This window comes from Ruegeria arenilitoris, from assembly GCF_013032855.1.
In the GTDB taxonomy this organism is placed as follows: Bacteria; Pseudomonadota; Alphaproteobacteria; order Rhodobacterales; family Rhodobacteraceae; genus Ruegeria; species Ruegeria arenilitoris.
Genome location: NZ_WQDA01000001.1, coordinates 965,797 through 1,077,900 on the forward strand (window position 1 = coordinate 965,797; position 112,104 = coordinate 1,077,900).

A 112,104-nucleotide genomic window follows, 5' to 3' on the forward strand; every position below is an offset into this window, starting at 1 on the left:
AGGTCAAGGCGCAGACCGGACGTGAACTGACGTTGTCCGGTGATGTCCGCCTGTCCTTTTGGCCGGTTCTGGGAATGGAAACCGGGCCGGTTACGTTTGGGAACGCGCCTTGGGCCAGCTCAGAACCGATGCTGAGCGCGCAAAGCCTGGCAGTTGGCGTGGATGCCTCAGCGCTGCTGGCGGGGGATGTGCGTATCCGGCGCGTCGTGGCCGAAGATCCGGTCTTGCGGCTGGAGCTGTCACAAGGGCGGGGCAACTGGGAAATGTCGGCGCCGCAAACCGGAGCGTCAAACACGGGCTCTGGCAATGCAGATGCGCCCGCACCCAATTCTGCGGCACCAGCCGAGACCGGAACCGTGACCCTGGACCGATTGGAGCTCAGCAACGCGCGTCTTGTTTATGTGGAAAACGGTGTCCCTCAGATGGACTTTTCCGGGGTCGATCTGAAGGCCAGTTGGCCCGATGTCACTGCGCCGATGAAGATGAGCGCTTCAATGCCGGTGCCCGGTGGCGCGGTTGAGGTTGATCTGGAAATTCCTGATTTACCTGCCTTCTCCAGTGGCGCGGTGACGCCATTGGTTCTTGGCCTGACAGCGCCGGGCGGAGAGATCAGCTTTGACGGACGCGTCAACCTGGCCGGTGAAATGGACGGCAAAACTCATGTCCGGACTACAAACACCGACGCGATGCTAGCCGCTTTTGGTCAGGGTGGGGTGTCAGTCCCCATGGGACTTGGACGGGTCGCGGATGTGTCCGGCCAGATGACCTACACCAAGGATGGGCGCATTTCCTTGCGGGATATGCGGGCAGTTCTGGATCAGAACAGTTTTGACGGTGCCGCAGATATCGTTATCGCGAGCCCACCGAAGATTACTGCGCGGCTGAGTACTGGTGACCTTGACCTGACGCAGGCAACGGCCGGCAGCGCGCCCAACAGCGGCGGCACGGGCGGAGGAGGCAAACAAGCGGTCGAAGGCTGGTCCCAGGCGCCGATCGACGCGTCACCCCTTTCGTTGGCAAATGGAACGATCCGGTTGAAAGCCAATTCGATCGCTATTCCGGATATGACCTTTGGCCCCAGCGATCTGAGCCTTAGTCTGGATCGGTCGCGTGCGGTTCTGAAAATGGAACCGGCCACGCTGTTTTCCGGAAAGCTGACCGGAGAAGTCGTGGCCAACAACAGAAACGGACTGTCGGTCGGGGGCAACCTGACCGCCACCGGTATCGACCTCAAGCAGGCTTTGACCACCTTGGGCGGTATCGAACGTCTGTCCGGTACTGCGTCCGGAACGTTGCAATTTCTGGGGGTGGGGCAAACCGAAGCCCAAATCATGCGCTCACTCAGCGGCAAGGGCAGCCTGGACGTCGGCAAGGGGGTGATCGCCGGGTTTGATCTGGATCGTTTGATGGGGCGCGGCGAAGGCAGTGGAGGAACCACCGTCTTTAACAGCCTGACTGCCACCTACACGATTCAGGACGGCAACCTGACGAACAACGATCTTCTGATGCAGCTTGACAATTTCCGGGCCGACGGTGCGGGCCGCGTCGGGCTGGGCGCGCGCGATATCGACTATGTGTTCACGCCGGTTGCGCTGCGGGCGAACGGGGGCAATGGCATTGCCGTGCCCGTGCGGATCAAGGGGCCGTGGAGTGATCCGTCGATCAAGCCCGACCTGAGCAAGGTGATCGAAGCTGCGACGGAAGAGAAGCTCAAGGAACTGGAGCAGGACGCGAAGGACAAGGCGCTGAAGAAGGTGGGAGAGGAGTTGAATACAACCATTTCCGACAGCGAACAGGTCGAAGACGCGCTGAAGCAGAAGCTTGAAGATGAGGCCAAGAAGAGTTTGCTGAAAATGCTCGGACGGGATTGAGAAAGGGGCGCTGCAGCGCCCCTTATTTGCTCAGATCGTCTGGTCGTAGTCGCCCACACCCGGCTCGGTGCGGATCACGGCATCGATATCGGCGAAAATTGCCCGCATCTCATCTTCGCTCTCGCTGCTTTCGCAGACCACCACCAGGTTGGGCGTGTTCGAAGACGCCCGGACCAGGCCCCAACTGCCATTGTCGAGGATGACGCGGGCACCATTGACGGTCACGACTTCCTTGATCGGCCGACCGGCCAATGTTTCACCCGCCTCTGCCTTGGCAACGAGCTTGTCCACCAAGCGGGCGAGAATGTCATATTTTTCGGTATCGGCAGCATAGGGCGACATGGTCGGGGTCGACCATGTCTTGGGCAGGGCGCGACGCAGATCGGACATGCTCTGTCCCGGATTGCGGTCCATCAGTTTGCAAATTTCCACCGCGACCCGCATTCCGCAGTCGTATCCACGCCCGATTGGCTCGGCCAGAAAGTAATGGCCCGACTTTTCGAACCCGGCCAACGCGCCGATTTCCTTCACGCGCCGTTTCATGTGGCTGTGGCCGGTTTTCCAGTAATCCGCCTTGACGCCATGGGCCTGCAGTTCGGGATCGCTTGCAAACAGGCCGGTCGATTTAACGTCGGCCACGAAGGTCGCGCCGGGATGCAGCTTGGCCAAATCGCGGGCCATGATGACACCGACCTTGTCGGCAAAGATCTCCTCGCCCTCGTCATCGACCAAACCGCAGCGATCGCCGTCTCCGTCAAACCCAAGCGCGAGGTCCGCCCCGCTGGCTTTGACGGCGTCTGCCATGTCGTGCAACATCTCCATCGCTTCGGGGTTCGGGTTGTAGTTGGGGAAGGTGTAATCCAACCGGTTGTGGCTGGGTACGACCTCGACGCCGATCCGCTCAAAGATCTCGGGGGCAAAGGCAGATGCGGTGCCGTTCCCTGTCGCGCACACCACCTTGAGGGGGCGCGACATTTTGAAATCACCGACCAGATCGTCGATATAGGCCTCTTTCACGCCGTCCACGAATTCATAGGACCCGCCGGGGCGTGCCACGCCTTCGCCGTTCAGCACGATATCGCGCAGCTCGGCCATTTCGTCAGGGCCGTGGGTCAGAGGACGGTCAAAGCCCATCTTCACCCCGGTCCAGCCGTTGGGGTTGTGGCTGGCCGTCACCATGGCGACCGCGGGAACATCCAGGTGGAATTGGGCGAAATACGCCATCGGGCTCAGCGCAGGGCCAATATCCTTGACCTGGATACCGGCCTGCATGAGGCCCAGAATCAACGCATTCTTGATCGCCAGAGAATAGTCGCGGTAGTCGTTGCCGACCGCGATCAGCGGCTCGATCCCACGCTTGTGCATCTGAGTGCCCAAACCAAGACCAAGAGCCGTCATCCCCGGCAGGTTGATCTCGTCCGGGTATTTCCAGCGGGCATCGTATTCACGAAACCCGGTGGGTTTGATCATCGCATCGCGCAGAAAGCTCCAGGTGTTCGGGGTCACCTCGGGGATTGGTTTGGTCATGGAAAATCTCGATCGTTAAATCTGAACTGGGTTGGCCTTGGCCAGGGCATCGAAACGCATCAATGTGTCAATCAGTTGGCCCATTTGGTCCAACGGGATCATATTCGGCCCATCAGACGGCGCCGTGTCCGGATCCTGATGCGTTTCAATGAATACGGCACCGACGCCCAGGGCCACGGCCGCGCGGGCCATTACCGGTGCAAATTCCCGCTGCCCGCCGGACGAGCCGCCTCGGCCACCGGGCTGTTGAACGGAATGGGTTGCATCCATGACAACCGGATACCCGGTTTGCGCCATTTGCGGCAGGGATCGCATGTCGGCGACAAGCGTATTGTAGCCAAACGAGGTTCCGCGCTCGGTCAGCAGGATGTTGTGGTTGCCCGTGCTTTCGATCTTTTCGACGATGTTTGGCATTTCCCAGGGGGCCAGGAACTGACCCTTCTTGACGTTGACGGCCTTGCCTGTTTCTCCGGCTGCCAGCAGCATGTCTGTCTGGCGGCAGAGGAAGGCCGGGATTTGCAGAATATCCACCGCCTCGGCCGCGATGGCACATTGCGCTTCGGTGTGGACATCCGTCAGGACCGGAATACCCATCGTTTTGCGAATGTCATCCAGCACCTTCAGCCCGGCCTCGATCCCCATCCCGCGTTTCCCGGACAGGGACGTACGGTTGGCTTTGTCATATGAGGCCTTGAACACATACTGTGCCCCCGCGGCTTCACAGGCTTCTTTCATCCTTCCCGCGATCATCTGTGCGTGATCCGCCGTTTCAAGCTGGCAAGGGCCCGCGATGATGGTCAGCGGAAGGTCGTTGCCAACGGTGACGTTGGCTATTTTTACATGTTTCATGAGCTCTACGAGGATACCTGTTCACGAAGGACTGACGTAGTCAGCGAAATCATCAGGTAGATACCAGCAAACAACAGGAAAGCCAAAATCGTATTTTCGAACTTTCGCGGATAGGTGGGCTCCTGACTGGCGACCGGGTTCACGGAAACGGTGAGGTATCGAACCTTGCGGTTGGCCTCGGTCCGGGCGGTTTCCATTTGCTGCATGGCCGATTGCAGCATCATGTCCCGTGCGGCCAGATCGGCCTGTGCCATCTGGATCCGAACGCTCAACCGCGCCAGCGAGTTTTCGCCGGCGGAGGCGTCCAGCATCTCGGCATTGAGCTCTTCGAGCACGGCCTCAAGCCGGTTGATATCGGCTTGGACACCGTCGACCTTGGCTTTGTTCGGCCGAAGGTTGTCCAGCAACGCCGCCAGCTCCAATTCCTTGTCTTGAAGCTGTATCTCGATCTCGTTGATGCGGGCGCGCAGCCCGGCAATCACGTTTTCGGGGTCCAGAACGGCACCCTGCAACTGCAGTTCGATCAGCGCTTCCTGGGCTTTGCGCCGTTCTTCCTGAGCATCCTCGAAGGACTGCAGAGCGTCCCGCATCTGATCTTCGCGCTTAAGCTCGGTGAGGCCGTTGATCTTTTCTTCGGCGTAGGAGATCAGCAGATTTGACAGGTCGACGGCGGTGTCCGGGTCGGGTGCTGCAACCTCCATCCGGATGATACCGTCGCTGGGGTCATAGCCGATTGTGACCATGCGCTTGTACAGTTTGAACGCCTCTTCCAGCGTGGCGTCCTGAGGCAGTCTTTGAATCGGATCTATCCAATCCTGCTTGAAAATCTCGGCAAAACCAGTGTCCCGTTCCAGACGGTTGAGCGCATCCTTGGATTCAAGGAACTCCTGGGTCGCGACCGAGTCCTGCGTGGTTGCGTATTGCGTCCCGGCCAAAAGCCCGCCGATCTCACCAGCGCCACCATCTGCCTGTAGAATGGAAAACGCGGACTCGCTGGCGTACATCGGAGTGGCTATGCGATAGAAGTAATAGCCGACAATAATCGTGGGCAGCAGAACAAAGGCGAATAGACGGGCAAACAGACCAAACAGCTTTCGTCTGCGCCGACGGGCGATGTCCTTCTGAATCTGGCCGATTTCGAATTCGCGCCGCTGTGCCGGGCTCCATTCGGGGCCGGGAAGGGTCTGTTGCTTTTCTTTCACCGTTTGCGGCAGCTGGATCGTGACCTTGTCTTTTGGCTGGTCTTCCGCATCCGCGGTATCGGAAGAACCCGCCGCAAAATCCAGAAGGTTGGAGCGCGGAAACGGATCGATCCCCTTTTTTCGTAGCAGACGCACGGCATCGTAGTCCGACGTCGCAGCCAGACCGTGTTTCTGCGCCATGCGTCGGGCTATGCGCAGCTGACGACCGGTCAACCCTTCTTTCTTGATGGCATCCAGTTCAGTTCCGGCCGGGGCTTCCTCGGTCGGTTGGGTTGCTTTTCGGATGCGCGAAATCGCCTCGGCACGCGCCTCGACCGTGCCTTCGGCCTGCGAGGCATGGTTCGGGTCGTATTTTTTAACCTTGGGTTTGGTAGTCATATAGCTGCGTCGCCTCTTCCAAAGAGTCAAACATATGAAGCTGCCCATCCACAAGCACAGCGGCCTGGCGGGCGAATTTTTCGAGGGTTTTGGGATTGTGTGACACAATCACCAAAGTCGTGGTTCGCAAGCGTTCCTGCAGGATTGAACCCGCTTTTTTATTGAATTCGACATCGGTGGTGGCAGGCATACCTTCGTCGATCAGGTACATGTCGAAATCTAGGGCCAGCATCAACGAAAAGGTGAAACGGGCGCGCATGCCGGCTGAGTACGTCGCCAAGGGTTGGTTGAAATACTCGCCCAAGTCGCACATCCAGCTGCAGTAAGCCTCGACATAGTCGGGGTCCATTCCATAAATCTTGGCGATGTAACGGGCATTCTCGAGCGCGGACATCTTCTTGGAAACGCCGCCGGCAAAGCCCATGGGGAAAGACACCCGGCACTCTCGGCGGATCACGCCTTCGTCGGGCTTTTCGAGCCCGGCCATCATGTTGATAAGCGTGGTTTTTCCGGTGCCGTTCGGGGCCAGAACGCCAAGTGATTTTCCCAGCTCGACCCGGAACGAGACCCTGTCCAGGATCACCTTGCGGCGAGTCCCGGTCCAGAAGGACTTGCTGACATTCTCGAACTCAAGCATTCACGGCCTGCTCATGTTTTTGCTTTGGGTGCGGCCACCGGTGGCTGGCTTACGGCCGGATGTTCTAACGCTCCATGTTGGCCACATTATGTCGAAATATGAAACAAATGTTCAATGCGCGTTCGAAACGCCTAGCCACAATTGTGACGCACAAAGCCGACAACTGGATCGGTTTGAGGGAACGACTATGATCCATCCCAGGATTGCAACAAGCGCCAAAGGGCAGGAGATCAGGTGAAGCCACTTGCGGAAGAAATCAGATCGTGCCGGTTGTGCGCCGACCGCTTCGCTGCGACTGCGACCGCGCATCAGCCGCGCCCGGTGGTGTGGTTCCGCCCCGGTGCGCGCATCCTGATCGCAGGGCAAGCTCCCGGGGCACGGGTCCATGAGAGCGGCCGACCATTCACCGACCCCTCAGGCGACCGGCTGCGGGATTGGCTGGGGTTGGAGGAAGGGCAATTCTACGATCAGGCGCGGGTTTCGATCGTTCCGATGGCGTTTTGTTTTCCGGGGTACGATGCGCGAAAGGCGGACTTGCCGCCGCCGGCGATCTGCAAGAAGACCTGGCATCACAGGGTCATGAGTGAACTTGGCGATGTTCCGTTGACCATCCTTGTCGGTGGGCACGCGCATAAATTCCATCTGGGCGTACAGATCTCGGTGACGGATACGGTGCGCGATTGGCAACAGCATGCGCCGCGGGTAATTGCCTTGCCTCATCCGTCATGGCGCAATACGGCATGGCTGAAGAAAAATCCCTGGTTCGAAACGGACCTGCTGCCGGTGCTGCGTGCCCGGGTCAAAGAGGTGATGGATGACTGACACGACCGCGCTGGACATTGCGCATGCCCAGATGGAGGCCGACCCTCAGAACGATGCCGCGCGGCTGAGGTTTTTCGAACGGCTCGCGGACAATGAACTGTTTCTGTTGCTGACCGAAGAGGCGCGAGACGAAAACATCTCGCCCGAGCTGTTTGACGTTGCTGATGGCCGTTTTGTGCTGGCCTTTGACCGCGAAGACCGACTGGCGCAGTTTGCGGGCCGTCCTGCCCCATATGCCGCTCTGTCCGGGCGGGTTCTGGCGGGGATGCTTGCAGGGCAGGGCATCGGGTTGGGGCTGAACCTTGAGGTGGCGCCGTCGTCGATGCTCATCCCCGCCGAAGCGTTGGGCTGGCTTGCGGAAACCCTCAGCCATGCCCCGCAAGAAGTGCATTCCCGTCTGACGGAGTTCCTTCCGCCCGCGGGGTTGCCAGACATTCTGCTGACGGCGCTGGACACCAAACTGGCCACAGCTTCAGGTCTGGCCTCCACCGCATATCTCGCCGGAACCCGCGCCGAGGGTGGCGGGCAGGGTCATCTTCTTGGTTTCGTTGACGCGGTCCCCGGTGCCCAGACGGCCTTGGCCAAGGCGGTGTCCGAAGCTCTGACATTTTCGGGGATTGAGGCTGGTGCCTTGGATGTCGGGTTTTTCGCGGCCAGCGATCCTGCCGCCGCAGCATTGGCGAAAGTGGGCCTGCGATTTGATATCCCCGAGCCAGTGCGCGCCTCCGGGTCCCGACCAGCGCCCGGAAGCGACCCGGACAGCCCCCCGATCTTGAAGTGAAGTCGAGGCTTCGGCGCAGGGATGGTTTGCTCCCCGCGCCAAATGAACAAAGTTATTCGGCTGCTGTTTCCAGCTTGTCCTGCGTACGGGTTTCGAAGTCGCTCGCATCATGCCGTTCGCGCAGTTGGGTGTGCAACTCTCCGAATGCGCGGTTGACCATGCGGCCTCGCTTCACGGCCGGCCGCGCGTCAATCTCTTGCGCCCATCGCATGACGTTCTTGTAGGACGCGACATCAAGGAATTCGGCCGCGTCGTACAAACGACCCAGAACCAGTTGCCCATACCACGGCCAGATCGCCATGTCGGCGATCGAGTAGTCCGAGCCAGCGATAAAAGCTTTGTCCGCAAGTTCGCGGTCCAGAACATCCAGCTGGCGTTTGGTTTCCATCGCAAAGCGGTTGATCGGGTATTCCCATTTCTCTGGCGCATAAGCGTAGAAATGCCCGAACCCACCACCCAGATAAGGCGCGCTGCCCATCTGCCAGAAAAGCCAGTTCATCACTTCGGTGCGCTCGGGACCGGATTCGGGCAGGAATGCACTGAATTTTTCGGCCAGATGTACAAGGATGGAACCGCTTTCGAACACCCGTATCGGTGTTTCACCCGAGCGGTCCATCAGAGCGGGGATTTTCGAGTTCGGGTTGATCGCGACAAAATCCGAGCCGAACTGATCGCCGTCACCAATATTGATCAGCCATGCATCATATTCCGCGCCTGCGTGACCCAAGGCCAAAAGCTCTTCCAGCATGACCGTCACTTTCACCCCGTTTGGCGTTGCAAGCGAATACAACTGCAAGGGATGTTTGCCGACGGGCAATTCCTTGTCATGGGTCGCCCCTGCGATGGGGCGGTTGATATTCGCGAAACGCCCTCCGCTTTCACTATCCCATGTCCAGACTTTCGGTGGCGTGTATGTGGTGGTGTCGCTCATCTTCTGCCTTTCGTCCCAGAGCCGAGCCGCGCCCGGCCCGACAAGAGTTAGTGTTGCAGAACAAGAACGCCAACCCCCGACGTGGCGGCTGTTCTGTAACAATTGCGGCAAGACTGCTCACGTTTGCTCGTCAATGGTCACAGCGGCGTTAACGGGTCTTCGCCGACGAAGGGAATTGCTTATTGTCTCTGCAGACAGCCACTCTGGCCCTGCAACCCGTCAAGACACGAGGACATGAAACATGAACAGATTTGCTCTGACCTTTGCTGCTGCAATGGCGTTGGCCGTGCCCGCCTTTGCCGGCCCGCAATATGTCGATGGGACCGGCTTCGCCGTGTCCGGATATGATGTGGTGGCCTACCGTGGGCTTGCACAGTCGCCGATTGGACAATCCCAGCCAGAAGGCGTGCGCGGACGGTCGGATATCACTGCGGATTACAATGGGGCGACCTGGGCTTTTGCGACCGAAGAAAACCGCGCGAAGTTCCTTGAAAACCCCGCGTTCTATGCGCCGCAATATGATGGCCATTGCGCCTATGGCGTGTCCAAGGGTGGCAAGGTTCCCGGCAACCCCAACCTGTGGCGGATCGTTGACGACAAGCTGTATCTGAACATCACCGATGTCGTGGTCGGTTTTTGGGAAGAAGACGTCCCGGGCAACATCAACCTGGCTGAGGGGAACTGGCCGGGGCTCGAAGGCAATGACGCCTCGACCAACGTGATCCCGAAATTCACGTCCGAAGGCCCGATCGCGAACTGACGTGACGCGCGTTGCAGGCCCGGCAGACCCGCCGGGCCTTTTTCAATTTTGGGTCTTCAACAAGCCTGCCAGAACTGTTCCCGAGTGGCCTGATCCGCCTCGAACCGGATCTTGACGCTGCGCGCGCCGGGAAACTTGCGTTCTCGAATGGTGTCGGGAACAACGACCTCGCCCGCTCCGCCATTCTTGGCCTGGAAGGACAGTATTTCGGTTTCGACCGTCCGAAAGCCGGCCAGAACGGATGTCGGTAGGGCAACGCGGTTTTCACCTTCGCAAACCGGCGTCGCAACGAAATAGGTCAGGTCGCGGCCATAGCATCCGATCGCCTCTGGTACATGGTCCGAATTGCGCGTCGATAGCGGGCAATCTTCCGCGCTGGTCTCGCCAAAGGATAGGGCGCGACTTGGATCGAGCAGCTTCAGGCAGGCGGAAATATCCTTCTCGTCCAGCTCGATGATACGCTTTCTGAGTTTCGGGCGTCGCGGTTGGGCCGGCCCGGCGCCTTTTCCTGCCAACCCGTTTTTGCGCAGATAGTCATAGGCCGACTTCGCCTGCGCAAACTGATTGCAGTCGCCGCCTGTATGGTCGGGATGTGCATGAAAGGCGATGTCACGCCACGCATTCCGGATGTCCGATGCGGTGGCGGTCTGATCAAGGCCCAAGACGTGCAGTGCTTCTACGCGAGCCTGAATTTTCTCGACTGGCTCCATACCAAAATCACTCGATAAAACAACTGGCACCTATTGTCCGGAGCCTTGAGTTTCTGTCAAATTATCCTGTGAATTGGTGGGCTTGGCGAGGACAGTGCGCCGTTGCAGGGGGAATTGTTCGCACCTTGCAGCGGGCCGCAGGGGGCAATCCCCCTTTGGCCTGTGCAAATGCAAGGAACAGTCAGGCGACGTTTTGCAGATCGGCTTTGGGCGTGATCCCAAGGGCAAAACACACATCGCGGGTCAGTTCGGGGCGGTTCAGCGTATAAAAATGCAGCTTGTCCACGCCTTCATCGATCAGGTCCGAACACAGTTCGGTGCACAGCGCGGTGGCCAACAGGTCGTGCCGGTTGTCACGGATCGCTTTGTCAAAGGCCTGATCGACCCAGTCCGGCACCTGGGCGCCACAGCGTTTGGCAAATTTCTTCGCACCGGCCCAGTTCTCGATTGGCAGGATGCCCGGCACGATCGGCTTGTCGATCCCGGCCTTGCCGCAGGCATCGCGAAAGCGCAAAAAGGTTTCGGCCTCGAAGAAGAATTGCGTCAAAGCCTCGTCTGCGCCGGCGTCCAGCTTGGCTTTCAACCAGTCAATGTCAGCCTGTGCATGTGGCGCTTCGGGGTGAATGTCGGGATAGGCACCGACGCGGATGGTGAAACTGCCCGTTTCCGCCAGTGCTGCGATCAATTCGACCGAGTGGGCGAACCCATCGGGATGCGGGACGAACCGTTCCTGCCCCTTGGGTGGGTCGCCGCGCAACGCAACGATGTCAGTGACGCCGGCCGCGGCAAAGCTGTCGGCTATGGCCAAGGTCTCGCCGCGTGAGGCGTCGACACATGTAAGATGGGCCGCGACTTTCAATCCCGAGGATTTGTGCAACGTCGCCACCGCATCGCGGGTCAATTCACGGGTGGTGCCCCCCGCTCCATATGTGACCGAGACAAAACGGGGTGCCAGTGGCGCCAGTGTCTGGACCGTATCCCACAGGCGAAACGACGCTTCGAGCGTCTGAGGCGGAAAGAATTCGAAGGAAATCTCGGGCTGGGTCATGGCAGTCTCGCAGGTTGTGTTGCGGCTCTTGTGCCATGGAGTTCTTTGTGAGACAAACTCATATTATTCAAGAACAACATGAACGACGCGAAAGATGCATATCGAATTTCGACACCTGCGCACGATCAAAGCCATCCATGAATGTGGTGGGTTGGCCCGTGCGGCGGATCAACTGAACATCACGCAGTCGGCGCTCAGTCATCAGATCAAAGGGCTGGAGGATCAGGCCGGCGTCGAGCTGTTCCTGCGCCGGTCGAAACCGATGAAATTGTCGGCCGCTGGGCTGCGCCTTCTGCGTCTGGCCGAGCAGATTCTGCCGCAGGTCGAAGCGATGCAGGAGGAGTTTTCCTCGCTGCGCGACGGGCGCACGGGGCGGATGCACATCGCGATCGAATGCCACGCCTGTTTTGAATGGCTGTTCCCGGTGCTCGAGGCCTTCCGCAAGTCTTGGCCGGATGTGGATGTCGATATCCGGCCGGGTCTGGCCTTTGATGCGCTGCCCGCGCTGCAGAAGGAAGAGGTCGATCTGGTCGTCTCCTCGGACCCCGAAGACCTGCTGGGCGTCGAGTTCATCGAACTGTTCGACTACAATCCTGTTTTTGTCGCCGCCTCGACCCACCCTCTGGCCGCGAAAGCGTATATCGAGGCCGAGGATTTTCGCGGTCAAACGCTGATCACCTATCCGGTCGAACGCACGAGGCTTGATATCTTCAGCCAGCTTCTCATCCCGGCCCGCGTTGAGCCTGCTGCGATCCGGCAAGTCGAGTTGACCGCCGTGATCCTGCTGCTTGTGGCGTCAAACCGTGGAATATCCGTTCTGCCCGACTGGGTGGTGCGCGAGGTCAAGTACAACTCGGACTATGTGACCCGCCCGCTGACCAAGGATGGCATCACGCGTCGGCTGTATGCCGCGGTGCGTACCGAGGACATGGAAAAACCCTTTGTGCAGGAATTGGTCAAGCTGGCCAGCCTAGAGGCGCGCAAGCTGCAGCAGCAATAAGGTTTTGGCCACGCGGGAAACGGCATGCTGCTATGCGCATCATTCCTCTTGGCAAGGGGGCGTTGCGCCAGTATACGCGCGGTTTGACCGGACAGGAGCCTCGGAACTATGGTTGGCAGTGCAAATCTCAACATCATGATCAAGGCCGCGCGCAAAGCGGGCCGATCGCTGGTAAAAGACTTTCGCGAAGTCGAGAACCTGCAGGTGTCGATGAAGGGCGCGGGCGATTTCGTCTCGAAGGCCGACATTGCAGCCGAGAACATTCTGAAAGAAGAACTGCTGGGCGCGCGACCCACCTACGGTTGGCTGGCTGAAGAAGGTGGTGTGATCGAGGGCGAAGACCCGACCCGGCGTTGGATCGTTGATCCTTTGGACGGGACGACCAATTTCCTGCACGGCCTGCCACACTGGGCGGTTTCGATCGCACTTGAACACAAGGGCAAGATCGTCGCGGGCGTCATCTACGATCCCGCGAAGGACGAGATGTTCTTTGCCGAAAAGGGCGAGGGTGCCTGGATGAACGACATGCGTATCCGCGTGTCGAGCCGCAGCCGGATGATCGAATCGATCTTCTCGACCGGTTTGCCGTTTGGTGGCCGCTCGGACCTGCCGGCCACGTTGCAGAACCTGGCCCGTCTGATGCCCGCCTGCGCGGGTGTGCGCCGTTGGGGTGCAGCTGCGCTGGATATGGCCTATGTTGCCGCTGGCCGCTACGAAGGCTTCTGGGAGCGTCGCCTGAACGCCTGGGATCTGGCCGCCGGCATCATCATCGTGAAAGAAGCGGGTGGGTTCGTTCAACCGTTGAACCCCGAAGGCAGCATTCTGTCTGACGGGGAAGTGATCTGCGCCAACGAACCGATTTTCGACCAGTTCGCCAAGGTGATCCGCGGCTGATCCGCCTTTACGGCGGCTGGAAACGACCAGAACCAATTTCTAAGTTCGCGCGGCCAAATTGGCCGCGCGTTTTGTTTCAAAGCCGTACAGTACTTGCCAGACCTGCCTCGGAGGCCAGCCGCGCGGCCACGGATGCCACGGCCAGGTCCTGTAACCCAACACCGGTCCCATCGAACAAGGTGATCTGGTCAGCCTTTGTTCGGCCGGGATGATCGCCATTAATGACTGCTCCAATCGGCGTGATGGCGTCAGGATCCAGCGCGCCCGAAGCCACGGCGTGTTGCGCCTCACCTATAGTGACGGACTGGGCAACCTCGTCGGTGAAGACCTGAGCCGAAGCAACCAGTTCGGTGTCGACTTCCATCTTGCCCTTCGTGTCGGTGCCCATGCAGGCCAGATGCGTTCCGGGCTTGATCCAATCGCGCATCAACAACGGTTCGAACGCCGATGTGATCGTGATGATAACGTCGGCCTGTGCCCCCAGTTCCCGCTGCGAGACGGATTCGAAATCCAGTCCGATGTCCTGCGCGACGGCGGCCAGTTTCGGAAGCATTTCGGGATGGGGATTCCATGCCACCACCTTTTCGAATTCGCGTTGCTCGGCGGCGGCGCGCAACTGAAAGGCCGATTGATGGCCCGCGCCGACCATGCCAAGCACCTTGGCGTCCGTACGGGCCATGTGCGCGACCGACACTGCCGAGGACGCAGCCGTGCGGATAGCCGTAAGATAGTTTCCACCGACCAACGCGGAAGGCTGTCCGGTATCGGGATCGAACAGGATGACGGTGGATTGGTGGTTGGTCAGTCCGCGATTGGAGTTTCCCGGCCAATAGCCACCAGATTTGACACCCAGAACCAAGCCTTCGGCGTCAAAGCCGGATTTGAACCCATATACGGCGCCGGCATGACCCAGCCCTTCGCGGATGACGGGGAAGTTGCGCGCTCCGCCGCGTGCCATCGCTGAGAACACGTCTTGGATTGCGTCAAACGCCAGCTTGCGGTTGACCAGCTGCTTGCATAGGTCTTCGCCAACGATCTGTATCAGATTGGTTTCAGCGTTCATCTCGTCCCTCATGATCAAAACGCCTTGCCGCGAGCAGAGACCGGCCACAGGGTCTCGACCCTTCCGTTGCGCACGCCGACATACCAGTCGTGCACGTTGCAGGTCGGATCGCAGTGCCCGGGGACCAGACGCAACTTGTCGTTCACCCGCAACACGCCGTTGGGGTCGCCGATCACACCGTGTTCGTCCGAACATTTCAGGTATTCGACATCATCGCGGCCAAAAATCACCGGCAAACCGCTGTCGATCGACTGTGCCTTGAGCCCTGCGTCACAGATCGCCTTGTCCCGTTTGGCGTGGCTCATGACGCTGGTCAGAATGAACAAAGCGTTTTCCCATTCGCCCCGGTCGATCCTTTGGCCATTCCGGTCCAGAATCCGCCCATAATCGGCATCCATGAACGCGTAGGATCCGCACTGCAACTCGTTGTAGACGCCCGAATTGCTTTCGAAATAATAGGATCCCGTCCCGCCGCCCGAGACCAGTTCGCACTCAATCCCATCCGCCTTCAACCCGTCGACAGCGTCCCGCACCATGGCGATTGCTGCATCCAGTTTTTCCTTTCGCGCGTCATAGCTGTCGAGATGTTGCATCGCGCCCTGATAGGCTTGGAGGCCGGTGAACTTCAGGTTCGGTGCCGCCTCAACTGCGCGGGCAATGGCAATGACGTCAGCCGTACTGGTCACGCCACAGCGCCCCGCGCCGCAGTCGATCTCGACCAGGATCTCCAGCTGCGTTCCGTGGGTCTGCGCCGCAGAGGACAGCTCGGGCACATTCTCGATGTCGTCCACGCAGACCAGTGTTCGCGCGCCCAGCTGCGGCAACCGAGCCAAGCGGTCAATTTTGGCCGGATCGCGCACCTGGTTGGACACAAGGATATCCTTGATCCCGCCACGCGCAAAAACCTCGGCCTCCGAGACCTTCTGACAGCACACACCAACTGCGCCGCCCAGTTTTTCCTGCAGGCGCGCGACGTCCACAGACTTGTGCATCTTGCCATGCACCCGATGGCGCATGCCGTGCGCTTTGGCGTAGTCGCCCATTTTGCGGATGTTCCGCTCCAGCGCGTCGAGGTCCAGTATCAGGGAAGGAGTCTGGATTTCGCTCTCATCCATGCCGATTGCCGCGGGGATGTCGAAGCCGACGTCCAATTGATCGATGTTCACGGGTCTGTTCATCCTTCTCCTCCTTGCCCGGCCAGCCAGGGCAGCTTGTCCAAATCCACATTGCCGCCGGTCAGGATCACGCCGACGCGTTTGCCTCGAAAAACCTCGGGGTTGTTGAGAATGGTTGCCAACGGAACGGCCGAAGATGGCTCAATCACCAGTCGCAGGTGTTTCCAGGCCAGTTTCATGGCCGCCACGATTTCGTCTTCGGAGGCCGTGAAGATGTCGGCAACGTTCCGCGACACGAAGTGCCAAGTGTTTTCCTTGAGCGGAACCAGCAGGCCGTCGGCCACCGTCTTGGGTGCGTCGTCGGCGATGATCCGACCGGCTTTGAAAGATCGGTATGCGTCATCAGCCTGCTGAGGTTCCGCGGCATAGATCGCGACATCAGGGGCCAGATTTGATACTGTCAGGCACGTGCCGGACACCATACCGCCGCCGCCGATCGGAGCGATAACGGCATCAAGCCCACCTGTTTGTTCCAGCATCTCGGCCGAGCACGTGGCCTGTCCTGCTATGACACGCGGATCGTTGTAGGGGTGCACGAATTCGCCACCCGTTTTGGCCTGCACCTGGGCAAAGGTCGCTTCGCGCGATGACGTCGATGGCTCACATTCGGTGATCGTGCCGCCAAACCTGCGGACCGCGTCCTTTTTGGCCTGAGGTGCGGTGCGCGGCATGACGACGTTGCAGGGAATGCCGCGCCGACCGGCCGCATATGACAGGGACAGTGCATGATTCCCGCTGGAGTGGGTGCAGACGCCCTTGCCGGCGATCTCGTCGGGCAGTCCAAATACCGCATTGCAGGCGCCGCGGACCTTGAAGGCTCCGGCCTCCTGCAGGTTCTCGCACTTGAAAAAGAGCCGTGCGCCGGTTTGTGCGTTCAGATACTCCGACGACTGAACGGGTGTACGCCGGATATGTGGTTTGATCCGTTCATGCGCTGCGCGCATGTCGTCGATCGTCAGCTCTGCAGCCGAAAGAGTGTCCAACATACCGATCTCCTCAGGCTGCTGCGCGCGAGCGGTTGGTGCCGTTCGCACGGAAGTATTCCTGCGCTGCCGCCACGCCGCTGCCCAGTTGTATCGGGTAGTTCAGATCGGCCATCGCCATCTCGATCGTGGCGAGGCCGGACAGAACCATGACGTCCGTCAGGCTGCCCAGGTGACCGATGCGAAACGCCTTGCCGTTCAATTGGCCCAGGCCGATCCCGAAGGACACTCCATAGGTGTCATAGGTATGGTTAGTCAGGACATTGCTGTCGAACCCATCGGGCACATAGACTGCGCTGACAGTGTCCGAGTAGAGGTCCGGCGATTGAGCGACCAGGCTCAATCCCCACGCGTCGACGGCCCGACGCACGCCTTCAGCCAGACGGAAGTGACGGGCGTAGACGTTGTCCAGGCCTTCGTCAAACAAAATGGACAGGCTTTCCTGCAGTCCGCAGATCAGTTGCAGCGGCGGCGTGTAAGGAAACACGCCCGAGGCATTGGCGTCCAACATGTCCCGAAAGTCGAAATAGGTGCGGGGCAGCCGCGCACCATCCATCGCTGCCAGCGCTTTGGGGCTGACGCACAGGATTGCCATTCCAGCGGCCAGCATGAACCCCTTTTGCGACCCCGAAACCGCAATATCGACGCCCCAGCCATCGAATTCGAACGGCATCGAGGCCAGCGAACTGACGCAATCGACCATCAGCAGGGCAGGGTGCGCCGAGGCATCCATCGCCGATCGGACCGACTGTATATCCGATCGCACGCCGGTGGCCGTTTCATTGTGCGTCACCAGAACCGCCCGGATGTCGTGGTTCCGGTCGTCGGCTAGGATCGACTGAAACCGTTCGGCAGGTGCCCCGCTGCCCCAAGGGCAATCGATGACTTGCACGTCCAGCCCATGCCGTTGGCAAAGGTTGATCCAGCGATGGCTGAATACGCCATGACGGGCCACAAGAACCTTGTCGCCCGGGCTCAGTGTGTTGCTGATCGCAGCTTCCCACCCACCCGTGCCGCTGGATGGAAAGGTCACAATCTGACCCGTGGTCGACCGGAAGACCTGCTTGAGGCCCTCGAGTACCGGAGCAAAGGCCTGAACGAAATCCGGCGCGCGGTGGTCAATGGTCTGGACCTGCATCGCGCGCAGGAGGCGATCCGGGATATTCGTCGGGCCGGGAATGAAGACCGGGTTTTGGTTTGACATCATCATGTCCTCCGCTTTGCCCCAAGTCTGTCTCCGCGTCGGCGGTGATGCAATTTTCTTGAAAAATATTTTCATTATTCTGCTAAAATGCGTAACATGCCATAAATGCAGAATATTCACTTTCTCATTTCGCTGAGTGTTTGTGATCAGCTGAGAAAGCCAGACGGCCGTTCGGCCAAAATGAGGGAGAATCACAATGTCAGCCCAGAAGCGGCCGCGCGGACGGCCCAAGTCGTTGTTCAAGGAGAGCTCGGCCGGAACCATGCAGGCGTTGGACCGTGCGCTGGGGGTCCTGACCACGGTCGCACGGCTTGAACGCACCGCGCTCAGCGACCTCGCGCGTGAGATCGACGTGCCTACTGCAACCACGCATCGCATCCTGACGACCTTGCAAAAGCATGGGTTCGTCAGCTTCAGCGAAGAACGTCAGGAATGGATGATCGGAGTCGAAACCTATCGCACAGGCGCTTCGTTTCTGCGGCACAACAGCGTTGTCGAGATCGGTCGGTCAGTTCTTCGACGCCTGATGCAGGACAGCGGAGAAACTGCGAACCTGGCAGTTCCCGACGGGTCGGAAGTGGTGTTTGTCGGGCAAGTCGAGACATCGAACCCGATCCGGGCGTTCTTTCCGCCGGGCGCGCGCACACCGATGTATGCCTCGGGTACGGGCAAAGCGATCCTGGCGGCCATGACCGAGGCATCCCGGGCCATGGTGTTGGCGGACACCCAGCTTGTGCCTTATACGCCCAACACGCGCGCCACATTGGATACCTTGCGCGAGGATCTGTCCGAAACGCGGCTGCGCGGATGGTCTTATGATCGAGAGGAGCGCCACTCGGGCATGAGCTGCATCGGAGCCGCGATCTTCAACGACAAGCAAGAACCTTGCGCCGGAATCTCTGTCTCGGGGCCGACCGCGCGATTCAGTCCGGACCGGGCACCCGAGCTTGCCGCCCACGTCGTTCAGGCTGCGCAAGAGATCACGCGGCTAAGCGGTGGTCAAACTCCGGATCAGTCAGACCGATCAGAGGGGTGATTGACCCCGTCATTCCAGGGAATCGGCCCGTGGGTTCTGGGGTTTGCGTCCTCGATGCAGCCAAGGTTGACGCCGCACTCTGCCGGATCCGAGCGTCTTTGGTGATAAACGTATATCCCGCAGGTCTTGCAGAAATAGTGTTTCGCCGTGTGCGTGCCCCACGTGTAGAGGCTCAGGTTCTCGGCGCCTTCAAGAATGCGCAGGCTCTCGGTCGTGGCCGTCACGGCCGGGGCCCCGCGGCGGATGCAGAAGGAACAGTCGCATCGGGCAGCCGTGGACAGGCCACCGGGAAACTCGGCTTCGATCTTCACGGCGCCGCAATGGCAGGTGGCGGTCATTTGGCTCATCGGCGTGGCACTCTTGGTATACGGGACTGGGTGAGTTTGTAGCGGTGTTCGGGATGCGGCGGGTGACCGTGGGTGCGGTTCCAATAGGCCGGCCCGCCGCGTTTCAGCCACAGTGGGATGCACAGAACCAAACCGATCACGAAACCGCCCGTATGCGCCCAATAGGCCACACCGCCGGCGTCAGGGTTGCTGGACACGCTGCCAAGGAACTGCATGCCCAGCCAGACGCCCAGCATCACGAAGGCCGGGATTGTGAAGACCCGGAAGTAGATGATCAGAATCAGCAGGATATCGACGCGCGCCTTTGGGAACATCAGCAGGTACCCACCCATCACTGCGGCAATTGCGCCGGACGCGCCGATGGTGGGTACCAGCGACCCGGGAGCCGTAACGATATGGACCAGCCCGGCGCCGATACCCGCGACCATGTAGAACAGCAGGAAGGGCAGGTGGCCCATCTCGTCTTCCATGTTGTCGCCGAAGATCCACAGGAACAGCATGTTGCCGATCAGATGCATCCAGCCGCCATGCAGGAACATCGACGTCACCAACGTCTCGAGCGCCACGCCGTCGCTGATGCGGGCGGGGATGATCGCATAGTCGAAATAGAACCGGTTGATAAGCCGGGCGTCATCCATGATCCCGACATAGCTGAGGAAAATCAGGACATTCGCCGCGATCAGCGCATAGACGACATAGGGTGTGCGGCCCGAAGGGTTGTGGTCTCGAATTGGAAACATGGGGGGACGCTGGGCTTTTCCCGGCCCAGCGTCAAGTCAGCTTATGCCGCACCGCCCAGAAGTGCGGCGTTTCCTCCGGCGGCCGTGGTATCGACGCAGACATGGCGCTCGGCCATCACCCGCGCCCGGTCGGGCAAGCCGGGGATCAGCGGCAGGATGGGGCCGTCTCGCCGCGACAGGTGCAGTTCGATCTGACGCGCGGTGTCCGCATCGCCCCACCACAGAACCCCCGATATTCCCGGCAGGTTCTCAAGCCGGTGCAGGTCAAGCGCGCCCTCGGTCTGAATCGCGGTGCCGCCAAGCGCGAGAATGGCGTCTGCCTGTGCCTTGGACGCCTCGGGGCCGGGGCCCAGGCACAGGAACGGCGCGCGGGGAAACTCGGTCAGCCGGTTCGATTCGCCGGTCGGTCCGGGCATCGAACGGGTCGTCGGCGCGGCAGGCTGCCCGGTCGGCGCCGGCAGGTCGGCTGGGGCGGACCATTCCGCGGCCACGACCTGTCGGTCCGGGGCGCAAAAACGAGCCAGATAGTTCGGGCCACCCGCCTTGGGGCCGGTGCCGGACAGGCCTTCGCCGCCGAAAGGCTGCGAGCCGACGATCGCGCCGATCTGGTTACGGTTCACGTAAATATTACCGGCGTGGATCGCCTCGGTCACGTGCTGCACCCGGTCGTCGATGCGGGTGTGCAGGCCGAAGGTCAGGCCATAGCCGGTGGCGTTGATGTCGGCAATCACCTGGTCGATCTCGTGTGACTTGAAACGGGCGACGTGCAGGACGGGGCCGAAGATCTCGCGTTCCAGCGCATTGATGCCGGGGACCTCGATCAGCGTTGGCGCCACGAAGATCCCCTCGGGCGGCAGCGCCAGTTCCTTCAGAACACGACCCTCAGTGCGGGCCTTGGCGACGTGGTCTGCGATGCCCTGACGGGCCTGTTCGTCGATCACCGGGCCGCAATCGGTCGAGAGCAGCCACGGGTCGCCCACCGACAGGGCGTCCATCGCGCCCTTGAGCATGGTCAGCACGTCATCGGCGATATCATCCTGCAGATACAAACAGCGCAGGGCCGAGCACCGCTGGCCCGCCGACTGGAAGGCGCTTTCGATGATCGATTGCACGGCTTGTTCGGGCAGGGCGGTGCTGTCCACGATCATCGCGTTCAGCCCGCCGGTTTCGGCGATCAGCGGTGTTCCGGGCTGCATGTGCTCGGCCATTGCAGCGCGGATTTTCAACGCCGTCGCGGTCGAGCCGGTGAAGGCCATGCCCGAGACGCGCGCATCCGACGTCAGCGCGGCCCCGACCGCTGGCCCGCCCGGCAGCAATTGCAGCGCATCGCGCGGCACGCCGGCTTCGTGCAGCAGTTGCACCGCCCGGTGGGCGATCAGCGGAGTCTGCGGTGCGGGTTTGGCCAGAACCGCATTGCCCACGGCAAGCGCTGCCGAGATCTGCCCCGTGAAGATCGCCAGAGGGAAGTTCCACGGGCTGATGCAGGTGAAGGTCCCGGCAGGGTCTGCGTCGGGGATGTTGGCGGCGTAGTAGCGCAAGAAGTCCACCGCCTCGCGCAGTTCGGCCACCGCGTCGGGCAGTGATTTGCCGGCCTCACGCGCCAGAAGGGCGAAGAGCTCACAGTAGTTGGCCTCGTAGAGGTCGGCGGCGGCATTAAGGATGCGGCCGCGCTCGGCCGCTGAAGCCTGCCACGGAGCAGCTGCGGCCAGCGCCAGCTCCACATCCGCAGCGCTGGCCGGCGCGACCGCGCCTGGCCGGTCCTCGGGCAGGGTGGGGTTGATGACAGGTTCCTCGGCCTCGGGCGCTGCGTCACCGGCCAGCAGAGGCTGCGCGAACCAGTGATGTGCGCGAAAGGCGTCGCGGGCGGCATCGATCCGGTCCAGTGTCGGTGTGTGATGCAGGTCGAACCCCTGCGAGTTTGGTCTTTCAGGTTGAAACAGTTCGGGGCCGGTTGGGATGTGGCGTGCAGGTTTCTGAACGGCCTCGAACGGATCGGCGGCCACCACTTCGGGGGCCACGTTTTCGTCCACGATCTGGTTGACGAACGAGCTGTTGGCGCCGTTTTCCAGCAGCCGCCGCACCAGATAGGCCAGCAGGTCGCGATGCGCGCCAACCGGCGCGTAGATGCGGCAGCGTGTATTGTGTTGTTCCTTGACGATCTGGTGCAGGGTCTCGCCCATGCCGTGCAGGCGCTGGAACTCGAAGGGTTGACCCTCGGCCATGTGCAGGATCGCACTGACCGTGTGGGCGTTGTGGGTCGCGAACTGAGGATAGATCCGGTCGGTCATGCCCAAGAGCTTGCGGGCATTGGCGATGTAAGAGATGTCGGTTGCCGCCTTGTTGGTGAAAACCGGGAAGCCGTCGACGCCCTCGACCTGCGCGCGCTTGATCTCGGTGTCCCAGTAGGCGCCTTTGACCAGACGCACCATCAGCTTGCGGTCATACCGCTCGGCCATGTCATAAAGCGTGTCCAGCACCAGCCCGGCACGCGGCCCATAGGCCTGCACCACCACGCCGAACCCGTCCCATCCGGCCAGCGCTGGCTCGGACAGCACCGCCTCAATCACCTGCAGCGACAGAGACAGGCGGTCAGCCTCTTCGGCGTCCACGTTCAGGCCCATGCCGGCCGCCTTGGCCAGCAGCGCCAGCGCCCGCAGGCGCGGCACCAGCTCGTCCATCACGCGCTGTTCCTGGGCAACCTCATAGCGCGGATGCAGCGCCGACAGCTTGACCGAGATGCCGGGATTGGCGCGGATGTCGTCCTGCGTGCAGGCATCGGCAATCGCCGCGATGGCACGGGAATAGGAAAGGTGATAGCGCGCGGCATCCGCCTCGGTGCGGGCGGCCTCGCCCAGCATGTCGTAGGAATAGGTGTAGCCCTTGGCCTCCATCCCGGCGGCGCGTTTCATGGCGGACTGGATGGTCTCACCGAGAACGAACTGCCGGCCCATTTCCTTCATCGCGCGCCCGACAGCGGTGCGGATCACCGGCTCGCCCAGCCGCTTGATGGCGCCGCGCAGGGCGCTGACCGGCGAGGCCTTGCCCTCGTCCAGAACCTTGCCCGTCAGCATCAGCGCCCAGGTCGAGGCGTTGACCAGCGACGACGAGGAGTGGCCCAAGTGTTTGCCCCAGTCCGAGGGCGCGATCTTGTCCTCGATCAGCGCGTCGATCGTGTCGGCGTCGGGAACGCGCAACAGTGCCTCCGCCAGACACATCAGGGCGATGCCTTCATCGGTCGACAGGCCGTATTCCGCCAGAAACACTTCCATCAGCCCCGGCGATGTGCTGGACCGGATGTCGCACACCAGTTGCGCAGCCGCCTCGCAGATGGCGGTGCGGTCGGCTTGGGTCAGGGCGGCCTGATCGGTCAGGGATTTCAGCAACGCGGTCTGGTCCGCGTAGGTCATGGAATCGATGGTGTGGCGCAGGCTGTGAGTCATGTGTCCTCCGGTCTTTCGAGTAGTATACCGGTGATCTGGCGGGACAACGGACCGAAATTGTTCTAACAAGCATGTATCGTCCTGAATTTTGGATCAAATGCCATGCGAAAAGACTTTCCGGGTTTGGACCGGTTCGACCGCGCGATTCTGTCCATCGTGGCCGAGGACGGGCGGATCTCGGTCGCTGATCTGGCCCGGCGGATCGGGCTGTCGAAATCGCCGACACAGGCGCGGTTGAAACGGCTCGAGTCCGAGGGGATCATCACCGGCTACCGGGCGATGCTGGACCCGATCCGCCTGGGGCTGGACCATGTGGCCTTTGTCGAGGTGCGCCTGACCGACACGCGGGAAAAGGCGCTGGCTGAATTCAACGCGGCTGTCCGCAAAGTGCCCGAGATCGAACAGGCGCACATGATCGCGTCGAATTTCGACTATCTGCTGAAGGTGCGGACCGGGTCGATGACGGAATATCGCGCGGTTCTGGCCGAAAAGATTTCGTCGCTGCCGCATGTGGCTAGCACCTCGACCTTCGTGGCGATGGAGGCGGTGAAAGAGACCGGGCTGGCAGATGCCATCGATGGCGCGGGTTGACGAAAGGGCGATCCGCGTCACCATTGAACTATGAGACACCTAATTCTTTCCGCAGTTCTGAGCTCGGGCGTTGCGCTCCCGGCATTTGCTGAGACCTGTCCGCCCGCGCCCGATCACGCCGCCCGGCTGGGTGAACTTATCGGTCAGATCCAGCAGGCCGAGACCGAGATGGCCGCCCGCGAGATCTCGAACCAGATGTGGGAGTTGTGGGCCGACGCACCTGACGAGGCCGCGCAGACCGTATTGGATCAGGGCATGTCCAGACGAAATGCTTGGGATCTGTTGGGGGCGCTGCAGGATTTCGACCGTTTGATTGCGTACTGCCCCGAGTATGCCGAGGGCTACAACCAGCGCGCCTTCGTGAATTTTCTGCGTCAGGATTTTGAATCGGCCCTGACCGATCTGGACCGCGCACTGAAACTGTCGCCCAACCATATCGCAGCGATGAGCGGTCGGGCGCTGACCCTCATGGGTCTGCAGAGAATGGAAGAAGCCCGCGTTGCTCTGGCAGAGGCGCTGGAACTGAACCCTTGGCTGCCCGAGCGTCACCTTGCGGCCGATGGTGGGCCTTTGGCGATGCCCGGCCAAGATCTCTGAACGGCGCTGCCACCCCCGACGCTTCGCCGGGGGTGATCGCTGAGGTAAGACGGTTCAGCCGACCAGTCCGTTGTCCTTGCGTTTGATCGCTATGATCGAGGAACGCGGCGTGCCCCCATCTGGCCAGGATCCACCGGGGTGCTGGATGCCTACGAACATGGTCCGGCGGTCGGCCGACCATGTCAGGCCGGTCACCTCGCAGCCGTTCGGGCCGGTCATGAAGCGAACGATTTCACCCGTCATTGGGTCGCCGGCCAGCATCTGGTTGTTGCCATGGCCTGCAAAATCGCCTTCGTTGTCGTCGTTCCCGTCGGTCTGGATCCAGACCACGCCGGTGCTGTCGATCATCATCCCGTCGGGCGAGTTGAACAGGTTGCCTTCGTTTACGTTCCCGGACCCGGCATACGCATCGGAATGCACTGTCGGGTTGCCGGCCATGACGTACAGATCCCACTGAAACGCGGTTTCTGCATGATCCTGGTTGGCTGGTCGCCAGCGAACAATCTGCCCGTATTTGTTGGCCTCCCGAGGGTTGGGGCCATTGACCGAAGTATCATCGCCACCCGCGTTGGGTTTGACGCCACGGTTCTTGTTGTTGGTCAGGCAGCAATAGGCCTCGGCAAGAACCGGGCTGGTTGCAACCCATTCCGGTCGGTCCATCGTGGTGCCACCGGCCTCAGATGCAGCGATGCGGGCAAAGATCAGAATCTCGGCCTCGTCCATGCCAGTGGTTTCCGGCGTCAGCGGCACCCATTCACCGGACATGTCGTCGTTGAATCTGGCAACATACAGAGTGCCGTCATCCAGCAGACCTTCGGTATCCCCGCCGGGAGTGTAGAGGCCGTTCGAGACGAATTTGTACAGGTACTCGCCTCGCTCATCATCGCCCATATAGACGACAATGCGACCATCCTTGGCCAGTTCGACCGCGGCGTTTTCATGTTTGAACCGCCCAAGTCCGGTATGCTTGACCGGGGTGCTGTTGGGATCGGTCGGGTCGATTTCGACCACCCAGCCGACGCGATGTGGTTCGTTGGGGTTCTTCGAGGTGTCAAACCGTGGATCGAACAACTCGTATCCGTTCCAGCTCTCGGCCTTGATGCCGTATCGCTTGAAGCCATCCGCGACCTTGGGAGTATAAGTCGCGCTTTCGTTGCTGGAGCCGAAGTAGCCGTTGAAGTTCTCTTCGCAGGTCAGGTAGGTACCCCAAGGTGTTTTGCCCGACCCGCAATTGTTCATGGTGCCCAGCGACGTTGTGCCGGTCGGGTCCGCCTCGGTCTTCAGCAGGTCGTGGCCAGCTGCTGGCCCCACGATCTTCATGGGTGTGTTGTGGTGAATGCGGCGATTGAACGGGCTGTCCTTGACCACGGTCCAGCCATCCGGGGTTTCGGCGATTTCCATCACCGTCACACCCTGCAGGTTCTGCAACTTTCGAACGTCATCCGCGTTCGCGGGTACACCTTCCTGCGCTGCGGGCAGGTTGATTTTGCGGTTGGGATACTCGTGATTGATGGCGATCAACTGGTGCCCTTGGAACGAGAAGGTCTCCATACCATCAGTGTTTTCGCCAAAAATCTTGTCAGAGTTTTCGACCGGTCCACCATCGGTGATGTCATACCCATCGGCCTCAGAGAACAGTGGATCGCCCCAGCGCATGAGGACCTTCCATTCATACCCCTCGGGGACATGCACGGTACCATCGGTCTGGGCCGCAATCGGAGTGAAGGCAAAACGAGAGGCGGTCTGCGCGTGGGCTGAGGTCGACCCCCAAAGACCGCTGCCCATGGCCGCAGCGCCCGACCCGAAGGCCAACACTCCGCCCAGAAAGCCGCGTCGCGACAGGGCGCTTTCGACGACGCGGTCAAAGTCGTTTTCGTCGGGGCGGGGAAAATGCAGTTCGTCCCAGTCGTCGGCGGAAAGGGTGGCTGGATCAACGTCTTTCATTGGATGATTCCTCGCTGTCGGAATGAATTTGTGAAACGGATTTAGGAACTGATTGTTACAGGTACTTAACAACCCCATTAACCGTTTGGGGCGGTACACACGCTAGGCAGGTTCTCGCGAACGGCAAGCACTGCAATCGTATGCTGCGCCAGTGCGCGGCCCCAAAACAAGTGCAATTCAGAGCGATTGGCGGTTGGCCGCGCAGCCCGTCCCGGGTGACCGCACGCAGACAGCCGCAAAAGCGATGCGCAGGTGGATTTCGGTTCTTGACGGCGGCTCGGGCATGGACTACTCAGCCCTTCACCAAGCGGGTATAGCTTAATGGTAAAGCCCCTGCCTTCCAAGCAGGCTATGTCGGTTCGATTCCGTCTACCCGCTCCAAATTCTCCGGAACAAGTTGCGTCAAAAAGCCCTTGTCGGGGTGCTATTGCGCGCACTCTCCTTGACCCGGCGCGCTTGCGCCGCCAAGAAGCCGTATCGCGAGTCCCAGAAGGTAAAAAGGGTCAGGCATGGCAAGAACACGCTCCGCCAACCAAGCAAACGTGCAGGCGCCCGGTGCCCATGAAGATCGACCCGGATCCCGGAAGCTGAGCGTGCTGGCCTCTTTGTGGCCGTTCATGAAGCCTTACCGGCTGCTGATGCTTGGGGCGACGCTGGCGCTGGTTCTGACAGCCAGCATGACCCTGACCTTGCCTTTGGCCGTGCGGCGCGTGGTCGACAACTTCCGCATCGAAGACGGTGAACTGCTCGATTGGTATTTCCTGGCGGCGCTGGGCATCGCGGCGGTTCTGGCGGTGGGAACGGGTATCCGGTACATGCTGGTGACCCGGTTGGGTGAACGTGTGGTGGCTGACATCCGCAAAGCCGTGTTTGACCGCGTCATCGGCATGAGCCCCGCCTTCTACGAACGCATTATGACCGGTGAGGTCCTGAGCCGTATCACCACGGACACTACGTTGATCCAGTCGGTACTGGGCTCGTCGGTGTCGATCGCATTGCGGAATTTCCTGATGTTCGTCGGCGGGCTTGTGCTGATGTTGCTGACCTCGGCCAAGCTGACCGGGCTGGTTCTGCTGCTGATCCCGGTGGTGGTGGTGCCGATCCTGGTTCTCGGGCGTCGGCTGAGGGTCATCAGCCGCGAAAACCAGGATTGGATCGCCGCCTCGTCGGGCAATGCAGGCGAGGCGCTGGGCGCCGTTCAGACCGTACAGGCGTTCACCCATGAGGACGCCAGCCGCCGCCAGTTTGGCGACATGACCGAGACCTCGTATCATGTGTCCCTGCGCCGTATCCAGACGCGGGCGGTTCTGACGGTGATCGTGATCTTTCTGGTGTTCTCGGGGATCGTCGGCGTTTTGTGGATGGGGGCGAACGATGTGCGCAACGGCGTGATGACCGAAGGCGTGCTGATCCAGTTCGTGATCTATTCGATCATCATGGCCGGGTCCGTGGCCGCGCTTTCCGAAATCTGGAGCGAGTTGCAACGCGCCGCAGGCGCCACCGAGCGGCTGGTCGAGTTGTTGCACGCCGCGGATACGGTCAACGACCCGACACAGCCCAAGGCGCTGCCGCAGCCGGTCAAGGGACAGATCACCTTTGACAACGTGGCTTTCCGCTACCCGGCCCGGCCCGATGTTCTTGCACTGGACGACCTGTCGCTGACCGTGCACCCGGGCGAGACCGTGGCCTTCGTCGGACCCTCGGGCGCGGGCAAGACGACCGTGATCCAGTTGATCCAGCGGTTCTACGACCCCGAGGCCGGTCAGGTCAGCCTGGACGGGATCGATCTGCGCGACATGCGCCGGGCGGATTTCCGGCATCACATGGCGCTGGTGCCGCAGGACCCGGTGATCTTTGCGGCCTCGGCGCGCGAGAACATCCGGTTCGGACGGCTGGACGCCTCGGATACCGAGGTCGAGGCCGCGGCCCGTGCCGCCGCGGCGCATGACTTCATCTCGGCCCTGCCCGAAGGCTATGACAGTTTCGTCGGCGAACGCGGCGTGATGCTGTCGGGCGGTCAGAAACAGCGCATCGCCATCGCGCGGGCGATTTTGCGCGACGCTCCGGTTCTGCTGTTGGACGAAGCCACCTCGGCGCTGGACGCCGAGAGCGAGCGCGCCGTTCAGGCCGCTGTCGACCAAATGCGTGCCGGGCGCACCACCCTGATCGTGGCGCACCGTCTGGCCACCGTGAAAATGGCCGATCGCATCGTGGTGATGGAGAACGGCCGGATCGTGGCGCAGGGCACCCATGACGATCTGGTGGCGCAAGATGGGCTTTACGCACGTCTGGCGCGTCTCCAGTTCACCGATGGTGTGGCCGCCGAGTGAGGTGACGCGCGGGCATTTCGCGAACCGCCGTAGCGTCATTCTACTTTTTCCCCTTGCCCGAGGGTAAGCCGTCGCTTGCGCAGGGCTGCATTTGCTTACATCTTGGACGCAAGACAGCCTGCAAAAATGCAGGGTAAAAAAGGGGAGGAACCACATGGCCTTTGTGGGCAAGGAAGACAAACTGAGAATGGAGCAGGAAATGCCGTGGGAGGACCGCGATGTCCCCGTCACGTTCCATCAACTGCTCTCGCGGACGGCCACCAAGTTCCCGGATCGCAACGCGATCAGTTTCCAGATCCTGTCCGGCCCCAAGGACAAGGCCGAAACCCTGACATGGTCGCAACTGCTTGCCAAGACGAACCAGGCGGCCAACCTGTTCCGCTCTTTGGGGGTCAAGGAAAACGACGTGGTGGCCTATGTGCTGCCCAACTGCAACGAGACGCTGGTCACCATGATGGGCGGCGCGGTGGCCGGGATCGTGAACCCGATCAACCCGCTGCTCGAGCCAGAGCAGATCGCGTCGATCCTGCGTGAGACCAAGGCCAAGGTCGTGGTCACGCTGAAGCCATTCCCGAAAACGGACGTCGCGCAGAAGGTCGCCGAGGCCGTGCGCCACGCGCCGGGTGTCAACACCGTGTTGGAGATTGACCTGAACCGGTACCTGACGCCGCCGAAATCGTGGATCGTGCCTTTGGTCCGGCCCAAGATGGCCGACAAAGAGCATCTGGCCCACGCCGATTATCTGGATTTCAACAAGGAACTGGCGAAGCAACCCACCACGCTGACCTTCGAGGACAGCAAAGAGGACCGGGTTGCCTGCTATTTCCATACCGGCGGCACCACAGGTATGCCCAAGGTCGCGCAGCACAAATATTCCGGCATGATCTACAATGGGTGGCTGGGCCACACGCTGCTGTTCTCGGAAGAGGACGTGATCATGTGCCCGCTGCCGATGTTCCACGTCTTTGCCTGCCATGTGATCGTGATGGCGGCGGTGTCGTCGGGCGCCCATGTGGTGTTCCCTACCCCCGCCGGTTATCGCGGCGACGGCGTGTTCGACAACTTCTGGAAGCTGATCGAACGTTGGAAGGTGTCGTTCATCATCACCGTGCCCACGGCGATCTCGGCCAAGATGCAGCGCCCGGTGGATGCCGACATCTCGACCGTCAAGACGGCCTTCTCGGGTTCGGCTCCGCTGCCGGTCGAACTGTTCCGCCGGTTCGAGAAAGCGACCGGTGTGACCATCGTCGAAGGTTATGGCCTGACCGAGGCCACCTGCCTGGTGTCCTGCAACCCGGTGGATGGCGAGAAGAAGATCGGCTCGATCGGGATTCCGTTCCCGTACACCGACGTCAAGATCCTGCGCGACAGCCCCGACGGGCCCAAGGAATGCGCGGTGGACGAAGTGGGCGAGATCTGCGTGTCGAACCCGGGTGTCTTTGCCGGGAACACCTATACCGAGGAGGACAAAAACGTCGATCTCTACTATTTCGACAAGTACCTGCGCACCGGCGACCTGGGACGGTTCGATGCGGACGGGTATCTGTGGATCACGGGCCGGGCCAAGGATCTGATCATTCGCGGCGGCCACAATATCGACCCGGCCGAGATCGAAGAGGCCTTGCTGGGCCATGACGCGGTGGCCTTTGCCGGCGCCATCGGCCAGCCCGACGCCCATGCGGGCGAGGTTCCCTGTGCCTTTGTCGAACTGGTCGAAGGCGCCAGCGTGACCGAGGAAGAACTGCTGGAATACTGCAAGGTGCACGTGCACGAACGCGCGGCGCATCCCAAGCACATGACCATCCTGCCCGAACTGCCGAAGACGGCGGTGGGCAAGGTCTTCAAGCCAGAACTGCGAAAACAGGCGATCACGCGGGTCTACAACCAGGCGTTGGAAACCGCCGGCGTTGCGGCGCGAGTCGTGTCGGTCATCGACGACAAAAAGCGCGGCCTTGTCGCGCAGCTTGACGCGAACGGCGCATCCGAGGACGATGTGAACCAAGTGCTGGGCAACTTCACCCGGCCGTGGGAGTGGGCCGACTGATCCGGAGGGGCAATGGACTATGAACGTCTGATAGACGAGGAGACCTGGGCGTTCATCCGGCGCACCGCCGAAAGCTATCCCGAAGACGCGGTGGATCGATCCATCGAGGACCAGCGCCGCGTCTACGACGACATGTGCCGCGCGTTTCGGCAGCCACGTCCAGCGGGCGTCGAAACGCGGGACAGCTCGGCCGATGGGGTCGGGGTGCGCGTCTATTCCTCCGGAGATCCAACCCGAACCGTCGTCTACATACATGGCGGCGGTTTCGTCGTCGGCGGGCTGGACAGCCACGATGACGTCTGCGCCGAACTATGCGCCCAAACCGGCTATCGGGTAGTGGCGGTCGACTACCGCCTGTGTCCTGAACATGTGCATCCGGCGCAGTTCCAGGATTGCTGGACCGCGGTGAACTGGGTGCAAGCCGAATTCGGCGATCCGCTGGTTCTGGCCGGAGACAGCGCGGGCGGAAACCTGGCCGCAGCCGCCGCCCGTCACGCGCGCGGGCGCATCGGGAACATCCTGGGGCAGGTTCTGATCTATCCCGGTTTGGGGGGCGACCCGAACCAGGGATCGTATATCGAACACGCCCACGCCCCGATGCTGACGCGCGACGAGGTCCAGTTCTATGAAAAAGTCCGGTGTGGCGGCGCCGTCCCGGAAAATGACCCCACATTCGCCCCGCTGCACGATACCGACTTTTCCGGGCTACCGCCGACGGTGGTGGTCACCGCCGACTGCGATCCCCTGCGTGATGACGGAGCCGCGTACTGCGCCAAAATCACCGCCGCCGGCGGGCAGGCGCATTGGATCAACGAGGCCGGCCTTGTGCATGGCTACCTGCGCGCCCGCCATTCGGTGACCCGCGCCGCCGACAGCTTCGAGCGGATCTCGATCGCGGTCGAGGCGCTGGGGCAGGGGTTGTGGAACTACGACTGACCGCGCTCAGCGCAGGAACGGCTTGGCCTTCATCGTCTCGGCAACCGGCGCGCCCATGCGGGTCAGAACCGTGGGCGCCAACTGCAACTGATCGATGACCGTATCGGCATCGGGGCCCTCGGCATCGCCGAAATAGTACAGCGCCGTTTCCTGCTGCAGGGGGCTGCGCCCGCCGTGGTGGCCGCGCTCGTCCTGGCCATGATCGGCGGTCACGATCACCTCGTATCCCAACTGCCTCCAGCGGGGGATGAATGGGGCCAGCATCTCGTCCATGACGAAGCAGGCGTGATCCATCTCTTCACAGTCGTGGTAGAATCGGTGCCCCATGCTGTCGAGCGTACAGGTGTGGAGAATGCCGTAATCCAGCCCGAACCGCAGGCACAGGTTGGTCAGGGTCGCGAACAGGTCGACATCGGACGGCGTCATCTGGTTGGCCTTGCCATAGCCCGTCATCGAGTGGAAGCGGCCGTGGTTGATGGTGGGGCTGTCCGGTTCGTCATATTCCACATCGCGCACATAGTCGAATGGGTGGCGATTGAAGAACTGCGACCAGAAGCTATGGGTGACGGCCCCGGTCACGCCGCCGGCCTCGCGCACCTGGCTGAAGATGTCTTTGTGGTCCAGTCGGAATACGTTGCCGTTTCCGGTGCAGCCATGCTCCTGCGGCGTCACGCCCGTGTGGATCGAGGCATAGCAGCTTGCCGAAATCGACGGGAGCACAGAGCGGTGTTTCCAAACCCGCGCTTCGCCGCTGTCGACCCAGCCTTCGAGGTTGCCGAATAGCCGGCGGAAATTGCGCCAGGGAACCCCGTCGAGAATGATGAGCAGAAGCTTGCGGTCCATCGCATGGCCCTCGTATTGGATCACTTGTTTGGCCCACCCTAGGAGATTCGGTCAGCCAAGGCTGCCTGTTCCCGTCCGGAATGAGAGAATCCCGACACTTCGATAGAAACAAAGTGTCGGGATTTCAGAGTGTTTTGTCGGCGTGCACAGCCAGCGGCTCAGTTGCCGGCGCTCTCCATCTTGCGGTGGGCCACGACCTCTTCCAGCCAGCCCAGATGCATCTCGGGTACCGAGCTGAGCAGCAGGTCGGTATAGTCGTCGAACGGCGGGCTCAGCACCTGCGATTTGGGTCCATAGCGCACCACGCGTCCCTGATACATCACGGCGATGCTGTCGCTGATCGCGCGCACCGTCGCCAGGTCATGGGTGATGAACAGATAGGCCACGTCCTCGATTTTCTGCAGGTCCAGCAACAGCTTGAGGATGCCGTCCGCCACCAGCGGATCCAGCGCCGAGGTGACCTCGTCACAGATGATCATCTTGGGCTTGGCCGCCAGAGCGCGGGCAATGCACACACGCTGCTTCTGACCGCCGGACAGCTCGGCCGGGTACCGGTCGATGAACCCTTCGCCCAGTTCGATCTCGTCCAACAGTTCGATAATGCGCTTGCGCTTCTCGGCGCCGCGCATGTTGAAGTAGAACTCGAGCGGGCGGCCGATGATCGTGCCCACCGTCTGGCGTGGGTTCATCGCAACATCGGCCATCTGGTAGATCATCTGCAACTCCCGCAGGTCCTCGCGCGAGCGTCCGGCCAGATCGGGGCTGAGCTTGCGCCCGGCAAAGGTGATCTCGCCGTCGCGCGGGGGCAGCAGGCCGGTGATCACCCGGGCCAGCGTGGACTTGCCCGACCCCGATTCCCCCACGACCGCCAGCGTCTGGCCCGGATGTACCTCGACATTGACGTTGTGCAGCACGTCGAAATTCAGCCCCTTGTAACGGGCCGTGATGCCATCGACCTGCAGCACGGGTTCGGGCGTGGGCTGTTTTTCCTCGTGTTCGATCGAACGGACCGAGACCAGCGCCCGCGTGTACTCTTCTTGTGGGTTGTTGATGATCTGGTCGGTGGTGCCGTACTCGACCGTGTCGCCCATGCGCAGCACCATGATGTCATCGCTGACCTGCGCCACGACCGCCAGATCGTGGGTGATGTACAGCGCGGCCACGCCGGTGTCGCGGATTGCTTCCTTGATCGCCATCAGGACGTCGATCTGGGTGGTCACGTCGAGCGCGGTCGTGGGTTCGTCGAACACCACCAGATCCGGCTCGGGGCACAGCGCCAGCGCCGTCATGCAACGCTGCAGCTGCCCGCCCGAGACCTGGTGCGGATAGCGGTTGCCGATGTTGTCCGGGTCGGGAAGGCCCAGCTTGGCGAACAGCTCACGCGCACGGGCCTCGGCCTCTTTGCGGCTGAACTTCTTCTGCTCGACCGCGGCTTCGACCACCTGATCCATGATCTTCTTGGCGGGATTGAAGGACGCCGCCGCCGATTGCGACACATAGGTCACCTCGCCGCCGCGCAGTTTGCGGATATCCGAGAGCGACGTCTTGAGGATGTCGCGCCCGTTCACCCAGACCTCACCGCCGGTGATCTTCACGCCGCCCCGGCCATAAGCCATCGAGGCCAGCCCGATGGTCGATTTGCCCGCACCGGATTCCCCGATCAGCCCCAGCACCTTACCGCGCTCGAGGTCAAAGCTGACCCCGTGCACGATTTCGATGTCACGGGGCTTTTCGCCCGGCGGATAGACGGTTGCGCCGATCTTGAGGTCGCGGACCTTGAGAAGGGTATCGCTCATCCCCGGCCTCCTTTCAGCGATGTGGTGCGGTTCAGAATCCAGTCGGCCACCAAATTGACCGAGATGGCCAGCGTGGCGATGGCCACCGCCGGGTACAGCGCCGCGCCGATGCCATAGACGATGCCGTCCTTGTTTTCTTTCACGATGCCGCCCCAATCGGCCAGCGGCGGCTGAACGCCCAGGCCCAGGAACGATAGGGTCGAGACGAACAGCACCATGAAGATGAAGCGCAGGCCCAGTTCGGCGACCAGCGGGGACAGCGCGTTGGGCAGGATCTCGCGGAAGATGATCCAGCCGCGGCCTTCGCCGCGCAGCTTGGCGGCCTCGACATAGTCCATGACTTCGATGTCAACGGCCACGGCCCGGGCCAGTCGATAGACGCGGGTGGCGTCCAGCAGGCCCATGACCACGATCAGAACCGGGATGGTGACCGGTACCATCGCCAGAACCACCAGCGCGGTGATCAGCGACGGGATCGACATGATCAGGTCCACGGTCCTCGACATAACCTGATCGGCCCAGCCCCCCAGCACGGCGGCCAGAAAGCCCAGGATCGAACCAGTGACGAAGCTGAGAATGGTGGCGGCGGTGGCGATGAAGATCGTGGTGCGCCCGCCATAGATCATGCGGCTGAGAAGATCGCGGCCGATATTGTCGGTGCCCAACCAGAATTCCGAACTCGAGGGCTCCCACACGTCTCCGACCACCTCGGCCATGCCGTAGGGCGCCAGGAAGGGCGCAAAGACGGCGATGATGAAATACAGGGCGGTGAAGGCCAGCCCGATCATTGCAGAGATTGGGATGTTCTTCATTTCGGGTGCCTCAGCCTTGGGTTGGCCAGGATCGCGACGATGTCGGCAACCATGTTCAGCCCGATATAGATGGCGGCAAAGATGACGCCGCAGGCCAGCACCACCGGCACATCGCGCTTGGTCACATGGTCCACCAGATACTGTCCCATGCCGGGATAGACGAACACCACCTCGACCACGACGACGCCGACGACCAGATAGGCCAGGTTCAGCATCACCACGTTCACGATGGGGGCGATGGCGTTCGGGAAGGCATGGCGCCAGATGACCTTGAAGTTGCTCAGGCCCTTGAGTTCGGCCGTTTCGACATAAGCCGACTGCATCACGTTCAAAATTGCGGCGCGAGTCATGCGCATCATATGCGCCAGAACCACCATGGTCAGCACGATGACGGGCAGCGCGATCGAGTTCAGCTTTTGCCAAAAGGACATGCTGTCATTGATCATCGCCAGCGGCGAGAACATGCCCAGCTTGACCGCGATGAAATAGACAAGGACGTAGCCGATCAGGAATTCCGGGATCGAGATTGTCGTCAGAGTAACGGCTGAGATCAGCTTGTCGGGCCAGCGGTTGCGGTAGCGTACCGCGACGAGGCCAAGAAAAATTGCTAGGGGGACCGAGACGATGGCCGCCCAAAAGGCAAGAAACAACGTATTGCCCAATCGGTTGCTAACCGACTCGGCGATGTCCAGCTTGTTGGTCAGGGACGTGCCCATGTCACCTTGGACAATTCCGCCAAGCCATTCGAAATACCGGGTCAAGGCGGGACGGTTCAGCCCCATCTCCTCACGGAGGTTGGCAAGGGATTCAGGGGTGGCGGACTGCCCCAGGACGGCTTGCGCGGCGTCTCCGGGTAGGGCCTCGGTCAACCCGAAAATCAGGGCCGAAGCGCCAAACAGCAAGAGGAATCCCAGCGCCAGGCGCTGGGAAACCAGTTTGATAATAGGATGCATACCTGTCGATCCGAGTTAGACGAACCACATCTTGCGGGACATGTTGCCGTTCATCATCTCTTGGGTCGGATCAGTCTCCCAGCCATCCAGCTGGTTGCTGATGCCCTCGACAAAGTCGTTGAACATCGGGCAGATCAGGCCGCCCTGGTCACGGACCATCATGCCCATCTGGCTGTAGATGGCCTTGCGCTTTGCCGGATCCAGCTCGGCACGCGCGGCAAACAGCAGGTCGTCGAACTCTTTGACCTTGAACCGGGTGTCGTTCCAGTCGGCGGTGGACAGATAGGCAGTTGCGTACATCTGGTCCTGCACCGGGCGGCCGCCCCAGTAGGACGCGCAGAACGGCTGTACGTTCCAGACTTCGGACCAGTAGCCATCATTCGGCTCGCGCTTGATCTCAAGCGGGATGCCGGCCTGCTGGGCGGTCTGCTGGAACAGGGCTGCGGCATCCACGGCGCCAGGGAAGGCTCCGTCGGCCACACGCAGAATGATGGGCGACCCGTCATGGCCGGACTTCTTGTAATGTTCGGCGGCTTTTTCGACGCTGAACTCACGCTGCGGGATTGTCTCATCGAACAGCGGGTATGCTGCGTTGATCGGCATGTCGTTCCCGACCGAGCCATAGCCGCGCAGTACCTTCTCGACCAGTTCTTCGCGGTTGATCGCGTATTTCAGAGCGGTCCGCAGCTCGTTGCTGTCGAACGGCGCCGTGTCACAATGCATGATGAACACGTAGTGGCCGCGTCCTGCCGTCGAATGTACGGTCAGGTTGGGCGCACGACCCAAGAGGTCGGCAACCTTGGGCTCAACCCGGTTGATCGCGTGAACCTGACCCGACTGCAGCGCGGCCGTCCGGGCCGTGGCATCGTTGATGACCACCACTTCGACGCTGTCAAAGTTGCCGAAATCCGGGTTCCAGTGGTTCTCGAATTTGGAGAACAGGTGGCGCACACCGGGTTCGTCCGCTTCCAGCTTGTACGGACCGGTGCCGATACCGGCGCCCGGGTTGTCCATTCCGCCGTCCGGCTGGATGATCAGGTGATAATCGGCCATCAGGTAAGGCAGATCGGCATTCGGCTCGTTCAGGGTGACCTGAAAATATTCGCCATCGGCCTTCATCGATTCGATGCCCTTCATGATGCCCAACGCGCCCGACTTCGAATCTTCGTTCGAGTGGCGCTGCATCGTTTTCAGCACGTCCTCGCTGGTCATGGTCTTGCCGTTGTGGAACTCGACCCCCTGACGCAGTTTGAATGTCCACACCTTGGCATCGGCGCTGCCTTCAACGCTTTCGGCCAGGCGCGGCTCGATCGTGCCGTCGGGGGCGACTTCGACCAGTTGGTCACCGAACTGCTTGCCGTTCTGGAACGGAACCGAGCTGGCATAGGTGGCCGGGTCCAGCGAGTTCGTGGATTCACCGCCCTGCAGGCCCAGTTTCAGATCGCCACCTTTCTTGGCGCCAGCGGCGCGGGCCGCGTCGGCGAAGACGGTGCTGGCCATGGCAGCCGATACACCCAATGCGGCTGCCTTCCCCATGAATTCACGTCGGGTCAGTTTCCCGGCGGTCACCTGGCTGGCCATGTGAGTGAGTTGTTCGTTCATTCGGATATCTCCCAGTTGAGTGTTTTGTGTGCCCGTTTTACGGGCTTTTTATTGACGCATGAGTCAACGTTGGCGCATTTCGTCTCGGCGGGCAAGGTCAAATCTCGGGGACTTGCCACCAGCAAAATCACATCTGATCACGAGGTATGGTGTCCTCCACGGTTTTGGAAAAAATCTTCACATCGTTTTCAAAGGCATCAAGCGTCGCGCGCAGATGAAAGCTGGATCGGTCCGACCACATCTCGCAATTGGCCTCGGTTCGCAGTTGGATGCCGTCGCGACGGGTCTCTTGTACCCATTCGCAGCGACCGCGCGCGCTCAGCGGATCGTCCGGATGGATCGACCACCGTTCAAAAGCGGTTCCGCCGCTGACCAGACCATGATCCGCGTCTTCGACCAAGCCGAAATCATCTTCGATGACCAGATCGATGACGCCGGTCGTCATGTCAGTTTCGACGCGCCGCGCATGGGTCGCCTCTCGCAATTGGGTCACTTGCCACGGAGAGTCCGCATCGGGTGGGGCAAATTGCCATTCATCCCGATCCGACCTGTCGCGCTGGGGGATCGTGAACGTGCCGCCTGTCAGGTGGAGCTCCGCTGTTTCCGGCGAAGGCCAGATCAGCGGCCAATAGGCGCTTGAGACGGCAACGCGCAGGCGGTGGCCCTCGGGAACCCGGTAGGCGATGTGGTCCAGCACGACCTCGATGTCATAGACCTGTCCGGGTATCAACGTTTTGGGAGACGAATGCCCCTCCGTATGGGTCAGATTCAGTACACCATAGGTGATCCGAGTCGCAGCTCCGTCGGGGTGGATGTGGTTCAGCCGAACGGCAATTTGGGCTTGTGGTTTGTCGACACTCAGCTTCAAGCGCAGGCGCGGGGCACCGACAATGTCCAGATCTGCGGTCAGAGGGGTCGTGTCGAAACAGGCGGACAGAGCGTCATCTGCTCGCTGGTCGCCCGGCATGTCCGGACCCAGCCAGATGGCGCAATATTCGCCGCCATCCATGCCGCAATGATGCGGCGAGCGGATTTTGGTATCCAAGGGGCCGTCCTTACCCAGCCCGGCTTCGGAAAGCGGAAGGGTGACCGTCGGCAGGTGGGACGTGGCGCTGGCATCCTCGGTGATCCAATGGCCCGGGCGTTCGGCATACCAGCGCGCCGGGCGCACGCCATCCATCAGATAGGCGCGATAGGCCGGGTCCTGTTCAACTCCGGTCTTTTTGCCCTTCAGCCAGCGGTCCCACCAGCGCAGCGCCTCTTGCAGGAAGCCGATGCGTGGTTCGGGCACGGCAAAATGCGGGTACTTGTGCACCCAGGGGCCGACGATGCCCTTGACCGGCGCACTCAGGTTCTCGACCAGCCAGGGCACCGTGTTCTTGTAGGCATCACCCCAGCCGCCCACCGCCAGCGTCGCGGCGCGGATCGCTCCGGGGTCTTCGCAGACAGACCCATGTCGCCAATAGGCATCGCGGGTCTGGTGCCGCAGCCAGACCGAGGGCAAGAACGGTTCGGCCTTCAACCGCTGCAACCACATCTCGCGCCAGTCGTCACGCAACGCGGGGTCGGGCGGGCGGGACGAGTACGACCACATGGTCGCCCCCCAGCCCAGGTTCTCGTTCAACAGGCAGCCGCCCTTGTAGTGGATGTCATCGGCATAACGGTCGGCGGTCGAACACAGGGTGATGATGGCCTTCAACGGCGCGGGTTGCAGCGCCGCCACCTGCAGCGCGTTGAAGCCGCCCCAGCTGATGCCCATCATCCCGACTGCGCCGCTGCACCATGGCTGTTGGGCCAGCCATTCGATCACCTCGACGGCGTCGTCCAGTTCCTGCTGGGTGTATTCATCCTCCATCAGTCCCTGACTGTCGCCGTTGCCGCGCATGTCGACGCGGATGCAGGCGTAACCCCGTTTGGCAAACCAGGGATGGGTTAGGGCATCGCGCGCCGTCGTGCCGTCGCGCTTGCGATAAGGCAGGTATTCCAAAATGGCTGGCACCGGGTGCTGCGCCGCATCGACAGGTCGCCAGATCCGCGCCGACAGGCGGCAGCCGTCCGACAGAATGATGCCCTGATCCGGAACGTCTTCGATCTCGGCCAGTGAGTTCTTCGCCTGAGTCATGTGCCTAGTCTCAGGCGCATCGGCGGATGGTGTGCGAGGAAAAGCGTCAATTCATTCCTTCGTTGCGACAAGCAGATCCATGACATTGGTTCCCGTGGGGCCGGTCACCAGCAGAGCGCCGGCTCGCTCAAGGAACGTCCCCGCATCGGCCTCGCGCAAGGCTGGGTCCGCCCCATCGGCCCATGTCGCGCCGGTCACGACACCGCCGGCCGCATCGGTCGGCCCGTCGGTGCCGTCGGTTCCGCCGACCACGACACACAGACCCTCGCATCCCTGAATCTCGCGCGCCAGCGCCAGGGCCAGCGCCTGGTTGCGTCCGCCTCGGCCCGGGTTTTCGGGCAGGACAACCGTCGGCTCTCCGCCAAAGATCATCGCGCCCGGTGGCATCTGACGCAGCCGCGCGCCGATATCTGCGGCGACGGACAGATAGTCGTCGTGCATGGCCTCTTCCTCGGCCAGAACGTCCAGACCGGCGGCACGTGCCGCGTTGGCCGCGGCGCGGCGCGCATGGGCGTTCGAGGCAATGATCTGGACATTCGCTTCGAATTGCGGGGCGTCGGGCAAGGCGCCGATGCCCGATCCGATGACGCCGATGTCGTCCCCCGGCACGTCCGAAATGGCCAGGACCGTCGCGCGCGCTCCGCCGAAACCGGCCAGAAGGCCCCCGCCCTTGATCCGCGACATCTCGCGCCGGCGGGCGTTCATGGCGGTGATGTCCAGCCCCTCGGACAGCAACTGCGCGTTCAGCCGCGCCAGATCTTCGAGGGTGGCCCCCGGCACAAGATCCTCGGCCAGCGAAGACGCACCGCCCGAGACCAGCAGCAACAGATGCGTGCCAGGCTCCATGGCCTGAACAGCCGCGCGCAGGGCCTGGCCACCCTTCAGGCTGCGGGCATCGGGCACGGGGTGAGAGGCTTCGATGACCTGCAGATGTGACGGCAGCCCTTCGGCATGGCCGTCTTTCGTGACCACAAGGCCCGGTGTTCTGCCGAAATGATCCTGCGCCGCATTCATCATCGCCGCCGCGGCCTTGCCCACCGCCAGAATCCGATCGGGGCGCGGAACATCGGGCAGTGCCGCCTTGACCGCACCATAGCCGTCAACGGCGGCAACGCCCGCCTTCCAGATCGCGATCGCCTGATCCTGCATCGTCATCACATGTCCATCCAGATCGTAACCGGGCCGTCATTGACTAGGGACACCGCCATATCCGCTCCGAAAGACCCGGTTTCGGTCGGAACCCCAAGCGCGGCCAGCGCGCGGGCAAAGTGTTCGTACAGGCGTTCACCGGTTGCCGGATCGGCCGCCGCCGCAAATCCGGGCCGGTTCCCGCGCGACGTGTCGGCGGCCAAGGTGAACTGGCTGACCACAAGGGCCGAGCCGCCGATATCCAACACCGACCGGTTCATCTTGCCCGCGTCATCCTTGAAGATCCGCAGCTTGGCAATCTTGGCCGCCAGTTGCTGGGCCTGGGTCTCGTCGTCGCCCTGCATGGCGCAGACCAGAACAAGCAGCCCCGGCCCGCACTGGCCGATGACTTCCCCCTCGACCGAGACCGATGCCTCGGACACCCTTTGTATCAATGCGCGCATGACAGTGTCTTTCTCAAACTCCGCTCACTCGGCCGGCGCCTCACGCCAACTGACGAACTCGTCCAGCGTGGCGCGCTCGGTCCGGAATTGGTTGGCCGGATGATCGACATTCGGATAGCCGAAGGAAATCGCGCACAGGATCAGCCGGTCATCGGGGATGTTGAAATAGCGGTGCAGGAACGGCCCATAGGCGGCCACCGCCGCCTGTGGGATCGTGGCGATGCCCAAGGCCTGTGCAGCCAAGGTGAAAGCCGTTACAAACCCGCCGCAATCCATCGCGCCATAGGGGCCGAGTTCCGCCGGGCTGGACAGGATGGCGCAATGCGGGGCGCCGAACAGGTTGAAGTTTTCCATCATCTGCCGGGCCGATCCAGCGCGGTCGCCCTTTTCCACGCCCACGGCCTCATACAGGGCCCATCCGCAGGCGCGGCGCCGGTCCTGATAGACGCCGGAATAGCCGGTCGGAAAGGGCAGGTCGGGCTGCGCCTGGCCGGTCTTGGCTTCGGCCCGCAAGGCGCTGCGGAACGCATCCGTTTCCGCGCCGCTGGTCACGACCACCTGCCAGGGCTGCGCGTTGCACCAGCTGGGCACTTGGGCGGCGCTGGTCAGAATCTGTTCGATGTCACCCCGCGGCACCGGATCGGACCGGAAGGCGCGGCAGGACTGGCGCGCGGTCAGAAGCGTGTTCAGATCGGCCAGGGTCACGTCGTCCTCTCCTCCGGGGCAGCCGGCGGCAGGATGGGTGAGAAGCCCGGGATGTTCAAGGGGTTCCGAGGCAGAGTTTTCGGCGGCGGAACCCAGCGGTCATTGCTGTCCGGTCGCCACCAGATACCCGATGCCGGCTGCCGCCAGCAGGCCCAGGACCACCGCAATCGTGATCTTGATCGCCGACCAGGGCCGTTCACCCTGCACCTGACCGGTGCGACCGTTGACGACAAAGCGATAGGTCTGGCCGCGATACTTGTACGCGGCCATCCAGACCGGCAGCAGGATGTGCTTGAAGGTCACGTCGCAGATCTCGGTTTCGATCGCGTGGATGCGCTGCCGGTCGCCGCCGATGTCAAAGCGGACGTCGCGCTCGATCACGCGGGCCATGTGACCGCGGGCTTCCTGATAACCTTGCTGCAGATCGACCGTGTAGGCCTCGGCCCGGAACCCGGCCAGGTACTCGGGCTGATAGGGCTCGAGCGCGGGCAGGTCCCAAGGTTGCAGCGCGTCGGTGTATGACTTGGGTAGCGATTGCGAGGCCAGCACCAGCACGTCGTCGAAGAACCGGGCCACCCGGCCGGATTTCGGCGTCCAGCGCACCTTGGGCACTTGCTGCTGCACCCGCTTGCCGTCACGCACCACCGTCCGGGTTTCGTAATAGACCACGCCCCGTTCGCCGCGATAGGCCGATTTCGTATCGGCGTCGAACGTCCAGTAGGGCACATAGATGCCCTGCATCCTGCGGCCTTTGCGGGCATAGTCCTTTAGCCCGTTCGGCGCGAACCACAGCCGCCCCAGCCAGTCGCTCATGGCCTTGTGCGCGGCGCGTTCGTCCAGCGCAAAGGGCAGAACGCCGCGCGGTTTGATGTGCCGGTTCACGCCGGTATCGGTCACCACCGGGGTGGCGCAGAACGGGCATTCCGCGGCGTGGGTGTTGGGGTCGAACTCGACCTGCGCCGCGCAGTTGGGGCAGGTCAGAACCCGCGTCTCTTCGATCTCGCTGTCGGGCAAGCGGTCGGCGATGGCGGCGTCGAAGTCCAGTTCGCGCAGGCTGGCGCCGCCCCAGGGGCCAGCCCCGATCGGTTCGGAATGGCCGCAATGGTCACAGGTCAGCGTGCCGGATTGCGGGTCGAACCGATAGTCCGCGCCGCAATTGTCACATGGAAAACGATGTTCCGCAGAACCGGGTGGCGGAGCAGGGGGCTGTGTCATGGGGGGTCACGTGTCGAGGGGAAAGTGAAGATAGGCTGCGCGCTGCTCCTCAGGCAGGACATGCGGCAGCATCGCCGCTTCGCAGGCCCCGATCGCCCTGAAATTCTCGCGCGCCTCGGCCAGCGTCAGGCCGTGATTGGCGGCAGAGGGCTCGCGGGGGTTCTTGTCGTACAGAATGTCCTCGTCCTCCCAAAAGCAGATCGCGCAGATCAGGTAGGCCCCGCGCTTGGCCAGGGTGACATAACCGCAGCACGGGCAGATGAATTGCGGCGGCTGCGGCGCTTTGCGCCCGCCTGTCTTCGAGTGTTTCCGCGATGCGGGCATGCCGATGCCTCACGCCCCGGGCGGCGGAGGCGGCAGGATCGTGAACAGCTGCGCGAGTTCCTGCACCTCGCCCGCTTTCTTCCAGCCGTCCTGACCGGGCGTCCACACGAAAGTGTCCCGCGTAATTTCTCCCTCGCTGGCCATGCGGCCCATCTTGGCCTTCGAGAACGGACCGCTCGTCTGGCCATCCACCGCGATATGCCAGACATGCTCGACTGGCGGCGGGGGCGGCGGGGCCGCATGCGCTGATGGTTGCGGGGCAGCGGGCGCGGGCGCGCCCCACGGGCCAAACGGCTGACCCGCTGCCATGTTCGACATCTGGTTCGCCATCGCCATGCCCATTCCCATACCAAGGCCAGCACCCATGCCACCGCCTCCGTTCGGGTTGCTGGCGGCCGCCGTCATCGCCTCGGCCGCGGAATACTGGGTGAATTTGCCCAGATCCCCCGCCAGCCCCATCGAAGTACGCTTGTCCAGCGCCGCCTCGACCGCCGGTGGCAGCGAAATGTTCTCGATGTAGAATTCCGGCATTTCCAGCCCGTAGCCATCCAGCACAGGCGAGACCTCGGCCGCGATCAGCTTGCCCAGATCGGCGGTGTTGGCGGCCATGTCCAGAACCGGAATGCCCGAGCCTGCGATGACCCGGCTGAATTCCTGCACGATGATGTTGCGGATCTGAAAGCTGATCTCGTCCATGGTGAATTCGCCATCGGTGCCGACGATCTCGACCAGGAAACGGGCCGGGTCCTTGACACGAATCGTGTAGGTGCCATAGGCGCGGATCCGGGTCGGGCCGAATTCCGGGTCGCGCAGCATGATCGGGTTCTTGGTGCCCCATTTCAGGTCGTTGAACCGGGTCGTGTTGACGAAGTAGATCTCGGACTTGAACGGCGACTGGAACCCGTGATCCCAGTGCTGCAGCGTCGTCATGATCGGCATGTTGTTGGTCTCAAGCATGTAGAGGCCGGGCGTGAACACGTCGGCCAGCTGGCCTTCGTGCACGAATACGGCCGCCTGGCCCTCGCGCACGGTCAGCTTGGCGCCATACTTGATCTCGTGGCCTTCGCGCTCGAACCGCCAGACCATCGTGTCGCGGGTGTCGTCCACCCAATGAATGACATCAATGAATTCTCCGGTCAGAAAATCGAAAATTCCCATCTGGGTTCTCCTGTCATCGGGGTCAGAGCGACTGCCCCATCAATTCACGGGCGATGATCCGCACCACCGGCGCGGCCTCTTGCGCGGTCATGCCGGGTTTCAGGCGCGGATCATACAACATCGTCAGCAGCTTTTCGTCATGGCTGGTCAGCAGGGCGAATTCGTCATCATCGTTGAAGATCGACGGTCGTGCCCGGGGGCTGTCATTGGGCAGGCCCAGCCCCTGGGCGATTTCCTCGTGGATGCAGCTCAGCCGCATCAAGTCGGGGTGCTCGGCCCGCACCAACGCAACCGCACCAGTATAGGTGTTCGGTGCCCCGTTCGACGCCGAGGCGAAGACAAAGCAATAGAACGAGCGCGGTAAATCCTGAAACAGGTTCAACTGAGCCTGTCCGATACTGGGAAACAACTGGCGCAGTCGCGTTTGCACGAATTCCGTATCGTCATCGCCGGCGACGAAGACATGGAAGTTCGCGTTTCTGGTTACGGTCGAGATCGGGTGGCCAGTCAAGGACGACATGCGTTCGGTATAGGCCCGGATCTGTGCCTTGTCGGCCGCACGTTGGTCTGGCGATACTGACGGCCCGAACTCTGCCTGTATCCGGACCGGGCCAGACCAGCGGCTTAGCCTTCCGCTGGTACGTTGGCTGCTGCCAGATACGGCGGCGCCGGGATACTCGCTGTAGAACGCGATGGCTTCGAAATTCCGGGCCAAATCATCCGCATCAAACGGGGTGTCCGGCCCGCCACCGTCTGTACGCATCAGACCTCGGGTCAACAGGTCGCGCTCGACGCGCTGATAATAACGCGCCAGATCCTGGCTTGCCGCCGAAGGTTCGACATAAGCATTGGCCAATTGCGGCTGGGACGGGCGCGCCTGCGGGGCAATCGAGGACTCGAGCGCGTCATCGCAATTGGCCAAGATCAGCAATGCAGCTGCCCCCAACCCGTGCCCTAGAAATCTTCGAAGCCGCACCTGCGATGTCTCCTTAGCCCGGAACGGCGGTTCCGGCCGTATCGCCCAGCCCGTCTTTCCTGGCCTTGGCCGAAGCCAAGGTGTCCCGCAGCTCGGCTTCCATCTTCTTCAGCTCTTCTTCTGCGGCGGCCCGTTTCGCCTTGCCTTCGTCAGCGATGGCGAGGCTTTCATTGATCGTGCCGATCAGATCCTCGTTGGCCTTCTTGACGGCTTCGATGTCGAACACCCCGCGCTCCATTTCCTCGCGGATCATCTTGTTCGACTGGCGCAGGTTTGCGGCGTTCGAGGTCAGCAACTCGTTCGTCAGATCGTTGGCATCGCGCACGGCGGCTGCGGCCTCGGCGCTGCGCTGGATGGTGACCGCCTGTGCCAGCTGGGTTTCCCACAGCGGCACGGTGTTGACCAAGGTCGAGTTGATCTTGGTCACCAGCGACTTGTCGTTCTCCTGAACCAGCCGGATCGAGGGCAGCGATTGCATCGTCACCTGTCGCGTCAGCTTCAGGTCATGCACACGCCGTTCCAGATCGTCGCGGGCGGCCCGCAGGTCGCGCAGTTCCTGCGCCTTCATCACCTGCTGATCTTCTGGGGCGGCCTTCACCTCGGCCTCTTTCTCGGGGATGTCATGGCTGTCAAGTTCGGTCAGCTTCTCTTCACCGGCGGCGATGTACAACGCCAGTTCATCATAGAAATCCAGCGTCTTTTCATACAGCAGGTCCAGCGACTTGATGTCCTTCAGCAGCGTGTGCTCGTGCGACAGAAGGTTGTCGGTGATCCGGTCGATCTGATCCTGAACCTCTTCGTAGCGCGCAGTGAACTTGGCGAAAGGCGCGGCGCGGCCCAGCAGTTTCTCCCACCAGCTGCGCTCGCGGCGCACGTCCAGTTCGGAAACCGAAAAGCCGCGGATCGTGGTGACGATGTCGCGAAGGCTGTCGCCGGCGGGGCCGACATCCTTGTTGCGCACGTCGGCCAGCATGGCCTGGCTGATTTCCTGCAGCTCGGCTTGCGCCGCCGAGCCAAAAGCAACGATCGAGTTGGTGTCGCCCATGTCGATTTCAGACATGCGCTTGCGGATTTCGGCACCCACCGGTTCGTCCGCTTCTTCCAATGGCACGATCTCGGAACTCGGCTCGGGCAATGAGACGGCTGCAACTTCCTGAACCAGCGTTTCGGCCTCGGCCGCCTTTTTCTTGATTTCGTCAGACATGAGAAGCTTCCCTGTTCTTGGTTTGGCCGGTCAGTCGAGCCGGACGCCTTCGCGCTGCAGCCTTTCACGCAGCACGTCGATTTCGACCGTCAGATCACTGCGGTCATCCAATAGCATCTTTCGGGTGCGGGCCGAGAAATTCTGCTCGAGGTCGTCCAGCAGCGCCGAGTAGTCGGACAAAGCCTGCGGGTCGCGGGTGCGCGCATAGACATCAGCAAACTTGATCGTCGCATCGCGGGCGCCCTGCAGATAGACGGTCAGGTATTTGCGGGCACCGGCCAGATCGCGCGGGTCTTCCTCGACCGTACGGAACAGGTCGCGGGCGGTAGTTTGGAACCGCTCGACCCGGGCTTCGATCCTGCGGTCGCCGGCCCGTTTGATGGCATCCGTCATTTGGTTCAGATGCACTTCGGCATCTTCGACTACGCGGGCGACCCGGTCCTGTTGATAGGTGTCCACACCCTCCATGCCCTTGTTCTTCATCGGGTCGAGGCCGAAGGCGACGGAATGCAGCGCTGTGGCCACGCCGCCGAACAAGACCGGCGCCAGCAGGCTGACCTGGCTGGCGGCCTCGGCTTCCAGATAGTCATTGCGATAGGCGGCCAGACCCACCCCCAGCCCAGTCAAAACGGATGAGAAGATCTTGCGTGGAAAGGCTGGGCGGCGCGCGGTGCGGCGCGCGTTGTAGGCATCCTCGGCTTTCAGCCCTTCCCGCAGCAGAAAGGCGGCAGCGGTCAGAATGCCGGCGGCGACCAATCCAAGTGTCATCCCGATCGCGCCGTCGTTGAGCGACAAAAAGACCAGCGGGATCGCCGGAACGAACATCACATTGGCGCGGGCGCCGACCGGGTTCACTCGGGCACCATCGTATTGCCCGCGCGGGGCGGGCGCGTCGGTGTCGGATTGGCCGTCGGGGCTGAACTTTCCGCCGTATCGCTTGGCCATGGCGTCAGAGCCCCCCAAGCCAACCGGTGCAGACGCCGAACAACAGCACCAGCAGGGCCGCGTAGGCCATTTTTTGCACTCCGGTCCCGGACATGACGTCCTCCAACTGCGGTTGTCCCCTTGAAAACCTAGGGGATCAAGGGGCTTGGCGCTAGGGGGAAGGTTCGATAACCCGCGTCAATTGCGTGATTTCTTGCCGACCGGCCTGCGGGATCTTTGAGGGCGGCTTGGGCGTTTCGCAGCAGCCGGTGGGGTTTCAGGTTCCAGACCCAACTGGTCGCGCAGAACGCGGCGGCGGATTTCCTCGACCTCGCCGGGTTTGAGATTGCCCAGCTGGAACGGCCCGTAGGACACGCGCAACAGCCGATTCACGGTTAAGCCGATGTCTTCGATCGCGCGGCGGATTTCCCGGTTCTTGCCCTCGCGCAGTCCGATCGTCAGCCATGCATTCGCGCCTTGCTGGCGGTCCAGCGTCACGGTCATGGGCTGAAACTTTTCGCCCTCGATCACAAGGCCCTGGCGCAGGGGGGCGAAATCCTCGTCCTTGGGGCGGCCGTTGATCCGCACCCGGTACTTGCGCAGCCACCCGGTCGAGGGCAGTTCGAGCTTGCGCTTGATGCCCCCGTCATTGGTCAGCAGCAGCAGGCCTTCGGAATTTAGGTCCAGCCGGCCGACGCTCATGACGCGGGGCATGTCCTCGGGCAGGTTGTCGAAGATTGTGGGGCGGCCCTTTTCGTCGCGGTTCGTGGTCACAAGGCCGGTTGGCTTGTGATACAGCCACAGACGCGCGGGTTCGGGTTCGGCCACGGGCTTGCCGTCGACGGTGATCTTGTCGCCGGGCGTGACGTTCAGCGCCGGGCTGTCGATGGTCTTGCCGTTCACGGTTACGCGGCCCGCTTCGATCATGCGTTCGGCCTCGCGGCGCGAGGCGATGCCGGCACGGGCCAGCACTTTGGCGATCCGGTCGCCAGGAGGAGGGGTGTTGCTCATGCCCTGCGCATAGCGCATCGGCGCGGCTTGCGAAAGGTGGGTTTCTGGGGCAGTCAGGGGCATGGTCTTCAGAACGCATATGGACAAGGCGCTTGAACAGGCGCGCGCGGCGGGTGATCGGGGCGAGGTTCCGGTGGGTGCGGTGATCGTGTCGCCCGATGGGCGGATCATCGCGGCGGACGGCAACCGTACGCGCGAGTTGCACGACCCGACCGCGCATGCCGAGATCCTGGTCCTGCGCGCCGCCTGCCGCGCCGTCGGGTCCGAACGTCTGATGGGGCATGACCTGTATGTCACGCTGGAGCCCTGCGCCATGTGTGCCGCGGCGCTGGCGGCGGCGCGGATCCGGCGGATCTACTATGGGGCCGCCGATCCGAAATCGGGCGGCGTGGCGCATGGGGCGCGGGTGTTCTCGCACCCTCAGGCCCATCACAGCCCGGAGGTCTATGACGGAATTGCGGCCGAGGACTGCGCCCGGTTGTTGCGCGATTTCTTTGCCGCGCAGCGCGGTGGCGGCGGGTCCAAAGGCTGAGGCGCGCTCAGGCCGGTTTCACGACCAGTTCGCGGGGGATGTCTGCCAAGGGTTGCCCGCCCGTCGGCGTGACGACGAAGGTTTCGGTGATGGCCAGCCCCCAATCCGGGGTCCACAGACCCGGCATCAGGTGAAAGGTCATGTTGTCCTGCAGAACGGTGCTGTCGCCGGGACGCAGGCTCATGGTGCGCTCGCCCCAATCGGGCGGATAGCTCAGGCCCACCGGATAGCCCGTGCGATTGCCTTTGACATAGCCGGCCCGGGCAAAGCTGTCATAGACGCAGGCGGCGATCTCTTCGCAGGTGGCGCCGGGGCGGGCGGCGGCCAGCGTGTTCTCGAGCGCGGTGAGAATCGCGGTTTCCGCGCGCCGGATATCGGCAGGCGGGTCGCCCAGAAACAGGCTGCGGCTGGCCGGGCAGTGATAGCGGCGGTGGCAGCCCGAGATTTCGAAATAGGTCGCCTCGCCCGGTGTCAGCGGACGGTCGTTCCAGGTGATGTGCGAGGCCGAGGCCTCGGCCCCCGAGGGCGCGATGGGCGCGATCGCGGGATAGTCGCCCGCAAGACCCGGAAGCCCGGCGATGCCCGCCGCCTGAACCTCGGCCACGAGCACGTTCTTGGGAACCCCGGCGCGGAACCCGTCGCGCAGCACCGCGTGCATATGCGCGGTCAGTTGCCCGGCCTTGCGCATCAAGGCGATCTCGGCCTCGCTTTTGACCGCACGCTGCCAGTTCACCAACCCGGTCGAGTCGATCAGCGCATCCCGGCCGAACGCGGTCTCAAGAATCCGGTGGCTGGCGGCCGAGTAGTAATAATTGTCCATCTCGACACCCAAATGGGATGTCCAGCCGCGCGCGCGCAGCAGCGATGCCAGCGACTCGACCGGGTGATGGTCGGGGTGCTGCACATGCTCTTCGGGCCAGTCGTACAGGTCGGCGGGGTCCAGCCAGGTGGTTTGCGCCGCGCCGGGCTTGTCCTGCGTCCGGCCCCACCACAGGGGCGCGCCTTCGCGCGGGACGATCACCATCTGCGGGACGTAGAAGCTCCAGCCGTCATAGCCCGTCAGCCAGGCCATGTTCGACGGGTCGGCAACCAGCAGGGTCTCGACACCCCGCTGGGCCATCGCGGACCGGGTCTTGGCCAGCCGCGCCGCGTAATCTTCCGCCGAGAAGGCCAGCGCGGGCGTCAAAGCTCGATCTCCTGCAGGACCTCGGGCTCGATGACGGTCACGCCCGGCAGCCCGTCCGTCAGGTCCTTGGCGGATTGTTCCAGGATCGGAAAAGTCCGATAGTGGCAGGGGATCACCGTCTTGAAGTCGAAATACCGCCGGGCGGCATAGGCGGCGGCTTTCATGTCCATCGTGAAATAACCGCCCGCCGACAGGATGCCGATATCGGGTTTGTAATAGTCGCCGATCCACTCCATGTCGGCCATGATCGTGGTGTCGCCCGAGACATAGACCGTGTGACCATCGGCCGACAGGATGAAGCCCACCTCGGACCCACCGGCGCGCGGGCCATCGGGTGTGGCGAAGGTCGAGCTGTGCGAGGCCGGCACCATGTCGACCTTGACCCCGTTCAGATCGACCCGGCCGCCCTTGTTGAAGCCGATGATCTCGATCCCTTCGGCCTCGGCCCAATGCGCCATGACGTCGTATTGGCCAACCACGGGAATATTCAGGCGTTTGGCCAGCGGCAGAACGTCGGCAACGTGGTCGAAATGCGCGTGGGTCAGCAGGATATGCGTGGCGCCTTTGACGGCGGCCTCGTGCTGATCCTCGGGCAGCATCGGGTTGCCGCTGAGCCAGGGGTCGATCAGCAGGACCTGTCCTGCCGCGTGAATTCGGAAGCTGCCATGCCCCAACCAGATGATTTTCATGAAAGACCCTCCTGAAACCGGTTCAGGGTCAGCCTAGCATCGGCTATGTAAAAATCCATGGACTGGATGCGAGAAATCGACGGCTATTGCGAGCGCCTGTCGCCGACCTATTGGGCCGAACCCGTAAACGCCGTGACCAACGCGGCCTTTCTGCTGGCGGCATGGGTGATGTGGCGGCGGGTGCACGGGCAGGGTCTGCCCTTGGCCCGCCTGCTGGTCGCCATTCTGGCGGTGATCGGTATTGGCAGCTATCTGTTTCATACCCATGCGCAGGTCTGGGCCGCGCTGGCGGATACGACGCCGATCTTGCTGTTCATCCTGATCTATATCTTCGCGGTGAACCGGGACATCTGGCAGCTATCCACGCCGAAGGCGGCGGGGCTAACGGCCTTGTTCATTCCCTATGCGGCGCTGACCATTCCGGCGTTTCAGCTGGTTCCCGGGTTGGGCGGGTCGGCCGCCTATGCTCCGGTGCCGTTGCTGATCCTGATCTATGCGTATCTTTTGCGCGTGCGCAGGCCGCAAGTGGCTCGGGGTCTGGCGGTCGGGGCTGCGATCCTGATCGCGTCGATCACCTTCCGTGCGCTCGATGCTCCGCTTTGCGCCCGCATCCCGATGGGAACGCATTTCATGTGGCACATCCTGAACGCCACCATGCTGGGCTGGATGATCGAGGTTTATCGCCGGGCCATGACGGATGCGGTCAGTCCGGCAGACGCCGCGCCAGATAAAACCCATAGCTGACAAAGTCGGAATAGGTTTCATACAATGCGATCTCGGCCTGTTCGGAATCGACAAGCGCCTTGGCCTGCTCGGAATGGCCATGCCGGTCGAGGAAGGCAGGGAAGCTGCCTTGAAGGGGGAGGTAGTAGTTCTCCATCCAGCAGTCGGTGCCCAGCGGGAAATAGCCGACTGGTTCATAGCCAGCGGTCTCGATCTGGCGGATCTTCTGTCCGGCGGTCGCAACTTCGGGATAGGCGGCATCCCAGTGCCTTGTCAGCGGTTCGGGGCGTCGATCGGTCAGCCAGGTCAGCTCGGACACAGCTAGGACCCCGCCGGGTTTCAGGAACCGACGCCAGGCGTTCAGGCCGTTCTCGAACCCCATGTTGTAGATCGCGCCTTCCGACCAGATCACGTCAAGGCTGGCATCGTCGAAGGGCAGGTCCTCCATCGACGCCTCAAGCGTCTGAACCCGGGCCGCCAGACCCGAGTCCTGTGCACGCCTGTTTAACTCGGCCAGAAACTCCGGCAGGAAATCCACTGCCGTCACCGATGCGCCGAGATGGCGCGCAAGGCAGAAGGCCGCGGCTCCGGTGCCGCAGCCAATGTCGGCGATCTTCAATCCGGGATCGGCTTGTACGCCCGCCAGCGTCAGCGCCAGTTGCGTTGCCGCGTCGCTGCCGGGGCCTTGCCGATCGTTGGGCAGGTGCAGGTCGATCAACAGCTGCATGTCATCGGTCATGACCCGTCAATCCTTGAAGGCGCTGGCCAAGTCTTCGGGTAGGTCGAACTCGTCCAGCACGCGTCGGCGCGCCTCGGCCGACATCTTGCGGGCGGTCTTTTCGACGATGCGCTGGATCTTTTCGTCCGAGTGTTTCGTGGCGAAGGGCGCAAAATACCATTTCAAAAAGACAAAGCAGATCACGTCCTCCAGCGCCTGAACGTCGCCGTCGCGCTTGATGCCCTGTTTGCGCAACATGCGACGGGCGGCGTCGATCTCGGCCTGATCGTAACCGGCCTCGGACATCAGCTCGGCCACGACCTGCGCGTGATGCTCGGCCTGGGCCTTGCGCCAGGCCAGATAACCCGCGCGCCCTTCAGGGTATTCCGAGCGGGCCAGCTTCCAGCGCTCGACATGCTGGCCGCGGGCGGCGATCTGCAACGGCTCGGAGGCGTCGGGGAACAGTCGATCCAACTCAGCGCTCATCCGTTCGCCATAAAGCAGCGCAGCGGGGCGGCCGTCTTCCTGGGTGAGATCGGCCGAATTGGCCGTATCAATTGCATCCAGAACCTTCTGCTTGCGCTCTGTCATGGCATCTCCTGCTTTGGCAACGGCACCTCGGGACATTCGGTCATGCTGACCTGAAACTCTTGAGTGAATGAACGATAGAGCACCGTGCTTCAACAAAAAAGCGCCGACCCATTCAGGGCCGGCGGCGCCACGAGGGCAGGTGCAGGATCGGGGCGGAAAAAGGGGGGAGAACCGGCCCGATCCAACAGGGAAGCGGTAGGGTTAGTTGCGGAGCGAAGATTTCTCCTGGCTCACCTGGTCCGAGGGGTGCTGATCGGGGAAGGTCAGCGTCGGTGTCAGGTCGCCCATGGGAATCCCCAGCGCGAGCGCCGGTGCGGCAGCGGTTGTCAGAACAACGGACACAGCAATCAACATGCGTTTCATGATTATTCTCCGGACTGAACTGTTTCGTTCAGTACATAAAGTAACTTTTTGCGCCGGCTTCAATCGTCAAAGTGAACTAATCCGTTTACTTTTTTGCATAGCGGGTATTCAAAATTGTTTGGCTTGGCGGCAACCGCGTGGACTTTGGACAAATCGCTGTGGCTCAGTGGTCTTGCGACTGCTGCATCAGACGGGTAAATGCCCCTGTAACGCATATGAGGTTTCCCATGTCGATTGACCAAAGCACCGCCGCCAAGGTGGCCAAACTGGCCCGGATCAAGGTCGAGGATGACGCGTTGCCCGCGCTGGCCTCGGAATTCAACACGATCCTGGGGTTCATCGAACAGCTGAACGAAGTTGACGTCGAAGGGGTCGAGCCGATGGTCTCGGTGACCCCGATGCGGCTGAAGCGGCGCGAGGACGTGGTGACCGACGGGAATATGCAGGACAAGATCCTGTCGAACGCCCCCGACGCGCGCGAGGGCTTTTTCGCGGTTCCCAAGGTGGTGGAGTAAGACATGTCCGATCTGAACAAACTGAGCCTTGCCGAGGCCCGCGATGCCCTGCGCAACGGAGATGTGACCTCGGTCGAGCTGACCGAGGCCTGCCTGAAGGCGATCGACGCAGCCGATGTCTTGAATGCTTTCGTGCACAAGACCCCGGAAATCGCGCTGGAGCGTGCGAAGGCCGCAGACGAGCGCATCAAGGCGGGCGACGCGCCTGCCATGTGTGGCCTGCCGATCGGCATCAAGGATCTGTTCTGCACCAAGGGCGTGCCCTCGCAAGCTGCGTCCAAGATTCTGGACGGGTTCAAGCCCGAATACGAATCCACCGTCTCGCAGCAATTGGCCGATGCGGGCGCGGTGATGCTGGGCAAGCTGAACATGGACGAGTTCGCCATGGGTTCGTCCAACGAAACCTCGGTCTATGGCAATGCGGTGAACCCTTGGCGGCGCGGCAATGATGACGCGCAGCTGACCCCGGGCGGTTCTTCGGGTGGTTCGGCGTCTGCCGTCGCAGCCGATCTGTGCCTGGCAGCGACCGGAACCGACACCGGTGGCTCGATCCGTCAGCCCGCCGCCTTTACCGGAATCACCGGCATCAAGCCGACCTATGGCCGTTGCTCGCGCTGGGGCATCGTGGCCTTTGCGTCCTCGCTGGATCAGGCCGGCCCGATGACCAAGAACGTTCGTGACGCCGCCATCATGCTCGAGGCGATGTGCGGGCATGACCCCAAGGATTCGACCAGCGCCGATCTGCCGGTGCCGAATTTCGAGGCGATGCTGACCGGCGATATCAAGGGCAAGAAGATCGGTATCCCCAAGGAATACCGGATGGACGGAATGCCCGCCGAGATCGAAAAGCTGTGGGCGGATGGCGCCGAAATGCTGCGTGATGCCGGGGCCGAGATCGTCGACATCTCGCTGCCGCACACCAAATACGCGTTGCCGGCCTACTATGTAATCGCGCCGGCCGAGGCGTCGTCGAACCTGGCGCGCTATGACGGCGTGCGCTATGGCCGCCGTGCGCAATTGGCGCAGGGCGACGGCATCACCGAGATGTATGAAAAAACCCGCGCCGAGGGCTTTGGCCACGAGGTGCAGCGCCGCGTCATGGTCGGCACTTACGTGCTGTCAGCTGGTTTCTATGACGCCTACTACAACCGCGCGCGCAAGGTGCGGACCCTGATCAAGAAAGACTTCGAGGATGTCTTTGCCGCAGGTGTCGATGCGATCCTGACACCGGCGACACCTTCGGCGGCGTTCGGTCTGGGCGAAATGACCGAGGCCGACCCGGTGCAGATGTATCTGAACGACGTGTTCACCGTGACCGTCAACCTCGCGGGTCTTCCGGGCATCTCGGTTCCCGCCGGTCTTGACGGGCAGGGCTTGCCGCTGGGGCTGCAGTTGATCGGTCGTCCGTGGGAAGAAGGTGACCTTCTGAATACCGCCTACGCGCTTGAGAATGCCGCCGGGTTTGTGGCCAAGCCGGGCAAATGGTGGTAACCCTCAGGCAGCGGTAACAACGCGAGGACGAAGCGGTTCCATGCGCAAAATGCTTCTCATTCCGGCCTTCGGGTTTGTCGCGGCTTGCGATACCGTGGCACCAGTCACGGACTCCGGCTTCAATACGCCGCAGTATCAGGCCGAACGCGAGGCGCAGCTGGCCGGGCAGGGCGCAGCAGGCAACCCGCTGCTGCCGCCGCCGGCCATTTCGCAGGAGCAGTTGACTGCCGAAGCCGGTCCCGCCCCCTTCACGACGGGCGACAGCGCCACGGACATTGCCAACCAGACCGCGGCTGCATTGGCGAGCACATCGGCGCAGCCGACTGCACCGGTGGCCGTAAGCTCAAACGGCATTTCGAACGAGCAGGATTTCGCAGCGGTTTCAAGCAGCCGCAGCATCCAGGATGATGCCGCGCTGATTCAGCAGAACCGTCAGACATACGAGGTTGTCGCGCCGACGGCGGTTCCTCAGCGCGGGTCGGACGGACAGCCCAATATCGTCCAATATGCTCTGACTACGACCAATCCAGTTGGAACACAGCTCTACAGCCGAGCCGGGTTCAATTTGCAGGCCAAGGCACAACGCAACTGCGCAGGCTACGCATCGCCCGACCAGGCCCAGATCGATTTCCTGGCCAATGGTGGCCCCCAGCGCGACCGCAAGGGCCTGGACCCGGATGGCGACGGATTTGCCTGCGGCTGGGACCCCAGCCCGTTCCGCAGTGCCGTCGGCAACTGAACTCTCGCCGATCTGGCACCCATCCCCCAATTTCGGCCCCCGCCGGGATGGGTTGAAGCCGTCGCTGGTGGTGCTTCACTACACCGCGATGAACGGCGCTCAAGCCGCGCTGGAGCGTTTGTGCGACCCGGACTCCGAGGTATCGGCCCACTATCTGATCGGCTGCGACGGAACGCTCTGGCAGATGGTCCGTGAGGAAGATCGCGCCTGGCACGCCGGTGCAGGTGCATGGCGGGGGTTCAGCGACATCAATTCCCGCTCCATCGGGATCGAACTCGACAATCGCGGCGATCATCCTTTCTCCGAACCGCAGATGGCGGTGCTGGAAAACCTGCTTTCACATCTGCAAGAGCGGTTGGGGATCAAGCCCTCGAACGTTATCGCCCATTCGGACATGGCCCCCGAGCGAAAGTTTGATCCCGGTCCCAAGTTTGATTGGGATCGTCTCGCGCACCAGAAACTGGCGGCCGGGCCGGCCGTTCTGAAGGGTATATACCTTGAAGAAATGCAGCCAGACGACGAATACTTTGCATTGGTTGCGATGAGGGCCGGGTATCCCAAAGCCCCTATAGCTGATCTGCTGAAAGCGTTCCGAAGCCGGTTTGCCCCGTGGCGGCGCGGGCCCCTGTCCAAGAAGGATATGGGCGACATCGAACGACTGGCTGCCTTGATGGAACACCTTGACGGTATTCGGGTGGACGTTTAACCCGGCAACCGCGCGGAGGGCCGGATGGCCGCTGGGGCTCAGGCCCGAGAGGAAAGTCCGGACTCCACAAGGCAACGGTGCCGGGTAACGCCCGGGCGGGGAAACCCGACGGAAAGCGCCACAGAAAACAGACCGCCATGACGGATCGGAGGTTCGCCTCTGGCACATCATGGCAAGGGTGAAACGGTGGAGTAAGAGCCCACCGCGCCGCTGGCAACAGCGGCGGCACGGCAAGCCCCACCGGGAGCAATGCCGAATAGGGTCCCCGCGCGGGCCGGTCGGCGTCAGCCGATACCGCCGCTAGGCTCGCCTTGGCCGAGAGGGACCGGGTTGGCAGCTCGAGCCGCGCAGCAATGCTCGGCCTAGAGGAATGGTCATCGAAGGGGGCAACCCCGGAACAGGATCCGGCTTACAGGCCCTCCGCGCGTATTTTCTTCATCCTCCGGGCGGCGTGTAGGCCGCGACCAGTTTCGCGGCTTTCTCGGTGATGGCAACAAATTCGTCGGCCGACCAGGCCCGAACCGTCTCGACCCGCGAAACCGCCCCCGAAGCCGCAACGGCCATACCGACTGCCACGGCATCCGTTCCGTCCGGAGTTTCGCTGATGACCACCACGTCATTGCTTCCGGTCGTCACGTAGAAGGCCAGCAGTTTGCCGCCAACCTTCTCCAGCAGCGCCGACACCGGCCCGGTGCGGTTTTCCGGTTTCTTCAGCATCCCTTTGACACCGGCGTTGGAATAAGAGGCATAGGTGATGAAGACAGGCATGACGATCTCCTCGTGAACGAAATGTGCAGAGCGCTCCAATTGGCCGGCTCCTTGGCCCGGAAGACAGGCTTGCCGCATCAAACCAATGCGGTGATCAACACCCAGGCTCCCAATCCGATCAAAACGACACCGGCGACCGGCGTCAGCCATCCCGCCCGGGGCGACAGCTTTTCCAGCGCGACATAGACGGCGATTGCGACGATCCACCAAATGTTCATGATGCCGCCGACGAACAGCAGTGCCATCAAGGCCCAGCAGCAGCCCAAGCAGTAGGCTCCGTGCAGGGCGCCGCATCGAAACGCACCCCAATGCCCGGGCCGGTTGTGGCGGGTCAGAAAGGCAGCCGGGCTCTGACAATGGCGGAGGCACGCGGATTTCAACCCGCTGAACTGATACATCCCGGCAGCACAGAGAACGATGCCCGCCAAGATTCCGGACCGGATGGTCATCATCGGGCCATCCATCGCTCCGATCTGTTGCAGGCCCCATTGCAGTCCGGTTGCCCCAAGGCTGAACACGGCCCAGGCAAAAAGATACCCCGACAGAAAGGCCAATCCGAAGCTGGCGCTGCGCTGCCTGTCGGGTCCAACCCGTTTCAACGCCACAAACAATAGGGCAGTCGGGGCCGCGCTGGGCGTCATCATCGCGACCATCATCACCCACCACATGGCAAAGACCAATGCGGCGTACCAAAGCGTCCAGACGGCACCGGCCCCCATCGGCATGGGCTGGCCAATTGGACCGGCCATCCGAGTCATCTCGACGGCCGACATCTGCATCCCGACACCGGCGACCGTGTACCAGACCGCACCCGAAACGATCAGAAGGACACTTCCAGCGACGATCAGACGTTCTTTTCGCAGTACTCGCTCGAGGCTGATCGTTCGGGCAGGGCGGGCCTGTTCCGACGCGTCTGCACTATGGCCCGACAACGCCATGACCTGAGATATTTAAATGCGCCAGATGGGCATGTGAGGACTCGAAGGTCAGGTCTATGGCTGAACCGCTTGTCCTGGCCGTTCCCGAGGCGACCTCGGCGTGGCGGTATTCGAATCCATGCGGCAACTGGATCGACGCGCGATGCGGTTGGCCCGAGACGATATGTGCGATCGGCTTGACGTCCACATCGAACACGTTCTTGACCTTCGCGTAGCCGGTCCGGTCTTCGCGGCTCCAGTTCACGTCGATTTCAGCAAACAGTGTCTCATGCTTGGTCGGCGCCATGGCGCTGTAGACATACCACATGGTGGCCATTTCATCGGTGTCCTCACCGGACATGATGGCCTGCAGGGCGGCCCGCTGATCGGCGTCCGCCCGTTCGTCGATGATCAGTTGCATCTGCCCGTTGCCCTCGTGAATCGGGCCTGGCCAGTGGTAGACACCCGCAGCCCGCAGGCCGGAAAGATCCGTGTCCCCGTAGTGGCCGCTTGTGATGTCAAAGACGACCACGGCCTCGCAATTCCCGTGACTGGGCAGGCTGCTGAACTGGCAGGGGCAACCGAAATCACAGTTGCAATTGGCCAGCGTCTCGCCCTGAAGTTTCCATTCTGTCATGATTTCCCCCAAGCAGACGTGCAAGAAAACTCTGCTGACAGAGGGTCTTGCCCGGTTTCGCTGCCTCACGCCGCACAACCTTGGACCGCGGCGTTCTGGGATGCTGTGACGCAATCATATCACGAAACCGTGATCTGTCCAAACCGGGCGCTGATCCACTGTGTGTCGGATACTGTGATTTGTGTTGAAACACCGCCGATTCCGGTTGACTCGGGCGCGCGACCGGGTAAAAGCGCACGCTCATAGGAATTCAACCGAAAGGCCCCTGCCTTTCCGGACGCAGGAGATAACCATGGCGAAGCCGACGACAATCAAGATCCGTCTGAACTCGACCGCGGGCACGGGCCACTTCTACGTGACCAAAAAGAACGCTCGCACCATGACCGAGAAAATGACCGTTCGTAAGTACGACCCGGTCGTTCGGAAGCATGTCGAGTACAAGGAAGGCAAGATCAAGTAATCTGCCTTTTTTCGACGCGAAAGCTTAGGGGGTTCTGCTTCGGCAGGACCCTTTTTCGTTGTTTTGACCGTGTCGTGTAGCCCTGACGCCGCCCGATCCGGCCGTTTCGGGCCGTTGCAGAGGCGCATCAGGCCGACAGGTATTCTGATTGGTGTTGGCTTGCTTTTTTGCCCCGCCTGCCAGTACGGTTCAGCAAACCGCCACAAAATGTTGAGCGCCATGAAAAAAATCTTGTTGCCCGCAATCGCCATTCTAACACTTTCGGCCTGTGAGGACCCGTTCAACCGCCAAGGCGTCGGGTTCACCGGCATTGATGGCGAACCAAGAACCGTTTCGGACGTCAAAGGCGCCGTTGCCTTTGTTCCGCCTGCGACGAACGTCCCAGCTGAGTTGGCTGAATTGCCGACCATTCAGGCCAGCACTGACAAGACAGAATTCGACAAGGTCGCGGGCGTTGCCATCGACAATGGCGGACGCTCCGACACCACGGCCGTACAGTTGACCGGCAGCAGCAGCACCATGTTCCTGAGCACGGTGAGCGTGAACGGAACCCTGTTCGGCGTGTTGCGCACCGAAAACAACAGCACCAAGGTGGACAACTCGGTTGGGGCCGCGTTCGGCAGCCAGACCGAGCGCTTTACCGGCTGTCTGCCTGCCGGCGACGTATACCGCAAGGGCGGGTCGTCGCGCAGCTCGGGTTTCGCGGTTCCGCTGAACTGCAGCTGATCGGATCCGTTGCGATTACAATGATGTAAGGCCCTTGCCATTTGGCTAGGGCCTTTTTCTTTGGGCTGGCTTTACTTGCACCTGAACAAAAAAAGGGCGGGCCATTCGGGCCCGCCCTTTGATTTGGTGTTCCGGCAGTCTTACTCGCGATTGCCGAGCAGCTGCAGCAGGAACATGAACATGTTGATGAAGTCCAGGTACAGGTTAAGCGCACCCATGATGGCGGCCTTGCCCAGCCACTCCTGATCGCCCGCATGGGCCATCTGGATGTAGGTGGTCTTGATCTTCTGGGTGTCATAGGCGGTGAGGCCCGCAAAAATCAGAACGCCCAGGATCGACACGGCGAACATGATGGCTGGCGATTGCAGGAACAGGTTGATGACCATGGCCACAATCAGGCCGATCACACCCATCATCAGGAAGGTGCCCATACCGGACAGGTCCTTCTTGGTGACGTAACCGTACAGCGACAGACCGGCGAAGGCGATCGAGGTCACCAGAAAGACCTGGGCGATCGAAATGCCGGTAAAGGCCACGAAGATCCAGCTGAGCGACAGGCCCATCACCGCCGCAAAGGCGTAGAAGAACAATTGGGCGCCAGCTGCGCTGAGGCGGTTGATGGCCGCGCCGAAGGCAAACACCATGATCAGCGGGGCGAACATGACGATCCAGCCCAGAATGTTCGGGCTGAGGGTCACCGGATCGCGGAATACCGACAGCAGCTGCGGGCTGGTGCCGACGGCCCATGCAACCGCAAAGGTGATCAGCATGCCCACGGACATCGTGCCGTAGACCTTGTTCATGTGGGCGCGCAGGCCCTCGTCAATCTCGGCAGCGCGCGCACCAGTCGCCGTCCGGATCGTATCGAATTGTGCCATAGAGGTCTCCCTTGGATTCAGCTTTCAGCCCCCGGTTGCGGGGCGATTTCCCTGCGAATATCGGAGAGTGTAGCGCATGTTTCAAGGGTTTTGGGGCCAAAACTCAGCAATATGGTCAACAATTTCAGCGCCGCTTTGGAAGGTGGCGCTGAAATCCGTTCCAGGTTGCGCATTCAGGGCAGCTTGCGCCAGGTTTCGGGCGCGTCCCAGAACGGGCGGGATGCTTCTGTCAGGGCCTCTGATCGGGTGATCCCGATGTCTTGCAGGGCGCGGTCATCCAGCCGGGCCAGCTCCCGCCGTTGATGAGCTGCCGCAAGCATACGCTGAAACCAATTGCCCGTTCTGATCGATGCCGAGGCACAGGGTCGGTGTGCTGCAATTTGGGTCATGACTTATGTCCTTTCATCGGTCGGTGATGTAAAGCCGTTTTGCATCAACTTCCTTGAACTATATGGCGGGTTGTGGCATATTTAAAAAATGAATGTTTTTGAATTGATACATAAGGATTGTTGATGATGCGGAACCTGGACATCACCACCCTGCGCTCATTCGTGGCGGTCGCGGACCACGGGGGCGTGACGCGCGCCGCCGGTTTCCTGCATCTGACACAGTCGGCTGTGTCCATGCAGCTGAAGCGTCTGGAAGAGCTGTTGGGCCTGGAATTGCTGGACCGGTCTGGGCGGACCATCGCGTTGACGGCCTCTGGCGAACAGCTGTTGGCTTATGCCCGGCGAATGGTGGCGTTGAATGACGAGGTCATCTCGAAACTGACCGATCAGGCCTTTGAAGGCGAGGTGGTGCTCGGGGTGCCGCACGATATCGTCTACCCGGCTATTCCACGGGTTCTGCAGCGGTTCAATGCCGACTTCCCGCGCGTGCGGGTGCAGTTGGTTTCATCCTATTCAATCCAGTTGAAAGAGATGTTTCGGCGTGGCGAATGCGACGTGATCCTGACGACTGAGGCTGCGAACTCGGATGGCGGGGAAACCATTGCAGAGCTACCCCTGCGCTGGATCGGCGCGTCCGGAGGCTCGGCTTGGCGGCGCCGGCCGCTTCCTCTGGCGCTGGGTCGGCGCTGCCTCTTCCGGCCTCAGGTCATTGCCGCCTTGGATGCGGCAGGCATTCCATGGGAGCTGTCGGTCGAAACCGAGAACGACCGCACGATCGAGGCAACCGTCAGCGCGGACCTCGCCGTCCACGCCATGCTTGAGGGGACCGAGGCGGCACATCTGGAGAAGATCGATTCAGGTGGGGTTCTGCCCGAATTGCCGGCGCATATGATCAACCTTTACGGAGGCGATCAGGGGCGCGGCGAAGTGGTTGAGGCCCTCGCCGCGCTGGTGCGGCAGAACTTCCACATGCTTGGCGGAACACCGCTGCGCGCCGTGGTGGGCTGATCCGGTCAGATCGTGATGACGACTTTCCCGGTCGACTTTCGTTCCTTGAGCAGAGCCATGCCCTGCGCCACTTCGGACAACGGCAGGGTATGGCTGATATGGGGCCGGATGCGTCCCTCGGCATGCCAGGCGAAGAGGGTCTCAAAGCTGGTGCGAACGACCTCGGGCCGGAACCTCAGGTAGCCACCGATGTAGAACCCGATCACCGTCAGGTTCTTCACCAGCAAGTGATTGGCCGGTATCTGCGGGACTTCGCCGCCGGCAAAACCTATCGGCAGCAGGCGGCCTTCGGGATTGGTCGCCCGGAAGGCAGCCTTGAACACGTCGCCACCGATGGCGTCATAGACGACGTCTGCGCCACCCAAGGCCAGCACGCGCTCGCGCAGATCTTCGTCCGCGTCGATCAGGTGATCGGCCCCGGCCGCGCGGGCGACCGCCAGTTTATCGGCGCCCCGGGCCTGTGCGATCACCGTCGCGCCCATAAGCTTGCCAATCTCGACCGCCGTCAGCCCGACCCCGCCGGCGGCACCGGTCACCAAGAGGGTCTCGCCCGTCTGCAGCCGCGCCCGATGGTCCAGCGCCATATGGCTGGTTCCGTAGGCGATCTGGATGGCCGCCGCGTCTTCAAAGCTGCACGACTGGGGGATGACCACGGCACGGTCGGCGTCAAAAACCCCGAATTGCGCCAATCCACCCTGGCCTGAGTATACCGCGACCCGGTCTCCGGGCTTCAGATGGCCGACCCCTGCGCCGATCGCGTTTACGACCCCCGCAACCTCAAGCCCCAAGGTGAAAGGGGCCGCTGGCGTATCCTGGTACGTGCCCTTCTGCATCAGAAGATCGGCAAAGTTCAGCCCGCAGGCGCGAATGGCCACGCGGATCTGGCCTTCGGCGGGTGCGGGCACGGGTATCTCGCGCAATTTGGCCTGCCCTCCGGCAGACTGGATCTGGTAGGCCAGCATCTCAAATCTCCATGTTGGTGCCATTGATCGGGGCCGCCCCTGACTTGTCAATCATTCCGGAAAGGAATGGCCGGGGCGTCTTTGTCGCACAGGCCAAATCGTGCACAACCGTAAACCTTCCTTCAGGCGCGCAGATTCAACCATCTTGAAAATTTTCCAAAAAGCGGCAATATTGCTTGTCAGTGCTGTTTCGGGGGGCACGTTCCGTATTAGAGAGTTCTTTACAAGCGTCTCGCTAGTGTGCGGTCATGGTTCAGTTAGCGTTTTCCCGGGCGGTTGTGTGTAACAGAGGAGAATACCAATGACCCATCACGTCGATGTCCATGTGGGCAAGCGCGTACGGCATCGCCGCTGGTTGATTGGCATGACGCAGCAGCAGCTGGCACAGCAGGTCGGTATCAAGTTCCAGCAGATCCAGAAATACGAAACCGGGGCCAACCGCATCAGCGCATCACGCCTTTGGGACATTGCCGAAGCTCTGGACGTTCCGGTCAGCTTTTTCTTTGAAGGTCTGGAGGACGCCCAAAAGGAAGACTCGGGCAAGAAATCGGTTCCCGCTGATCTGATGGGCGACAAGGAAGCGTTGGATCTGGTTCGGTCCTACTACGCGATCCCGGAAAACCAGCGCCGGCGCCTGTTTGAGCTTGCGCGCGTTCTCAGCGACGTGGCCTGAGACCGGGACTTGACTTCGCACAGGGCTGAGCGCACCAGTGGCGCATGACCAAAGCCTCTGCAAGTGACCTTGAAGTTGCCGAGAAAATGGCCGACGCGGCGCGTGCGGCCATTTTGCCGTATTTTCGCCAGTCGAATCTTGAAACCTCAAACAAGCTGCAAGGCGGGTATGACCCTGTGACCGTGGCCGATCGCGAAGCCGAGCAGGCCATGCGATCCGTTCTGGCCGAGCTCCGCCCCGACGACGGCATCTTGGGCGAGGAGTACGGTGCGGTCGAAGGCAAATCGGGGCGAACCTGGGTGTTGGACCCGATCGACGGCACCCGCGGTTTCGTCAGCGGCACACCGACATGGGGCGTTCTGATCGCGCTAGGCGACGATAGCGGGCCGATCATGGGGGTGATTGACCAACCCTATATCGGCGAACGGTTTGTGGGTCATGCAGACGGTGCGTTCATGACCGGTCCTCTGGGCAGAACCAGCTTGGCGACCCGTCGGACGGATGCCTTGCGGGACGCAATCCTGTTCACGACATTCCCCGAAGTTGGCACGACCGCCGAAGGAGACGCCTTTCGCGCCGTGGCTGGACAGGTGCAACTGACGCGCTACGGCATGGACTGCTACGCATACGCGCTGCTGGCGGCCGGGCAGGTCGACCTGGTGATCGAGGCTGGACTGAACGCGTATGACATCCAGGCACCGATAGCGGTGATCGAGGCCGCCGGCGGCGTAGTGACCGACTGGCAGGGCGGGCCGGCCCATCAGGGGGGGCGGGCACTGGCGGCTGCGAACCCTGAAATCCACGCCGCGGCCCTCGAGATTCTGCGCGGCTTCTGACGACGGTTGCCGCTGCGGCCGCGATTGACTACGGTCAGAGCGCCGGTTCTTGCGCCCGTTTTCCACCGGCACACGCATTTCTGGCATGAGGCGGGCAGATGCAGGAGTGCGAGATGCCTGAAACCCTTCTTAGAAACGCCGATGCGATCCTGACCATGAACGACAGCCGGCAAGAACTGGCCGGCGCCGATTTGCTGATCCGTGACGGGCAGATTGCCCGCATAGGCCAAGGTTTGACCACCGACGGAGAGGTGCATGACCTCAGCGGCTGTGTCGTGACGCCGGGGTTGGTCAATACCCACCACCATCTCTACCAGACACTGACGCGAGCTGTTCCCGCGGGCCAGGATGCTCTGCTGTTCGGCTGGCTGCAGACGCTCTATCCGATCTGGGCGCGGTTCGGTCCCGACGAGATGTTCACTTCGGCTCAGATCGGTCTGGCCGAGTTGGCCTTGTCGGGCTGCACGCTCAGTTCCGACCATCTGTACCTGTATCCGAATGGGTCACGCTTGGATGACACGATCGCGGCCGCTGCAGAGGTGGGGCTGCGGTTCCATCCGACCCGCGGCGCGATGAGCATCGGCGAAAGCGACGGCGGTCTGCCGCCCGATACGTTGGTCGAGGCCGAGGCCGATATCCTGAATGACATGATCCGTGTGGTCGATGCGTTCCATGACCCGTCCGAAGGCTCAATGTGCAGGGTTGGACTTGCGCCCTGTTCGCCCTTCTCGGTCAGTCGGGATCTGATGCGCAACGCCGCACTGCTGGCACGGGACAAGGGGGTCATGCTGCACACCCATCTGGCGGAAAACGACGAGGATATCCTGTATTCAGAGTCCCAGTTCGGCTGTCGACCCGGCCAGTATGCCGAGGAACTTGGCTGGACCGGCCCCGATGTCTGGCACGCCCATTGCGTGAAGCTGGACGGGGCAGAGATAGACCTGTTCTCACGGTCACGCACCGGGGTGGCGCACTGTCCCTGTTCGAATTGCCGTTTGGGCTCGGGGATCGCGCCGGTGCGCGCGATGCGTGACAACGGGGTAAGGGTTGGCTTGGGCGTTGACGGTTCCGCAAGCAACGACAGCGGCAACCTGATGGCCGAGGCGCGGCAGGCGATGCTACTGCAACGTGTGGCGAACGGTGCCGATGCCATGTCGGCGCGCGAAGCTCTGGAAATCGCGACGCGGGGTGGGGCGGACGTGCTGAACCGGCCGGACTGCGGCCGCCTGATGCCGGGCAAACGCGCGGATATCGCTGTTTGGGACACAAGGGGTGTGGAGTGCGCGGGCAGTTGGGACCCGGCCGCCTTGCTGCTGGCAGGTCCGGTGCACGTCAAACACCTATTTGTCGAGGGGCGACAGGTCGTCCGGGACGGCAACATTGCCACATTCGACCTGCCGCGCGCGATCGAACGGCAGAACAGGTTGGCCCTCGCATTGCAGGGCTGATCTGCCTTCAGGTCGAAACGCGCCGTCCGCCAATCCACACATCGGCGATGGCGCGGTCGTCGCCCATCATGATTGTCGGGAACACCGCCTCCCAAAGGGACTCGGCATTGGCCTCTCGCTGGGCAATCGCGGGGGTCGAGGCGAGGTCGAGCACGATCAGGTCCGCCTCCATTCCGGGGGCGATATTGCCGATGCGGTCGTCCATCCGCAGCGACCGGGCCGATCCTGCGGTGCCCAGCCACAGCAGTTGCGCGGGGTGCAGCGGATGTCCGCGCAATTGGCCGATTTCATAGGCGGCCGCCATGGTCCGCAACATGGAAAAGCTGGACCCGCCGCCGGTGTCGGTTGCAAGGCCAATACGATGGCCATCCCGCATCAACCCGTGCATATCGAACAAACCCGAACCGATGAACGTGTTCGAGGTGGGGCAATGGATCAGCGAGGCATCGACCTCACGCAGACGGTCTCGCTCGCGCGGTTCCAGATGGATCACGTGGCCATAGAGGCCGTTCGCGCCGAGCAGTCCAAACTTTTCATAGGTGTCCAGGTAGTCACGCGCGTCGGGGAACAGCGACCGAACCCATTCGATTTCGTCCGTCTGCTCGCTGAGATGCGTCTGCATGAGACAGTCCGGGTGTTCTGCCCACAGCGCGCCCATCGCCTCAAGCTGTTCGGGGGTCGAGGTCGGGGAAAACCGCGGCGTGATCGCATAGGCTATCCGGTCGACACCTTGCCATTTTTCGATCAGAGCCTTGGACTGGTCATAGGCTGTTTGGGCCGTGTCCCGAAGACCTTCGGGCGCGTTGCGGTCCATGCAGGTCTTGCCGGCCACGACACGCTGACCGCGCTGCTGGGCGGCCGTGAAAAAGGCATCGACGCTTTCAGGATGAATGGTGCAGAAACTGCACATGGTCGTGGTGCCGTGTGCGGCGGTCAGGTCAAGATACCGGTTCGAAATCTCGGCAGCGTAGTCTGCATCACCGAACTTCATCTCTTCGGGAAAAGTGTAGGTGTTCAGCCAATCAATCAGCCGTTTGCCCCAACTCGCGATCATCGCCGTCTGGGGGTAGTGGACATGGGGGTCGACAAAACCAGCCAGGATCAGGTTTTCGCCATGGTGATGAATGGCGGCCTCGGGGTGCGCGGTTTGCAGGTCAGCAGTACTTCCCAACTCCCGGATTTTCCCGCCCTCGATCAGAACGGCTTCGTGCAGCCGGACCGCCTGATCCGGTTGCGTTTCGAAGGGGGAGTGTTCGAAACTCAGTACGCGCCCTGTCAGAAGCGTCTTTTGCGCCATCCGCCGTGATCTCCGCCTTGGTGAATCCGGCTTGCAGCATAGGGATGTGAAAGATGCGGGTAAATCGCACCATTGTCATTGTTTTCCGGTAGCTGCTTCTTCTATTTAGGGGCCAATTCCCAGAACAAGGGGCAGCGCATGACGACCGGCACCGAAGACAACAGAACCGACCCCTCCCGCGATGATGACGTCTATGCACTGGACCGGCGAACGGTGGCCGCAATCCTTTACGCCGTGGATGTCGAGGATCGCGAGAAGCTGATCGAGCTGATGGAGCCGCTGCACGCGGCCGACATTGCCGACCTTCTGGAACAGATCAACCCCTACGACCGGGCGCGGCTGATCCGCCTGTATGACCGGGAATTCGACGGGGACATTCTGTCTGAACTGGACGAATCCGTCCGCGAAGAGGTCATAGGAGTTCTGCGGCCCGACGTTCTGGCCGAAGCGGTCCGCGAGATGGAAAGCGACGATGTCGTGGACCTTCTGGAGGATCTGGAGGAGCCGCAGCAGGAAGCGGTGCTGGAGGCCCTTGAGGCCTCGGAACGGATCGCGGCCCTGCAGGCGCTGGCCTATCCCGAGAACTCGGCAGGCCGACTGATGCAGCGCGAGGTGGTCATGGCTCCCGATCATTGGACGGTCGGGCAGGCGATCGATTACATGCGCTCGCAGGACGATCTGCCCGAGCAGTTTTATCACGTTATTCTGGTCGATCCGCGGCTGAAGCCGGTGGCGCAAGTCATGTTGGGCAAGTTGATGGCCGCGCGGCGCGATACCAAGTTGCTGGACATCGCTGAGGACGAGTTCCACATCATCCCGGTCGATCAGGATGAAGAAGACGTTGCCTATGCTTTCAACCAATACCACCTGATTTCCGCGCCGGTGGTGGACAGTGACAAACGGCTGGTCGGGGTCATCACGATTGACGACGCGATGGCCGTTCTGGATGAAGAGATCGAGGAAGACATGCTGCGACTGGCAGGTGTCAGTGATGACAGCTCGATTTCAGACAGTGTTGCAGCAACCAGTCGTCGCCGTTTGCCCTGGCTGGCGGTCAACCTGTGCACCGCCATTTGTGCCTCGCTGGTGATTTCACAGTTCGAGGCGGCAATCGAGCAGATCGTGGCGCTGGCAATTCTGATGCCCATTGTTGCCTCGATGGGTGGTAACGCCGGAACACAGTCTCTGACCGTTGCCGTGCGTGCGTTGGCGACCCGCGACCTGACGGGCTCGAACGTGGCACGGGTCATCCGCCGAGAATTGCTGGTGGGCATGTTGAACGGGCTGTGTTTCGCCATCGTTCTGGGGACGGTGGGGATGATGTGGTTCGAATCTCCGCTGCTGGGTGTCGTGATCGGTTCCGCCTTGGTCGTGAACATGATCATCGCCGGGTTCGCGGGTACGGTAGTACCGGTGGTGCTGGATCGCCTGGGTGTAGACCCGGCATTGGCCTCGGGAACCTTCGTTACGACCACGACGGATGTGATGGGGTTCTTCATCTTTCTAGGGCTTGCAAGCGTGGTGCTGCTGTGACCGATCTGACTGAAATCAAGGCCGCGGCGCGCAAGGCTGCCTTTGCCCGGCGCAAAGCGGCCTTCGACGCGGGGCCGCCGGCCGCCGCGGGCCGCCTGTCCGAGGTGCTGGCCGGATTTCGTGGCGTTCCGCTGTCTGGCTACATGCCGATCCGCACCGAAATCGACCCTCTACCCGCCATGGCCGAGGCCGCAGCCTATGGTCCTGTTGGTGTTCCGGTCATCCAAGGCGCCGGACGGCCTTTGCGGTTTTCGCGCTGGACACCCGAAGGGCCGCTGAAAGATGGTCCATTTGGCGCCAAGGTGCCGGAGACGGACGACTATTTTGACCCTGAAATCCTGATCGTGCCCCTTGTGGCATTCGATCCGCAAGGCGGGCGGTTGGGCTATGGGGGCGGGTTTTATGACCGCACGCTTGAAGGGCTGCGCGCCAAACGTCCCACATTGGCCATCGGTTTCGCCTTCGACGCGCAAGAGGCCGAAGCCTTGCCGCTGGAACCGACGGACCAGCCGCTGGACATGATCGTTACCGAGACCAGGGTCCTGACGTTTTAGGCGTCAGTTCTCAAAGTGGCTCCGCAGATAGTCCCAGGCATCAACCTCGGTTCCATCCTCAAGGATGCACACGCCGTATTCCGATCCATCGGTGTTTTTGCGGATCTGATATTCGCCGCCGTTTTCGATGCAGAAGGTCGCGGCCGGATTTGCCATTGTGGTCTTGGTCGTCGCGTGAGCAAAGCTGCCCGATATAGCGAGAGAGACAGTTGCGGTCAGGACTATGCGTTTCATCGAAATCTCCGAGTGAAAAAACCGGTTGCGCCAGAATTGCAGGTTTCCACCGGAATTCAACCCGCATGCGGCCCGCGAATTGCATCGTTCCGCCTTGTTATTGCCGTTTGCAGGGCCTAGGACCGCGATATGAGAATCTTGTTCCTGGGTGACGTGATGGGGCGCGCGGGCCGCGCCGCCGTTCAACAGCATCTGCCCCGTCTGCGCGACGAGTGGCGGCTGGATTTCGTGGTGGTCAACGGCGAGAATGCCTCGAACGGCATGGGGTTGACCGGCGATCATGCCAAGCTGCTGTTGGAGTCAGGCGCAGATTGTCTGACGTTGGGCGACCACGCTTTCGACCAGAAAGACATGCTGCAATTCATCGAACGCGAACCCCGGATCGTGCGCCCTGTTAATTTCGCCAAGGGTGCTCCCGGTCGCGGACATCGACTGTTCACCGCGCCGGGCGGACGCAAGGTGTTGGTGGTTCAGGTGCTGGGACAGGTGTTCATGAAACGGCCGTTCGACGATCCGTTCTCGGCGGTGGAACCGATCCTGAAGTCCCACCCGCGGGGCGGTCAGGCGCAGGCCATCATCGTGGACATGCATTGCGAGGCGACTTCGGAGAAGATGGCCATGGGCCACTACTGCGACGGACGCGCCAGCCTTGTCGTGGGAACCCATACCCATGTTCCGACCGCCGATGCCCAGATCCTGCCCGGCGGCACCGCTTACCTGACCGATGCGGGTATGTGCGGCGACTATGACTCGGTGATCGGAATGGACAAGCAGGAGCCGATGCGCCGCTTCATCACAGGGATGCCCAAGGCTCGGTTCACCCCGGCCAATGGCGAAGCGACGCTAAGCGGCGTTTTCGTAGAAACTGATGACCGTGACGGGCAAGCCAAGACGATCAGCATGGTCCGGGTTGGCGGGCGCCTGCAGCAGGCAGCACCGTGAACGCACGTCAGGCTTGCTCTGCGGCCTGCAATACGTGAAACTGACTCTCAGGCGCTTGGGCCGGGACAGGTTTCGGACAGAACACCACGAATGCAACTCCTTCAATTGTCAGATATGGGCAGCGCGATACTTGCGCTGGCGGTTGTTGCGGGCATGTTCATCATGTTCATGCGCGAGGTCTATCCGACCGAGGTCGTTGCCATAGGCGGCGTTTCGGTGATGCTGGTCACCGGCGTGCTTCCCTACCAAAGCGCACTGGCGGTTCTGTCGAACCCGGCGCCCTGGACCATCGCGGCGATGTTCATCATCATGGGCGCCCTCGTCCGGACCGGTGCCCTGCACGCCTTTACAGCGACGGCGCAGAAACAGGCGCAGGTCAACCCGCGCATTGCCATCGGTCTGCTGATGGCATTTGTCGTCCTGGCCTCGGCGGTCGTGTCGAACACGCCCGTCGTCGTCGTGATGATCCCGGTGTTCATCCAGATTGCCCGCACGTTGAATATTTCGGCGTCCAAGCTGCTGATCCCGCTCAGCTATGCTGCTATTCTCGGCGGGACGCTGACCCTGATCGGAACCTCGACGAACCTGTTGGTCGATGGTGTGGCCCGGGCACAAGGCCTGCCGGCCTTCACGATTTTCGAGGTCACGCCTTTGGGCATCATTCTTGTCATCTACGGCATGATTTACCTGCGCTTCATCGCGCCGCGCCTTCTGCCCGAGCGTGACAGCATGGCAACCATGCTCAGCGATCGGTCGAAGATGAAATTCTTCACCGAGGCGGTCATTCCGCCCGACAGCAACCTGATTGGCCGTGAAGTGACCGGCGTGCAGCTGTTCAAACGTCCGGGTGTGCGGCTCATCGACGTGATCCGCGGCGACGAGTCATTGCGGCGGAACCTGAAAGGGGTCGAACTGAAGGTCGGTGACCGCGTGGTGTTGCGCACGGAAATGACCGAGCTGCTGAGCCTGCAAAGCAACAAGGAACTCAAGCGCGTTGATCAAGTTTCGGCGGTCGAAACACGTACGGTTGAGGTTCTGATCACCCCCGGTTGTCGCATGGTCGGGCGCACATTGGGTGCGTTGCGGCTGCGTCGTCGCTATGGGGTTTACGTCTTGGCCGTGCACCGGCGAAATCAGAATATCGGGGGGCAACTTGACGATCTGGTCGTCCGGGTTGGTGATACGCTGCTGCTTGAAGGCTCGCCGGCCGATATCAGCAAACTGGCTGCCGACATGGACATGGTCGACGTCACCCAGCCATCGGCCCGCGCCTTCCGGCGCGGTCATGCTCCGATCGCGATTGCTGCGCTGATTGGGATCGTGGTGTTGGCGGCGCTCGGCGTGGCGCCGATTTTCCTGCTGTCGATTCTGGCGGTTGCGGTTGTGCTGCTGACGCGATGCATCGACGCGGACGAGGCGTTTTCCTTTGTCGAAGGCCGTCTGCTAGCGCTGATCTTTGCCATGCTGGCGATCGGGGCTGCGCTGGACAGCTCGGGTGCGGTCACCCTGATCGCCAACGCGATTGCACCGTCCTTTGCCAACCTGCCGCCGTTCCTCATCGTCTGGGCGATCTATCTGCTGACCTCTGTGCTGACGGAACTGGTCTCGAACAACGCGGTGGCGGTTGTCGTGACGCCGATCGCCATCGGTCTGGCGCAGGCTGTGGGGGTGGATCCGCGGCCGCTGGTGGTTGCGGTGATGGTCGCGGCTTCGGCCTCGTTTGCAACGCCGATCGGGTATCAGACCAACATGATGGTCTACGGCCCCGGCGGGTACCGGTTCACGGACTTCATGAAGGTCGGGATTCCGCTGAACCTGACGGTTGGATTGCTGGCTTCGCTGATCATCCCCTTCCTCTGGCCGCTTTGATCTCTGGCACGAATTTGCCGCTTGAAACTGAAAAACCTTGTAAATCGCGCTGATGTCCCGATCTTTTGTGCTGGAAACTGGTGACAAAGGGATCGGACAATGCAAACCGCAAAAAGCCTGCTGGCAGGAACCGCGTTGTGGGCAGCCGTGTGGGGCGCCGCCCAGGCGGGGACCGTCGAGGGAACAGCCACATATCGCGAACGTATCGCGGTTCCGCCCGGGGCAACCCTGTTCGTCGAACTGCAGGACGTTTCACTGGCTGACGCGCCAGCCGTCACGCTGGCTGCGCAGCGCTATGCTTTGACGGGCGTGCCTGCCCAGTTCGAGCTGACTTATGACGACGCGTTGATTCAGGATCGGCACCGCTATGTGGTGCGAGCCTCGGTGCATCAGGACGGCAAACTGCTGTTCACCACCGATACCGCTTACCCGGTTCTGACCAACGACGCCGGAAACTCGGTCGATCTGGTCATGGTCAAGGTGCAGGAACGGGGTGCGGCGATGCTTGAGAACACGCAATGGACCGCAACCGAGGTGAACGGCGTTGCGCTGGACACCGAGAAACGCCCGCAGATTACCTTTGCCGAGGGCGGAGCCTTTGGGGGAACAGGCGGTTGCAACCGGTTCAGCGGACAGGCCGAGATATCGGGCAAGTCGATTTCCTTCCCCGACAACATGGCCGCCACTCTGATGGCCTGCCCGCCGCCGCTGGACGAGGTTGAGCGGGAATTCCTTGCCGCTCTCCCAAGGGTCGCAAGCTTTGTTCAGCGCGGGGACACTCTGGTTCTTCTCGATGCGGCAGGTGAACCGGTTCTGCAGTTCCGCCGCGACCAATAATGCCCAAGGACCGTCAGGCGACGGCCCTCGACCGCCCGGCATTGCGGCCCGAGAAGATGCATCCGCCCAGGAACGTGCCCTCGAGCGCGTTGTAGCCGTGATAGCCCCCGCCGCCGAACCCCGCGACTTCGCCGGCCGCGAACAGGCCGGGCACCACCTGGCCATCGGCGCCGATCATCTGACTGTCCAGATTGGTCTGCAAGCCGCCCAGCGTCTTGCGGGTCAGCACATGCAGCTTGACCGCGATCAGCGGGCCGTTTTTCGGATCGAGGAACTTGTGCGGTTTGGCGGTGCGGATCAGCTTGTCACCGCGATAGTTCCGCGCCGCCAGGATCGCCATCATCTGCGCATCTTTCGAGAACGGATTGTCCACCTGTGAATCGCGGGCTTCGATCTGGGCGCGCAGATGCGCCTCGTCGATCAGGCCGCCGCCCAGATGGTTCATCCCGTTCACCAGTTCTGTCAGCGTGTTGGCGACAACGAAATCCTTGCCCTTTTCCTTGAACGCTTCGACCGGCCCGGTTGCCTTCGACCCCGACAGGACCCGCTGACGGATCACTTCCTTCCAGCTGCCCGACGTGAAATCGGGGTTCTGTTCAGACCCGGACAGGGCGAATTCCTTCTTGATGACTTTCTGGGTCAGGACGAACCAACTGTATTCATAGCCGGTTTTCAGGATCTCGCGCAGGGTGCCCAGCGTGTCGAACCCGGGCAGGCAGGGGGGCTGCAGCCGGTTGCCGCGCGCATCGAACCACATGGAGCTGGGGCCGGGCAGGATGCGGATACCATGCGCGGGCCAGATCGGGTCCCAGTTACGCACGCCTTCGGTGTAGTGCCACATGCGGTCGCCGTTGATCACGTGGCCGCCGGCCTTTTCACTGATCGCGATCATCCGACCATCCACGTGGAAGGGCACGCCCGCCACCATGTCCTTGGGCGGTTCGCCCAGGCGGTCGCGGGGCCAACTCTGGCGCACCATCTCGAAATTGCCACCGATCCCGCCCGAAGTGACGATGACCGAAGGGGCATAGACCTCGAACTCGCCCACTTCGTCGCGGTTGGTCTTGCCGCCGCGCTGGGCCGCGTCATCGGCCAGAACCTCACCCGAGACGCCCTTGGCCTCGCCGTTCTGCATGATGATGTGGCTGACCTGATGGCGGAACTTCAACTGGATCAGGCCGGCGCTGACATGCTCGCGGACCCGGCGGATGAAATGCTCCAGCACACCCGGGCCGGTGCCCCAGGTGATATGGAACCGCGGGACCGAGTTGCCGTGACCGTCGGCATAGGACCCGCCGCGTTCCGCCCAGCCGACCACGGGAAACCAGCGCAGGCCCATTTGATGCAACCAGGGGCGCATCTCGCCGGCGGCGAATTCGACATAGGCCTCGGCCCATTTGCGGGGCCAGGCGTCTTCGTCCCGGTCGAACTGGGCGCTGCCCATCCAGTCGCGCAGGGCCAGGTCGCGGCTGTCGCGGATGCCCATGCGGCGCTGCTCGGGCGTGTCGACCATGAACAGGCCGCCCAGGCTCCAAAAGGCCTGACCGCCCAGGAAATGCTCGGGCTCCTGGTCCAGTACGATCACCTTTTTGCCCCGGTCACCCAGCTCTGCCGCCGCGGCCAGCCCGGCCAGCCCGCCGCCCACGACGATCGCATCAGCAGTGTTTTCGGTCATGCTCTGTCCTTTCAGCGGTTGCGGTACCAGGCGATGAAAGGGATCGCGACGGCGTACATGGTGATCCCGTAGACGGCCGAGGGCAGGGCCAGCGGGCTGAAGCCGCTTTCGGTTCCGGTGATCAGGGCAGCCAGCGTGATGCCCAGGGTCGAGTTCTGGATGCCGGTTTCGATCGAGATGGTCTTGGCCTCATTCCACGACAGTTTCGCCGCCCGCGCCAGCCCCAATCCGATCAGCAGCAGCGCGAGGTTCAGCGAGATCAGCCCGGCGCCCATGATGCCCAGATTGTCGACGAACAGCTGCCAGTTTCCAGCCAGCGCGGCGATCACGATCAACACGAACAGGATGGTGGCCAGTTTCGAAAGGGGGCCGTCGATCCGGTTGGCAAAACCGGTTGCAAAATGGCGCAGGCCAACGCCGATGGCGACGGGCAGTGTGGTGATCAAGAACATCGCCAGCGCCAGACCGCTGATCGACACTTCGGGTGCGTCCTCGCCCATGAAGTGGTCGATCGACCAGGCCGCCAGAACCGGCACCGTGACGATCGACAGCAGGCTGATCACCGCCGTCAGGCTGACCGACAGCGCCACATCGGCCTTCGCCAGTTTCGACAGGATGTTGCTGGTGACGCCGCCCGGGCAAAAGCTGAGCAGCATGAACCCGACCGCAATCGCCGGCGGCAGCGCGAACAGCTTGACCGTGACGAAAGCCGCGACCGGCAGCAGAACGACCTGGCAGACCGCGCCGATCGCAAACGGATAACGCCGACTGATCACGCGCCGGAAATCCGCCGCCTCAAGCCCGATGCCCAAAGACAGCATGATGATGGCCAGCGAAACCGGCAGGCCCACGTTTATCAGAAGATCCAAAACAACCCCTCCCAAAGTCGTTTCGGTCCAACCTAAGCGCGCGGTCCCCGGTCAGGCAACCGCGCCGTTGGGTCACCCGTAGCGCTGGGCGAAACGGCGCAGGATTTCGCCGGGCTGCGTGACCTCGGCCGCGTGGCAGCGTTCGATCAGCGGCTGGGCGTCCTCGGGACGGAAATAGCCGTGGTCCTTGTAGATGTGGATGCGCTGCTCAAAGTCCTTGGCGTCGGCTTCGGGGTGGAACTGCGTGGCATAGACATTCTGGCCCCAGCGGATCATCTGGAACGGGCAGGGGACTGACGCGACCAGATGCACGCAGCCCGCGGGCAGGGCCTGCACTGCCTCTTTGTGACCGACGAAGGCATCGAAGTCGGGCTCGAGCCCGGCGGTCAGCGGGTCGCGGGCGCCATCCTCGGTCAGGTGGCAGCGCGACGGGCCGACCGGCTCGCCATAGCGGTCCTTGCTGACCGGCGCGCCCAGATGCGCGGCCAGAATGCCCAGGCCATAGCAGCAGCCCATGAAAGGATGATCGTGCGCCGTGATCTGCGGCATCAGCCCCATGATTGCGCCCTCGATTCGGGCATCCATCTGAGATTTGCTGGCCGGGTCGTCGCTGACGCAGCCCGGCCCGCCGCCCACGATCACGCCAGCATAGTCGGTCACGTCAAGACCTTCGGGCAGGGCCTCGCAATCCAGACGGATGCGGTGGGTACGCTCGGGTGTCAGCCCGGACCGGTTCAGGATCGAGGCATATTCGGCGTCCGAGGCATCGGTCTCGGGGCGCAGCTGCAGGATCAGAAAGCGTTTCATGCGCTGCCCTTAGCGCGCGGTCCGGCAGTCACGCAAGCCCTCACAGCGGCCAGAACACGAGGATCGCCGGGACCGAAACCGCCACGATCAGAATTTCCAGCGGCAGGCCCATACGCCAATAGTCGCCAAAACGATAGCCGCCGGGCCCCAGCACCAGCGTATTGTTTTTGTGCCCGATCGGGGTGAGGAACGCCGCCGAGGCGGCCACCGCCACCGTCATCAGGAACGGATCGGGTGAAACCTCGAGCGTGCGCGCCATCTGGATGCCCACCGGCGCGGCCACGATGGCGGTTGCTGTGTTGTTCAGCACGTCCGACAGCGTCATGGTCACGACCATCAGAACCGTCAGGATGGCCCATGCCGGCAGGCCGTCGGTCAGTTGGACCAGCGCGTTCGCGATCAGTTCCGTCCCGCCCGAGCTTTCCAGCGCGCTGCCCAGCGGGATCATCGAGCCCAGCAGGACCACGACCGGCCATTCGATCTGATTGTAGATCTCGGTGATCGGGATGATCTTGGTCAGCACATAAGCGATCACCACCAGCCCCAGCGCGATCGGCAGATAGATCAGCCCAATGCTGGCGGCCAGAACGGCAGCGGCGAACAGGCCGATGGCCAGCCACGCTTTGTCATTCGCGGTCACGTTCAGGCCGCGTTGGGCCAGAGGCAGGCAGCCGAGCCACTCGGTCACGTCCGCGCCCCGGTCGCGCGGGCACAGCAACAGCAGGATGTCGCCCGGCTGTACCTCGGTCTTGCGGACCTGTTGGGTGATGCGCCGGCCCTGGCGGGAAATGCCCATCAGGATCGTGTTCTGCCGCCAGGCCAGCCCCAGCCCCTGTGCCGTTCGGCCATTGATGCGGGCGCTTTCGGGTACGACGACTTCGATCACCTCCAACCCGTCGCCGGCCGCGGTCAGCAGCTCTTGCCGGCGGGCATCCGAGAAATCCAGGTTCAGCGCGGCACGGAACTCGTCCAGCGCCTCGGGGCTGGCTTCCAGCACCAGCGCGTCGCCTTCCTGAAGGATCGCGTTTGCTGCGCGGCCATAGCGGCGCTTGCCGTCCCGGATCAGGCCGATGATGGCGACGTCGGATTTCTCGGCGACCTCGTCCAGCTCGGCGACGCGCTTGCCGATATGGGGAGACTCAGCCGGGATTGTCAGTTCAGCGATATATTCCGCCAGCGTTTCCGAACTCTCGGTCTGTTCGCCGCGGTTGGGGATCAACCGCCAGCCGATTAGTGCGACGAAGGCCAGACCTGCGATGGCCGCCAGCCCGCCAACCGGAGCGAAATCGAACATGTGGAACGGCTCGCCCAGGGTTTCCTGCCGGATCGACGCGATGATGATGTTGGGCGGTGTGCCGATCAACGTGGCCATGCCGCCCAGAATGGTGGCAAAGCTCAGCGGCATCAGCGTCAGTCCAACCGAACGCCCCGCCTTGCGCGCGGTCTGAATGTCGACAGGCATCAGCAGCGCAAGCGCCGCCACGTTGTTCATGAAGGCGGACAGTACGGCTCCGATCCCGCCCATCAGCGCGATGTGCGCGCCCAGGCCCCGCGAGGCATCGACCAGCGTGCGGGTGATCAGAAACACCGCACCCGACCGCACCAACCCGGCCGAGACCACAAGCACCAGCGCCACGATGATCGTGGCCGGATGGCCGAACCCTGCAAAGGCTTTGTCAACCGGAACAACACCCAGGATCACGCCGACCATCAAGGCGGCAAACGCCACAAGGTCATAGCGGAACCGCCCCCAAAGCAGCAGTCCGAATACGGTAATAAAGAGTGCAAAGAGAATGATCTGATCTGTCGTCATTGGGCCACCATAAACGCGCTGACTGCACGAGCAAGCGGGTGTCTTGATCCTTTGCCCCGCAAACGTCTATATGTGCGCCGAATACGCAATCACGATTACGAGGACGCAACATGGCAGGCCACTCAAAATGGGCCAACATCCAGCACCGCAAGGGGCGCCAGGACGCCGCGCGGTCCAAGCTGTTTTCCAAGCTGTCGAAAGAGATCACCGTGGCCGCCAAGATGGGCGACCCCGATCCCGACAAGAACCCGCGCTTGCGTCTGGCGGTCAAAGAGGCCAAGTCGAACTCGGTGCCGAAGGACGTGATCGAACGAGCGATCAAGAAATCTCAGGCGGGCGACGGTGAGGATTACGAAGAAATCCGGTACGAAGGCTACGGCCCCAACGGTGTGGCCGTGATCGTCGAGGCAATGACCGACAACCGCAACCGCACTGCGTCGAACGTGCGTTCGACCTTTTCCAAGAATGGCGGAAACCTGGGCGAGACCGGCTCGGTCGGGTTCATGTTCGACCGGAAGGGCGAAGTGATTTATCCCGCGTCGGCGGGCGATGCCGACACGATCTTCGAGGCGGCCATCGAGGCTGGGGCCGAGGATGTGGAAAGCTCGGAAGACGGTCATATCATCTGGTGTGCGGATACCGACCTGAACGAAGTGTCCAGCGCGCTCGAGGCGGCTCTGGGTGAATCTGAATCCACCAAGCTGGTGTGGAAACCCACGACCACCACCGAACTGGGCCTTGAGGACATGCAGCGCCTGATGAAACTGGTCGAGGCGCTTGAGGACGATGACGACGTTCAGCGCGTGACCACCAATTTCGAGGCCACCGATGAGGTGATGGCGCAACTCTAAGCGCCGCACCCGGTTGTATTAGGAGCCCGGCCGAACACGGCCGGGTTTCTTTTTTTGCCTGCGTCGCAGTTGGTCCTTGGCGCATGTGGGTCCTGCGCATACCCTTAGGGTTGAACCGCGCAGAAAGGAGCTGGCAGAGACCTTACGACAGGCAGGTCGGGGCCGGCACGACAGGACATGACAGGCAAATCCACGGAATTGGAGCGGCGGAATGTGCCGGTTCTGGCAAGCCAAAGCGTGCTGTCCCAGGTGGCGTGGACGATGGGCAGCCCTTCGATTGTCTTGCCGTTTCTGGCGGTCTCATTGGAAATGCCCATGTTTCTTGCCGGGGCGCTGGTTTCCGTGCGTCAGGCAGGCAACATGATTTCGGACATGTTCTTTGCGGTCCCTGTGTCCGCGAAGCAGCAGAAGAAACGTTCCATTGCGCTGACCGAGGTCGCGATTGGTGCGTGCCTTCTGGCAGCCATCGTGGTTGCGGCGATCGGGGGCTCGCCCATGGTGGCTGCGGCTTTCGTCCTAGCCTTCTTTGCAATCGGCATGATCGAAGAGGTCCAGGCGCTGATGTTCACTGACCTTTGGGGGGATCACCTGCGCTCGAAATCCCGGATCTGGATGAGCTATCTTCAACTGGGGGCAGGGGGGCTTGGGGCCATCGGGCTGACACTGACGTTGCATCATCTGACTTCGGACAACCCGCCATTCTCGCGTCACTCGACCGTGATCGCGGTGTCTGCCGGGTTCTTTGTGCTGTCCGGATTGTCCATTCTTGCCCTTGCGGAACTGTCGCGGTCGCAACCCCAGGCGCAAACCGGTCGTCGAGCGGCGGGGCAGTTCCTGTCGGACGCTCGGGCCATGTTCGAATTCGCCTGGTTCCGACGGTATCTGACCATGCGGTTGCCGCTGGTCGGGGTTTCTCTGTCGGTGCCGTTCTTTGCATTGATCGCAGCCGAGGCGCATCATGGATCGGCCAAGGGACTGACGGCGTTGATCATTTCGTCGGCGACCGGCTATCTGGTCGCCGCGCCCCTGTGGCAGCTCGTGAACATGAAGTCACACCGGGCGGTCATGGTGGCCGGGTCGTTGATGGTGGGGGTGACGGGCGTCGTTCTGGTTGCGGTTCACTATTTGCACCTTGACCACGACGTTCACCTGCACGCGATCGCCCTGTTCGTGGCGACCGTCGCGACAACCGGCATCGGCAGTGCGCGCAAGCTGTATTTCATCGACACCGCGCCCAAGGAACAGCGGGTCAAGGCATCTGCCGCGATCAAGAGCATTTGCAGGCTCGTGGCGATTGTCGGGTCGGCCGGGTTGGCGGCGGTTGCGCATATGAACGAGGTCGCACTGGCCGTCGCATTCCTCACCTTGTGCAGTTTTTGGTCCGCAATCGCATGCTATCGTCTGGTCACGCCGCAGTCGAAGGATGCGGAACGCGCCACCTGAGCCATCGATAACAGCATGGGGTTACGGGTTTGCCAGCACCTGCGCCGCAACTTTCCGGACCGCTCGCGTCAACGGTGAAAGCGCCGGTGCAAGGATACGCCCGACCTGCCAGGTCAGAGGCACATCCAGCGGGGTGTTGGGCACAAGCTCGCGCAGACGGCCATCCGCGATCGCGCTTTGGACCAGATGCGCTGGGTTCATCCCCCAACCCAAACCTGCGGCAGCAGCGGCTACGAACCCGTGAGACGAGGGCAGAAAGTGGGTCGGCGGAGACAGCCGGCTACCCGTTTGCGCATGGATCCAGGCCTTTTGCAGGGCATCCTTCCTGTTGAAGGTCAGGCAGGGTGCCCGCGACAGGCTCTGAGCATTCACTCCGCCAGGGAACCAACGAGCCATGAACTCGGGGCTTGCCGTCGGCAGGTATCTGAGCGTGCCGAGGGCAATGGAATCGCATCCCGGGACGGTTTGCCCGCCCACCGAGATGGCGGCGCTGACATCCCCGCGCCGCAGCCATTCAGCCGAGTGATCCTGATCGTCGATCACAAGGTCAAACAGCATATCATCAACGGCTGCCATCGCGTCTATGAACCAGGTGGAAAGAACATCCGCCGGAACCGCGATCCTGACTCGGGTGGGGCCTGTGCCCTGTTCCAGCGAAAGCTCGCGATTGAGTTGCGCCTCAAGCAGGCCGATGTCTTCGGCATGGCGGGCAAGCCGCAAGCCAGCCGGGGTTCCGGTGCAGGGTGTGCCGCGGTGAATCAACGATACGCCGACCCGATCCTCCAGCGCCTTGATCCGTTGCGAAATCGCAGATGGCGTTACTGCAAGTTCCGCAGCGGCGGCGTCAAAGCTGCCATGCCGCAGAATAGCGGCCAACGCGGCCAGGTGATGTGGGTCCAAGTGCATTAGAGAATCTAATTATGGCTCATTATCTTTAATTTGATACATGCGTATCTGTCGCGTAGTCAACGGACCTGAACAGGAGGGTCCATGTCTACATCCGTCATCGCCGGCTTTGCGCTTGGCTTCAGTTTGATCCTGGCAATCGGCGCTCAGAATGCGTTTGTCCTCAGGCAGGGGCTCCGGCGCGAGCATGTTTTTGTGTTGTGCCTGACATGCGCCGTGTCGGACGCCATTCTGATCGCCGCAGGTGTCGCGGGTTTCGGCAGCCTGGCAACTGCGGCGCCGTGGTTCGAGCCGATGATGCGATACGGCGGCGCGCTGTTCTTGACGTGGTACGGACTGCGCAGTCTGGCGTCAGCCTGGCGCGGCGGCGCCGCGCTTGAGGTCGGAGAGGCGAAGCGTACAAGTCTGCGCGCGGCCTTGCTGACCGTTCTGGCCTTCACCTGGCTCAATCCGCACGTCTATCTGGACACGGTGGTGCTGATCGGTTCGATTTCGGCGCAGTATGAAGACCGGATGGGTTTCGCCATCGGCGCCATGTCCGCCAGTTTCGTTTTCTTCTTCTCTCTGGGATATGGGTCGAGGGTGCTGTCTCCCATTTTCGCTCGGCCCAGGGCATGGCAGGTGCTGGATGTGCTGATCGGTATTGTCATGTTGGCGATCGCCTGGAAGCTGGTCGCAATGTAGAGGCTTGTTCGTCGCCGGGTTTCCGTGTTCAACCGGACCCATGACAACGATCGCCACCCAATCCCGCCCGCTTGCCGGAATGTTCTGGATGTTCAGCGCCGGGCTGTCCTTTGTGGCGATGACAGCCTTGGTCAAGTCTCTGGGTACCTCGATGGATCCGATTGAGGCTGCGTTCCTGCGGTATGCTTTGGGGCTGGTCTTTCTGCTGCCAGCCATGCGGGCGATCCTGACCACGCATCTGACCCGCCGGCATATCGCCTTGTTCGGATTGCGTGGGGCCGTACATGCGGTCGGGGTCATGTTGTGGTTCTTTGCGATGACCCGTATCCCGCTGGCGGAAGTGACTGCGATGAACTACCTGACGCCGGTCTATGTGACATTGGGCGCCGCGCTTTTTCTGGGTGAGACGATGGCCTTTCGCCGTATCGCGGCCGTGCTTGTCGCCATCGTGGGCGCTGTGATCATTCTACGGCCCGGGTTCCGCGAGATTTCCGCCGGGCATCTGGCGATGCTGGGCACCTCGCTGATGTTGGGGGGGTCGTACCTGCTGGCCAAAGCGATGGTGCAGGACGTGCGGCCTTCGGTCGTTGTGGCGCATCTGTCGATCTGGACGACGTTGTTTCTTATCCCTTTTGCGATCGCCGTCTGGACTCCGCCCAGCCTGCGCGACATCGGCGTGCTGTTCATGATCGCCAGTTTTGCAACGGCGGGGCACTATTTCATGACCTTGGCTTTGCAGGCTGCACCCGTCGCGGTGACCCAGCCGGTCACCTTCCTGCAGCTGATCTGGGCCACGCTTCTAGGTGCGCTTGTGTTTCAAGAGGGCATCGATATCTGGGTCGTCTCTGGGGGGACGCTGATCCTCGCAGCGGTCAGTTTCATAACCTGGCGCGAGGCCGTCCTGAACCGCAGTGGCTTGACCCCTCCAAGCCTTGCCCCCAAGCTGTAAAAGCCCCGGAGCCCCCAAGGGCAACGTTATTGATTGACGAGTCAATAAAAAGCCCTTAGCGTTTGTTCTGTTGAGACTAGGTTTGGGGGCGGTTATGCCAAAACTCGGAATGGAGCCGATCCGGCGCGATGCGATCGTCAAGGCGACGATTGCCGAGTTGGGGTCCAAGAAGTCCCTGGATGTAACCGTCAGTCAGATCGCCAAACGCGCCGGCATGTCCAGCGCCCTCGCGCACCATTACTTCGGGGGGAAAGACCAGATCTTTCTGGCGGCGATGCGGCGCATCCTTGGCGATTTTGGCGCCGAAGCCCGAACCGAACTGAAGGCCGCGGCACCGGACCAGCGCGCCCAGGCCATCATCCGCGCCTGTTTCGCGCCGTCCTGCTTTACGCCCGACGTGATCGCCGCGTGGATGACCTTTTACGTTCTGGCCCAGACCAACGATGACGCGCTGCGCCTGTGGCAGATCTATCAGGCGCGGATTCGGTCCAACCTGATCCACGCGTTGCGCCCGCTGATGAAGGACCCGGTCGAAGCGGCCGAGAACATGATCGCTCTGATCGACGGTCTGTACATCCGCGCCGCTTTGTCCGCGCCCGAGGAACCGCAACTGGCGGTTTCCCACGCCATGCGCGTCCTGACGACCTTGCTCGAGGCCGAAAAATGACACGACCCAACATTCTGATCCTGATGGTGGATCAGCTCAACGGTACCCTCTTTCCCGACGGTCCCGCCGAGTGGCTGCACGCGCCCAACCTCAAGAAACTGGTGGCGCGGTCAACGCGGTTTGCCAATGCCTATACGGCCTCGCCGCTGTGTGCGCCTGGGCGGGCCAGCTTCATGTCGGGCCAGTTGCCATCGCGCACGGGGGTCTATGACAACGCGGCCGAGTTCCGCAGCGACATCCCCACCTATGCCCATCACCTGCGCCGCGCGGGCTATTACACCTGCCTGTCGGGCAAGATGCATTTCGTCGGCCCCGACCAGCTGCACGGGTTCGAGGACCGCCTGACCACCGACATCTATCCGGCCGATTTCGGCTGGACCCCGGATTACCGCAAACCGGGCGAGCGCATCGACTGGTGGTATCATAACATGGGTTCGGTCACCGGGGCCGGCGTGGCCGAGATCACCAACCAGATGGAGTATGACGACGAGGTCGCCTATCACGCCAAGGCCAAGCTGTATGATCTGGCCCGCGGCAAGGATGACCGCCCGTGGTGCGTGACCGTCAGCTTCACCCACCCGCATGACCCCTATGTTGCGCGGCGCAAATACTGGGACCTGTACGAGGATTGCGAGCACCTACTGCCCGAGGTCGGCGATCTTGGCTATGAAAACCAAGATCCACATTCCCAGCGCATCTTCGACGCCAATGACTGGCGCAGTTTCGACATCACCGAACAAGACATCCGCCGCTCGCGCCGGGCCTATTTCGCCAACATCACCTATCTGGACGACAAGATCGGCGAGATTCTCGAAGTGCTGGAGTCCACCCGGCAGGAGGCGATCATCCTCTTCGTCTCGGACCACGGCGACATGCTGGGCGAGCGGGGCCTTTGGTTCAAGATGAACTTCTACGAAGGCTCGGCCCGGGTGCCGCTGATGATCTCGGCGCCGGGCCTGCCGACGGGCCGCATCGACACCCCGGTTTCAACGATAGACGTGACCCCGACGCTGGGTGAACTGGCGGGGGTGGACATGGCGGAGATCGCTCCGTGGACGGATGGCGAAAGCCTGGTGCCGCTGGCCAACGGCACCGAGCGCGCGGCGCCGGTTCTGATGGAATACGCGGCCGAGGCGTCTTATGCCCCGCTGGTGTCGATGCGCTATGGCAAGTGGAAATACAACCGCTGCGCGCTGGACCCCGATCAGCTGTTCGACCTCGAGGCCGACCCGCACGAGTTGGTGAACCTGGCCGGCAAGCCCGAACACGCCGGTACGCTGCAAACCCTGCGCGCCAAGTCCGAGGCGCGCTGGGATCTTGACCGGTTCGACGCCGAGGTACGCGCCAGCCAGGCGCGGCGCTGGGTCGTGTACGAGGCGCTGCGGCAGGGCGGCTATTACCCGTGGGATTATCAGCCGCTGCAGCAAGCGTCCGAGCGCTACATGCGCAACCACATGAATCTGGACAACCTTGAGGAAAGCCAGCGCTTCCCGCGCGGCGAATGACCTCTTTCGAATTTTGAAGATACGCCCACCGGTGGCAACGCACGGGACATCCGGCGCCACCGGTTGGGGCCAATGGAGACACGACCATGGAAGCAGATTTCGTCATCGTCGGCGCCGGATCCGCCGGATGTGCGATGGCCTATCGTCTCAGCGAGGCAGGGGCCTCGGTTTTGGTGATCGAGCACGGCGGCACCGATGCCGGGCCGTTCATCCAGATGCCGGCGGCGCTGAGTTATCCGATGAACATGCCGATCTATGACTGGGGTTATCAGTCCGAGCCCGAACCCCACCTGAACAACCGGCGGCTGGCCTGCCCGCGTGGCAAGGTGATCGGGGGGTCGTCCTCGATCAATGGGATGGTCTATGTGCGCGGCCATGCGCGCGACTTTGACACCTGGGCCGATATGGGCGCGGATGGCTGGTCCTTTGCGGATGTTCTGCCTTATTTCAAACGGATGGAAAGCTGGCACGACGGTGGCCATGGCGGTGACCCGAAATGGCGCGGAACCGACGGCCCGCTGCATGTGTCGCGAGGGCCGCGCAAGAACCCTCTGTTCAAGGCCTTCGTCGAGGCCGGGCGGCAGGCGGGCTACGAGTTGACCGACGACTACAACGGCGAGAAACAGGAAGGCTTCGGCCCGATGGAGCAGACCGTCTGGAAAGGGCGGCGCTGGTCGGCGGCCAATGCCTATCTGAAGCCCGCGCTGAAACGGCCAAACTGTGACATCGTCCGGGGCCTCGCCACGCGCGTCGTGATCGAGGGCGGCCGCGCAACCGGGGTTGAACTGATCCGCGGTGGCCGCACGCAGATCGTGCGCGCCCGGCGCGAGGTGGTGCTGGCGGCCTCGTCGATCAACTCGCCCAAGCTTCTGATGTTGTCGGGGATCGGACCGGCCGCGCATCTGGCCGAGCACGGCATCGACGTGGTCGCCGACCGGCCCGGCGTGGGCGCGAACCTGCAGGATCACCTGGAACTGTATATCCAGCAGGCCTCGCTGCAGCCGATCACGCTGTACAAATACTGGAACCTTTTCGGCAAGGGCCTGATCGGGGCGCAGTGGCTGTTCACCAAGACCGGTCTTGGCGCGTCGAACCAATTTGAAAGCGCGGCGTTCATCCGGTCGAAGCCAGGGGTCGAGTACCCGGATATCCAGTACCACTTCCTGCCCATCGCCGTGCGTTATGACGGCAAGGCCGCAGCCGAGGGGCATGGCTTCCAGGCGCATGTCGGGCCGATGCGTTCACCCTCGCGCGGGGCGGTGACGCTGCGCTCGGCCAAGCCCGAGGACGCGCCGGTGATCCACTTCAACTACATGAGCACCGAGCAGGACTGGGAGGATTTCCGCACCTGCATCCGCCTGACCCGCGAGATTTTCGGCCAGGACGCGTTCAAACCCTATGCGGGCAAAGAGATCCAGCCCGGTGCGGACGTGCAGACCGACGAAGAACTGAACGCTTTCATCGCCGAACATGCCGAGAGCGCCTATCACCCCTGCGGCACCTGCCGCATGGGGCGGGCGGACGACCCAAACGCGGTCGTCGACCCGCAGGGCCGTGTCATCGGGGTGGATGGGTTGCGTGTGGCGGACAGCTCGGTGTTCCCGCAGATCACCAACGGCAACCTGAACGCGCCGTCGATTATGGTGGGCGAAAAGATGTCGGATCATTTGCTGGGCAAAGACCCGCTGCCCCGGTCCAATGACCGGCCGTGGATCCACCCCAAATGGGCCGAGGCGCAGCGTTGAATGCATTGTCGGTAAGGGGGATGCGACCGCGAGGGAAACATTCCCCTTCCAATTGATCCGAGTCAAAGTCAGCTTTGGTATTAGGGTCTAGCTGTAGTGCGAAACCAAACTCAAGGAGCGAGCAGGAATGTCCCATACCCCGCATGAACTGGCCGAGGAATTCCCGGACAAGGTTGAACTGATGAGCCAGCTCAAGCAGACCGATGCCCATTTCGCCCGGCTTGCGGACGAATATCACGAACTCAACCGTATGGTGCATCGGGCGGAAACCAATGTTGAGCCGATGGAAGACCTGGCCGAGGGCGAACTGCGCAAAAAGCGGGCCGCGCTCAAGGACCAGATCTGGTCGATCCTGAGCAAAGCGTGAGCCAAAAAAGGGCGGGAACTGATCCTGCCCTTTTCCGTTGTTCGGCTCAGGTAACTTCGTAGGGCAGCGTGCCGCGCGTATGGGCGTCGATCTTCAGTCGGCGCTCCAGCGGTGGGACGGACCGTTGGTGGCAGGTCTGGCGTTCGCAGATGCGGCAGGAAATCCCAATCGGTTCGTAGGCGCTGGTGTTGTTGATATCCAGATTGTCGGCATAGACCAGTGCTTCGGCGTGCCGGACCTCACACCCAAGGGCGATGGCATAACGGCGCACTGGCGCGCCGAAGGACCCGCCCGATTTCGACACGTCCCGCGCGATCGAGATATACCGAACCCCGTCGGGTGTTTCCGCCAATTGCAGCAGGAAATGACCGGGCGTTTCGAAAGCCCGGTGCACGTTCCAAAGCGGGCAGGCCCCGCCGAACCGCGCAAATTGCAGCCGGGTGGCCGAATGGCGTTTGGTGATCGTGCCCGCCTGATCGACCCGCACAAAGAAGAACGGGATGCCCTTGGCGCCTGGTCGCTGAAGGGTGGACAAGCGGTGGGCAACCTGCTCGATCGAAGCGCCGAACCGGTTGCTCAGCAGTTCAAGATCGTGCCGGTCCTCCTGGGCCGCTGACAGAAAGGCAGTGTAGGGCATCAGCGACGCGCCGGCGAAATAGTTTGCGAGGCCGATCTTGGCGATCGAGCGGGCTTCCTCGCTTTGAAACTTGGCAAAGTCCAGCGTGGCCTCGAGAAGCTTGTCCTGACTGATCAGGGCGACCTGCAGCAGCAGTTGAAAGACCTGGGTCTGCGGCGCAGCGCGCGAGGACAGGCGCAAAGTTTTTGTAGCGTTGTCATAGCTGCGCAGGGCGGGAATGTCTTCGAACATCACCTGAACTCCGCGTTCCTTTAGGCTGTCCAGTGCTGCCTGTCGGATGCCTCCCGGTCCTTCGGCGCGGGCGGCGAACCGTTCAGCGGCCCGATCGACCGCGTCGATGTAGTTGTCGCAGTAGTGAAAGAAATCGCGCACCTCTTCCCACGGGCTGGCCTGAATGCGCGCGTCCTCGCGTCCGAGGGCCTCGTCCAGCGAGGCGAGCCTCTCGTGGGTCTGCCGGTAAGCTTTGTGCAGCTCGATGAAGGACCGCGCCAATGCGGGGGCATTGGACGCCGTTAGCCGCAGGTCCGCCAGAGGGGGGATGGCATCCGCGAAGACAGGATCGGCCAACGCCTCGCGCATGTCCGAGACCAGACGCTCGCTGTCGCCGGTGCTCAGCTCGGTTACATCCATGCCGAATTCCTGCGCCAGCGCCAGAACAACCGTGGTCGAGATCGGCCGGTTGTTGTTCTCCATCTGGTTCAGATAGGGCAGGGAAACACCCAGCTTGGCGGCAAATTCCTTTTGCGTCAGCGTCAGACGCGTCCGCATTTCGCGCAGCTTTGCACCTGCGTAGAGTTTCTGAGTGGCCATCGGGTTTTCTTTGCAGTTATTCCGCCTGCGCAGGCTAACTTTGCAAAGTCCCGGGTGCAAGATGGCTAGATGCCGAGTTGACGTTCCCGCCAGATCACGCTGCTGATCGCGACGATGGCCAGAACCGATGTGGCCAACATCAACCACAACAGCGGCATGGCGCCGGTTTCATTGGTCAGCATCGCACCGGCCAGGGCGCTGAGAGCTGCGCCGCCGCCCAGCATGATCGCGCCACTTAGCCCGGATGCGGTCGCAGCCAGATGTGGTCGCACGGAAAGCGATCCGGCGGTTGCATTCGGGATCGACATGCCGTTGCCCAAGCCGACGAATGTCATAAACCCGAAAAAGCTGAGCGCCGAGCCCAAACCGGCCAGAAACAGAACCGCCGACAACGCGACGCCGATTGCGTTCAGCCAGCAGCCCCAGCGCACCATCCGGTTCACGCCATAGCGCACTGAGTACCGGCCGCTGATGAAGTTCCCGAAGAAGTAGCCGACAGCAGGGGCGCCGAAATAGATTCCGACTTCTGCGGCGGTCAGGCCAAAGATCTCGGTGCCGATGAAAGGCGCGCCACCCAGATAGGCGAAGAACGCGCCAGACGACAACGCGGATGACAGCGAATACCCCCAGAACCGCGGAGAAGTCAGCAGCTCTGGATACTCCCGAAACTGTTGGATCAGGGTTTTGCCGCTCTTGGCCGAGGTTTCTCCGAAGTCATGATAGGTCAGCGCCAGCGCGAAGGCGGCCAGTCCGAAAGGCAGCCAGAAATTGGCCTTCCAGCCAAAGCTTTCCTCCAGAATACCCCCGATGGCCGGTCCGATCATCGGCACGACGGCCATGCCCATGGTGACATAACCGATCATGGATGCGGCCTGATCCTGGTCATACATATCGCGCACCGCTGCGCGGCTGAGGACGATCCCCACGACGATAACGGCCTGCCCCATGCGGAAGGCAAGAAATGTCTCGACGTTTGGGGCGTAGATGCACCCCAGCGTTGCCAGCAGAAACAGCACCAGACCCCACAGCAACACCGGTCGCCGCCCGGCCTTGTCGGCGATCGGACCGATCAGAATCTGCAGAACGGCGTTGATCAGCAGATACAACGCAATCGAAAGCTGCATGACCTTGTAGTCGGCCTCAAAATAGGCTGCCATGAAAGGCAGGCTGGGAAGGAACAGGTTCATGCTGAGCGCCGACAGTCCCGACAGCAGGACAAGCGTTAGCAGCTTGGGTGGAGAGCGGTGCGTAGACGTGGAACTGAACTGCATGGTTCACTCATAATTCCGGTATTCGGGAAAGGCCATGCCGATGCACAAACATTAACTGATTTGCAATTCTCAGAAATGTAATTGCCAAAAATTTGCAAATTTGCCGAAAAGGCCTTTGGGTGATGCGGAGCAATCTATATTGTCGCCACAAATTTGACAGGGGAAAATCGTGATGAAGGACATCCTTGCCGAGCTTGAGAACCGCCGTGAGGACGCGCGCCTGGGTGGCGGGCAAAAACGGATCGATGCGCAGCATGCGCGGGGCAAGCTGACGGCGCGCGAGCGGATCGAGCTGCTGGTCGATGAGGGCAGCTTTGAAGAGTTCGACATGTTCGTGACCCATCGCTGCACCGATTTCGGCATGGAAAAACAAAAACCTGCCGGGGATGGCGTTGTGACCGGCTGGGGTACGATCAATGGCCGCATGGTCTATGTGTTCAGCCAGGACTTTACGGTGTTTGGCGGGTCTCTGTCGGAAACGCATGCGCAGAAGATCTGCAAGATCATGGATATGGCCATGCAGAACGGCGCGCCTGTAATCGGCATCAACGACTCGGGAGGGGCGCGAATCCAGGAAGGTGTCGCCTCGCTGGCGGGCTATGCCGAGGTGTTCCAGCGCAACATCATGGCCTCGGGTGTGGTGCCGCAGATCTCAGTGATCATGGGTCCCTGTGCCGGTGGCGCGGTCTACAGCCCGGCGATGACCGACTTCATCTTCATGGTCAAAGACACTTCCTATATGTTCGTGACTGGCCCCGACGTGGTGAAGACCGTCACCAACGAGGTCGTCACCGCCGAAGAACTGGGCGGGGCGTCGACCCATACCAAGAAGTCCAGTGTGGCTGATGGCGCTTTCGAAAACGATGTCGAGGCGCTGGCCGAGGTGCGGCGACTGGTGGACTTCCTGCCGCTCAACAACCGGGAAAAGCCGCCCGTGCGCCCGTTCTTTGACGAGCCGGGGCGGATTGAGACTTCTCTGGACACGCTGGTCCCGGAAAACCCCAACACCCCCTACGACATGAAGGAACTGATCACCAAGGTAGCCGATGAGGGTGATTTCTATGAAATCCAGGAGGATTTCGCGAAAAACATCATCACTGGTTTCATTCGGCTTGAGGGGCAGACCGTCGGCGTGGTGGCAAACCAGCCGATGGTTCTGGCGGGGTGTCTGGACATTGACAGCAGCCGCAAGGCCGCACGGTTTGTACGGTTCTGCGACTGTTTTGAGATTCCGATCCTGACCCTGGTGGACGTTCCCGGCTTTTTGCCCGGCACCAGTCAGGAATATGGCGGTGTCATCAAACATGGCGCCAAACTGTTGTTTGCCTATGGCGAAGCGACTGTGCCCAAGGTGACCGTGATCACCCGCAAGGCTTACGGCGGCGCCTATGACGTCATGGCGTCAAAGCACCTGCGCGGTGATTTCAACTATGCCTGGCCAACCGCCGAAATCGCGGTGATGGGCGCGAAAGGAGCAACCGAAATCATCCACCGCGCCGATCTGGGAGATCCGGACAAGATCGCGAAGCACACCCAGGACTATGAGGATCGGTTCGCCAACCCGTTTGTCGCCGCCGAACGCGGCTTCATCGACGAGGTGATCATGCCGCACTCGACGCGCCGCCGTGTGTCGCGGGCCTTTGCCAGCCTGCGCAACAAGCAGCTGAAGAACCCTTGGAAGAAACACGACAACATTCCGCTGTAATCAGCCGGGTCGCTTTGCCCCGGTTCGATCCACGAATGTTCCCGATTGACCGCTGACACAAAACCGTTTCATGATCCCAGCCACCAGATACGAAACAGCGCAGGAGATGATCCTGGCGCCTGCGACCCCGGAAGGAGGAGCCTGCCTGTGGCAGGTCCGGGGTCGCGCTCTTGTTCTGGCTTTCATGTGTTTTGGATCGCCCGGTTTCGCGCAGGACGGGAACCTGTTGCCGGTTCCATCCGGCCAGCCGGTGACACTTGAGGACGTTCTGGTCGATACCAACCCCGGCGAACTCTGGCTGCGGTTTCGATTTGTCGCACCCAAGATCGGCGATGAGGTGGGCGGTATCGGCTATGACGTGGCCGCGACCGACATGGAGCATCTGTGTCAGACACTGGCCATTCCTTATGTCGCGCACCATCAACTCAGCCCGGCGCGGGTCGTGATCTCGCTGTCCGACCGCCCGGTGGAATTCGGCAACTCGTCTCCGGACGCGACGCAGTATTTTGAAGCCTACCGGTTGGAGCAATCCGCATGTATCTGGGAGGGACTCTGAACATGATTTCCCGATCTCATGTCGTCGGAGCATTCCGAGAAACTGATGCGGCTTTGGAGACACGCATGACACATTCATCCCTGCGCGGGTGCCCGTCGCGGACCGGTTTTTTGAACGAGGTGCCGGCATGTTGAAGCACCGTGGTTTCCCCGGACGGCTGCCGGGAACCGATTTCCAGTTCACGATCCGCCGGGCAAACCCCAAGGGCGTGACGCCATTGACCCGTCGTGAACGCTATCGGGACCGAAAAGCCGCGGACAAGCGTGCCGATACGGCATTCCTCGAAGCTTTGTGGGAGCATTTCGGGGATCAGCCGTTTGAACGCGGAAATCTGGACGCTGGTCGCCTCAGCTGGCTGTTTGGGCGCGAGGTCGTGCCTGCCGAGGATCCGTTCGATCCGGCCAGCTATGATGCGTTGCTGAAGATCGACTTTGAGACCGCGCGGCAATCCTTCCCCGATATCTTCGGTGGGGAGGCGTAGTTCAGCATGAGCCTTCAGCCAAATATTATGGGTTCATCTGCTTGGCGCACGATCCGGCGGCGACCGGGTATGCGGTCCAGTCGGCGCCCAGTGATGGCTGAAGTCTGTGCCGGAACCCGTTGCAAACCGGGCTCTTTCGGCACGAACCTGCGCGCCGTTTCCGGGAATGGGCAATTTCCAGCCGGAATTTCCGGCGTTGCAATTGATCCGTTGGCGGCCGCATTTTTGCTGTGCAAGGTGAACGGGCCGTGCGGCTCGACTTTGCCTGCGCCGCACATGCACCTACTATTCCGTACCCCTTCCTTCCGCGGGCAGGACCGTGTTTCCAACACAGACCTGCCCGCGCTTTTCTTTGGCCGTACTGCGGACCCAAGGCGGCAAAAACCTGCGCAAAGCCCTGTTTCACCCCGTTTGATATTGAATAACAAAGCCCGTTTCAGGCATTTGCTGTTCAATTCGACAAGAAACCAAAAGGGGCAGTATACATGCGAATCTCACGAGTTTTCCTTGCGCTCGCAACCTGTGGCGGGTTGGCAGCCTGCGGTGATTCAACCGGGGAACAGGCGCTGCTTGGCGGCGGAGTCGGGGCTGTCGGGGCTGCGGTTCTCAGCGCGGACCCGATCCTTGGGGCTGCGGTCGGTGCGGCCGGCAACGTGCTGTATTGCAAGACGCAAAACAACTGTAACTGATACCGGTTTTCCGGGGCGCGCGCCGTCCCGGTCATCATTTGACGGAACGCCGTTGCGGGGCATCAGCCCGGCAACGGCGTTTTCGTTTGTCCAGAACACAAAGACAGAGGACGTTCCATGTTCAACAAGATCCTGATCGCCAACCGAGGCGAGATTGCCTGCCGGGTCATCAAGACCGCTCGGAAAATGGGAATCGGCACTGTCGCCATCTACTCGGATGCCGACAAGCACGCGTTGCATGTGGAAATGGCCGACGAGGCGGTTCACATCGGCCCCCCGCCGGCGAACCAGTCCTACATCGTGATCGACAAGGTGATGGACGCTATCCGCCAGACCGGCGCGCAGGCGGTGCATCCGGGCTATGGCTTCCTGTCCGAAAACGCGAAATTCGCCGAAGCGCTCGAGGCCGAAGGCGTTGTGTTCGTGGGACCCCCGAAAGGGGCGATCGAGGCCATGGGTGACAAGATCACTTCGAAGAAGATCGCGCAGGAGGCCGATGTCAGCACCGTTCCCGGATACATGGGCCTGATCGAGGATGCGGACGAGGCGGTGAAGATCAGCCAGCAGATCGGCTATCCGGTGATGATCAAGGCCAGCGCCGGCGGCGGCGGCAAGGGCATGCGCATCGCCTGGAACGACGAAGAGGCGCGCGAGGGTTTCCAGTCGTCCAAGAACGAGGCGGCAAATTCCTTCGGCGACGACCGGATCTTCATCGAGAAATTCGTGACGCAGCCGCGCCACATCGAAATTCAGGTTCTGTGCGACACGCATGGCAACGGCATCTATCTGGGCGAGCGTGAATGCTCGATCCAGCGCCGCAACCAGAAAGTGGTGGAAGAGGCCCCGTCGCCCTTCCTGGACGAGGCGACCCGCCGCGCGATGGGCGAGCAGGCCGTGGCGCTGGCCAAGGCCGTGGGCTATGCCAGCGCGGGCACGGTGGAATTCATCGTGGATGGCGATAAGAATTTCTACTTCCTGGAAATGAACACCCGCCTGCAGGTGGAACACCCGGTGACCGAGTTGATCACCGGTGTCGATCTGGTCGAACAGATGATCCGCGTCGCCGCGGGCGAGCCGCTGTCGATCACCCAGGACGACGTCAAGCTCACCGGCTGGGCCATCGAGAATCGGCTGTATGCCGAGGATCCTTATCGCAACTTCCTGCCCTCGATCGGGCGGCTGACCCGCTATCGTCCACCGCAGGAGGTGGCCGCGGGGCCGCTACTGGAAAACGGCAAATGGCAGGGCGGTGCGCCCAGTGGCGAGACAGCCGTGCGCAACGATACCGGCGTCTATGAGGGCGGCGAGATCAGCATGTACTATGACCCGATGATCGCCAAGCTGTGCACCTGGGCGCCGACCCGCGAGCAGGCGATCGAGGCGATGCGCGTGGCGCTGGACAGTTTCGAGGTCGAAGGCATCGGCCACAACCTGCCGTTCCTGTCGGCGGTGATGGATCACCCCAAATTCGTCAGTGGTGACATGACCACCGCATTCATCGCCGAGGAATACCCCGATGGGTTCAACGGTGTAGAACTGCCCGAAGGCGACCTGCGCCGCATTGCGGCCTCGTGCGCGGCGATGCACCGGGTGGCCGAGATCCGCCGCACTCGCGTTTCGGGCCGGATGGACAACCACGAACGCAAGGTCGGCAAGCGTTGGGTGGTCACGCTGCAGGGGCAGGAATATGCCGTGCAGGTGAATGCGGACCGTGACGGTGCCACGGTCAAGTTCGAGGACGGCGCCGCCCTGCGCGTCAGTTCGGACTGGACGCCCGGCGACCAGCTTGCGGTTCTGGACGTGGACGGCAGCCCGCTCGTGCTGAAGGTGGGCAAGATCTCGGGCGGTTTCCGCATCCGCAACCGGGGCGCGGACCTGAAGGTGCATGTGCGCCGGCCGCGCGCAGCCGAACTGGCCAAGCTGATGCCCGAGAAACTGCCGCCAGACACCTCGAAGATGCTGCTGTGCCCGATGCCGGGCCTGATCGTGAAGATCGATGTCGAGGTCGGGCAAGAGGTGCAGGAAGGTCAGGCGCTGTGCACGGTCGAGGCGATGAAGATGGAGAACATCCTGCGCGCCGAGCGCCGGGGTGTGGTCTCCAAGATCAACGCCGGTCCGGGCGACAGCCTCGCCGTCGATGACGTGATCATGGAGTTCGAATAACGCCCATGTGCGCTTGCCCGGAAAATGTGGGTTTCGCCCGTTTTGCCGCCATCTGCACCGTCGGTGCGGATGAGGCGGGCGTGGCAGACCCCTTGCGCCGGGCGGGTCTGGGTCGTCAGCGCCCCTCGCGTCGCTCGCGGACTTCGCGTTCGCGCAGGGGGGTCTTGTCGATGGACCGGCTGATCTCGCGCACGCTCCACGGCGTGGGCTTGCGCAGCTTCACCACACCGTCCTTGTCGACGAAGACCATAGCGAACCCACGCGGGCGCAGTTGCGTCCGGATCGGGGATCGCGCCGAAGGGTCGGTGTCGGTCAGCACGATGACATCCCGGTCACGCATCATGTCTTCGCCCTCCAGCAACATGTCGATCTGCTGCTGGAACCGGGGATCGGCTGGCGTATCGGCAAACACCACTATGGGGCGGTGTGTCCACAGAAACTCGTTCAGATCGCTGTCTCCGGCTGGCCGGATATATGCGGTTTCATCCGGGGCCGCACCGTCGGCGGCGACGGCAGCCACAGGCAAAAAAGCTGACAAAACAAGGGCAAGCGTGCGGGTCATGTGGTCTCCTGTTCCATTGAATATAGACCCAGTTGCCGCGAATGCGACCGGCGAAATGCGTGCGACGATCAAAAAATTGAATGATCGAACCTGCCGTGCGCCGGGTCGGCCCCTCCATATTCATACCCAGCCCCTCGGCGCGCCATTCGGGCCCGCGACGGGAACAGACAAGAGGATTACGCTATGACCGATACGAAGGATTGGCGCGCCCTGGCCGAAAAAGAGTTGCGTGGGCGCCCTGTCGAAGACCTCACCAAGACGACGCTGGAGGGGATCGAGGTCAAGCCGCTTTACACGCAGGACGACATAGAGAACCTGCCGCATATCGGGTCGCTGCCCGGCTTCGGGCCGTTCACACGCGGAGTGAAGGCAACCATGTATGCGGGCCGCCCGTGGACCATCCGCCAATATGCAGGTTTTTCCACGGCCGAAGAATCGAATGCCTTCTACCGCCGCAACCTCGCGGCCGGTCAGCAGGGCGTTTCGGTCGCCTTCGATCTGGCCACGCACCGCGGCTATGACAGCGACCACCCGCGCGTGGTGGGCGATGTGGGCAAGGCCGGGGTGGCGATCGACAGTGTCGAGGACATGAAGATCCTGTTCGACGGCATTCCGCTGGATCAGGTCTCGGTCTCGATGACGATGAACGGCGCGGTGATTCCGATTCTGGCCAATTTCATCGTCACCGGCGAAGAGCAGGGCCATGACAAGTCGGTCCTTGCGGGCACCATTCAGAACGACATTCTGAAGGAGTTCATGGTCCGCAACACCTATATCTACCCGCCCGAGCCCTCGATGCGGATCATCTCGGACATCATTGAGTACACCTCGAACGAGATGCCCAAGTTCAACTCGATCTCGATCTCAGGCTACCACATGCAGGAGGCCGGGGCGAACCTGGTGCAGGAACTGGCCTACACTCTGGCCGACGGGCGCGAATATGTGCGCGCTGCCATCGACGCGGGAATGGACGTGGACAAGTTCGCTGGCCGTCTGTCGTTCTTCTTTGCCATCGGCATGAACTTTTTCATGGAGATCGCCAAGCTGCGCGCCGCGCGTACGCTGTGGCACCGGGTGATGACCGAATTCGGGGCCAAGTCGGACCGCTCGAAGATGCTGCGCACCCATTGCCAGACCTCGGGCGTTTCGCTGCAGGAGCAAGACCCGTACAACAACGTGATCCGCACCGCATATGAGGCGATGAGCGCGGTGTTGGGGGGCACACAGTCGCTGCATACCAACGCGCTGGATGAAGCGATTGCTCTGCCCACCGATTTCTCGGCCCGAATTGCGCGGAATACACAGTTGGTGTTGCAGGAGGAAACCGGCGTTACCGATGTGGTCGATCCGTTGGCCGGCTCCTACTATTTGGAAAGCTTGACCAATGAACTGGTCGAAAAAGCCTGGGCCCTGATGGAAGAGGTCGAGGAGATGGGCGGCATGACCAAGGCGGTTGCCAGCGGCATGCCCAAGCTGCGGATCGAGGAAAGCGCCGCGCGCCGTCAGGCCATGATCGACCGTGGCGAAGAAGTAATCGTAGGCGTCAACAAGTACCGCAAGGAAAAGGAAGATCCGATCGAGATCCTCGAGGTCGACAACCAGGCCGTCCGCGAGGCGCAGATCGCCCGGCTGGAACGCATCCGCGCGACCCGGGACGAGGCCGCCTGTCAGGCCGCGCTGGACGAACTGACCCGGCGCGCGAAAGAGGGGGGCAACCTGCTGGAAGCCGCGGTCGAGGCCGCGCGTGCCCGCGCAACCGTAGGAGAGATCAGCATGGCAATGGAAAAGGAATTCGGTCGTCATCGGGCCGAAGTGAAAACGCTGGCTGGTGTCTATGGCGCAGCTTACGAAGGTGACGAAGGCTTTGCCGCCATCCAGAAATCGATCGAGGAATTTGCCGAGGAAGAGGGCCGCCGCCCGCGTCTTCTGGTGGTCAAGATGGGCCAAGACGGTCACGACCGCGGGGCCAAGGTGATCGCCACCGCGTTTGCCGATATCGGTTTCGACGTGGACGTCGGTCCGCTGTTCCAGACCCCGGCCGAGGCCGCGCAGGACGCGATCGACAACGACGTGCATGTGGTTGGCATTTCCAGCCAGGCGGCGGGCCACAAGACGCTGGCACCGCAACTGGTGGAAGAACTGAAAAAGGCCGGCGCCGAAGATATCATCGTGATTTGTGGTGGCGTCATCCCTCAGCAAGATTATCAGTTCTTGTACGACCATGGGGTCAAGGCGATCTTCGGGCCGGGGACCAACATCCCCGAGGCGGCGCAGGACATTCTGCGCCTGATCCGCGAGGCGCGCGCCTGAGCTGTGACTTTGGGGGGCTTTCTGCCCCCTTGTGCGCGATGCCTGTGGCCTCGGGCATCGCCTGCGGGGATGTTTGGTGTCAGATGAAGTGCCCAAGTCAGGCTTTTCATGGTATCCGATGGCATGAGGTCGGTTTTTGACGCTGGAGGCGCAATTATGGAGCTTGATCATCTGGCGGTGGCCGCGTCGACCTTGGACGAGGCGGTCGCGCATGTAGAGCAGGCCTTGGGTATTCCGATGGTGCCCGGTGGCAAACATGGAAAATTCGGCACCTACAACAAGCTTCTTGGGCTGGACGAGGGCCTGTATCTTGAAGCGATCGCGATTGACCCGGAAGCTGCCGATCCTGGGCGGCCACGTTGGTTTGATCTTGATCGTTTCTCGGGGCCGCCGCGGCTCAGCAACTGGGTCTGTCAGGTTTCGGATCTGCAGGCCTATGTCGATGGCTTCTCAATCGACATAGGCGATATCCATGACCTTGATCGTGGTGCCTTGCGGTGGAGGATGGCGGTGCCGGGATCGGGGCGTTTGCCGTTCGACAACTTGTTTCCCGCCTTGATTCAATGGCAAGGTGACTTGCATCCGGCTGGCATGCTGCGGGCCAGTGGCTGCCACCTGCGGCGGCTGGTGGTCTTTCACCCGGACGCGCTGGATTTGGCGCAATTGCTCGGTCCGCTAGACAGGGTAGTTTTCGATTCCGGGCCTGCAGCTTTGCGGGCTGAATTTGAAACGCCGCACGGACCGCGGGTGCTGGAATGATCATTCGCCCTGCTTTGCCCCGGGATGCGGCTGAAATTGCAGAGATCACCAATTCGATCATCCGCGAGACGCTGATCACGTTTACCACGACCGAGCGAAGCCCCGAAGAAATCGCGCGGGATATCGACGAGCGAGGGCTGGCGTTCCAAGTTGCCGAACTTGACGGCCGTGTCGTGGGATTTGCGACTTATGGCCGTTTTCGCTCGGGTCCCGGATATGCGCACAGCCGGGAACACACCATCCTGCTGGCTCCTGAAGGTCGGGGGCGGGGCGCGGGTCGCGCGCTGATCCGAACCTTGGAGGAGGTGGCGCGATCGCAAGGCGTGCATGTTCTGGTCGCTGGAATCTCGGCCGAGAACCCGGGTGCGATTTCCTTTCATGCGGCGGTCGGTTTTGAGACGGTCGGCCGAATGCCGGAAGTTGGTCATAAATGGGGGCGTTGGCTGGATCTTGTGCTGATGCAGAAAATTCTGGCCCCGGAATGAATGGTCGCACCTGACAGTCCGTACTCGGCGCGCTAGTGTGCGCTCATGTCGATCTGGTCCCGCATATCCGAGGCGCTGAGCGCGCTTGCCAAAGGTGAAAGCCTGACGGCCGTTTTTGAGAAGCTACGCACGCCGCCCGAACGTTCGGTGGCCTTCGCGATTGCTGTGATCGCCTTGGGTGCAAAGATGGCCAAGGCGGACGGGCAGGTGACCCGCGACGAGGTGACCGCGTTTCGCGAGGTGTTTCGTATTCCGCCGGAGGAAGAGGCCGGCGCGGCGCGCGTGTTCAACATGGCCCGGACGGATGTGGCCGGGTATCAGGAATACGCACGCAAGATCGCGCGCATGTTCGCCGAAGACAGCACCACCCTGTGCGACCTCATGGAGGGGCTGTTTCACATCGCCATGGCGGACGGATTCTATCACCCCAACGAGAACGAGTTTCTGGAGGATGTGGCGCGGATTTTCGGCCAGACCGATGCACAGTTCAAAGCCCTGCGTGCGCGCTTCGTTCCAGATGCGCCCAAGGATCCTTATATCGTTCTGGGCGTGACCCCTGACACTCCACTACCCGAGATCCGAAAAATCTGGCGCAGGCTTGTACGTGACACACATCCAGATGCGATGATGGCCCGTGGTGTTCCAGAAGAGGCAATTCGCCTTGCCGAGAAAAAGATGATCGATATCAACCGCGCCTGGGATGAAATCAACGGCGCGCGGGTCTGAGAAGATGCGTCTGGCGACCTACAATATCGAATGGTTCGCCAATTTGTTCGACCGCAATGATGAACTGGTTGTCGATGACAGCTGGTCGGGTCGGCACAATGTCACCAAGGCACAGCAGATCGAGGCCATTGCGACGGTGCTGACCGCCGTCGACGCCGACGCCATGCTGATCGTCGAGGCGCCGAATACGGGCAAATCGCAAAACACGGTGCGCGCCTTGCAGCATTTCGCCGAGACGTTCGATCTGCGTACATCCAATGCGATCATGGGTTTCGCCAACGATACGCATCAGGAGTTGGCCCTCCTGTATGACCCCGATGCCCTGACCGCCAGGCACGACCCGAAAGGAGTGCAAGATGGCGGCCACGATCCCGACGATCTCCCACGCTTTGACCGCGAGTTTCGGATCGATCTGGACATTGACGCGACCGAGGATCTGGTGCGGTTTTCAAAACCACCCATGGAACTGGCGGTCCGAACCCGGGCCGGGTTCGAGTTCCGGTTGATCGGTGCACATCTGAAGTCCAAGGCACCGCACGGTGCCCAATCGCGCGACGAAGCCTTGCGCATCTCTATCGCCAACCGCCGCAAGCAGTTGGCGCAGGCTGTGTGGCTGTCGCGTCGGGTGCGCGCGCACATAGCCGCTGCTGAACCGGTGATCTTGCTGGGCGATTTGAATGACGGGCCGGGATTGGATGAATTCGAACATCTTTTCGGGCGGTCATCGGTGGAAATCCTTCTGGAAACCGGCCTGTACGATCCGCATCCCGCACAGGCGCTTCGACCTCGGCCGGGCTGGATCCCATCGACCGCGCGCTTTGCCCGCCCGAAGGAAGGCCAATATCTTGAGGCTTTGTTGGACTACATCATGATCAGCGAGGATCTGAGGGTCCGCAATCCGGTCTGGCGCATCTGGCACCCGTTCCGGGACGAACACTGCTGGACGGTGCCAGAGTTGCGCGATGCCTTGGTCACGGCCTCAGATCATTTTCCGGTGACGCTGGACATCGACATCTGACCCTTTCAACAACTGTTCCCGCCACTTATATTTCAGGTCATGAGACGATTGATGCTGATAGGTGCCACGGCCCTTATTGCCGCGCCGGCCGCGGCCCAGGACGAAGGCGGCAAGTCCCTGATGGAGCAGGGGGCCGAGCTGTTCTTCGAGGGCCTGCGAAAGGAAATGGAGCCCGCGCTCGAGGATCTTCTGGGGCTTGCCGAGCAATTCGGCCCGGCCATGCAGTCCTTTATCGAGGAGATGGGCCCGGCCCTTGCCGAGATCGGCGGCAAGGTCAAGGATTGGAGCGCCTATGAGGCGCCCGAAATGCTGCCCAATGGCGACATTATCATCCGCAGGAAACCGGACGTTCCCGACCAGCCCGATGAGGTTGCTCCCAAAGAGGACGACGAAGGTGCAACGGACATCTGATCGTCCGGATCAGCCTTGCATTTTGACGATCGGGCGCGATTTCAGCGCGTTCGCCAGTGACTCGAATCTTGCCTCGGCCACTTCGTTGAACAAAGGGCTGAGCGACTTGGGCAGATAAAACTCCAGTTCGCGCTTCTTGGGGTAGAAGCGCAGCTTGCCAGTGGCCGCATCGTTTTGCATCCACAGCATTGCGCCAAAACGCATGGCCTTTCCCAGAATCTCGGCCTGCTTCTGGTCGCGCTCGTCCAGCAGTTCGTACAGAGGGGCGAAGCGGTTGCCCTCTCGCTTGTTCCGGTAACGATGCTGCAGGGCAAGTCCGATGAAGACACGTTCCGAGTGTTTCAGGCCGCCCAGGTTGGCGCGAGTCACATTGTCGAAACAGACCTCGGCCCGATAATCGGGGTGGGCGCGCCAGCTGACATCGTGCAGCAGGCAGGCCGCTTTGATCAGCCGAACTCGGGCCGGAGGGGCGGACCGGAACAGCGGCATCACGAAATCATAAAGGTGCGGCCCGAAACCAGGCAGCCGAGCGTCCTTTTGCTCCGAGAACCGGCAGGCCTCGATCAAAGGGTCGCAATCCCGCAGAATCTGGGGCATCTGCTCATACAGCAGGCCCTCGCGGATACCGTAGCTGGATATTGCGATGTCTTTGGGTTTGAAGGTGCGGATCAGCCGCGACAGCACGTCCATGGCATACGGAATCAGGGCCATCCGCGAGCTTGACACCCCAGCCTGAGAGCGCAGGTGTTCGTGGTCGCCCTTTTCGATGAACTTGATCGTTTCGCGCACCTGCTTGGTGGTCATGCGGTACTCGTGCAGCACGTTCAGCGGATATCCGCGGCGCAGCATGTCCAACCTTGCAAAGGCTCGCCAGCTTCCGCCGACCAGGAACAGTCGGTCGCGCTGCGGCCCCATCTGGTCACGAAGCGCCTCGAGTGTTTCCTTGATGTGGGCCTTGCGGGCGCGGCGTCCGCCCTTGATATCCCGGAGTTTGAGCGGCCCCAGAGACGAGGACACACACCGTCCGACCGATCCGCCGCCGATCTCTGCCAGCTCCATGGACGAACCGCCGATGTCGCAGATTAGGCCGTAGGCGCCCGGCCAGCCCAGCAGAACACCCTGAGCCGACAATCGGGCCTCTTCCTCGCCGTCGATGACCGAGATATGCAGCCCTGTCTCGGCCAGAACCTCCTGACAGAACTCCGGACCGTCTTCCGCCTCGCGCACGGCGGCGGTGGCCACAACGTGCAGTCCGGGCAGGCCAAGATCGCGGGACAGGTGTTCAAAGCGCCGCAGCGCCGCCAGCGCACGTACGCGACCGCGCGGGTTTAGCCTGCCGGTTTCCGACAGCCCGGCGCCAAGCTCGCACATGACTTTTTCGTTGTAGAAATAAGCGGGTGACCGGGCCGCGCCGTCAAAGATAACCATCCGGACCGAGTTCGATCCGACATCGACCACGCCAACGCGCGAGAGATCGCGGATTCCCGGATGGTCGAACAGCGGTCTTCCGAATGGTCCCCAGTCCGGGATCCTTGCAGCGCTCTGTTCCATGATCTCCCCAACGTTGCCTCGCGCAGGATGCGAAATCGGACCCCACGGGTCAATCACCGGAAACCGCCGTATCGATTTCGTTGTTCAGAACGCGCACGGCCAAGGCCCGTGTTATCTCGCGCTTTTCTGCCAAGGCGACCTGATCCAGTTGCGCCACCACGTCGGCTGCGGTTTCAAACCGGCGATCCATGTGCTTGACGAGGTAGGCGATGACGTCCGGGCCCGGGTTCAGCTGTCGGTCGACGAACAGCTTGGCCAGAACCGCGCACAGCAAGGCATCATCGGGCGGATCAAGCGCCACATGATGGGCACCTTCCACCCGGCTTTGCAGGTCTGCCAGCGGCAGTTCCCAGTATTTGGGGGCAAGGCGCCCGGTCATCAGCAGGGCATGCCCCTCGGCCAGAACCAGATTGTGGAGGTGAAACAGGGTTTTCTGCTGGTCTATATCCCCGGCGATCATCGGGATGTCCTCGACCGCCACGGGACTTTGCGCAAGTGCGGGAACATCTTCGTGTTTCAGATCAGAGGCCTGCACGATACGCCCGCCTGTCTCGGCGGCCCAGACATGCGCAAGATGGGTTTTGCCCGATCCGGCCGGGCCGCTCAGGACCAGCTTGTTGCCCGGCCAAGAATTGGCCGAGATCATTGCGACGGCCAGCGCATTCGCGGGAGATACGAAAAAATCCTCGCGCCCCAGCGCCGTCATCGCCGGAAGATCAAAGCTCAGCTGTTTGGCCATTCACTCGCTTTCCGGATCCAGCTCGTCACGCCCCGTGTACAGGCGGCTTGTCAGATATTGCGAAGTTCCGAAACGTGCAAGCACACCCAAGGCCGCAGCGACCGGAACGGCGATCAGCATGCCGACAAACCCGAATAGCGCGCCAAAAACGGACAAGGCCAGAAGCAACCAGACCGGGTGCAACCCGACCGAGTCACCAACCAGTTTGGGCGTCAGGAAATTGCCTTCGACGACCTGGCCGATGGCGAATATCCCGGCCACCAGACCGATCGAGGCCCAGTCACCCCAGAATTGGAATAGCGCCAGGCCGATAGCCAGCGTACCGCCGATCAATGCGCCCAGATAAGGAATGAAGGTGACCAACCCGGCGATGAAACCGACCACCAGGCCAAATTGAAGGCCGACGATCATCAAGGCAACGGCGTAGTAGATGCCCAAGATAAGGCAAACCGTACCCATGCCGCGCACGAACGAGGCAAGAACAGCGTCAATATCGGCGGCCAGTTTGCGGATCGTCGGCGCATGGTCCCGGGGCAGCAGATCGTTGATCCGGGCGATCATCCGGTCCCAGTCCAGCAAAAGGTAGACGGCCACGACGGGCACAATCACCAGAAGGACCACTATGTTCACCGCTGACCCGACCGAGGCCATGACCGTTTCGAGGATGTCGCCTGTTTTGCCCTTCAGCGTGTCGCCCATGGAAAGAAGGAACTGGTGGGTGTTCGATTCCCGGTCCAGCAGCGACGGGAATTGCCGCTCGACGAAGGCTCGCAATTCCTGGAACAGGCTGGGCAGTACGTCCACCAGATCGATCAGCTGAGTGATCAGGGCCGGAACCACCATCAGGATCATCAAGGCAAAGGCAAGAATACTGAAGACGGTAATGATCGCCGTCGCAGCCGCGCGCGAAAGCCCCATGTTCTCCAGCCGATCGGCTACGGGATCCAGGAAATAGGCCACTGCGCCGCCGATCACGAATGGCAGCAGAACGTCGCCCAGCAGCCACAACAGCAATATGAATATCGCAGCGGCGATGCCCCAATATCTGAATTGATCCCGAACCGGCAACGCCATCGCGGCCTCCTGACTGCGTCGTTGCCCTTGTTCTTGGCTGATGAAGGCCCGCGATGCAAGCGGTTCATGGATCAGTGTTTTTGTGTCTCAGTCGTGTAGAGTGCCCAGTTCCGGCGTGTCTTCGGCGGCGGTCTCGTCGGACCAGTTGGTGCGCCAGATCTCGGCGGACCAGTGACCGCAATGTACGGACGGGCGGTCAAATCCCGGCAGCGGCGGCAGCAGCGGAGAAACCACCACGTCGTGCCGTGGTACCGCGAAATAGGGAAAAGAGTAGCGCTCCTTTCCGGATCGGTTGACCACGCGGTGCGGGGTCGATTTCAGGCGCCCTCCGGACCAGAGCTCGAGCATGTCCCCGATGTTGACGACAAACCCACCAGTTGGGCAGTCGGGAGTGATCCAGCCGCCGCCCCGCGTCTGGACCTCCAGCCCACCCACCGGGTCAGGGGCGATGATGGTCAACGCGTCAGTGTCCTTGTGGGGGTGGATGCCATAGCCGCCCTCTTCCGGGGCCTGCGGCGGGTAGTGCAGCAAAGTCATGTTGGTCAACGGGTCGCGGAACGCATTCCGCAGGCTGCCCGCAGGCAGTTCCAGCCCGGCCTCCAACGCGCCCAGCAAGCTGTCGGCCACCTGATCCAGTCGCGCCCAGTATTCCAGGATGATACCATGCGCATCCGGTATTTCTGCGGGCCAGAGGTTGGGTCCGTACAGCGCGCAATCCCGGCGGATGGGCGCATCTTCGGCCACTTCGTGGTGCAGCTTGTAGCCCTCATACTTGTCCGCATGTCCCGATCCGTCATTGGGGGTGAAAAACCCCATCGGGATATATCCGCGATAGTTCTCGCGGGTGATCGCCTGCTGCCATTTGCTGGCTTCGTCCACGTCGAAGATTGCGCGAACGCAAACCCGGACCCGCTCGACCAGCTCTGGCGGGATGCCGGTGCCGGTGATCGAAAGGAAACCTATCCCGGTGCACGCGTCCATAACCTGCTGGACGGTTTTTCCGTGGTAAGGGTGGGCCTCCTGCATCAAGGGCGCAAGGTCGATCGTCGGGATGTGTTCCATCAGTGGATCCTCACGCCTTGTCTGTCCAATTCGGAATGAACCGGGGTCAGGTTCAATTCGGACAGATCCTGATTGCTTTTCAGTGCGATGGCGGCCGCGATGCCGGCCCCTTGGCCCATCACCGCGCAGCAGGCCATGTTGCGTGTCGCCGCGTGGGCGATGCGGTCGGCCCCGTGAGACCGGCCAGCCACCAGCAGCCCGCGCACCCCCTTGGGCAGCATCGAGCGGTAGGGTACCTGCATGTAGCGCCCGGTGGTGGGCAGGATCAGGATGCCGTAACCGTCGATGAACTCGGGGTAGATGCCGATCGTGTCCTCGAACCGGCCCTGATGGCGCACATCGTCCTCGGTCATGTTGTAGACCGCGTCGATCTTGCGGGTGTCACGGATGCCGATGGTCATGCCGAAGTTGCGCAGCCGTGCGTTTTCGCATCCGGGCATGAACCGGCGCAGAGCGTCAATCGCCAGCTTGGTCTGGCGGCGGCCCTCGATCTCGCCCCTGGTCAGGCTGTCCGGGTCCGTCCCGTCGATCCCGGCCAGGTGGATCAGGTTCATATAGGTCAGTTCGCCCGTGTCATGCATTGCACCCCAGGTGCCCGCGATGGTGTTCAGGTGCGCCGGAATGAGGCCTTGGTCGATGGCCTGCTGGAACGGCTTGTAGACGAAGGGCGAGAACATGTCGTCCTCTTTGCCGCTGGTCTCGATGTTCCATTCACCGCCGCCGCCCCAGTCCTTGTAGGTCTGCGGGTCGGCCTTTACGCCATCCATGAAGGCGCGCTTGTCGACCCCGGCCAAGTGGAACATGACCGAGGCCGCCATCATCTGTTCTGGCTCGGTCTTGCGGGTCGGTGCGCCGGCACGGTGGGCCACGTCGGCATCACCCGTGGCGTCGATCACGATGCGGGCAAGGATTGCCTCGCGCCCCGCCTTCGACTCGGATATCACACCAGTGATCCGGTCGCCGTCCATGATCGGGGCCACGAACTGGCGATGCAGCATCGGGCGGACACCGGCCTCTTCCACCAACCGGTCGGCCACCAGCTTGAAACCCTCGCTGTCCAACTCGTAGCTCAGCGATTGGCTTTCCGGGACCGCCGCGCCCATCTCCTTGGCGCGTTGCTCGAACTCCCATCCGATGCCGCCGGCCTCGATGGTCTTGTCGTGCCGGTACCAGGCAAAGCCCTCGACCCCGACAGCGGTGATATTGCCGCCCATGCAGCCGAAACGGTCCAGCAGAGCGACCTCGGCCCCAGCGCGCGCGGCCGCAAGCGCCGCGGCCAGCCCTGCCGGGCCAGAGCCCACCACCAGTACGTCAGTCTTGTGCACCACGGGGATGTCTCGGGCGGGTTCGCGGATGGTCTGCATTGGGGCCTCGTCTTCAGAAGTCTTCCCACTGTTTCGAGACCTGATTGGCGGGTCAATCAAAATTCCGACTGACCTGAGGTCGCAAATCCGCCATTGCCCGATTGCCCCCGGCGGGGCTTTCGCATAATCACGTGGCCGTGGAATTCTCACCTGCAAGGTAAAAACATGCGCCTCAGCCGTTACTTTCTGCCCGTACTCAAGGAAAACCCGTCCGAGGCCCAGATCGTCAGCCACCGGCTGATGCTGCGCGCCGGGATGATCAAGCAGGCTGCCGCCGGGATCTATTCGTGGCTGCCGCTGGGTTTCAAGGTGCTGCGCAAGCTGGAAAACATTGTGCACGAGGAACAGATCCGCGCCGGGCACATTCCGATCCAGATGCCGATCCTGCAATCCGCCGATCTGTGGCGGGAATCCGGGCGTTATGATGATTACGGTCAGGAAATGCTGCGTATGCAGGACCGCCACGGCCGCGATATGCTCTATACCCCCACCGCCGAGGAACTGGTCACCGACATCTTCCGCGGTCACGTCAGCAGCTACAAGGACCTGCCGCTGACCCTGTACCAGATCCAGTGGAAGTTCCGCGACGAGATCCGCCCCCGTTTCGGCGTGATGCGCGGCCGCGAATTTTACATGAAGGACGGCTACAATTTCGACCTGACGAAAGAAGACGCGCTGCACGCCTACAACCGCCACCTGGTCAGCTATCTGCGCACCTATGAACGCATGGGGCTGCAGGCGATCCCGATGCGCGCGGACAGCGGCCCGATCGGCGGTGACGACACGCATGAATTCCTGGTGTTGGCCGATACCGGCGAATCCGAGGTGTTCTATGACAGCGCGGTTACTGATATCCGTCTTGGCGAGCGCGACATCGACTATGACGACAAGGCCCAGTGCCAGGCGATCATGGAGGAGTTCACCTCGCTCTATGCCCGCACGGACGAAACCCATGACGAGGCCCTGTTCCAGCAGGTGCCCGAGGAACGCCGCCGCAGCGCGCGTGGCATCGAGGTTGGGCAGATCTTCTATTTCGGCACCAAGTATTCCGAGCCGATGGGCGCCACGGTGCAAGGCCCCGACGGCAAGCAGGTTCCGGTGCACATGGGCAGCCACGGCATCGGCGTCAGCCGCCTGATCGGTGCGATTATCGAGGCCAGCCACGACGACAAGGGCATCATCTGGCCTGAGGGCGTGACCCCGTTCCACTGCGGCATCGTCAACCTGAAGCAAGGCGATGACGAGGCCGACGCGGCCTGCGACAATATCTACAAGGCGCTGACCGCGCTGGGGCTCGAGCCGCTCTATGACGACCGCAACGAGCGGGCAGGGGGCAAGTTCGCCACGATGGATCTGATCGGCCTGCCCTGGCGTATCACCGTCGGCCCGCGCGGGTTGAAGAACGGGGTGGTCGAACTGACCAGCCGCCGCACCGGCGAAAGCGAAGAGCTGAGCCCCGAGGCCGCCGTAACCCGCATTGCCGAGATCTATGAGCGCTCCGTCTGAAACCGGTGACGCGCCGCTGATCTCGGTGATCACGGCAACTTGGAACCTGCTGTCCCAAGGGCGTCAGGACACATTTCCCCGCGTCATCGAATGCATGGCGCGGCAGAATTGCGACCGTTCCGAGCACATCATTCAGGACGGAGCCTCAACGGACGGGACGGTCGAATTCATTCAGGACTTGATCGCCGACGCGCCGCGTACACGCCTGATCAGTGAACCGGACCAAGGCCTGTACGACGCGATGAACCGCGGCGTCGAAGCGGCACGCGGCGAATACGTGCTGTTCCTCAATTCCGACGACTCGTTGGCCGCGGATGATGTTCTGAACCGGGCGGCCGAGCGATTGACCGCGACCCGCCCCGACTATCTTTTTGGGTCCACCTTACACCGGTCCGCGGACGGCGGCGAAAAGATGGAAAAACGGATGTCGGTCAAAGCCATCCTTCAGCGGATGCCGTTTTGCCATAACTCTGTTTTTCTACGGCGGGATGTTTTTATGCAGTTGGGTGGCCATGACACCCAGTTTCGCATTGCTGGCGATTATGACCTGATGCTGCGGCTGGTTGCCGGTGGCTATCGCGGCGAAAGGATGGATGAACCTATTTCGCTGTTCTGGGACCGTGGCGAGACCAGCGACCAGCAAGCGACGGGGCAGGACTATGCCCGAGTCTGGCAACGGTTCTTTGCCGATTATCGTGCGGCACAAGGATTGGATCTGGATGATTTCGCGGAGTTCTATCGCCGCGGGCATATGCCGGCAAACCTGCTCATCGAGGTGCTGAGGCGCCCGGAAACGCCACTGCCGATCCGGCGGGCCGCCAAACACGGCCTTGCCAAGTCTCTACGCCGGTCCGTCCAGTTCTGGCGGCGGTACTAGGACCCGCCCGTCGCCGGACGCGCGCGAAGCAGTTCACCATCCGCCCTGTCACCTCGGGCGACTACGACGGGGCGGCCCATACGTCGGACCAGATCCTTCAATTCGATGTCCAGGAACCGCAACCCGCAAAGCCGTGTGCCGGTCGCCCGGTCCATCAGGCACATGCGCCCGCTTTGGAATGCCAGGCGATAGCCTTTTTCGCGCAGCGTGTCGGCAAGACCGGCCCAACTGGCCGCACCGGCAAACAGCGGTCGGATGACGGCCCGCAGCAACGCTGCGGTTTCGCAATCCATATCCTGAGATGTGATCGTCGTGGCTGGCGCACCAACCTTTTCAATTTCCTTTTCAATATTCATGAGCGACCCCCGCTCTATAAAATGTATTCCCCCACAATCAGGGTGCCAAAATTTCTTAAAAGAAGCAAAATGCGAAACAAAGTTGCTGCGAAAATGTTGCATTTCAAGTTCAGTTTGACGCCTGAACCTCACATTGACTTCATACCTGAAACAATAAAGGCCTGTCTGTGATGGGCTTCACAACCAGCGGTATAATCGTCTTTCGACAATCATCCATTGCTGGAATTTGCGCCCGACGGCTGATTCTGCGCCAACACGGAAAAGCGGATTTGGCGGCCGGTCGAGAAGCTGATACAGCGGCGCCAAGTGATTATGAAAGGCAACCCGACCGTGCTGAGTTTTGCTACGATAGTGTATTCCAAGGATTACCCGCTGCTCGAGTTGCAGGCGCGTTCCTTTGCGCGATTTGCTGA

General features: G+C 61.8%; 109 protein-coding genes, 1 tRNA gene and 1 other RNA gene (2 of these 111 cut by a window edge). 53 read left to right on the forward strand and 58 right to left on the reverse strand.

All coding sequences use genetic code 11. The features are described 5' to 3' along the window. Nucleotides 1-1,871 carry the 3' portion of an AsmA family protein gene (locus tag GOW72_RS04685; RefSeq protein WP_170365511.1) on the forward strand. It extends 109 nt beyond the left edge of the window, so the window shows 1,871 of its 1,980 coding nt (coding positions 110-1,980); its start codon lies beyond the left edge, outside the window; it ends in the stop codon at nt 1,869-1,871. Between the two features lie 30 nt (nt 1,872-1,901). On the opposite strand, the gene GOW72_RS04690 is transcribed toward GOW72_RS04685, so the two are convergent. From GOW72_RS04690 to GOW72_RS04705, 4 genes are read right to left on the reverse strand one after another with little or no spacing between them, the layout of a single operon-like run. Further along, on the reverse strand, nt 1,902-3,398 hold the full coding sequence (locus tag GOW72_RS04690) for a phosphomannomutase/phosphoglucomutase (RefSeq protein ID WP_170365513.1): 1,497 nt from the start codon (nt 3,396-3,398) through the stop codon (nt 1,902-1,904). Nucleotides 3,399-3,413: 15 nt separating this feature from the next. Continuing rightward, nucleotides 3,414-4,247 (reverse strand): 3-deoxy-8-phosphooctulonate synthase, encoded by an 834-nt coding sequence (gene kdsA, locus GOW72_RS04695; RefSeq protein WP_170340066.1) that lies wholly within the window; start codon nt 4,245-4,247, stop codon nt 3,414-3,416. Nucleotides 4,248-4,252: 5 nt separating this feature from the next. After that, the gene (locus GOW72_RS04700; protein WP_170365515.1) at nt 4,253-5,827 is read right to left on the reverse strand and encodes a KpsE/RkpR family capsule polysaccharide export protein; all 1,575 of its coding nucleotides are present in this window, start codon (nt 5,825-5,827) and stop codon (nt 4,253-4,255) included. Further along, on the reverse strand, nt 5,805-6,464 hold the full coding sequence (locus tag GOW72_RS04705; protein WP_093964707.1) for an ABC transporter ATP-binding protein: 660 nt from the start codon (nt 6,462-6,464) through the stop codon (nt 5,805-5,807). Before GOW72_RS04705 ends, GOW72_RS04700 begins: the two co-directional genes overlap by 23 nt. Nucleotides 6,465-6,698: 234 nt before the next feature. Here GOW72_RS04705 and GOW72_RS04710 point away from each other — a divergent pair, with 234 nt between their 5' ends. Both GOW72_RS04710 and GOW72_RS04715 read left to right on the forward strand, forming a co-directional pair. Beyond that, nucleotides 6,699-7,286, forward strand: coding sequence for a uracil-DNA glycosylase family protein (locus tag GOW72_RS04710; protein ID WP_170365517.1), 588 nt, complete (start codon nt 6,699-6,701; stop codon nt 7,284-7,286). Next, the gene (locus tag GOW72_RS04715; RefSeq protein WP_170365520.1) at nt 7,279-8,067 is read left to right on the forward strand and encodes an SseB family protein; all 789 of its coding nucleotides are present in this window, start codon (nt 7,279-7,281) and stop codon (nt 8,065-8,067) included. Before GOW72_RS04710 ends, GOW72_RS04715 begins: the two co-directional genes overlap by 8 nt. Nucleotides 8,068-8,119: 52 nt before the next feature. Here the strand turns inward: GOW72_RS04715 and yghU are convergent, their stop codons facing one another. Beyond that, on the reverse strand, nt 8,120-8,998 hold the full coding sequence (gene yghU / locus GOW72_RS04720; protein WP_093964710.1) for a glutathione-dependent disulfide-bond oxidoreductase: 879 nt from the start codon (nt 8,996-8,998) through the stop codon (nt 8,120-8,122). A 241-nt stretch (nt 8,999-9,239) separates the two neighbouring features. On the opposite strand from yghU, the gene GOW72_RS04725 reads away from it, so the two are divergent. Then, nucleotides 9,240-9,758: a YHS domain-containing (seleno)protein gene (locus GOW72_RS04725; RefSeq protein WP_170364746.1), complete on the forward strand. Its 519-nt coding sequence runs from the start codon at nt 9,240-9,242 to the stop codon at nt 9,756-9,758. Between the two features lie 56 nt (nt 9,759-9,814). Here the strand turns inward: GOW72_RS04725 and GOW72_RS04730 are convergent, their stop codons facing one another. Further along, nucleotides 9,815-10,420 (reverse strand): J domain-containing protein, encoded by a 606-nt coding sequence (locus GOW72_RS04730; protein WP_244952319.1) that lies wholly within the window; start codon nt 10,418-10,420, stop codon nt 9,815-9,817. Between the two features lie 229 nt (nt 10,421-10,649). Continuing rightward, a complete protein-coding gene (gene metF, locus GOW72_RS04735; protein WP_170365524.1) occupies nt 10,650-11,516 on the reverse strand; it encodes a methylenetetrahydrofolate reductase [NAD(P)H] in 867 nt (288 codons plus the stop codon). Between the two features lie 94 nt (nt 11,517-11,610). Between metF and GOW72_RS04740 the strand changes: the two genes are divergently transcribed. Both GOW72_RS04740 and GOW72_RS04745 read left to right on the forward strand, forming a co-directional pair. After that, a complete protein-coding gene (locus GOW72_RS04740; protein ID WP_170365526.1) occupies nt 11,611-12,516 on the forward strand; it encodes a LysR family transcriptional regulator in 906 nt (301 codons plus the stop codon). A 108-nt stretch (nt 12,517-12,624) separates the two neighbouring features. Next, nucleotides 12,625-13,410, forward strand: a complete 786-nt coding sequence (locus tag GOW72_RS04745; protein ID WP_170365528.1) for an inositol monophosphatase family protein — start codon at nt 12,625-12,627, stop codon at nt 13,408-13,410. 76 nt (nt 13,411-13,486) lie between these two features. On the opposite strand, the gene bhcD is transcribed toward GOW72_RS04745, so the two are convergent. From bhcD to bhcA, 4 genes are read right to left on the reverse strand one after another with little or no spacing between them, the layout of a single operon-like run. After that, nucleotides 13,487-14,473: an iminosuccinate reductase BhcD gene (bhcD, locus tag GOW72_RS04750; RefSeq protein ID WP_217358087.1), complete on the reverse strand. Its 987-nt coding sequence runs from the start codon at nt 14,471-14,473 to the stop codon at nt 13,487-13,489. Between the two features lie 14 nt (nt 14,474-14,487). Beyond that, entirely contained in the window at nt 14,488-15,651 is a 1,164-nt protein-coding gene (bhcC, locus tag GOW72_RS04755; protein ID WP_170365534.1) for a 3-hydroxy-D-aspartate aldolase BhcC, read from the reverse strand. Then, the gene (gene bhcB, locus GOW72_RS04760) at nt 15,648-16,634 is read right to left on the reverse strand and encodes a beta-hydroxyaspartate dehydratase BhcB (RefSeq protein ID WP_170365537.1); all 987 of its coding nucleotides are present in this window, start codon (nt 16,632-16,634) and stop codon (nt 15,648-15,650) included. The genes bhcC and bhcB overlap by 4 nt, the downstream gene beginning before the upstream one ends. A gap of 10 nt (nt 16,635-16,644) precedes the next feature. Further along, nucleotides 16,645-17,835, reverse strand: a complete 1,191-nt coding sequence (gene bhcA / locus GOW72_RS04765; protein ID WP_170365538.1) for an L-aspartate--glyoxylate aminotransferase BhcA — start codon at nt 17,833-17,835, stop codon at nt 16,645-16,647. A gap of 196 nt (nt 17,836-18,031) precedes the next feature. Between bhcA and GOW72_RS04770 the strand changes: the two genes are divergently transcribed. Continuing rightward, nucleotides 18,032-18,871 (forward strand): IclR family transcriptional regulator, encoded by an 840-nt coding sequence (locus GOW72_RS04770; RefSeq protein ID WP_170365540.1) that lies wholly within the window; start codon nt 18,032-18,034, stop codon nt 18,869-18,871. Here the strand turns inward: GOW72_RS04770 and GOW72_RS04775 are convergent. The 3 genes from GOW72_RS04775 to putA are packed head-to-tail and all read right to left on the reverse strand — an operon-like array spanning nt 18,847 to nt 23,398. Continuing rightward, a complete protein-coding gene (locus GOW72_RS04775; RefSeq protein WP_170365543.1) occupies nt 18,847-19,218 on the reverse strand; it encodes a GFA family protein in 372 nt (123 codons plus the stop codon). The genes GOW72_RS04770 and GOW72_RS04775 overlap by 25 nt on opposite strands. Next, complete coding sequence (locus GOW72_RS04780; protein WP_170365546.1) at nt 19,215-19,958, reverse strand: rhomboid family intramembrane serine protease; 744 nt, start codon at nt 19,956-19,958, stop codon at nt 19,215-19,217. The genes GOW72_RS04775 and GOW72_RS04780 overlap by 4 nt, the downstream gene beginning before the upstream one ends. Nucleotides 19,959-19,999: 41 nt before the next feature. Continuing rightward, complete coding sequence (putA, locus tag GOW72_RS04785) at nt 20,000-23,398, reverse strand: bifunctional proline dehydrogenase/L-glutamate gamma-semialdehyde dehydrogenase PutA (RefSeq protein ID WP_170365548.1); 3,399 nt, start codon at nt 23,396-23,398, stop codon at nt 20,000-20,002. Between the two features lie 102 nt (nt 23,399-23,500). Between putA and GOW72_RS04790 the strand changes: the two genes are divergently transcribed. After that, complete coding sequence (locus tag GOW72_RS04790) at nt 23,501-23,989, forward strand: Lrp/AsnC family transcriptional regulator (RefSeq protein WP_093964720.1); 489 nt, start codon at nt 23,501-23,503, stop codon at nt 23,987-23,989. A 30-nt stretch (nt 23,990-24,019) separates the two neighbouring features. Then, nucleotides 24,020-24,586 (forward strand): tetratricopeptide repeat protein, encoded by a 567-nt coding sequence (locus GOW72_RS04795; RefSeq protein WP_170365550.1) that lies wholly within the window; start codon nt 24,020-24,022, stop codon nt 24,584-24,586. Between the two features lie 54 nt (nt 24,587-24,640). On the opposite strand, the gene GOW72_RS04800 is transcribed toward GOW72_RS04795, so the two are convergent. Then, complete coding sequence (locus GOW72_RS04800; protein WP_170365552.1) at nt 24,641-26,530, reverse strand: PhoX family protein; 1,890 nt, start codon at nt 26,528-26,530, stop codon at nt 24,641-24,643. A 307-nt stretch (nt 26,531-26,837) separates the two neighbouring features. Between GOW72_RS04800 and GOW72_RS04805 the strand changes: the two genes are divergently transcribed. From GOW72_RS04805 to GOW72_RS04820, 4 genes are all read left to right on the forward strand, one after another. Beyond that, a tRNA-Gly gene (locus tag GOW72_RS04805) sits at nt 26,838-26,911 on the forward strand. Between the two features lie 128 nt (nt 26,912-27,039). Continuing rightward, complete coding sequence (locus GOW72_RS04810; protein ID WP_170365555.1) at nt 27,040-28,860, forward strand: ABC transporter transmembrane domain-containing protein; 1,821 nt, start codon at nt 27,040-27,042, stop codon at nt 28,858-28,860. Between the two features lie 154 nt (nt 28,861-29,014). Continuing rightward, entirely contained in the window at nt 29,015-30,904 is a 1,890-nt protein-coding gene (locus tag GOW72_RS04815) for an acyl-CoA synthetase (protein WP_170365557.1), read from the forward strand. Between the two features lie 12 nt (nt 30,905-30,916). Then, nucleotides 30,917-31,840 carry an alpha/beta hydrolase gene (locus tag GOW72_RS04820; RefSeq protein WP_170365559.1) on the forward strand — a complete coding sequence of 308 codons (924 nt, stop codon included), beginning with the start codon at nt 30,917-30,919 and terminating at the stop codon, nt 31,838-31,840. Nucleotides 31,841-31,846: 6 nt separating this feature from the next. Here the strand turns inward: GOW72_RS04820 and GOW72_RS04825 are convergent, their stop codons facing one another. The 16 genes from GOW72_RS04825 to GOW72_RS04900 form a co-directional block, all read right to left on the reverse strand. After that, nucleotides 31,847-32,683, reverse strand: coding sequence for an alkaline phosphatase family protein (locus tag GOW72_RS04825; RefSeq protein ID WP_170366026.1), 837 nt, complete (start codon nt 32,681-32,683; stop codon nt 31,847-31,849). A gap of 158 nt (nt 32,684-32,841) precedes the next feature. Then, on the reverse strand, nt 32,842-34,479 hold the full coding sequence (locus GOW72_RS04830; RefSeq protein WP_170364713.1) for an ABC transporter ATP-binding protein: 1,638 nt from the start codon (nt 34,477-34,479) through the stop codon (nt 32,842-32,844). Next, nucleotides 34,476-35,291: an ABC transporter permease gene (locus GOW72_RS04835; RefSeq protein WP_170340710.1), complete on the reverse strand. Its 816-nt coding sequence runs from the start codon at nt 35,289-35,291 to the stop codon at nt 34,476-34,478. The genes GOW72_RS04830 and GOW72_RS04835 overlap by 4 nt, the downstream gene beginning before the upstream one ends. After that, the gene (locus GOW72_RS04840) at nt 35,288-36,244 is read right to left on the reverse strand and encodes an ABC transporter permease (protein WP_170340107.1); all 957 of its coding nucleotides are present in this window, start codon (nt 36,242-36,244) and stop codon (nt 35,288-35,290) included. Before GOW72_RS04840 ends, GOW72_RS04835 begins: the two co-directional genes overlap by 4 nt. A gap of 15 nt (nt 36,245-36,259) precedes the next feature. Continuing rightward, nucleotides 36,260-37,846: an ABC transporter substrate-binding protein gene (locus GOW72_RS04845; RefSeq protein WP_170340108.1), complete on the reverse strand. Its 1,587-nt coding sequence runs from the start codon at nt 37,844-37,846 to the stop codon at nt 36,260-36,262. Nucleotides 37,847-37,973: 127 nt separating this feature from the next. After that, nucleotides 37,974-39,968, reverse strand: coding sequence for a CocE/NonD family hydrolase (locus GOW72_RS04850; RefSeq protein WP_170365561.1), 1,995 nt, complete (start codon nt 39,966-39,968; stop codon nt 37,974-37,976). Between the two features lie 51 nt (nt 39,969-40,019). After that, nucleotides 40,020-41,123, reverse strand: a complete 1,104-nt coding sequence (locus tag GOW72_RS04855; RefSeq protein WP_170365563.1) for a DUF4147 domain-containing protein — start codon at nt 41,121-41,123, stop codon at nt 40,020-40,022. Next, entirely contained in the window at nt 41,123-41,560 is a 438-nt protein-coding gene (gene dtd, locus GOW72_RS04860) for a D-aminoacyl-tRNA deacylase (RefSeq protein WP_170365566.1), read from the reverse strand. The genes GOW72_RS04855 and dtd overlap by 1 nt, the downstream gene beginning before the upstream one ends. A gap of 24 nt (nt 41,561-41,584) precedes the next feature. Then, nucleotides 41,585-42,265 carry a nitroreductase family protein gene (locus tag GOW72_RS04865; protein WP_170365568.1) on the reverse strand — a complete coding sequence of 227 codons (681 nt, stop codon included), beginning with the start codon at nt 42,263-42,265 and terminating at the stop codon, nt 41,585-41,587. Nucleotides 42,266-42,364: 99 nt separating this feature from the next. Further along, nucleotides 42,365-43,480 (reverse strand): TFIIB-type zinc ribbon-containing protein, encoded by a 1,116-nt coding sequence (locus GOW72_RS04870; protein ID WP_170365570.1) that lies wholly within the window; start codon nt 43,478-43,480, stop codon nt 42,365-42,367. Nucleotides 43,481-43,486: 6 nt separating this feature from the next. Continuing rightward, nucleotides 43,487-43,804 (reverse strand): CPCC family cysteine-rich protein, encoded by a 318-nt coding sequence (locus tag GOW72_RS04875; protein ID WP_170365572.1) that lies wholly within the window; start codon nt 43,802-43,804, stop codon nt 43,487-43,489. Nucleotides 43,805-43,813: 9 nt separating this feature from the next. Further along, nucleotides 43,814-44,962 (reverse strand): SPFH domain-containing protein, encoded by a 1,149-nt coding sequence (locus tag GOW72_RS04880; protein WP_170365574.1) that lies wholly within the window; start codon nt 44,960-44,962, stop codon nt 43,814-43,816. A gap of 22 nt (nt 44,963-44,984) precedes the next feature. Beyond that, a complete protein-coding gene (locus tag GOW72_RS04885) occupies nt 44,985-45,938 on the reverse strand; it encodes a DUF2927 domain-containing protein (protein WP_170365576.1) in 954 nt (317 codons plus the stop codon). Nucleotides 45,939-45,951: 13 nt separating this feature from the next. Beyond that, a complete protein-coding gene (locus GOW72_RS04890; RefSeq protein ID WP_093964738.1) occupies nt 45,952-47,142 on the reverse strand; it encodes a toxic anion resistance protein in 1,191 nt (396 codons plus the stop codon). A 30-nt stretch (nt 47,143-47,172) separates the two neighbouring features. After that, complete coding sequence (locus GOW72_RS04895; RefSeq protein WP_170365578.1) at nt 47,173-48,087, reverse strand: 5-bromo-4-chloroindolyl phosphate hydrolysis family protein; 915 nt, start codon at nt 48,085-48,087, stop codon at nt 47,173-47,175. Nucleotides 48,088-48,264: 177 nt separating this feature from the next. Beyond that, nucleotides 48,265-49,140: a pseudouridine synthase gene (locus GOW72_RS04900; RefSeq protein WP_170365580.1), complete on the reverse strand. Its 876-nt coding sequence runs from the start codon at nt 49,138-49,140 to the stop codon at nt 48,265-48,267. On the opposite strand from GOW72_RS04900, the gene GOW72_RS04905 reads away from it, so the two are divergent. Further along, the gene (locus tag GOW72_RS04905) at nt 49,139-49,609 is read left to right on the forward strand and encodes a nucleoside deaminase (RefSeq protein WP_170365583.1); all 471 of its coding nucleotides are present in this window, start codon (nt 49,139-49,141) and stop codon (nt 49,607-49,609) included. The genes GOW72_RS04900 and GOW72_RS04905 overlap by 2 nt on opposite strands. 7 nt (nt 49,610-49,616) lie before the next feature. Here GOW72_RS04905 and GOW72_RS04910 read toward each other — a convergent pair whose 3' ends face one another. Continuing rightward, entirely contained in the window at nt 49,617-50,795 is a 1,179-nt protein-coding gene (locus GOW72_RS04910) for a M24 family metallopeptidase (RefSeq protein ID WP_170365586.1), read from the reverse strand. Further along, a complete protein-coding gene (locus GOW72_RS04915; protein ID WP_170365590.1) occupies nt 50,792-51,484 on the reverse strand; it encodes a metal-dependent hydrolase in 693 nt (230 codons plus the stop codon). Before GOW72_RS04915 ends, GOW72_RS04910 begins: the two co-directional genes overlap by 4 nt. A 57-nt stretch (nt 51,485-51,541) precedes the next feature. Between GOW72_RS04915 and GOW72_RS04920 the strand changes: the two genes are divergently transcribed. Then, nucleotides 51,542-52,228, forward strand: a complete 687-nt coding sequence (locus GOW72_RS04920; RefSeq protein WP_170365592.1) for a ceramidase domain-containing protein — start codon at nt 51,542-51,544, stop codon at nt 52,226-52,228. On the opposite strand, the gene GOW72_RS04925 is transcribed toward GOW72_RS04920, so the two are convergent. The 3 genes from GOW72_RS04925 to GOW72_RS04935 form a co-directional block, all read right to left on the reverse strand. Continuing rightward, entirely contained in the window at nt 52,188-52,946 is a 759-nt protein-coding gene (locus tag GOW72_RS04925) for a class I SAM-dependent methyltransferase (protein WP_170365594.1), read from the reverse strand. The two genes, GOW72_RS04920 and GOW72_RS04925, sit on opposite strands and share 41 nt — an antisense overlap. 6 nt (nt 52,947-52,952) lie before the next feature. Further along, nucleotides 52,953-53,516, reverse strand: a complete 564-nt coding sequence (locus GOW72_RS04930; RefSeq protein WP_170365597.1) for a DUF4202 domain-containing protein — start codon at nt 53,514-53,516, stop codon at nt 52,953-52,955. A 201-nt stretch (nt 53,517-53,717) separates the two neighbouring features. Then, nucleotides 53,718-53,879: a hypothetical protein gene (locus GOW72_RS04935; RefSeq protein ID WP_170365599.1), complete on the reverse strand. Its 162-nt coding sequence runs from the start codon at nt 53,877-53,879 to the stop codon at nt 53,718-53,720. 227 nt (nt 53,880-54,106) lie between these two features. Here GOW72_RS04935 and gatC point away from each other — a divergent pair, with 227 nt between their 5' ends. The 5 genes from gatC (at nt 54,107) to rnpB (ending at nt 57,758) form a co-directional block, all read left to right on the forward strand. Continuing rightward, complete coding sequence (gatC, locus tag GOW72_RS04940; RefSeq protein ID WP_005981734.1) at nt 54,107-54,394, forward strand: Asp-tRNA(Asn)/Glu-tRNA(Gln) amidotransferase subunit GatC; 288 nt, start codon at nt 54,107-54,109, stop codon at nt 54,392-54,394. A gap of 3 nt (nt 54,395-54,397) precedes the next feature. Next, nucleotides 54,398-55,885, forward strand: a complete 1,488-nt coding sequence (gene gatA, locus GOW72_RS04945) for an Asp-tRNA(Asn)/Glu-tRNA(Gln) amidotransferase subunit GatA (protein ID WP_170365601.1) — start codon at nt 54,398-54,400, stop codon at nt 55,883-55,885. A 40-nt stretch (nt 55,886-55,925) separates the two neighbouring features. Then, a complete protein-coding gene (locus GOW72_RS04950; RefSeq protein WP_170365603.1) occupies nt 55,926-56,624 on the forward strand; it encodes a hypothetical protein in 699 nt (232 codons plus the stop codon). Then, nucleotides 56,608-57,330 (forward strand): N-acetylmuramoyl-L-alanine amidase, encoded by a 723-nt coding sequence (locus GOW72_RS04955; RefSeq protein WP_342355346.1) that lies wholly within the window; start codon nt 56,608-56,610, stop codon nt 57,328-57,330. Before GOW72_RS04950 ends, GOW72_RS04955 begins: the two co-directional genes overlap by 17 nt. A gap of 12 nt (nt 57,331-57,342) precedes the next feature. Beyond that, nucleotides 57,343-57,758, forward strand: an RNA gene (gene rnpB / locus GOW72_RS04960) — RNase P RNA component class A. Nucleotides 57,759-57,765: 7 nt separating this feature from the next. Here rnpB and GOW72_RS04965 read toward each other — a convergent pair. The 3 genes from GOW72_RS04965 to GOW72_RS04975 form a co-directional block, all read right to left on the reverse strand. Continuing rightward, entirely contained in the window at nt 57,766-58,098 is a 333-nt protein-coding gene (locus tag GOW72_RS04965) for a GYD domain-containing protein (RefSeq protein ID WP_170365608.1), read from the reverse strand. A gap of 77 nt (nt 58,099-58,175) precedes the next feature. Further along, nucleotides 58,176-59,036 (reverse strand): DUF2182 domain-containing protein, encoded by an 861-nt coding sequence (locus tag GOW72_RS04970; RefSeq protein WP_170365609.1) that lies wholly within the window; start codon nt 59,034-59,036, stop codon nt 58,176-58,178. Then, nucleotides 59,017-59,652 carry a DUF1326 domain-containing protein gene (locus tag GOW72_RS04975; protein WP_149774645.1) on the reverse strand — a complete coding sequence of 212 codons (636 nt, stop codon included), beginning with the start codon at nt 59,650-59,652 and terminating at the stop codon, nt 59,017-59,019. The genes GOW72_RS04970 and GOW72_RS04975 overlap by 20 nt, the downstream gene beginning before the upstream one ends. 292 nt (nt 59,653-59,944) lie before the next feature. Here GOW72_RS04975 and rpmG point away from each other — a divergent pair, with 292 nt between their 5' ends. Together rpmG and GOW72_RS04985 are read left to right on the forward strand one after the other, a co-directional pair. Then, complete coding sequence (gene rpmG, locus GOW72_RS04980; RefSeq protein WP_007799108.1) at nt 59,945-60,112, forward strand: 50S ribosomal protein L33; 168 nt, start codon at nt 59,945-59,947, stop codon at nt 60,110-60,112. A 219-nt stretch (nt 60,113-60,331) separates the two neighbouring features. Continuing rightward, a complete protein-coding gene (locus tag GOW72_RS04985) occupies nt 60,332-60,838 on the forward strand; it encodes a lipoprotein (protein ID WP_170340151.1) in 507 nt (168 codons plus the stop codon). A gap of 140 nt (nt 60,839-60,978) precedes the next feature. On the opposite strand, the gene GOW72_RS04990 is transcribed toward GOW72_RS04985, so the two are convergent. Both GOW72_RS04990 and GOW72_RS04995 read right to left on the reverse strand, forming a co-directional pair. Next, entirely contained in the window at nt 60,979-61,716 is a 738-nt protein-coding gene (locus GOW72_RS04990; protein ID WP_170340154.1) for a Bax inhibitor-1/YccA family protein, read from the reverse strand. Nucleotides 61,717-61,889: 173 nt separating this feature from the next. Continuing rightward, complete coding sequence (locus tag GOW72_RS04995) at nt 61,890-62,105, reverse strand: DUF1127 domain-containing protein (protein ID WP_170365613.1); 216 nt, start codon at nt 62,103-62,105, stop codon at nt 61,890-61,892. A 126-nt stretch (nt 62,106-62,231) separates the two neighbouring features. Between GOW72_RS04995 and GOW72_RS05000 the strand changes: the two genes are divergently transcribed. Next, the gene (locus GOW72_RS05000) at nt 62,232-63,113 is read left to right on the forward strand and encodes a LysR family transcriptional regulator (RefSeq protein WP_093965049.1); all 882 of its coding nucleotides are present in this window, start codon (nt 62,232-62,234) and stop codon (nt 63,111-63,113) included. 5 nt (nt 63,114-63,118) lie between these two features. Here the strand turns inward: GOW72_RS05000 and GOW72_RS05005 are convergent, their stop codons facing one another. After that, entirely contained in the window at nt 63,119-64,075 is a 957-nt protein-coding gene (locus GOW72_RS05005; RefSeq protein ID WP_170365615.1) for an NADPH:quinone oxidoreductase family protein, read from the reverse strand. Nucleotides 64,076-64,376: 301 nt separating this feature from the next. Here GOW72_RS05005 and GOW72_RS05010 point away from each other — a divergent pair, with 301 nt between their 5' ends. From GOW72_RS05010 to GOW72_RS05020, 3 genes are all read left to right on the forward strand, one after another. Further along, nucleotides 64,377-64,748 (forward strand): helix-turn-helix domain-containing protein, encoded by a 372-nt coding sequence (locus tag GOW72_RS05010; protein ID WP_093964756.1) that lies wholly within the window; start codon nt 64,377-64,379, stop codon nt 64,746-64,748. 44 nt (nt 64,749-64,792) lie between these two features. Next, the gene (gene hisN, locus GOW72_RS05015; protein ID WP_170365617.1) at nt 64,793-65,584 is read left to right on the forward strand and encodes a histidinol-phosphatase; all 792 of its coding nucleotides are present in this window, start codon (nt 64,793-64,795) and stop codon (nt 65,582-65,584) included. Between the two features lie 113 nt (nt 65,585-65,697). Then, nucleotides 65,698-67,032, forward strand: a complete 1,335-nt coding sequence (locus GOW72_RS05020; protein WP_170365619.1) for an 8-oxoguanine deaminase — start codon at nt 65,698-65,700, stop codon at nt 67,030-67,032. A gap of 7 nt (nt 67,033-67,039) precedes the next feature. Here GOW72_RS05020 and guaD read toward each other — a convergent pair whose 3' ends face one another. Next, nucleotides 67,040-68,329, reverse strand: coding sequence for a guanine deaminase (guaD, locus tag GOW72_RS05025; RefSeq protein ID WP_170365621.1), 1,290 nt, complete (start codon nt 68,327-68,329; stop codon nt 67,040-67,042). Between the two features lie 138 nt (nt 68,330-68,467). Here guaD and mgtE point away from each other — a divergent pair, with 138 nt between their 5' ends. Together mgtE and GOW72_RS05035 are read left to right on the forward strand one after the other, a co-directional pair. Further along, nucleotides 68,468-69,862, forward strand: coding sequence for a magnesium transporter (gene mgtE, locus GOW72_RS05030; protein WP_170365624.1), 1,395 nt, complete (start codon nt 68,468-68,470; stop codon nt 69,860-69,862). Next, nucleotides 69,859-70,416, forward strand: coding sequence for a 5-formyltetrahydrofolate cyclo-ligase (locus GOW72_RS05035; protein ID WP_093964760.1), 558 nt, complete (start codon nt 69,859-69,861; stop codon nt 70,414-70,416). The genes mgtE and GOW72_RS05035 overlap by 4 nt, the downstream gene beginning before the upstream one ends. A 3-nt stretch (nt 70,417-70,419) precedes the next feature. Here GOW72_RS05035 and GOW72_RS05040 read toward each other — a convergent pair whose 3' ends face one another. Next, nucleotides 70,420-70,650: a putative hemolysin gene (locus GOW72_RS05040; RefSeq protein WP_170357220.1), complete on the reverse strand. Its 231-nt coding sequence runs from the start codon at nt 70,648-70,650 to the stop codon at nt 70,420-70,422. A 129-nt stretch (nt 70,651-70,779) separates the two neighbouring features. Between GOW72_RS05040 and GOW72_RS05045 the strand changes: the two genes are divergently transcribed. The 3 genes from GOW72_RS05045 (at nt 70,780) to GOW72_RS05055 (ending at nt 74,298) form a co-directional block, all read left to right on the forward strand. Beyond that, nucleotides 70,780-71,592 carry a TIGR00282 family metallophosphoesterase gene (locus GOW72_RS05045; protein ID WP_170357221.1) on the forward strand — a complete coding sequence of 271 codons (813 nt, stop codon included), beginning with the start codon at nt 70,780-70,782 and terminating at the stop codon, nt 71,590-71,592. Between the two features lie 90 nt (nt 71,593-71,682). Beyond that, on the forward strand, nt 71,683-73,461 hold the full coding sequence (locus GOW72_RS05050; protein WP_170365626.1) for an SLC13 family permease: 1,779 nt from the start codon (nt 71,683-71,685) through the stop codon (nt 73,459-73,461). 99 nt (nt 73,462-73,560) lie between these two features. Then, nucleotides 73,561-74,298: a YbaY family lipoprotein gene (locus GOW72_RS05055; protein ID WP_170365629.1), complete on the forward strand. Its 738-nt coding sequence runs from the start codon at nt 73,561-73,563 to the stop codon at nt 74,296-74,298. A gap of 13 nt (nt 74,299-74,311) precedes the next feature. On the opposite strand, the gene GOW72_RS05060 is transcribed toward GOW72_RS05055, so the two are convergent. The 4 genes from GOW72_RS05060 to GOW72_RS05075 form a co-directional block, all read right to left on the reverse strand. Then, the gene (locus GOW72_RS05060) at nt 74,312-75,973 is read right to left on the reverse strand and encodes an FAD-binding dehydrogenase (RefSeq protein ID WP_170365631.1); all 1,662 of its coding nucleotides are present in this window, start codon (nt 75,971-75,973) and stop codon (nt 74,312-74,314) included. 11 nt (nt 75,974-75,984) lie between these two features. After that, nucleotides 75,985-76,842: a bile acid:sodium symporter family protein gene (locus tag GOW72_RS05065; protein WP_170365633.1), complete on the reverse strand. Its 858-nt coding sequence runs from the start codon at nt 76,840-76,842 to the stop codon at nt 75,985-75,987. Nucleotides 76,843-76,914: 72 nt separating this feature from the next. Then, nucleotides 76,915-77,649, reverse strand: a complete 735-nt coding sequence (locus GOW72_RS05070; protein ID WP_170365635.1) for a glutamine amidotransferase — start codon at nt 77,647-77,649, stop codon at nt 76,915-76,917. A 40-nt stretch (nt 77,650-77,689) separates the two neighbouring features. Beyond that, nucleotides 77,690-79,462 carry an SLC13 family permease gene (locus GOW72_RS05075; protein WP_170365637.1) on the reverse strand — a complete coding sequence of 591 codons (1,773 nt, stop codon included), beginning with the start codon at nt 79,460-79,462 and terminating at the stop codon, nt 77,690-77,692. 110 nt (nt 79,463-79,572) lie between these two features. Between GOW72_RS05075 and GOW72_RS05080 the strand changes: the two genes are divergently transcribed. Beyond that, nucleotides 79,573-80,313: a YebC/PmpR family DNA-binding transcriptional regulator gene (locus tag GOW72_RS05080; RefSeq protein ID WP_170340180.1), complete on the forward strand. Its 741-nt coding sequence runs from the start codon at nt 79,573-79,575 to the stop codon at nt 80,311-80,313. A gap of 177 nt (nt 80,314-80,490) precedes the next feature. Beyond that, nucleotides 80,491-81,756: a permease gene (locus tag GOW72_RS05085; protein WP_170365639.1), complete on the forward strand. Its 1,266-nt coding sequence runs from the start codon at nt 80,491-80,493 to the stop codon at nt 81,754-81,756. 21 nt (nt 81,757-81,777) lie between these two features. On the opposite strand, the gene GOW72_RS05090 is transcribed toward GOW72_RS05085, so the two are convergent. Beyond that, nucleotides 81,778-82,662: a LysR family transcriptional regulator ArgP gene (locus GOW72_RS05090; RefSeq protein WP_170365642.1), complete on the reverse strand. Its 885-nt coding sequence runs from the start codon at nt 82,660-82,662 to the stop codon at nt 81,778-81,780. A gap of 84 nt (nt 82,663-82,746) precedes the next feature. Between GOW72_RS05090 and GOW72_RS05095 the strand changes: the two genes are divergently transcribed. The 6 genes from GOW72_RS05095 to GOW72_RS05120 all read left to right on the forward strand — a co-directional run bounded on the left by GOW72_RS05095 (nt 82,747) and on the right by GOW72_RS05120 (nt 88,579). Beyond that, nucleotides 82,747-83,346, forward strand: coding sequence for a LysE/ArgO family amino acid transporter (locus tag GOW72_RS05095; protein WP_093964771.1), 600 nt, complete (start codon nt 82,747-82,749; stop codon nt 83,344-83,346). Between the two features lie 40 nt (nt 83,347-83,386). Then, on the forward strand, nt 83,387-84,295 hold the full coding sequence (locus tag GOW72_RS05100) for a DMT family transporter (RefSeq protein WP_170365644.1): 909 nt from the start codon (nt 83,387-83,389) through the stop codon (nt 84,293-84,295). A 94-nt stretch (nt 84,296-84,389) separates the two neighbouring features. Next, the gene (gene betI / locus GOW72_RS05105; protein ID WP_170365646.1) at nt 84,390-84,962 is read left to right on the forward strand and encodes a choline-binding transcriptional repressor BetI; all 573 of its coding nucleotides are present in this window, start codon (nt 84,390-84,392) and stop codon (nt 84,960-84,962) included. After that, a complete protein-coding gene (gene betC, locus GOW72_RS05110; protein ID WP_170365648.1) occupies nt 84,959-86,467 on the forward strand; it encodes a choline-sulfatase in 1,509 nt (502 codons plus the stop codon). The genes betI and betC overlap by 4 nt, the downstream gene beginning before the upstream one ends. 86 nt (nt 86,468-86,553) lie before the next feature. Further along, nucleotides 86,554-88,212, forward strand: a complete 1,659-nt coding sequence (betA, locus tag GOW72_RS05115) for a choline dehydrogenase (protein ID WP_170365651.1) — start codon at nt 86,554-86,556, stop codon at nt 88,210-88,212. Nucleotides 88,213-88,339: 127 nt separating this feature from the next. Next, nucleotides 88,340-88,579, forward strand: a complete 240-nt coding sequence (locus GOW72_RS05120) for an HP1242/YdcH family protein (protein ID WP_093964776.1) — start codon at nt 88,340-88,342, stop codon at nt 88,577-88,579. A 46-nt stretch (nt 88,580-88,625) separates the two neighbouring features. On the opposite strand, the gene GOW72_RS05125 is transcribed toward GOW72_RS05120, so the two are convergent. Both GOW72_RS05125 and GOW72_RS05130 read right to left on the reverse strand, forming a co-directional pair. Continuing rightward, nucleotides 88,626-90,026, reverse strand: coding sequence for a helix-turn-helix domain-containing protein (locus GOW72_RS05125; protein WP_170364638.1), 1,401 nt, complete (start codon nt 90,024-90,026; stop codon nt 88,626-88,628). Between the two features lie 65 nt (nt 90,027-90,091). Further along, complete coding sequence (locus GOW72_RS05130) at nt 90,092-91,297, reverse strand: multidrug effflux MFS transporter (protein WP_093964778.1); 1,206 nt, start codon at nt 91,295-91,297, stop codon at nt 90,092-90,094. A 172-nt stretch (nt 91,298-91,469) separates the two neighbouring features. Between GOW72_RS05130 and GOW72_RS05135 the strand changes: the two genes are divergently transcribed. The 5 genes from GOW72_RS05135 to GOW72_RS05155 all read left to right on the forward strand — a co-directional run bounded on the left by GOW72_RS05135 (nt 91,470) and on the right by GOW72_RS05155 (nt 96,891). Then, nucleotides 91,470-93,002 carry an acyl-CoA carboxylase subunit beta gene (locus GOW72_RS05135; protein ID WP_170340194.1) on the forward strand — a complete coding sequence of 511 codons (1,533 nt, stop codon included), beginning with the start codon at nt 91,470-91,472 and terminating at the stop codon, nt 93,000-93,002. A gap of 70 nt (nt 93,003-93,072) precedes the next feature. Beyond that, nucleotides 93,073-93,558 carry a DUF6497 family protein gene (locus tag GOW72_RS05140; RefSeq protein ID WP_170365654.1) on the forward strand — a complete coding sequence of 162 codons (486 nt, stop codon included), beginning with the start codon at nt 93,073-93,075 and terminating at the stop codon, nt 93,556-93,558. 127 nt (nt 93,559-93,685) lie between these two features. Then, nucleotides 93,686-94,039 carry a hypothetical protein gene (locus tag GOW72_RS05145; protein WP_170340793.1) on the forward strand — a complete coding sequence of 118 codons (354 nt, stop codon included), beginning with the start codon at nt 93,686-93,688 and terminating at the stop codon, nt 94,037-94,039. A gap of 485 nt (nt 94,040-94,524) precedes the next feature. Beyond that, nucleotides 94,525-94,728, forward strand: a complete 204-nt coding sequence (locus tag GOW72_RS18945; RefSeq protein ID WP_093964781.1) for a hypothetical protein — start codon at nt 94,525-94,527, stop codon at nt 94,726-94,728. A 117-nt stretch (nt 94,729-94,845) separates the two neighbouring features. Next, nucleotides 94,846-96,891, forward strand: a complete 2,046-nt coding sequence (locus tag GOW72_RS05155) for an acetyl-CoA carboxylase biotin carboxylase subunit (protein WP_170365658.1) — start codon at nt 94,846-94,848, stop codon at nt 96,889-96,891. A 115-nt stretch (nt 96,892-97,006) separates the two neighbouring features. On the opposite strand, the gene GOW72_RS05160 is transcribed toward GOW72_RS05155, so the two are convergent. After that, nucleotides 97,007-97,453 carry a DUF4174 domain-containing protein gene (locus GOW72_RS05160; RefSeq protein WP_170340796.1) on the reverse strand — a complete coding sequence of 149 codons (447 nt, stop codon included), beginning with the start codon at nt 97,451-97,453 and terminating at the stop codon, nt 97,007-97,009. A 144-nt stretch (nt 97,454-97,597) separates the two neighbouring features. Between GOW72_RS05160 and scpA the strand changes: the two genes are divergently transcribed. The 6 genes from scpA to GOW72_RS05190 all read left to right on the forward strand — a co-directional run bounded on the left by scpA (nt 97,598) and on the right by GOW72_RS05190 (nt 103,162). Continuing rightward, nucleotides 97,598-99,763 (forward strand): methylmalonyl-CoA mutase, encoded by a 2,166-nt coding sequence (gene scpA / locus GOW72_RS05165; protein ID WP_342355354.1) that lies wholly within the window; start codon nt 97,598-97,600, stop codon nt 99,761-99,763. Nucleotides 99,764-99,919: 156 nt separating this feature from the next. Further along, complete coding sequence (locus GOW72_RS05170) at nt 99,920-100,522, forward strand: VOC family protein (RefSeq protein WP_170366028.1); 603 nt, start codon at nt 99,920-99,922, stop codon at nt 100,520-100,522. Continuing rightward, on the forward strand, nt 100,519-101,007 hold the full coding sequence (locus GOW72_RS05175) for a GNAT family N-acetyltransferase (protein ID WP_170364628.1): 489 nt from the start codon (nt 100,519-100,521) through the stop codon (nt 101,005-101,007). Before GOW72_RS05170 ends, GOW72_RS05175 begins: the two co-directional genes overlap by 4 nt. Nucleotides 101,008-101,052: 45 nt before the next feature. Continuing rightward, entirely contained in the window at nt 101,053-101,733 is a 681-nt protein-coding gene (locus tag GOW72_RS05180; protein ID WP_170365663.1) for a molecular chaperone DjiA, read from the forward strand. 4 nt (nt 101,734-101,737) lie between these two features. Continuing rightward, the gene (locus GOW72_RS05185; protein ID WP_170366030.1) at nt 101,738-102,751 is read left to right on the forward strand and encodes an endonuclease/exonuclease/phosphatase family protein; all 1,014 of its coding nucleotides are present in this window, start codon (nt 101,738-101,740) and stop codon (nt 102,749-102,751) included. A gap of 39 nt (nt 102,752-102,790) precedes the next feature. Next, complete coding sequence (locus GOW72_RS05190) at nt 102,791-103,162, forward strand: hypothetical protein (protein ID WP_093964789.1); 372 nt, start codon at nt 102,791-102,793, stop codon at nt 103,160-103,162. Nucleotides 103,163-103,171: 9 nt separating this feature from the next. Here GOW72_RS05190 and GOW72_RS05195 read toward each other — a convergent pair whose 3' ends face one another. The 5 genes from GOW72_RS05195 to GOW72_RS05215 all read right to left on the reverse strand — a co-directional run bounded on the left by GOW72_RS05195 (nt 103,172) and on the right by GOW72_RS05215 (nt 108,952). After that, nucleotides 103,172-104,713: a Ppx/GppA family phosphatase gene (locus tag GOW72_RS05195; RefSeq protein WP_170364623.1), complete on the reverse strand. Its 1,542-nt coding sequence runs from the start codon at nt 104,711-104,713 to the stop codon at nt 103,172-103,174. A 49-nt stretch (nt 104,714-104,762) separates the two neighbouring features. Continuing rightward, nucleotides 104,763-105,452, reverse strand: a complete 690-nt coding sequence (locus GOW72_RS05200) for an HdaA/DnaA family protein (protein ID WP_170365667.1) — start codon at nt 105,450-105,452, stop codon at nt 104,763-104,765. Next, nucleotides 105,453-106,526 (reverse strand): AI-2E family transporter, encoded by a 1,074-nt coding sequence (locus GOW72_RS05205; protein ID WP_170365670.1) that lies wholly within the window; start codon nt 106,524-106,526, stop codon nt 105,453-105,455. It lies immediately after the preceding gene. Nucleotides 106,527-106,613: 87 nt separating this feature from the next. Beyond that, the gene (locus GOW72_RS05210; protein WP_170365673.1) at nt 106,614-107,588 is read right to left on the reverse strand and encodes an isopenicillin N synthase family dioxygenase; all 975 of its coding nucleotides are present in this window, start codon (nt 107,586-107,588) and stop codon (nt 106,614-106,616) included. Beyond that, the gene (locus GOW72_RS05215) at nt 107,588-108,952 is read right to left on the reverse strand and encodes an FAD-dependent oxidoreductase (protein WP_170365675.1); all 1,365 of its coding nucleotides are present in this window, start codon (nt 108,950-108,952) and stop codon (nt 107,588-107,590) included. The genes GOW72_RS05210 and GOW72_RS05215 overlap by 1 nt, the downstream gene beginning before the upstream one ends. A gap of 165 nt (nt 108,953-109,117) precedes the next feature. Here GOW72_RS05215 and proS point away from each other — a divergent pair, with 165 nt between their 5' ends. Both proS and GOW72_RS05225 read left to right on the forward strand, forming a co-directional pair. Then, a complete protein-coding gene (gene proS, locus GOW72_RS05220) occupies nt 109,118-110,458 on the forward strand; it encodes a proline--tRNA ligase (RefSeq protein WP_170365677.1) in 1,341 nt (446 codons plus the stop codon). After that, nucleotides 110,442-111,335: a glycosyltransferase family 2 protein gene (locus tag GOW72_RS05225; RefSeq protein WP_170365679.1), complete on the forward strand. Its 894-nt coding sequence runs from the start codon at nt 110,442-110,444 to the stop codon at nt 111,333-111,335. The genes proS and GOW72_RS05225 overlap by 17 nt, the downstream gene beginning before the upstream one ends. Here GOW72_RS05225 and GOW72_RS05230 read toward each other — a convergent pair. Next, nucleotides 111,332-111,691 (reverse strand): hypothetical protein, encoded by a 360-nt coding sequence (locus GOW72_RS05230; RefSeq protein WP_093964797.1) that lies wholly within the window; start codon nt 111,689-111,691, stop codon nt 111,332-111,334. The two genes, GOW72_RS05225 and GOW72_RS05230, sit on opposite strands and share 4 nt — an antisense overlap. 312 nt (nt 111,692-112,003) lie before the next feature. Here GOW72_RS05230 and GOW72_RS05235 point away from each other — a divergent pair, with 312 nt between their 5' ends. After that, nucleotides 112,004-112,104: the 5' end (the start) of a DUF6492 family protein gene (locus tag GOW72_RS05235; RefSeq protein WP_170365681.1), read on the forward strand. The gene runs 904 nt beyond the window's last position; the window shows 101 of its 1,005 coding nt (coding positions 1-101); it begins with the start codon at nt 112,004-112,006; its stop codon lies off the right edge, out of view.

What these genes read in the sequence shown, in the direction of transcription:
- GOW72_RS04690 (WP_170365513.1), bottom strand. Translation starts at nt 3,398, where the DNA reads ATGACCAAACCAATCCCCGAGGTGACCCCGAACACCTGGAGCTTTCTG.
- kdsA (WP_170340066.1), bottom strand. Translation starts at nt 4,247, where the DNA reads ATGAAACATGTAAAAATAGCCAACGTCACCGTTGGCAACGACCTTCCG.
- GOW72_RS04700 (WP_170365515.1), bottom strand. Translation starts at nt 5,827, where the DNA reads ATGACTACCAAACCCAAGGTTAAAAAATACGACCCGAACCATGCCTCG.
- GOW72_RS04705 (WP_093964707.1), bottom strand. Translation starts at nt 6,464, where the DNA reads ATGCTTGAGTTCGAGAATGTCAGCAAGTCCTTCTGGACCGGGACTCGC.
- GOW72_RS04715 (WP_170365520.1), top strand. Translation starts at nt 7,279, where the DNA reads ATGACTGACACGACCGCGCTGGACATTGCGCATGCCCAGATGGAGGCC.
- yghU (WP_093964710.1), bottom strand. Translation starts at nt 8,998, where the DNA reads ATGAGCGACACCACCACATACACGCCACCGAAAGTCTGGACATGGGAT.
- GOW72_RS04725 (WP_170364746.1), top strand. Translation starts at nt 9,240, where the DNA reads ATGAACAGATTTGCTCTGACCTTTGCTGCTGCAATGGCGTTGGCCGTG.
- metF (WP_170365524.1), bottom strand. Translation starts at nt 11,516, where the DNA reads ATGACCCAGCCCGAGATTTCCTTCGAATTCTTTCCGCCTCAGACGCTC.
- GOW72_RS04740 (WP_170365526.1), top strand. Translation starts at nt 11,611, where the DNA reads ATGCATATCGAATTTCGACACCTGCGCACGATCAAAGCCATCCATGAA.
- GOW72_RS04745 (WP_170365528.1), top strand. Translation starts at nt 12,625, where the DNA reads ATGGTTGGCAGTGCAAATCTCAACATCATGATCAAGGCCGCGCGCAAA.
- bhcD (WP_217358087.1), bottom strand. Translation starts at nt 14,473, where the DNA reads ATGAACGCTGAAACCAATCTGATACAGATCGTTGGCGAAGACCTATGC.
- bhcC (WP_170365534.1), bottom strand. Translation starts at nt 15,651, where the DNA reads ATGAACAGACCCGTGAACATCGATCAATTGGACGTCGGCTTCGACATC.
- bhcB (WP_170365537.1), bottom strand. Translation starts at nt 16,634, where the DNA reads ATGTTGGACACTCTTTCGGCTGCAGAGCTGACGATCGACGACATGCGC.
- bhcA (WP_170365538.1), bottom strand. Translation starts at nt 17,835, where the DNA reads ATGTCAAACCAAAACCCGGTCTTCATTCCCGGCCCGACGAATATCCCG.
- GOW72_RS04770 (WP_170365540.1), top strand. Translation starts at nt 18,032, where the DNA reads ATGTCAGCCCAGAAGCGGCCGCGCGGACGGCCCAAGTCGTTGTTCAAG.
- GOW72_RS04775 (WP_170365543.1), bottom strand. Translation starts at nt 19,218, where the DNA reads ATGAGCCAAATGACCGCCACCTGCCATTGCGGCGCCGTGAAGATCGAA.
- GOW72_RS04780 (WP_170365546.1), bottom strand. Translation starts at nt 19,958, where the DNA reads ATGTTTCCAATTCGAGACCACAACCCTTCGGGCCGCACACCCTATGTC.
- putA (WP_170365548.1), bottom strand. Translation starts at nt 23,398, where the DNA reads ATGACTCACAGCCTGCGCCACACCATCGATTCCATGACCTACGCGGAC.
- GOW72_RS04790 (WP_093964720.1), top strand. Translation starts at nt 23,501, where the DNA reads ATGCGAAAAGACTTTCCGGGTTTGGACCGGTTCGACCGCGCGATTCTG.
- GOW72_RS04795 (WP_170365550.1), top strand. Translation starts at nt 24,020, where the DNA reads ATGAGACACCTAATTCTTTCCGCAGTTCTGAGCTCGGGCGTTGCGCTC.
- GOW72_RS04800 (WP_170365552.1), bottom strand. Translation starts at nt 26,530, where the DNA reads ATGAAAGACGTTGATCCAGCCACCCTTTCCGCCGACGACTGGGACGAA.
- GOW72_RS04810 (WP_170365555.1), top strand. Translation starts at nt 27,040, where the DNA reads ATGGCAAGAACACGCTCCGCCAACCAAGCAAACGTGCAGGCGCCCGGT.
- GOW72_RS04815 (WP_170365557.1), top strand. Translation starts at nt 29,015, where the DNA reads ATGGCCTTTGTGGGCAAGGAAGACAAACTGAGAATGGAGCAGGAAATG.
- GOW72_RS04820 (WP_170365559.1), top strand. Translation starts at nt 30,917, where the DNA reads ATGGACTATGAACGTCTGATAGACGAGGAGACCTGGGCGTTCATCCGG.
- GOW72_RS04825 (WP_170366026.1), bottom strand. Translation starts at nt 32,683, where the DNA reads ATGGACCGCAAGCTTCTGCTCATCATTCTCGACGGGGTTCCCTGGCGC.
- GOW72_RS04830 (WP_170364713.1), bottom strand. Translation starts at nt 34,479, where the DNA reads ATGAGCGATACCCTTCTCAAGGTCCGCGACCTCAAGATCGGCGCAACC.
- GOW72_RS04835 (WP_170340710.1), bottom strand. Translation starts at nt 35,291, where the DNA reads ATGAAGAACATCCCAATCTCTGCAATGATCGGGCTGGCCTTCACCGCC.
- GOW72_RS04840 (WP_170340107.1), bottom strand. Translation starts at nt 36,244, where the DNA reads ATGCATCCTATTATCAAACTGGTTTCCCAGCGCCTGGCGCTGGGATTC.
- GOW72_RS04845 (WP_170340108.1), bottom strand. Translation starts at nt 37,846, where the DNA reads ATGAACGAACAACTCACTCACATGGCCAGCCAGGTGACCGCCGGGAAA.
- GOW72_RS04850 (WP_170365561.1), bottom strand. Translation starts at nt 39,968, where the DNA reads ATGACTCAGGCGAAGAACTCACTGGCCGAGATCGAAGACGTTCCGGAT.
- GOW72_RS04855 (WP_170365563.1), bottom strand. Translation starts at nt 41,123, where the DNA reads ATGACGATGCAGGATCAGGCGATCGCGATCTGGAAGGCGGGCGTTGCC.
- dtd (WP_170365566.1), bottom strand. Translation starts at nt 41,560, where the DNA reads ATGCGCGCATTGATACAAAGGGTGTCCGAGGCATCGGTCTCGGTCGAG.
- GOW72_RS04870 (WP_170365570.1), bottom strand. Translation starts at nt 43,480, where the DNA reads ATGACACAGCCCCCTGCTCCGCCACCCGGTTCTGCGGAACATCGTTTT.
- GOW72_RS04875 (WP_170365572.1), bottom strand. Translation starts at nt 43,804, where the DNA reads ATGCCCGCATCGCGGAAACACTCGAAGACAGGCGGGCGCAAAGCGCCG.
- GOW72_RS04880 (WP_170365574.1), bottom strand. Translation starts at nt 44,962, where the DNA reads ATGGGAATTTTCGATTTTCTGACCGGAGAATTCATTGATGTCATTCAT.
- GOW72_RS04890 (WP_093964738.1), bottom strand. Translation starts at nt 47,142, where the DNA reads ATGTCTGACGAAATCAAGAAAAAGGCGGCCGAGGCCGAAACGCTGGTT.
- GOW72_RS04895 (WP_170365578.1), bottom strand. Translation starts at nt 48,087, where the DNA reads ATGGCCAAGCGATACGGCGGAAAGTTCAGCCCCGACGGCCAATCCGAC.
- GOW72_RS04905 (WP_170365583.1), top strand. Translation starts at nt 49,139, where the DNA reads ATGGTCTTCAGAACGCATATGGACAAGGCGCTTGAACAGGCGCGCGCG.
- GOW72_RS04900 (WP_170365580.1), bottom strand. Translation starts at nt 49,140, where the DNA reads ATGCCCCTGACTGCCCCAGAAACCCACCTTTCGCAAGCCGCGCCGATG.
- GOW72_RS04915 (WP_170365590.1), bottom strand. Translation starts at nt 51,484, where the DNA reads ATGAAAATCATCTGGTTGGGGCATGGCAGCTTCCGAATTCACGCGGCA.
- GOW72_RS04920 (WP_170365592.1), top strand. Translation starts at nt 51,542, where the DNA reads ATGGACTGGATGCGAGAAATCGACGGCTATTGCGAGCGCCTGTCGCCG.
- GOW72_RS04925 (WP_170365594.1), bottom strand. Translation starts at nt 52,946, where the DNA reads ATGACCGATGACATGCAGCTGTTGATCGACCTGCACCTGCCCAACGAT.
- GOW72_RS04930 (WP_170365597.1), bottom strand. Translation starts at nt 53,516, where the DNA reads ATGACAGAGCGCAAGCAGAAGGTTCTGGATGCAATTGATACGGCCAAT.
- GOW72_RS04935 (WP_170365599.1), bottom strand. Translation starts at nt 53,879, where the DNA reads ATGAAACGCATGTTGATTGCTGTGTCCGTTGTTCTGACAACCGCTGCC.
- gatC (WP_005981734.1), top strand. Translation starts at nt 54,107, where the DNA reads ATGTCGATTGACCAAAGCACCGCCGCCAAGGTGGCCAAACTGGCCCGG.
- gatA (WP_170365601.1), top strand. Translation starts at nt 54,398, where the DNA reads ATGTCCGATCTGAACAAACTGAGCCTTGCCGAGGCCCGCGATGCCCTG.
- GOW72_RS04950 (WP_170365603.1), top strand. Translation starts at nt 55,926, where the DNA reads ATGCGCAAAATGCTTCTCATTCCGGCCTTCGGGTTTGTCGCGGCTTGC.
- GOW72_RS04965 (WP_170365608.1), bottom strand. Translation starts at nt 58,098, where the DNA reads ATGCCTGTCTTCATCACCTATGCCTCTTATTCCAACGCCGGTGTCAAA.
- GOW72_RS04970 (WP_170365609.1), bottom strand. Translation starts at nt 59,036, where the DNA reads ATGGCGTTGTCGGGCCATAGTGCAGACGCGTCGGAACAGGCCCGCCCT.
- GOW72_RS04975 (WP_149774645.1), bottom strand. Translation starts at nt 59,652, where the DNA reads ATGACAGAATGGAAACTTCAGGGCGAGACGCTGGCCAATTGCAACTGT.
- rpmG (WP_007799108.1), top strand. Translation starts at nt 59,945, where the DNA reads ATGGCGAAGCCGACGACAATCAAGATCCGTCTGAACTCGACCGCGGGC.
- GOW72_RS04985 (WP_170340151.1), top strand. Translation starts at nt 60,332, where the DNA reads ATGAAAAAAATCTTGTTGCCCGCAATCGCCATTCTAACACTTTCGGCC.
- GOW72_RS04990 (WP_170340154.1), bottom strand. Translation starts at nt 61,716, where the DNA reads ATGGCACAATTCGATACGATCCGGACGGCGACTGGTGCGCGCGCTGCC.
- GOW72_RS04995 (WP_170365613.1), bottom strand. Translation starts at nt 62,105, where the DNA reads ATGACCCAAATTGCAGCACACCGACCCTGTGCCTCGGCATCGATCAGA.
- GOW72_RS05000 (WP_093965049.1), top strand. Translation starts at nt 62,232, where the DNA reads ATGCGGAACCTGGACATCACCACCCTGCGCTCATTCGTGGCGGTCGCG.
- GOW72_RS05005 (WP_170365615.1), bottom strand. Translation starts at nt 64,075, where the DNA reads ATGCTGGCCTACCAGATCCAGTCTGCCGGAGGGCAGGCCAAATTGCGC.
- GOW72_RS05010 (WP_093964756.1), top strand. Translation starts at nt 64,377, where the DNA reads ATGACCCATCACGTCGATGTCCATGTGGGCAAGCGCGTACGGCATCGC.
- hisN (WP_170365617.1), top strand. Translation starts at nt 64,793, where the DNA reads ATGACCAAAGCCTCTGCAAGTGACCTTGAAGTTGCCGAGAAAATGGCC.
- GOW72_RS05020 (WP_170365619.1), top strand. Translation starts at nt 65,698, where the DNA reads ATGCCTGAAACCCTTCTTAGAAACGCCGATGCGATCCTGACCATGAAC.
- guaD (WP_170365621.1), bottom strand. Translation starts at nt 68,329, where the DNA reads ATGGCGCAAAAGACGCTTCTGACAGGGCGCGTACTGAGTTTCGAACAC.
- mgtE (WP_170365624.1), top strand. Translation starts at nt 68,468, where the DNA reads ATGACGACCGGCACCGAAGACAACAGAACCGACCCCTCCCGCGATGAT.
- GOW72_RS05040 (WP_170357220.1), bottom strand. Translation starts at nt 70,650, where the DNA reads ATGAAACGCATAGTCCTGACCGCAACTGTCTCTCTCGCTATATCGGGC.
- GOW72_RS05045 (WP_170357221.1), top strand. Translation starts at nt 70,780, where the DNA reads ATGAGAATCTTGTTCCTGGGTGACGTGATGGGGCGCGCGGGCCGCGCC.
- GOW72_RS05050 (WP_170365626.1), top strand. Translation starts at nt 71,683, where the DNA reads ATGCAACTCCTTCAATTGTCAGATATGGGCAGCGCGATACTTGCGCTG.
- GOW72_RS05055 (WP_170365629.1), top strand. Translation starts at nt 73,561, where the DNA reads ATGCAAACCGCAAAAAGCCTGCTGGCAGGAACCGCGTTGTGGGCAGCC.
- GOW72_RS05060 (WP_170365631.1), bottom strand. Translation starts at nt 75,973, where the DNA reads ATGACCGAAAACACTGCTGATGCGATCGTCGTGGGCGGCGGGCTGGCC.
- GOW72_RS05070 (WP_170365635.1), bottom strand. Translation starts at nt 77,649, where the DNA reads ATGAAACGCTTTCTGATCCTGCAGCTGCGCCCCGAGACCGATGCCTCG.
- GOW72_RS05075 (WP_170365637.1), bottom strand. Translation starts at nt 79,462, where the DNA reads ATGACGACAGATCAGATCATTCTCTTTGCACTCTTTATTACCGTATTC.
- GOW72_RS05080 (WP_170340180.1), top strand. Translation starts at nt 79,573, where the DNA reads ATGGCAGGCCACTCAAAATGGGCCAACATCCAGCACCGCAAGGGGCGC.
- GOW72_RS05085 (WP_170365639.1), top strand. Translation starts at nt 80,491, where the DNA reads ATGACAGGCAAATCCACGGAATTGGAGCGGCGGAATGTGCCGGTTCTG.
- GOW72_RS05090 (WP_170365642.1), bottom strand. Translation starts at nt 82,662, where the DNA reads ATGCACTTGGACCCACATCACCTGGCCGCGTTGGCCGCTATTCTGCGG.
- GOW72_RS05095 (WP_093964771.1), top strand. Translation starts at nt 82,747, where the DNA reads ATGTCTACATCCGTCATCGCCGGCTTTGCGCTTGGCTTCAGTTTGATC.
- GOW72_RS05100 (WP_170365644.1), top strand. Translation starts at nt 83,387, where the DNA reads ATGACAACGATCGCCACCCAATCCCGCCCGCTTGCCGGAATGTTCTGG.
- betI (WP_170365646.1), top strand. Translation starts at nt 84,390, where the DNA reads ATGCCAAAACTCGGAATGGAGCCGATCCGGCGCGATGCGATCGTCAAG.
- betC (WP_170365648.1), top strand. Translation starts at nt 84,959, where the DNA reads ATGACACGACCCAACATTCTGATCCTGATGGTGGATCAGCTCAACGGT.
- betA (WP_170365651.1), top strand. Translation starts at nt 86,554, where the DNA reads ATGGAAGCAGATTTCGTCATCGTCGGCGCCGGATCCGCCGGATGTGCG.
- GOW72_RS05120 (WP_093964776.1), top strand. Translation starts at nt 88,340, where the DNA reads ATGTCCCATACCCCGCATGAACTGGCCGAGGAATTCCCGGACAAGGTT.
- GOW72_RS05125 (WP_170364638.1), bottom strand. Translation starts at nt 90,026, where the DNA reads ATGGCCACTCAGAAACTCTACGCAGGTGCAAAGCTGCGCGAAATGCGG.
- GOW72_RS05130 (WP_093964778.1), bottom strand. Translation starts at nt 91,297, where the DNA reads ATGCAGTTCAGTTCCACGTCTACGCACCGCTCTCCACCCAAGCTGCTA.
- GOW72_RS05135 (WP_170340194.1), top strand. Translation starts at nt 91,470, where the DNA reads ATGAAGGACATCCTTGCCGAGCTTGAGAACCGCCGTGAGGACGCGCGC.
- GOW72_RS05140 (WP_170365654.1), top strand. Translation starts at nt 93,073, where the DNA reads ATGATCCCAGCCACCAGATACGAAACAGCGCAGGAGATGATCCTGGCG.
- GOW72_RS05145 (WP_170340793.1), top strand. Translation starts at nt 93,686, where the DNA reads ATGTTGAAGCACCGTGGTTTCCCCGGACGGCTGCCGGGAACCGATTTC.
- GOW72_RS18945 (WP_093964781.1), top strand. Translation starts at nt 94,525, where the DNA reads ATGCGAATCTCACGAGTTTTCCTTGCGCTCGCAACCTGTGGCGGGTTG.
- GOW72_RS05155 (WP_170365658.1), top strand. Translation starts at nt 94,846, where the DNA reads ATGTTCAACAAGATCCTGATCGCCAACCGAGGCGAGATTGCCTGCCGG.
- GOW72_RS05160 (WP_170340796.1), bottom strand. Translation starts at nt 97,453, where the DNA reads ATGACCCGCACGCTTGCCCTTGTTTTGTCAGCTTTTTTGCCTGTGGCT.
- GOW72_RS05170 (WP_170366028.1), top strand. Translation starts at nt 99,920, where the DNA reads ATGGAGCTTGATCATCTGGCGGTGGCCGCGTCGACCTTGGACGAGGCG.
- GOW72_RS05175 (WP_170364628.1), top strand. Translation starts at nt 100,519, where the DNA reads ATGATCATTCGCCCTGCTTTGCCCCGGGATGCGGCTGAAATTGCAGAG.
- GOW72_RS05180 (WP_170365663.1), top strand. Translation starts at nt 101,053, where the DNA reads ATGTCGATCTGGTCCCGCATATCCGAGGCGCTGAGCGCGCTTGCCAAA.
- GOW72_RS05185 (WP_170366030.1), top strand. Translation starts at nt 101,738, where the DNA reads ATGCGTCTGGCGACCTACAATATCGAATGGTTCGCCAATTTGTTCGAC.
- GOW72_RS05190 (WP_093964789.1), top strand. Translation starts at nt 102,791, where the DNA reads ATGAGACGATTGATGCTGATAGGTGCCACGGCCCTTATTGCCGCGCCG.
- GOW72_RS05195 (WP_170364623.1), bottom strand. Translation starts at nt 104,713, where the DNA reads ATGGAACAGAGCGCTGCAAGGATCCCGGACTGGGGACCATTCGGAAGA.
- GOW72_RS05200 (WP_170365667.1), bottom strand. Translation starts at nt 105,452, where the DNA reads ATGGCCAAACAGCTGAGCTTTGATCTTCCGGCGATGACGGCGCTGGGG.
- GOW72_RS05205 (WP_170365670.1), bottom strand. Translation starts at nt 106,526, where the DNA reads ATGGCGTTGCCGGTTCGGGATCAATTCAGATATTGGGGCATCGCCGCT.
- GOW72_RS05210 (WP_170365673.1), bottom strand. Translation starts at nt 107,588, where the DNA reads ATGGAACACATCCCGACGATCGACCTTGCGCCCTTGATGCAGGAGGCC.
- GOW72_RS05215 (WP_170365675.1), bottom strand. Translation starts at nt 108,952, where the DNA reads ATGCAGACCATCCGCGAACCCGCCCGAGACATCCCCGTGGTGCACAAG.
- proS (WP_170365677.1), top strand. Translation starts at nt 109,118, where the DNA reads ATGCGCCTCAGCCGTTACTTTCTGCCCGTACTCAAGGAAAACCCGTCC.
- GOW72_RS05225 (WP_170365679.1), top strand. Translation starts at nt 110,442, where the DNA reads ATGAGCGCTCCGTCTGAAACCGGTGACGCGCCGCTGATCTCGGTGATC.
- GOW72_RS05230 (WP_093964797.1), bottom strand. Translation starts at nt 111,691, where the DNA reads ATGAATATTGAAAAGGAAATTGAAAAGGTTGGTGCGCCAGCCACGACG.